This window comes from Planktothrix pseudagardhii, from assembly GCF_904830925.1.
GTDB lineage: Bacteria > Cyanobacteriota > Cyanobacteriia > Cyanobacteriales > Microcoleaceae > Planktothrix > Planktothrix tepida.
This window is the reverse complement of the sequence record NZ_LR882967.1, coordinates 6111744-6227086: the sequence shown is the minus strand read 5'-3', so window position 1 is coordinate 6227086 and position 115343 is coordinate 6111744. Positions and strand designations below refer to the sequence as shown.

91 protein-coding genes, 2 tRNA genes, 2 rRNA genes, 1 pseudogene and 1 CRISPR repeat array (1 of these 97 only partly in view) are annotated in these 115343 nt (G+C 40.4%); of the genes and pseudogenes, 37 read left to right on the top strand and 59 right to left on the bottom strand.

What is annotated here, in order from left to right; genetic code table 11:
• The 5 genes from arsB to NMK36_RS26980 all read right to left on the bottom strand — a co-directional run.
• Positions 1-1024 carry the 5' portion of an ACR3 family arsenite efflux transporter gene (gene arsB / locus NMK36_RS27000; protein WP_254175050.1) on the bottom strand. It extends 110 nt beyond the left edge of the window, so the window shows 1024 of its 1134 coding nt (coding positions 1-1024); the start codon lies at positions 1022-1024; its stop codon lies beyond the left edge, outside the window.
• Between the two features lie 187 nt (positions 1025-1211).
• A complete protein-coding gene (locus NMK36_RS26995; protein WP_254175049.1) occupies positions 1212-2246 on the bottom strand; it encodes a PstS family phosphate ABC transporter substrate-binding protein in 1035 nt (344 codons plus the stop codon).
• Between the two features lie 183 nt (positions 2247-2429).
• Positions 2430-3104 (bottom strand): HAD-IA family hydrolase, encoded by a 675-nt coding sequence (locus tag NMK36_RS26990; protein ID WP_072717675.1) that lies wholly within the window; start codon positions 3102-3104, stop codon positions 2430-2432.
• A gap of 130 nt (positions 3105-3234) precedes the next feature.
• Positions 3235-3783 (bottom strand): hypothetical protein, encoded by a 549-nt coding sequence (locus NMK36_RS26985; protein WP_254175048.1) that lies wholly within the window; start codon positions 3781-3783, stop codon positions 3235-3237.
• Between the two features lie 8 nt (positions 3784-3791).
• A complete protein-coding gene (locus NMK36_RS26980; RefSeq protein ID WP_083579881.1) occupies positions 3792-3923 on the bottom strand; it encodes a glutathione S-transferase N-terminal domain-containing protein in 132 nt (43 codons plus the stop codon).
• A 202-nt stretch (positions 3924-4125) separates the two neighbouring features.
• Here NMK36_RS26980 and phnF point away from each other — a divergent pair, with 202 nt between their 5' ends.
• The 3 genes from phnF (at position 4126) to NMK36_RS26965 (ending at position 6485) form a co-directional block, all read left to right on the top strand.
• Positions 4126-4854: a phosphonate metabolism transcriptional regulator PhnF gene (phnF, locus tag NMK36_RS26975; RefSeq protein WP_072717677.1), complete on the top strand. Its 729-nt coding sequence runs from the start codon at positions 4126-4128 to the stop codon at positions 4852-4854.
• Positions 4855-5150: 296 nt separating this feature from the next.
• A complete protein-coding gene (locus NMK36_RS26970) occupies positions 5151-5366 on the top strand; it encodes a DUF7219 family protein (RefSeq protein WP_072717678.1) in 216 nt (71 codons plus the stop codon).
• Between the two features lie 132 nt (positions 5367-5498).
• Positions 5499-6485, top strand: a complete 987-nt coding sequence (locus tag NMK36_RS26965; protein WP_072717679.1) for a CHAD domain-containing protein — start codon at positions 5499-5501, stop codon at positions 6483-6485.
• Between the two features lie 26 nt (positions 6486-6511).
• Here the strand turns inward: NMK36_RS26965 and NMK36_RS26960 are convergent, their stop codons facing one another.
• The 6 genes and pseudogenes from NMK36_RS26960 to NMK36_RS26935 all read right to left on the bottom strand — a co-directional run bounded on the left by NMK36_RS26960 (position 6512) and on the right by NMK36_RS26935 (position 13864).
• Positions 6512-8212 carry a DUF3352 domain-containing protein gene (locus tag NMK36_RS26960; RefSeq protein ID WP_245824174.1) on the bottom strand — a complete coding sequence of 567 codons (1701 nt, stop codon included), beginning with the start codon at positions 8210-8212 and terminating at the stop codon, positions 6512-6514.
• 94 nt (positions 8213-8306) lie between these two features.
• Positions 8307-9494 carry a magnesium/cobalt transporter CorA gene (corA, locus tag NMK36_RS26955; protein ID WP_072717680.1) on the bottom strand — a complete coding sequence of 396 codons (1188 nt, stop codon included), beginning with the start codon at positions 9492-9494 and terminating at the stop codon, positions 8307-8309.
• A 145-nt stretch (positions 9495-9639) separates the two neighbouring features.
• The gene (locus NMK36_RS26950; protein ID WP_072717681.1) at positions 9640-10092 is read right to left on the bottom strand and encodes a nitrate reductase associated protein; all 453 of its coding nucleotides are present in this window, start codon (positions 10090-10092) and stop codon (positions 9640-9642) included.
• A 155-nt stretch (positions 10093-10247) separates the two neighbouring features.
• Positions 10248-11316 (bottom strand): annotated as a pseudogene (locus NMK36_RS26945) (LOG family protein).
• Between the two features lie 207 nt (positions 11317-11523).
• Positions 11524-11859 (bottom strand): thioredoxin, encoded by a 336-nt coding sequence (gene trxA, locus NMK36_RS26940; protein ID WP_072717683.1) that lies wholly within the window; start codon positions 11857-11859, stop codon positions 11524-11526.
• Between the two features lie 841 nt (positions 11860-12700).
• Positions 12701-13864 carry a GuaB3 family IMP dehydrogenase-related protein gene (locus tag NMK36_RS26935; RefSeq protein ID WP_072717684.1) on the bottom strand — a complete coding sequence of 388 codons (1164 nt, stop codon included), beginning with the start codon at positions 13862-13864 and terminating at the stop codon, positions 12701-12703.
• Between the two features lie 293 nt (positions 13865-14157).
• On the opposite strand from NMK36_RS26935, the gene NMK36_RS26930 reads away from it, so the two are divergent.
• Positions 14158-14796, top strand: a complete 639-nt coding sequence (locus NMK36_RS26930; protein ID WP_072717685.1) for a peroxiredoxin — start codon at positions 14158-14160, stop codon at positions 14794-14796.
• Between the two features lie 150 nt (positions 14797-14946).
• On the opposite strand, the gene NMK36_RS26925 is transcribed toward NMK36_RS26930, so the two are convergent.
• The gene (locus tag NMK36_RS26925; protein WP_072717686.1) at positions 14947-16176 is read right to left on the bottom strand and encodes a glycosyltransferase family 4 protein; all 1230 of its coding nucleotides are present in this window, start codon (positions 16174-16176) and stop codon (positions 14947-14949) included.
• Between the two features lie 421 nt (positions 16177-16597).
• On the opposite strand from NMK36_RS26925, the gene NMK36_RS26920 reads away from it, so the two are divergent.
• Positions 16598-17581, top strand: a complete 984-nt coding sequence (locus NMK36_RS26920; RefSeq protein ID WP_072717687.1) for a cysteine synthase A — start codon at positions 16598-16600, stop codon at positions 17579-17581.
• 350 nt (positions 17582-17931) lie between these two features.
• Here NMK36_RS26920 and NMK36_RS26915 read toward each other — a convergent pair whose 3' ends face one another.
• The gene (locus tag NMK36_RS26915; protein WP_083579882.1) at positions 17932-19971 is read right to left on the bottom strand and encodes a histidine phosphatase family protein; all 2040 of its coding nucleotides are present in this window, start codon (positions 19969-19971) and stop codon (positions 17932-17934) included.
• A 414-nt stretch (positions 19972-20385) separates the two neighbouring features.
• Here NMK36_RS26915 and NMK36_RS26910 point away from each other — a divergent pair, with 414 nt between their 5' ends.
• The gene (locus NMK36_RS26910; protein ID WP_245824175.1) at positions 20386-20949 is read left to right on the top strand and encodes a hypothetical protein; all 564 of its coding nucleotides are present in this window, start codon (positions 20386-20388) and stop codon (positions 20947-20949) included.
• Positions 20950-21021: 72 nt separating this feature from the next.
• On the opposite strand, the gene NMK36_RS26905 is transcribed toward NMK36_RS26910, so the two are convergent.
• From NMK36_RS26905 to NMK36_RS26885, 5 genes are all read right to left on the bottom strand, one after another.
• Positions 21022-23106 (bottom strand): mechanosensitive ion channel family protein, encoded by a 2085-nt coding sequence (locus tag NMK36_RS26905; RefSeq protein WP_254175047.1) that lies wholly within the window; start codon positions 23104-23106, stop codon positions 21022-21024.
• Positions 23107-23250: 144 nt separating this feature from the next.
• Positions 23251-23457: a hypothetical protein gene (locus NMK36_RS26900; protein WP_254175046.1), complete on the bottom strand. Its 207-nt coding sequence runs from the start codon at positions 23455-23457 to the stop codon at positions 23251-23253.
• Positions 23458-23653: 196 nt separating this feature from the next.
• Entirely contained in the window at positions 23654-24772 is a 1119-nt protein-coding gene (locus NMK36_RS26895; protein WP_254175045.1) for a DMT family transporter, read from the bottom strand.
• Between the two features lie 129 nt (positions 24773-24901).
• Positions 24902-27811 carry a CHAT domain-containing protein gene (locus tag NMK36_RS26890; protein ID WP_254175044.1) on the bottom strand — a complete coding sequence of 970 codons (2910 nt, stop codon included), beginning with the start codon at positions 27809-27811 and terminating at the stop codon, positions 24902-24904.
• A gap of 13 nt (positions 27812-27824) precedes the next feature.
• Positions 27825-29309, bottom strand: coding sequence for a mechanosensitive ion channel domain-containing protein (locus tag NMK36_RS26885; protein ID WP_254175043.1), 1485 nt, complete (start codon positions 29307-29309; stop codon positions 27825-27827).
• A 163-nt stretch (positions 29310-29472) separates the two neighbouring features.
• Here NMK36_RS26885 and NMK36_RS26880 point away from each other — a divergent pair, with 163 nt between their 5' ends.
• Complete coding sequence (locus tag NMK36_RS26880; protein ID WP_254175042.1) at positions 29473-30468, top strand: acetamidase/formamidase family protein; 996 nt, start codon at positions 29473-29475, stop codon at positions 30466-30468.
• 1 nt (position 30469) lies between these two features.
• Here the strand turns inward: NMK36_RS26880 and NMK36_RS26875 are convergent.
• A tRNA-His gene (locus tag NMK36_RS26875) sits at positions 30470-30542 on the bottom strand.
• A 96-nt stretch (positions 30543-30638) separates the two neighbouring features.
• Complete coding sequence (locus tag NMK36_RS26870) at positions 30639-31229, bottom strand: hypothetical protein (RefSeq protein WP_254175041.1); 591 nt, start codon at positions 31227-31229, stop codon at positions 30639-30641.
• A gap of 807 nt (positions 31230-32036) precedes the next feature.
• On the opposite strand from NMK36_RS26870, the gene NMK36_RS26865 reads away from it, so the two are divergent.
• A 16S ribosomal RNA gene (locus NMK36_RS26865) occupies positions 32037-33527 on the top strand.
• A gap of 310 nt (positions 33528-33837) precedes the next feature.
• Positions 33838-36723, top strand: a 23S ribosomal RNA gene (locus tag NMK36_RS26860).
• The 16S and 23S rRNA genes sit together here, the layout of an rRNA operon.
• A 48-nt stretch (positions 36724-36771) precedes the next feature.
• Here the strand turns inward: NMK36_RS26860 and NMK36_RS26855 are convergent.
• Positions 36772-38076 (bottom strand): FGGY-family carbohydrate kinase, encoded by a 1305-nt coding sequence (locus tag NMK36_RS26855; protein WP_254175040.1) that lies wholly within the window; start codon positions 38074-38076, stop codon positions 36772-36774.
• 227 nt (positions 38077-38303) lie between these two features.
• Between NMK36_RS26855 and NMK36_RS26850 the strand changes: the two genes are divergently transcribed.
• On the top strand, positions 38304-38963 hold the full coding sequence (locus NMK36_RS26850) for a peptidoglycan-binding domain-containing protein (protein ID WP_072717696.1): 660 nt from the start codon (positions 38304-38306) through the stop codon (positions 38961-38963).
• A 108-nt stretch (positions 38964-39071) separates the two neighbouring features.
• Here NMK36_RS26850 and NMK36_RS26845 read toward each other — a convergent pair whose 3' ends face one another.
• The 4 genes from NMK36_RS26845 to NMK36_RS26830 form a co-directional block, all read right to left on the bottom strand.
• A complete protein-coding gene (locus NMK36_RS26845; RefSeq protein ID WP_072717697.1) occupies positions 39072-41480 on the bottom strand; it encodes a serine/threonine-protein kinase in 2409 nt (802 codons plus the stop codon).
• 303 nt (positions 41481-41783) lie between these two features.
• Positions 41784-43136, bottom strand: a complete 1353-nt coding sequence (locus NMK36_RS26840; RefSeq protein WP_254175039.1) for an NAD(P)/FAD-dependent oxidoreductase — start codon at positions 43134-43136, stop codon at positions 41784-41786.
• A gap of 360 nt (positions 43137-43496) precedes the next feature.
• Positions 43497-43981: a CRISPR direct-repeat array (repeat unit 38 nt; unit sequence CTTTCAACTAATAGAATCCCGTTCGCGGGACTGAAACA).
• Positions 43982-44116: 135 nt separating this feature from the next.
• Positions 44117-45031 (bottom strand): WG repeat-containing protein, encoded by a 915-nt coding sequence (locus NMK36_RS26835; protein ID WP_254175038.1) that lies wholly within the window; start codon positions 45029-45031, stop codon positions 44117-44119.
• Positions 45032-45170: 139 nt separating this feature from the next.
• Positions 45171-46643, bottom strand: coding sequence for a calcium-binding protein (locus tag NMK36_RS26830; protein WP_254175037.1), 1473 nt, complete (start codon positions 46641-46643; stop codon positions 45171-45173).
• Between the two features lie 207 nt (positions 46644-46850).
• Between NMK36_RS26830 and NMK36_RS26825 the strand changes: the two genes are divergently transcribed.
• Positions 46851-48104: a glycoside hydrolase family 10 protein gene (locus NMK36_RS26825; RefSeq protein WP_254175036.1), complete on the top strand. Its 1254-nt coding sequence runs from the start codon at positions 46851-46853 to the stop codon at positions 48102-48104.
• A gap of 144 nt (positions 48105-48248) precedes the next feature.
• On the opposite strand, the gene NMK36_RS26820 is transcribed toward NMK36_RS26825, so the two are convergent.
• On the bottom strand, positions 48249-48635 hold the full coding sequence (locus NMK36_RS26820; RefSeq protein WP_254175035.1) for a HEPN domain-containing protein: 387 nt from the start codon (positions 48633-48635) through the stop codon (positions 48249-48251).
• Positions 48616-48936, bottom strand: a complete 321-nt coding sequence (locus tag NMK36_RS26815; RefSeq protein ID WP_072717702.1) for a nucleotidyltransferase domain-containing protein — start codon at positions 48934-48936, stop codon at positions 48616-48618. The genes NMK36_RS26820 and NMK36_RS26815 overlap by 20 nt, the downstream gene beginning before the upstream one ends.
• 210 nt (positions 48937-49146) lie before the next feature.
• Here NMK36_RS26815 and NMK36_RS26810 point away from each other — a divergent pair, with 210 nt between their 5' ends.
• The gene (locus NMK36_RS26810; RefSeq protein ID WP_072717703.1) at positions 49147-49455 is read left to right on the top strand and encodes a hypothetical protein; all 309 of its coding nucleotides are present in this window, start codon (positions 49147-49149) and stop codon (positions 49453-49455) included.
• 11 nt (positions 49456-49466) lie between these two features.
• The gene (locus NMK36_RS26805; protein WP_254175034.1) at positions 49467-49925 is read left to right on the top strand and encodes a hypothetical protein; all 459 of its coding nucleotides are present in this window, start codon (positions 49467-49469) and stop codon (positions 49923-49925) included.
• A 131-nt stretch (positions 49926-50056) separates the two neighbouring features.
• Here the strand turns inward: NMK36_RS26805 and NMK36_RS26800 are convergent, their stop codons facing one another.
• Positions 50057-50932 (bottom strand): NAD(P)-dependent oxidoreductase, encoded by an 876-nt coding sequence (locus NMK36_RS26800; RefSeq protein WP_254175033.1) that lies wholly within the window; start codon positions 50930-50932, stop codon positions 50057-50059.
• 9 nt (positions 50933-50941) lie between these two features.
• Positions 50942-54241, bottom strand: a complete 3300-nt coding sequence (locus NMK36_RS26795) for an adenylate/guanylate cyclase domain-containing protein (RefSeq protein ID WP_072717707.1) — start codon at positions 54239-54241, stop codon at positions 50942-50944.
• 131 nt (positions 54242-54372) lie between these two features.
• Between NMK36_RS26795 and NMK36_RS26790 the strand changes: the two genes are divergently transcribed.
• Positions 54373-55737 carry a hypothetical protein gene (locus tag NMK36_RS26790; RefSeq protein WP_072717708.1) on the top strand — a complete coding sequence of 455 codons (1365 nt, stop codon included), beginning with the start codon at positions 54373-54375 and terminating at the stop codon, positions 55735-55737.
• Positions 55738-55861: 124 nt separating this feature from the next.
• Here the strand turns inward: NMK36_RS26790 and tatC are convergent, their stop codons facing one another.
• Complete coding sequence (gene tatC, locus NMK36_RS26785) at positions 55862-56662, bottom strand: twin-arginine translocase subunit TatC (RefSeq protein ID WP_254175233.1); 801 nt, start codon at positions 56660-56662, stop codon at positions 55862-55864.
• A gap of 549 nt (positions 56663-57211) precedes the next feature.
• Here tatC and NMK36_RS26780 point away from each other — a divergent pair.
• Positions 57212-58714, top strand: a complete 1503-nt coding sequence (locus NMK36_RS26780; RefSeq protein WP_254175032.1) for a CHAT domain-containing protein — start codon at positions 57212-57214, stop codon at positions 58712-58714.
• 118 nt (positions 58715-58832) lie between these two features.
• Positions 58833-59474 carry a histidine phosphatase family protein gene (locus NMK36_RS26775; protein WP_254175031.1) on the top strand — a complete coding sequence of 214 codons (642 nt, stop codon included), beginning with the start codon at positions 58833-58835 and terminating at the stop codon, positions 59472-59474.
• A 138-nt stretch (positions 59475-59612) separates the two neighbouring features.
• On the opposite strand, the gene NMK36_RS26770 is transcribed toward NMK36_RS26775, so the two are convergent.
• From NMK36_RS26770 to NMK36_RS26755, 4 genes are read right to left on the bottom strand one after another with little or no spacing between them, the layout of a single operon-like run.
• Complete coding sequence (locus tag NMK36_RS26770; RefSeq protein ID WP_254175030.1) at positions 59613-62906, bottom strand: Ig-like domain-containing protein; 3294 nt, start codon at positions 62904-62906, stop codon at positions 59613-59615.
• Positions 62907-62951: 45 nt separating this feature from the next.
• Positions 62952-63476, bottom strand: coding sequence for an HARBI1 family protein (locus NMK36_RS26765; protein ID WP_254175029.1), 525 nt, complete (start codon positions 63474-63476; stop codon positions 62952-62954).
• A gap of 11 nt (positions 63477-63487) precedes the next feature.
• Positions 63488-63871: a helix-turn-helix domain-containing protein gene (locus NMK36_RS26760; RefSeq protein ID WP_254175028.1), complete on the bottom strand. Its 384-nt coding sequence runs from the start codon at positions 63869-63871 to the stop codon at positions 63488-63490.
• 36 nt (positions 63872-63907) lie between these two features.
• Complete coding sequence (locus NMK36_RS26755; protein WP_254175027.1) at positions 63908-67870, bottom strand: beta strand repeat-containing protein; 3963 nt, start codon at positions 67868-67870, stop codon at positions 63908-63910.
• A gap of 463 nt (positions 67871-68333) precedes the next feature.
• On the opposite strand from NMK36_RS26755, the gene NMK36_RS26750 reads away from it, so the two are divergent.
• The gene (locus tag NMK36_RS26750; protein WP_072717712.1) at positions 68334-69101 is read left to right on the top strand and encodes a YebC/PmpR family DNA-binding transcriptional regulator; all 768 of its coding nucleotides are present in this window, start codon (positions 68334-68336) and stop codon (positions 69099-69101) included.
• Positions 69098-70150, top strand: a complete 1053-nt coding sequence (locus NMK36_RS26745; protein ID WP_254175026.1) for a retropepsin-like aspartic protease — start codon at positions 69098-69100, stop codon at positions 70148-70150. Before NMK36_RS26750 ends, NMK36_RS26745 begins: the two co-directional genes overlap by 4 nt.
• Positions 70151-70193: 43 nt before the next feature.
• On the opposite strand, the gene NMK36_RS26740 is transcribed toward NMK36_RS26745, so the two are convergent.
• The gene (locus NMK36_RS26740) at positions 70194-70673 is read right to left on the bottom strand and encodes an NUDIX hydrolase (RefSeq protein ID WP_254175025.1); all 480 of its coding nucleotides are present in this window, start codon (positions 70671-70673) and stop codon (positions 70194-70196) included.
• A gap of 190 nt (positions 70674-70863) precedes the next feature.
• Here NMK36_RS26740 and NMK36_RS26735 point away from each other — a divergent pair.
• A tRNA-Gln gene (locus NMK36_RS26735) sits at positions 70864-70935 on the top strand.
• Positions 70936-71006: 71 nt separating this feature from the next.
• On the opposite strand, the gene NMK36_RS26730 is transcribed toward NMK36_RS26735, so the two are convergent.
• Positions 71007-71687, bottom strand: coding sequence for a lecithin retinol acyltransferase family protein (locus tag NMK36_RS26730; protein WP_072717715.1), 681 nt, complete (start codon positions 71685-71687; stop codon positions 71007-71009).
• Positions 71688-71760: 73 nt separating this feature from the next.
• Complete coding sequence (locus NMK36_RS26725) at positions 71761-73644, bottom strand: putative bifunctional diguanylate cyclase/phosphodiesterase (RefSeq protein WP_254175024.1); 1884 nt, start codon at positions 73642-73644, stop codon at positions 71761-71763.
• Between the two features lie 139 nt (positions 73645-73783).
• Between NMK36_RS26725 and mutS the strand changes: the two genes are divergently transcribed.
• Positions 73784-76441: a DNA mismatch repair protein MutS gene (mutS, locus tag NMK36_RS26720; protein ID WP_072717717.1), complete on the top strand. Its 2658-nt coding sequence runs from the start codon at positions 73784-73786 to the stop codon at positions 76439-76441.
• 79 nt (positions 76442-76520) lie between these two features.
• Entirely contained in the window at positions 76521-76880 is a 360-nt protein-coding gene (locus tag NMK36_RS26715) for an SH3 domain-containing protein (RefSeq protein WP_254175023.1), read from the top strand.
• Positions 76881-76931: 51 nt separating this feature from the next.
• Here NMK36_RS26715 and NMK36_RS26710 read toward each other — a convergent pair whose 3' ends face one another.
• Complete coding sequence (locus NMK36_RS26710; RefSeq protein ID WP_186440331.1) at positions 76932-77087, bottom strand: hypothetical protein; 156 nt, start codon at positions 77085-77087, stop codon at positions 76932-76934.
• Between the two features lie 406 nt (positions 77088-77493).
• On the opposite strand from NMK36_RS26710, the gene NMK36_RS26705 reads away from it, so the two are divergent.
• A complete protein-coding gene (locus NMK36_RS26705; protein ID WP_245824177.1) occupies positions 77494-77850 on the top strand; it encodes a Mo-dependent nitrogenase C-terminal domain-containing protein in 357 nt (118 codons plus the stop codon).
• Positions 77851-77997: 147 nt separating this feature from the next.
• Here the strand turns inward: NMK36_RS26705 and NMK36_RS26700 are convergent, their stop codons facing one another.
• Positions 77998-78351: a Dethiobiotin synthetase gene (locus NMK36_RS26700; protein ID WP_072717720.1), complete on the bottom strand. Its 354-nt coding sequence runs from the start codon at positions 78349-78351 to the stop codon at positions 77998-78000.
• 243 nt (positions 78352-78594) lie between these two features.
• Between NMK36_RS26700 and NMK36_RS26695 the strand changes: the two genes are divergently transcribed.
• Entirely contained in the window at positions 78595-80499 is a 1905-nt protein-coding gene (locus NMK36_RS26695) for an iron uptake porin (protein ID WP_072717721.1), read from the top strand.
• 85 nt (positions 80500-80584) lie between these two features.
• On the opposite strand, the gene NMK36_RS26690 is transcribed toward NMK36_RS26695, so the two are convergent.
• The 3 genes from NMK36_RS26690 to NMK36_RS26680 all read right to left on the bottom strand — a co-directional run bounded on the left by NMK36_RS26690 (position 80585) and on the right by NMK36_RS26680 (position 83921).
• Complete coding sequence (locus NMK36_RS26690) at positions 80585-82105, bottom strand: hypothetical protein (protein ID WP_072717722.1); 1521 nt, start codon at positions 82103-82105, stop codon at positions 80585-80587.
• A 98-nt stretch (positions 82106-82203) separates the two neighbouring features.
• A complete protein-coding gene (locus NMK36_RS26685) occupies positions 82204-82860 on the bottom strand; it encodes a nitroreductase family protein (RefSeq protein ID WP_072717723.1) in 657 nt (218 codons plus the stop codon).
• A gap of 77 nt (positions 82861-82937) precedes the next feature.
• A complete protein-coding gene (locus NMK36_RS26680) occupies positions 82938-83921 on the bottom strand; it encodes a GntR family transcriptional regulator (RefSeq protein ID WP_072717724.1) in 984 nt (327 codons plus the stop codon).
• A gap of 311 nt (positions 83922-84232) precedes the next feature.
• On the opposite strand from NMK36_RS26680, the gene NMK36_RS26675 reads away from it, so the two are divergent.
• From NMK36_RS26675 to NMK36_RS26650, 6 genes are all read left to right on the top strand, one after another.
• Positions 84233-84973 carry a dienelactone hydrolase family protein gene (locus NMK36_RS26675; RefSeq protein ID WP_254175022.1) on the top strand — a complete coding sequence of 247 codons (741 nt, stop codon included), beginning with the start codon at positions 84233-84235 and terminating at the stop codon, positions 84971-84973.
• 376 nt (positions 84974-85349) lie between these two features.
• Entirely contained in the window at positions 85350-86234 is an 885-nt protein-coding gene (locus NMK36_RS26670; RefSeq protein WP_072717726.1) for a S1 RNA-binding domain-containing protein, read from the top strand.
• 283 nt (positions 86235-86517) lie between these two features.
• On the top strand, positions 86518-87480 hold the full coding sequence (locus NMK36_RS26665; protein WP_254175021.1) for a BadF/BadG/BcrA/BcrD ATPase family protein: 963 nt from the start codon (positions 86518-86520) through the stop codon (positions 87478-87480).
• 580 nt (positions 87481-88060) lie between these two features.
• Positions 88061-88279 (top strand): transferase hexapeptide repeat containing protein, encoded by a 219-nt coding sequence (locus tag NMK36_RS26660; RefSeq protein ID WP_072717385.1) that lies wholly within the window; start codon positions 88061-88063, stop codon positions 88277-88279.
• On the top strand, positions 88276-88704 hold the full coding sequence (locus NMK36_RS26655) for a type II toxin-antitoxin system VapC family toxin (RefSeq protein WP_072717386.1): 429 nt from the start codon (positions 88276-88278) through the stop codon (positions 88702-88704). Before NMK36_RS26660 ends, NMK36_RS26655 begins: the two co-directional genes overlap by 4 nt.
• Positions 88705-88759: 55 nt before the next feature.
• Positions 88760-89269, top strand: a complete 510-nt coding sequence (locus NMK36_RS26650) for a GNAT family N-acetyltransferase (RefSeq protein WP_072718660.1) — start codon at positions 88760-88762, stop codon at positions 89267-89269.
• A 131-nt stretch (positions 89270-89400) separates the two neighbouring features.
• Here NMK36_RS26650 and NMK36_RS26645 read toward each other — a convergent pair whose 3' ends face one another.
• Positions 89401-90687 carry a GH25 family lysozyme gene (locus tag NMK36_RS26645; RefSeq protein WP_254175020.1) on the bottom strand — a complete coding sequence of 429 codons (1287 nt, stop codon included), beginning with the start codon at positions 90685-90687 and terminating at the stop codon, positions 89401-89403.
• Between the two features lie 442 nt (positions 90688-91129).
• On the opposite strand from NMK36_RS26645, the gene NMK36_RS26640 reads away from it, so the two are divergent.
• Positions 91130-91798 carry a leucine-rich repeat domain-containing protein gene (locus NMK36_RS26640; protein WP_072717728.1) on the top strand — a complete coding sequence of 223 codons (669 nt, stop codon included), beginning with the start codon at positions 91130-91132 and terminating at the stop codon, positions 91796-91798.
• Positions 91799-91862: 64 nt separating this feature from the next.
• Here NMK36_RS26640 and NMK36_RS26635 read toward each other — a convergent pair whose 3' ends face one another.
• Positions 91863-92522 carry a DUF1361 domain-containing protein gene (locus NMK36_RS26635; protein ID WP_072717729.1) on the bottom strand — a complete coding sequence of 220 codons (660 nt, stop codon included), beginning with the start codon at positions 92520-92522 and terminating at the stop codon, positions 91863-91865.
• Between the two features lie 372 nt (positions 92523-92894).
• Here NMK36_RS26635 and NMK36_RS26630 point away from each other — a divergent pair, with 372 nt between their 5' ends.
• A complete protein-coding gene (locus NMK36_RS26630) occupies positions 92895-93488 on the top strand; it encodes a UbiX family flavin prenyltransferase (RefSeq protein ID WP_072717730.1) in 594 nt (197 codons plus the stop codon).
• 41 nt (positions 93489-93529) lie between these two features.
• Positions 93530-96814: a SpoIIE family protein phosphatase gene (locus tag NMK36_RS26625; RefSeq protein WP_254175019.1), complete on the top strand. Its 3285-nt coding sequence runs from the start codon at positions 93530-93532 to the stop codon at positions 96812-96814.
• On the opposite strand, the gene NMK36_RS26620 is transcribed toward NMK36_RS26625, so the two are convergent.
• From NMK36_RS26620 to NMK36_RS26610, 3 genes are all read right to left on the bottom strand, one after another.
• Positions 96811-97845, bottom strand: a complete 1035-nt coding sequence (locus NMK36_RS26620; RefSeq protein ID WP_254175018.1) for an aromatic ring-hydroxylating dioxygenase subunit alpha — start codon at positions 97843-97845, stop codon at positions 96811-96813. The genes NMK36_RS26625 and NMK36_RS26620 overlap by 4 nt on opposite strands.
• A 169-nt stretch (positions 97846-98014) precedes the next feature.
• Entirely contained in the window at positions 98015-100051 is a 2037-nt protein-coding gene (locus NMK36_RS26615; protein WP_072717733.1) for an FAD-dependent oxidoreductase, read from the bottom strand.
• Between the two features lie 13 nt (positions 100052-100064).
• Positions 100065-100556 carry a gluconokinase gene (locus NMK36_RS26610; protein ID WP_186440296.1) on the bottom strand — a complete coding sequence of 164 codons (492 nt, stop codon included), beginning with the start codon at positions 100554-100556 and terminating at the stop codon, positions 100065-100067.
• A gap of 81 nt (positions 100557-100637) precedes the next feature.
• Here NMK36_RS26610 and NMK36_RS26605 point away from each other — a divergent pair, with 81 nt between their 5' ends.
• Positions 100638-101099: a CYTH domain-containing protein gene (locus NMK36_RS26605; RefSeq protein ID WP_072717734.1), complete on the top strand. Its 462-nt coding sequence runs from the start codon at positions 100638-100640 to the stop codon at positions 101097-101099.
• 84 nt (positions 101100-101183) lie between these two features.
• Here NMK36_RS26605 and NMK36_RS26600 read toward each other — a convergent pair whose 3' ends face one another.
• Complete coding sequence (locus NMK36_RS26600) at positions 101184-102689, bottom strand: HEAT repeat domain-containing protein (protein ID WP_254175017.1); 1506 nt, start codon at positions 102687-102689, stop codon at positions 101184-101186.
• A gap of 95 nt (positions 102690-102784) precedes the next feature.
• On the opposite strand from NMK36_RS26600, the gene NMK36_RS26595 reads away from it, so the two are divergent.
• The 3 genes from NMK36_RS26595 to NMK36_RS26585 are packed head-to-tail and all read left to right on the top strand — an operon-like array spanning position 102785 to position 104200.
• Positions 102785-103432 carry a Uma2 family endonuclease gene (locus NMK36_RS26595; protein ID WP_367997201.1) on the top strand — a complete coding sequence of 216 codons (648 nt, stop codon included), beginning with the start codon at positions 102785-102787 and terminating at the stop codon, positions 103430-103432.
• A 34-nt stretch (positions 103433-103466) separates the two neighbouring features.
• Positions 103467-103754, top strand: a complete 288-nt coding sequence (locus NMK36_RS26590) for a hypothetical protein (RefSeq protein ID WP_254175016.1) — start codon at positions 103467-103469, stop codon at positions 103752-103754.
• Positions 103754-104200, top strand: coding sequence for a type II toxin-antitoxin system VapC family toxin (locus tag NMK36_RS26585; RefSeq protein ID WP_254175015.1), 447 nt, complete (start codon positions 103754-103756; stop codon positions 104198-104200). The genes NMK36_RS26590 and NMK36_RS26585 overlap by 1 nt, the downstream gene beginning before the upstream one ends.
• A 95-nt stretch (positions 104201-104295) precedes the next feature.
• On the opposite strand, the gene gltD is transcribed toward NMK36_RS26585, so the two are convergent.
• From gltD to gvpA, 5 genes are all read right to left on the bottom strand, one after another.
• Positions 104296-105780: a glutamate synthase small subunit gene (gene gltD, locus NMK36_RS26580; protein ID WP_254175014.1), complete on the bottom strand. Its 1485-nt coding sequence runs from the start codon at positions 105778-105780 to the stop codon at positions 104296-104298.
• A 917-nt stretch (positions 105781-106697) separates the two neighbouring features.
• Positions 106698-107060, bottom strand: a complete 363-nt coding sequence (locus NMK36_RS26575) for a gas vesicle protein (RefSeq protein ID WP_072717739.1) — start codon at positions 107058-107060, stop codon at positions 106698-106700.
• 8 nt (positions 107061-107068) lie between these two features.
• Positions 107069-108250, bottom strand: coding sequence for a gas vesicle protein GvpN (gvpN, locus tag NMK36_RS26570; RefSeq protein WP_072717740.1), 1182 nt, complete (start codon positions 108248-108250; stop codon positions 107069-107071).
• Positions 108251-108372: 122 nt separating this feature from the next.
• Positions 108373-109395 (bottom strand): gas vesicle protein GvpC, encoded by a 1023-nt coding sequence (gene gvpC, locus NMK36_RS26565; protein WP_072717741.1) that lies wholly within the window; start codon positions 109393-109395, stop codon positions 108373-108375.
• Between the two features lie 205 nt (positions 109396-109600).
• Entirely contained in the window at positions 109601-109819 is a 219-nt protein-coding gene (gvpA, locus tag NMK36_RS26560) for a gas vesicle structural protein GvpA (protein ID WP_072717742.1), read from the bottom strand.
• Between the two features lie 262 nt (positions 109820-110081).
• On the opposite strand from gvpA, the gene NMK36_RS26555 reads away from it, so the two are divergent.
• Positions 110082-110864, top strand: coding sequence for a response regulator transcription factor (locus NMK36_RS26555; protein ID WP_072717743.1), 783 nt, complete (start codon positions 110082-110084; stop codon positions 110862-110864).
• A 102-nt stretch (positions 110865-110966) separates the two neighbouring features.
• Here the strand turns inward: NMK36_RS26555 and NMK36_RS26550 are convergent, their stop codons facing one another.
• From NMK36_RS26550 to NMK36_RS26525, 6 genes are all read right to left on the bottom strand, one after another.
• Positions 110967-111383 (bottom strand): CAAD domain-containing protein, encoded by a 417-nt coding sequence (locus tag NMK36_RS26550; protein ID WP_072717744.1) that lies wholly within the window; start codon positions 111381-111383, stop codon positions 110967-110969.
• 133 nt (positions 111384-111516) lie between these two features.
• A complete protein-coding gene (locus tag NMK36_RS26545; RefSeq protein ID WP_072718663.1) occupies positions 111517-112233 on the bottom strand; it encodes an ABC transporter ATP-binding protein in 717 nt (238 codons plus the stop codon).
• Between the two features lie 70 nt (positions 112234-112303).
• A complete protein-coding gene (gene cbiQ / locus NMK36_RS26540; RefSeq protein ID WP_072717745.1) occupies positions 112304-113071 on the bottom strand; it encodes a cobalt ECF transporter T component CbiQ in 768 nt (255 codons plus the stop codon).
• Between the two features lie 21 nt (positions 113072-113092).
• A complete protein-coding gene (gene cbiM, locus NMK36_RS26535) occupies positions 113093-113737 on the bottom strand; it encodes a cobalt transporter CbiM (protein ID WP_072717746.1) in 645 nt (214 codons plus the stop codon).
• A gap of 135 nt (positions 113738-113872) precedes the next feature.
• Entirely contained in the window at positions 113873-114382 is a 510-nt protein-coding gene (locus NMK36_RS26530) for a hypothetical protein (protein ID WP_072717747.1), read from the bottom strand.
• 62 nt (positions 114383-114444) lie between these two features.
• Positions 114445-115323, bottom strand: coding sequence for a DUF4382 domain-containing protein (locus tag NMK36_RS26525; protein ID WP_072717748.1), 879 nt, complete (start codon positions 115321-115323; stop codon positions 114445-114447).
• Positions 115324-115343: the final 20 nt, after the last annotated feature.

Here is a 115343-nt window from a genome sequence, read left to right as displayed (position 1 = left end):
CAATTAATACCCCCACAACCGTTGCTAAAGCCGCGCCAGAATTTAAACCAAATAAGGTTACGGCTGTGGCGATCGCAACTTCAAAATGATTACTCGCCCCAATTAATGCAGCAGGTGCGGCATCTTCATAGGACAGTTTCAATTTTAAAGCAGCCACATAGCTAATCAGAAAGATAAAATTGGTTTGGATGAATAACGGAACTGCAATCAACACAATATGCAAAGGATTATTAACAATTAATTCTCCTTTAAAAGCAAACAGTAAAACCAAAGTCATCAAGAGTGCAGAGATAGCAATGGGGCTTAAATAGTGCAGAAACTTTTGTTCAAACCATTGCTTACCCTTATTTTTTAAAATCCAATATCGGCTATACATTCCCGCAGCTAAAGGTAAGCCAACATAAATTAAAACCGATAGAAAAATTGTAGCCCAAGGAACCGTTAAATCATTTGCCGCGAGTAACCAACGCCCTAACGGAGCATATAAAAATAACATCGCTAAGGAATTAACTGCTACCATCACTAAAGTATGACCTTGATTGCCATAACACAGATAACCCCACATTAAAACCATCGCGGTACAGGGTGCAATTCCTAATAAAATCGTTCCCGCAATATAGGAATTTGCTAAGGAAACTTCCTGTCCTCGAATGAGTTCTGTTCCCGTAATGAAAGGACGAAATAACCAGCCCAAAAAGAATTGAGCAAACATTACCATTGTGAAAGGTTTAATTAACCAATTCACCACTAACGTTAGAAAGACGGGTTTGGGAGTGCGAAGGGCGTTAACTGCCTGGGTAAAATCAATTTTTACCATGATGGGATACATCATAAAAAACAGGCAAATTGCAATTGGAATTGAGACTTGATAGATGCTCATGGCATCTAAAGCAACAGCAACACCGGGAAATAATCGCCCTAAAATAATTCCTGCAATAATACAGAAAAAAACCCAAAGGGTAAGATATTTTTCAAAAAAACTCAGTCGCCCTCCAACCTGCACGGCTGATGATTTTAGATTCATTGAACCTCCTGAAAACCCTTAATACTGATGACGTTATGACGATTGATAGTCCTGACCTGCTAGAGACATTACCATTATTTCAAAAAATTTTGATATGTTAAGCAAAAAAGTGTTAAGAATCTAAGTTTGCTCTAAAAAAGATTCCCTTGATGGCGGTGAATGAGTAAGAATTAACTTGATTTAAACTTTAGTATTCTGCTCGTTTTGTTAACACTTGATCTAGGGTTAAGTTAAACTCAGATGTTCCCCCAAAGACTGTGCCAACTTTTGTTTTATGAAAGTTGCGATAGAGTTTGGTATAATCATCAGAGTCAAAAGGAATATAACCGACATTTTGAACGACTTTAGGCGCTTTTTGCATATAGAAATCCAGAAAATCATTCATGGCTGGGTTATTTTGAGCAGTAACCGCATTAACATAGATAAATAAGGGGCGAGCTAGGGGTCGATATTTTTCAGCGTCCGTTGGATTTTGAGAAGGCATAATCGGCCCTGAACCCTTTTGGTTATCAATGGCTAATGCTTTTAACGCCTCTGATTTTTTCTGATAATAAGCATAACCAAAATAGCCTAATCCATTGGGATCATTAATGATAGCTTGTTCAATAATTTCATCATCCTCACTGGCTTGATAATCCGTGCGACTAGCTCCTTCTGTTCCCACAATTGCGGCGGTAAAATAATCATAAGTTCCTGAATCTTTACCGGGGCCATAGAGATTAATCGGTTGGTTTGGCCAAAAAGCTCGAATTTGATTCCAAGTTTTAATTTTTTCTTCTGCTTGGGGTTCCCAAAGTTTCTTTAATTCCGCAACGGTGATATCCTGAGCCCAGGTATTTTTAGGATTAACTACAACGGTCAACGCATCAAAAGCAACAGGTAATTCTAGATAAGAAATATTATTTTTTTTACACACTTCAATCTCTTCTTTTAAAATGGGTCGAGAAGCATTATTAATGTCCGTTTCTCCAGCACAAAATTTTCTAAAGCCACCTCCTGTTCCTGAAAAATTAACTGTTATATCTATATCAGACGGACTCTGAGCATTGTAATCTTTAACAATTGTTTCAGTAATGGGATAAACGGTACTAGAACCATCAATATGAATGGGTTTTGTCTGTTGGGTCTGACCTGGACTGCACGCCAAAAGCAGGGTAGAAGTCCCAACGGCTAAAGCTAAGGTTTTGAGAGAACTGGGCAATTTTGATAGTCTAGGAGTCATAAAGTATCCCCTGTGACAGTTAGGGTTAGGCATATTAAAATCATATCAATTTTTTTTGATATGTCAAGTTAAAAAAAGGTTAAAAATCTTTTATAACCCCTAAAGATGCTGAATAAGCCTGAGTCAGATGAGGAAAATTGTTATTGCTAATTTACCTTAATCATCTAATCTTTAAATGATTGATTAAAACTTAGGTAACTGCCATAATTCCGGTTGAAATTCACTCAGAGAATTGAGAATTTGATCCGCTTCTTTATAAAGAGATTGATCCATATCTGATGCGGGAACAGCAACTACTGACATTCCTGCCACTTTCGCTGCGGAAACCCCTGCTAAAGCATCTTCAAAGACTAAACAGTTTTCAGGTTTTGCCCCTAAACGTTGGGCAACTAATAGGAAAATATCGGGAGCAGGTTTACCATTTTTGAGTTCAGGATCATCCCCCCGAACAATTTCTTGAAATACAGAAAACCAGCCTTGATGACTTTGGGTTTTAGCCGTAAACGGACGAGTTCCTGAACTGGTCGCAACCGCTTGCGGAATGTTATGAAAAGCGAGATGTTGAGTCAGATGAACGGCTCCGTCCAAGGGCAAAACATGGGGGTATAATTCGTAAATAATCGCGTCTTTTTGTTTTAGAAATTCTTCAACGCTGAGAGATAAATCTAACTCTTGAATCAGAAGTTTTGCTGAATCATGGGATTTTCTGCCCCTAACTTTGCAACTCAAACTATGTTCAATCGTTTTACCATAACGGTGAGCAACGATTTGATTTACTCTAGCATGAAGGGGTTCTGTGTCTAACAGTAGACCATCTAGGTCGTAAATAACATGAGTAATTTTTTTAAAGTTAGGCATTGGCGCATGGATAAAGCGTTAAAGTTATTATGAAGGAAATTGATCCATAAATCAAGTCTCAGGATAGGCGGAAATCTTAGAGATAGATTAAGGATAAAAATCAAGAAAAGTTGAACTTAACACTTTTCCCTTATGCTTTTAACAGCCAAGATTGATGACAAGTCCAGGACTGCTCAAGATGTCTTTGATAAAACCTTAATTCCCAATCTACTTGAGCTTGGGGATTAATTCTAATTTGAGCTAGATGTTTTAATTGTTCAGCGTGTTCGGGTTGAAATTCATACGCTAAACTCAAATGCAGCCAAGTTTTTAATCGTAAGGCTTCAAGACGAGTGGGTGAATTTGCTAATTGAGCAAAATGAATCATTAGAGAGGGAATTCCTTCTGTTTTTAATTCTAAACCATACCAATGAGTTTGAAAGGTCATTTTGATGACATCAAGTTTAAGTGGTGTTTTGCTTAATTTTGCAGTATTATAAGCCGTTTCCAATGCTTGAATATACAAATTAATGGATGATATTTCATCGTTAAAAAATCCGGTTAAGGTACAATGGGGCATATAATTATGGGCTGCATTAAAGCCACATAAATCTAAACTTTCTTGATAAAATGCTTGAATTTGTCCAGCTAATTCACCTTGAGGACAAGCATAAACAATAAATTGACTTGATGACATCATATTTTTGATTAAGAAACGTGTTGAGATTGATCGCCATCTAACTCGATAAAAACCGATTCAAATTCTATTTGCTTTTCTAATAATAGAAGCCAAACTCGCTGGGTATTGATTGAAAAGGGAGTATGGTATAACTTTAACATGATGAATGTGTCCTAAAACAAATCATAGAACTATTATAAACCCCTTGATGAAATTATTCTCATGAGTACCGGATTGTTATTAAAGTCTAGGGATCGGTAAAAAATTAGATAATTTGATGACAAGACGCTAACAGATGCTAAGATTATTAAAGATATCTTTATCGGTCTAACCCCCGACTCTTTATTTAATTGCTGATTTGGAATGAGCCTTAATCCTGTCCCGATGCACCTTCAAGTTGCTGAACGAATTCGACACAATATTAAACAAGGAATTTATCGAGTTGGAGAGCAATTACCTCAAGAAAGTTTATTAAGTCAATGTTTTAATGTAAATCGTCATATTATCAGACGAGCGATCGCTTGTTTAAAAAGTGAAGGAGTGTTAAATACCGAACCAGGGCGAGGGATTTTTGTGACTAAGAAACCGATTATTTATCCTCTAGGGAAACGAGTCCGTTATAATGAAATCCTGATTAATCAAGGCTTAGAACCTAGTTTCCAATTGTTAAAATGTATAGAAATTAAAGCGGATCTTTTAGTGGCTAATCATTTAGAAATTCTCGTGGGAGAATCCGTTGCTTGGATTGAACGTTTAATGTTTGCCAATAATGTACCGATTTCTATTACAAGTAGCTATTTTCCCCTAGACTATTTTCCGAATTTGTTAGCCTATGAAGCCCAAATGTGGTCAATTTCCCGACTTCTGAGAGAAATCTATGGCTGTGATCATTTACGGCGAAATACGTGGATTTCTTCTCGCCTTGTTGATGCTGACGATGCTCAATTATTGCACATATCAACAACCAGTTCTATTTTACGAGTTGAATCAATTAATGTCGATCAACATAATCATATTATTGAGTATGGAATTACCCGCTTTCGAGGGGATCAAATCGAACTAGGTTTAGGATCTCAATGTCTTTCCCTATAATATTATTATATTATTATTAAGTTTATTTACAATAATTTTCAAGCCTAAATTGGGGTACATCATAAAGGTTTTAAGTTAAATTTAAGTTAAAATAGTTTAATTTTGGGTAAAAATTAAAACTTGATAAACAAAAGATGATTTTTATTGAGAAAAAATAAAATTTGTAAAATTAATTTAAAATTAAGCTTTGAATTTTACACAAAACCCCCTTGACTTTGAGCCAGTTTTTATCTATGATTAAAACTTAATTGTTAAACAAACAAAACAATTAAAATTAGCAGTGTTTGGATACAAAGATGAGACTAACTCCAGATTTTTCTGATCGAACTCAGGTTGATCATTGGGAGACTCAGATGCCTTGTGTATCGGATCAAGCTCAATTGGAAGCGTTTGCTACGGATATCACTCAAATCTTTAGCTTAGAAACCGATGGAAGACTGTCTCCAAAGCAAGCCTATAGCCAAATTAAAACCTTGATGACTAAATTAAAAACTCAGGTGATAGGAGACTAAACTGAATTTTAGAAACCTGATTACAGATGAAGAGTTATAAATTTTGATCACGAAGATCAGTTCTACTTTTTCGTGCGATAGATTGCAGAATAAGACCAGTACAATAAAGATTAGAACCCGTATATTTTTAAAATGGAAATCAATACTCATCCTCAAACCCAAACTTTAGGATATTGGGCTGTAAAAGCGATTCAAAAACATCTGGAAAAAGTCATAAGTCATGAATCTGATGTTTTAAAAGATGATGATCCTGAAGAACTCCATCAAATGCGCGTGGGAATGCGACGGTTACGTTCAGCGATTGTTGGCTTTGCTCCAGTTTTAGACTTACCCGAATCGGCTGAAGATGAAAAAATAGGTAAGATTGCACGGCGTTTGGGGAAGTTACGAGATTTAGACGTATTATTAGAAACCTTACAAAACCATTATTATCCCCATTTACCCTCATCAGAACAAGAAATCCTAGATAAAATATTAATGAGTTGGGTGAAACAACGTCACAAAGCCTTTCGACTTGTGGAGTGGGTTTTAGACCATAAAACCTATAAAAACTTGAAAGAAGATTTACAAAATTGGATCAAAGAACCTTGTTTTACTCCACTGGAAAAGCTACCCATTAATGAAGTTCTTCCCGATTTATTACTCCCCCAAATCAGTGAGTTATTCTTACATTCCGGTTGGCAAGTGGGTGAAGATCAAGTTAACCCTATTTCTTTGGAAACTTTAGAAGAAATTTTAGATAAACAGGGAAAATCTTTGCATAGCTTAAGAAAGCAAGTTAAACGAGTGCGTTATCAAATGAATTTATTTACGGATTTCTATTCTTCTACCTATTCCAACTATTTAGAAGATATAAAAGCGATTCAGGAGTGTTTAGGTGATATTCAAGATAGCATGGTTTTAGGAGAAAAAATAGCCGAAGAGATACCCTCCAAAATCAACTCCAAACTCCCAACTTTTATGAGCGTATTAGCCCAAAATCGTTATGAATCTTGGCAAAAATGGGAACAATTACAACGTCAGTATTTAAAGCCGGAAACTCGTTATCAATTTCGATCAGAATTGCTGCATCCTGTTACAGAAACAGGAAACCGTAAAGATGAGAAGGAGGAAGAATAACCTTCTTCCCATCTCTAAAAATAAATTTAAGGTTGAGTTTTAGGTGCAGTATTCGGCTGGGTTGTTGGGGTTTTAACTTTAACAAAAATATCATAACGACTGGTGCGATCATTTAGAATAGCTGTTGTTAATCCAATTGATTGAATCGCATCAATCCAGATTTTTTGCTGAGGGGGAAGTTGAGGTAATGATAAGGTTCTGACATTCGGATCAAACACTCGTTCAACATTCATAAAAAAGTTACCATTGTTGGGGTTAAGTCCCATCGGAATACTTTGTTGAAATACTGGGTTAGAGGTAATAGGAACCGAAGGTAAAGGAACAATTTGATCCGCAACTGATCCCCCCAAAGTGATATAAGCCACATTTCCGTCTAACCAACCCCGAGTTACCACAAATCCTCCAAAGGGAGAAACCCATTGCATTGCGGGTTGATCTTTAATTTTAACTTCACTCACCTTAAATTGTTTATTCTTCATCACCTCATCTAACTGGGTAAACGTTTTATCGGTTGCATTGCGATCAGAAACTTTTACCATTAATACTAATCCCGCCACAAATCGTTCTAAAGCTCTGGGATTTGGAGTTGATGGAATTAAAGATAAAGCAAATTCTCCATTCATCCCCTTGAGAACATCCTTTTCTAATTCCATCCCCGTTGCAGATTTAAAACTAGAACTCAAAACTTGAGGATTAAATGGTGCGATGGGATTAGCATTTGCACCTTGGGTATAATCTTCCCAAACTTGTTTTAAATTACTTCCAGAAACCATGATTAATGTATTTTCTGGAATTTGTTTGAGGATGTCTTGCGCTCTATTCTCAACGGTAAATTTTTTCTGACTATTGGGTCTTAACCAAGACACGGCTTTAAACCCAACACCTTGAGATTCTAAATTAATATTAGTTGCTAATCCTTGATGTTGTTGAACTTGTTCTAAATTTTTCTCAGGAATGGGATTTCGAGAACGGTAAGATGCCACTGTGGTAGCGACGGGAATATTGAGATAAACTTGAGCAAAGGGATTTCCGGTTTTAATCGTATCCAAAGCCGCCGCATATCCTGGAGTTCTCGCTAAAGAACCTGAACCCCGATAGGTATCAATGGCGCGTTCTGTTGCATTGGGATCAGTTGTCACCACTAAGAAATCCTGTCCCAAAACCGCAATAGAATAATTTTGTTTGGGATTTCCTTTGGTTTCAATAATATCAATTCCTCGATAAGATCGTTGAGTAGTTTGACCTTGAGGTAAGGTTTTCGGTTGTGATAATAATTCTTTAGCTTTGGCGGGGTTAGCAATCGGAAATACTATCACTGTCGCTTGTTGATTTAAGGTTGTGGATGCTTCCGTACTGGGAGGAGTTCCTGATAGTAAACTAGAATTTGGTAAAAAGGCAATCATCACTTCTTTTCCGACCCAAGGCTGAATATCTTTCTGATAATCATAGCCATTCTCGGTTAATACCCGATTTTGCCAATCGTTCAAGACTTGTTTTAACGCGGCTTGAGATTGGGGTGTACCATATTGCTTTAATTTGTCCCATTGTTGGGTATCTGTGGACAGAGATACAGCCACCATTGCTTCGGAGGGAACAACATTTGCACCGAGGGGAACACCTTCTAAAAATTTACGCGAAACTAAGGTATAGTAAGCGGCAATTCCACCCCCAACAAGCAGTACCGCAACTCCCACCGTTAAAATTAAATTAGGTTTTATTTTTTGCATGATAATAGCAACGATGGCTGTAGGCAACCAGTAAACAATAATGATTGAGTATCGAGGGAGATTTTAACCCAGGGGGTTGCACTTTGCAAATTCATCACCGGGTAGACGCTTTTTCATCTTCAGGATGGGAAACACTATTAAACCAACCTCGTCGCCAGAAGAAAAAGAATAAGGCTAAAGCAATTATAAACATCAAGGTCAAACAGACCGGATAACCCCAATACCAATTGAGTTCAGGCATATTTAAAGGGGAAGTATCCGGGTTAAAATTCATTCCATATACCCCAGCCACAAAGGTTAGAGGAATAAAAATCGTTGAAATTACGGTGAGTAACTTCATAATTTCATTCATTTTATTGCTCATAGAAGACATATAAATTCCCATTAAATCGGACGATAACTCTCGATAAGTTTCGACCATATCTCGAACTAAAATTGTATGATCATAACAATCTCGTAAGTAAACCCGAACCTCTGGGCTAATTAAATCACTTCCATCTCGAATTAACACATTAATGGCTTCTCGTTGCGCCCAAATTGCCCGTCTAAGGGTAAATAAATCTCGACGAATACTATAAATTTTAGCTAGATTTTTAGGAACTGGATTAAAGACAACCTCGTCTTCTAATTCTTCTAAAATATCTCCATATTCTTCTAATACAGGGAAAAATCCATCAATAATGGCATCTAAAATCGCATAAGCTAAATAATCGACTCCTTGTTTGCGAATAATCCCTTGATTATAACGAATGCGATCGCGCACAGGTTGTAAACAATCATATTCTGCTTCTTCCTGTACCGTTAGCAAATAATTTTTGCCTAAAATAATACTAACTTGTTCTTTATGTAGTGGATCTTCACCTGGCTTAAGAGTTACCATCCAGGCAACAATCACCAGTTGATCATCATATTCTACCACTTTAGGACGTTGGGGAACATTCACCACATCTTCTAAAGCAATGGGATGTAAATTAAACACCTTTGCCATTCGTTCCCAAGTGTCTTGATTTCCTAATCCTAAAATATCTAACCAAGAAACAGAATGAGTATCTAAATAAGGCGCACATTCTTCCGGTGTCGTTAATTTTAAACGAGTCGCCATCCCATCGTTATAATCAATTAAAACCATCTCCGGTGGCGGATCATCCGCTTCCACATCTAATGTTCCGGGGGGTGTACCCGGATCATCATAAAAATAATCTAAATTTGATTCTTCTTCTTCCTCATCCTCATCTTTTACAGAATCAATCGCGGCTGTTGAAAGTTTCATACTATGGGTCATAACCAGTTCCCCAGAAGGTGAATTGAATGGGTTTACAAGTCAAAAAACTAATGCTAGTTTATCGATTTTTCTTGAGAATATAGTACAACAGAACTAAAATTATTTACATTTTAACTCAAAATCATAAAAAGTTTTTTATGATTATTTATAAAATTTTAAATTCTCTTAAAGCAGGTAAAAAGTTTTTATTTTCATGGCTAGGACGGCTCAACTTTAGTAAAGCAAATCGTTGTAATTGCGTTAAATTCTGCCAGTGTTTTAACGTGATCTCAACCCCCATTTCCTCTGCTTTTTGCTGCACAATATCCGGTAATTCAGTAGAATCTAACCAAAGTGGATGATCATCAATCGGTAAATCCTTTAATGGGATATTAGTATATTGTTCTGCTAATTGATACAATAAACTCCGATATCCTGCCATTTCTTCTGGTGTACTCATCGGATTTTCTACTAATTGTTGACGAACCTCATGGGGAAATTTATTCCAATGTTCTAACTTCAATTTAACCCCGCAGCTATCCAGTTTATACCGCACAACCATCGGAATACAATTCAAAGCTTTAACAAAATCCTGTTCAAATTCAAACAAATTGTTCATATTACGAATTACGAATTACGAATGGGGAATGGGCAATGAATAGGCAATAGGCAATAGGCAATAGGAAACAGAAATTTCTCCCCTCGCTTCCCCTGCTCCCCTTGTCCCCTTGTCCCCTTGTCCCCTTGTCCCCTTGTCCCCTTGTCCCCTTGTCCCTACTTCTGCTCTGGATGCGCCGCTTCTGGGGAAGTCGCTCCCATCTTATTAATCCTATAAATCATTTGATATAATCGTCCAACACGACGTTGATTAAAATGGAACATTAGACGCGGTAAGCCTTCGGTTTCGCCCCCTATCTCTTCAGGGAAAGCTTCCGTTTTCTCAATTCTTCCTTTAGATAAGATATCGTGAAACTCGGTATTGAGTTGTTCCACTTGCTCATTTGATAATTCCGATTTTAAGCGCATTACAAACTTATCTTTAACGTGGCGACTTGAATGATAAACTCGATAGAAATTAGCGATCGCTTCACAAGCCACAGACAAATCATCCGTAATCGTATAAAAACTTGGATCATCCGGTGAAATCAATCCCCGATTGAGCATTTGTTTTTCAATAAATTGATGTAAATCGTACCAATAATCCCCCCCCGGACGATCCACTAAAATCAATGGAGCAGGGCCAAATTTTCCCGTTTGAATTAAGGTTAAACATTCAAAGGTTTCATCTAACGTCCCAAACCCCCCTGGAAACATCGCTAAAGCATCACTTTCACGCAAAAAAAAACAGCTTGCGCGTGAAAAAATATTTAAACATAATTGCTTTTTTATTCCCTTCAATATACGGATTTGAAGATTGTTCAAAGGGAAGTTGAATATTTAATCCAAACGATAAATCCAGACCTGCACCCTCATTTCCCGCCTGCATAATCCCACCCCCACCCCCAGTTAAGACCATAAATCCTTGCTGGGTGACACATTGGGCAAAATCTGCTGCCATACGATACTCTTGAGTATTAGCCGAAATGCGAGCCGAACCAAAAATACAAATTTTGCGAACATGGCGATAGGGATAAAAAATTTGAAACCCTCGTTCTAAGTCCAGCAAAGAGGCGGAAATAATTTTCCAATCCAGAGTCTCAAATTCCTCCCCAGCCATGTGAACTAGGCTTGAAAGTGCTCGTGAAATCCACTTCTTATGCTTTAAATTCGGCAGTTGATCAACTAACTGAATAATATCTGCTTGTAGAGAATCTACCGCTTGGCTAATGTCAGAGGAGTTCATACGATTTTATCACTTACAACAAAGCACCTCAGACCCAAAGTTCCAAGGCGCAACACCCGTGAATAATGAGCTTGAGGTTTGAGTATCATTTTGGAGGACTCAAGAACTCCGTCTAGCAACTGACTCAAATGGATTGTTTTTGAAGTCAGTTGTTTAGATGAGTTGTCAACCCCTGCAACAATGATTAAATAGTGTTCGCTAACGACTTCAGGTATTTGGCTTCAGATACTTTTCTAAAGTAGACGCTAATGTCGTTTTAGGAACAGCACCCACAACCATATCCACTCTTTGACCTCCTTTGAAAATCATCAGAGTTGGAATACTGCGAATACCATACTGACTAGCAGTAGTAGCATTTTCATCTGTATTGAGCTTGACTACTTTTACTTGCCCGGCATATTGCTCTGCAATTTCCTCGACAACAGGTGCAACCATGCGACAAGGCCCGCACCAAGGAGCCCAAAAATCCACTAATACTGGGATTTCGCTGTCAAGCACATCTTCCTTAAAACTAGCATCAGTAACTGTTAAGGCGTTGGACATCCCTAGAAATCCTTATATATAAGACCCTATCAAATTTGACAGTCTCATCGTAGACACAAGAGTATCTAACGAGAGCTTCTTGCTTAACCAATTGAATAGGCAAAGCGTTAATTTTAGATTTAACAGCTTTCCTACCCTCTTGTCCACAAGAAATTAGATTATACGTCCACTGACTGTCGAACAGTAGACGAAGCCAGAGAGGAGATTAAGGCTCTCCAGTTTTTGCTTTCTTTTTGTCTATCCTACTCGGATGTTGAGCAAGCTGTTAACTCGGCAATAACTCCTCATTATATTTCAATACGGGCTTGAATTAACCATTAGGAGAACTTAGCTCAAATGCAATAATTTGAGTTAGATCATCCATCCCTGGAGGGATAACGTTACAGGGGGACACGGGAAACTCTGGCTCTATTAGAGCTTAAATCTTTTCAAAATTAAATTCAACCTTATTATGGGGACAAGGCTTAATTCATTTCGTTTCGATTTAAGTGGATTCTTCAAGGCAGACCCTTAAGCCAATCTTACCGCAAAAGGATATTCAGTTGAACAATTACTCACCTGATACCCCATTATCAAAATTTTTGTCTAACGACTTGCACAAATGAGCAGTTATCCTTATCCTAGGAGCAAGCGAATCTAAGCGGGTCGGTTCTAATTTCTAAAATTAAGAAACCGCCCGAACAAAAGTTCAGGCGGAGTGTGGTGTGAGGAGTGAACGGAAACATACGTCTCCGCTTCTTCTATTGTGACATTTTATTTCCCAGAATTCCAGGTTGAGTTGTAATTTTTACGACTCTTTAACAAGTGTTGTCAAGAATCCTTGAACTCCTCCTCCGTAAATTTACTTACCCATTCCTAACTGTTGAGCTTTTTGGTAGACTTTCCCTTCTGTTAACAGTGAAGGCGCAATCACCACTTCCACTTGCTGCATTTCTGGAATTGTCTGCGCCCCCAGGGTTCCCATACTGGTTTTTAACGCCCCCAATAAATTATGAGTTCCGTCATCGAGTTGAGCGGGGCCACGCAGAATTTGTTCTAAGGTTCCCGTTGTTCCCACCCGAATTCGAGTTCCACGGGGTAACACCGGACTCGGCGTTGCCATTCCCCAGTGATAACCCCGTCCCGGAGCTTCTTTAGCACGGGCAAAGGGAGAACCAATCATCACCCCATCAGCACCACAAGCAATACATTTACAGATATCTCCTCCGGTAATTAATCCGCCATCGGCAATAATTGGTACATAACGTCCGGTTTCTTGATAGAAATCATTCCGAGCAGCAGCACAGTCGGCTACGGCCGTTGCTTGGGGAACTCCAACCCCTAAAACCCCCCGTGAGGTACAAGCTGCACCAGGGCCAATCCCAACTAAAATTCCCGCCGCACCGGCTTTCAGCAAATCTAAGGTGATGTCGTAGGTGACACAGTTGCCCAAAATCACCGGAATGGGCATTTCTTGACAAAATTTGACTAAATCCAGAGGGGTCACAGACTCTGGTGAGAGGAAGGTGGTTGACACCACTGTTGCTTGGACAAAAAATAAATCAGCCCCAGCTTCAGCCACAACAGCGCCGTATTTACTCGCTCCGGCCGGGGTGGCACTCACCGCCGCAATACCCCCTCCGTTTTTAATTTGCTGAATGCGTTGAGTAATCAGTTCCGGTTTGATGGGTTCTGCATACAATTCTTGCATCAGGGTGACAAACTCATCTTTCCCCACTGAAGCGATGCGATCCAAAATCGGTTCTGGATCTTCGTAACGGGTTTGAATCCCTTCTAGGTTTAATACCCCCAATGCTCCTAGTTTCGATAATTCCACCGCCATGCGAACATCGACCACCCCATCCATTGCACTAGCAATAATGGGAATTTCTCGTTCAATGCCACCAATTGTCCAGGTTGTATCTGCTAAAACTGGATCAAGGGTGCGCTGTCCAGGGACTAACGCAATTTCGTCAATGCCATACGCTCTGCGGGCAACCTTGCCCCGACCAATTACAATATCCACTCTTGTATTTGTTCCCAAGACTCTATTTCTATTTAGACTATCAAAAATGAGGGGACATGGGGAAAACAGGGGACATGAGGATAGGGGCAAAAGGGAGGGGAAATGATTAATTTCTGTACAAATAAGCCAAGCGCGAAGCCATACCATAGACTCCAAACCCGTGATTAGGTAATCACAGTCAAGGGTCAACCGTTAACAACCCTCGCTAAATTTTTTAAAATTGCTAAAAACCGATAGGGAAACTGGGATATGATGAAAAAGCAAGATTGAATTGAAATTACAGGACATTAACTATGACACTGCGACTTGGGGATACCGTACCCAACTTTACTCAAGCATCCTCCGAAGGTGACATTAACTTTTATGACTGGGCTGGAGATAGTTGGGTGGTGTTATTCTCTCACCCAGCCGACTATACACCCGTTTGCACAACGGAACTGGGAACCGTTGCTAAATTAAAACCCGAATTTGACAAACGCAACGTTAAAGTGATTGCGTTGAGTGTGGATGATGCGGACTCCCACCAAGGTTGGATTCAAGATATTAACGAAACTCAAAATACCACCGTTAATTATCCAGTTTTAGCAGACCCAGACCGCAAAGTGTCAGAGTTGTACGACATGATTCATCCGAATGCAAATGCTGCGGTTACAGTGCGGACTGTTTTTATTATTGACCCTAATAAAAAACTACGTTTAAGCTTAACTTATCCTCCCAGCACCGGACGTAACTTTGATGAAATTCTGCGGGTGATTGATTCGCTGCAACTCACTGATCACTACAGCGTCGCCACCCCTGCGGACTGGAAAGATGGGGATGATTGTGTGATTGTTCCTTCCCTCAAAGACCCCGAAGTTTTGAAAGAGAAGTTCCCGAAAGGCTATCAAGAAGTCAAACCTTATTTACGTCTGACACCTCAACCCAATAAATAAACGAGTCTTCAAGAAAAAACCCAGTTTCTTAATGCAAAAAGGAGAAGCTGGGTTTTGCATTAGTCCTGTTAATCCCTAAAGGAGCTTAGACACAGGAGAGTGATCGGTTATTGTGCTAATAGATGTCGGCTATGGAAATAACACAAGTTCTTATTCAATACCTTTGCCGGGTCTTGCATAAGAACTCTGAAGAATAAGATTGTGAAGAGTTGCCGCTCCCAAGCGACTATCAAACTTTTCGATAACAGTTTGACGGCCAGCTTTAGCAAGTTGCTTACGAAATAGATCATCGGTAAGCAACTGCACAATAGCATCTGCCAACTTCTGTACATCAAAAGGAGGTACCAACAATCCGTTCACATGATCTGTGATAATCTCCACAACTCCGCCAGCCGCAGTTCCAATCGTTGCTACCTCAGCAGCCATTGCTTCTAAATAGACGACTCCCAAAGGTTCCTTGTGGGAAGCTAGTATAAATAAATCGGCAGATTGCGCTTCTGAAAGACATTCTTCTTCCCCTATAGAACCTAACAGAAGAACATCTTCATTTAGACCTAACTCATAGATTAAAGCTTGCAGTCTTGGCTGTTCTGGACCTGAACCAGCAATTCTTAACTGAAAAGGTACACCCTTTTCCTTTACGATTGCTACCGCTTTTATCAAAATATCAAAGCCCTTGCTAAAAACTAAGCGTCCAATACTCAAAATTCGCTTTGGACAAGCAACATCTAATTTCTTGTTAGAATCAGGCATCCATTTTTGGGTATCTACTCCATGCCTGGTGATGTAATGATAATGTTGTGGAGCAAGTGATGAGAAATCTTTCTGCATCTCTTCCACCATCCACTCTGCTACTAAAGTAACAAAAGCAGCATCCTCAAATTTTTCTTTTAATGCACCTCCCCAATCCTCAAATGCTGCTACTACAGTTAGTGAAAATGGTAAATCTACTAACCGTTTGACCATCATACACAAAATAGCACTGTTTCCAGGTATGGGGGTATGCAAGTGCTTGATTTGCCTGTATTTCACTTCTTGTGCTAATTGACAAGCCGGAATTATCAATGGTAGAACCGATTTCCAAGATGGTTGTTTGTCTACAGGTAAGGTAAAAGCCAACTGAATACAAGATAGAAACCCTTTCAGATGACGTACTATCGCCCAAGTCAAACTCAGGATGATTTTACTAATGCTAAGTGGCCATAGATAGCAAGTTTCAGCCTGAGCAGCTAAGGCAAAGCTATGCTTTCCCAATTCTTTAGGCTGACGAGTTGAGAAAATAGTGATATCCAGCCCCAACTCTCTAAGATGAGAGATTTCACGCCAGGCCCATACATGGGATTGTCCGGGCCATTCTGGAATTAAATAACCAATTTTCATATAAGTGCTGGTGCAAAATAAATTACCGAGTTGACAAAGGGAAGACCGGATCTGGGAATCATCAAATGTGTAAATAATTATGTTTGCGTACTTATAAGTACCTACACAAAATTATTTGCATATCCGATTTCTGGTTTTCCCTTTGTTTTAAGAGCTTCAGGTTAACCTAGTGTGTAATTAATTTTGTTTACCTACTTAGCAATCCTAAATAAATTGCCCTTTTCATTTTACTCTAATCTTAGCAGACCCAGACCGTAAAAGGTGATCAAGAAGTCAAACCCTATTTACGTCTGACACCTCAACCCAATAACAACACTTCAGACAGTTTGCGATAGCCTTCGGCTGGGCGGAGCATCATCTAGTCCAGTTAATCCCTAAAATAAAAGAAACGCAGTGCAAAATTTTAACTAGGACGTTGTTCATGGACATTAAAAACGGTTTTGTTGGCACAATTGGGAATACCCCTTTAATTCGATTAAACAGTTTCAGTGATGAAACTGGGTGTGAAATTTTAGGGAAAGCAGAATTTTTAAATCCCGGCGGTTCTGTGAAAGATCGGGCGGCTTTATATATTATTAAAGATGCAGAAGAAAAAGGATTACTAAAACCCGGTGGAACCGTTGTAGAAGGAACTGCTGGAAATACGGGAATCGGATTAGCCCATATTTGTAATGCCAAAGGCTACAAATGTTTAATTATTATTCCTGACACTCAATCTCCTGAAAAAATGGAAGCCTTAAGAACTTTAGGAGCCGAAGTTCGACCAGTTCCTGCTGTTCCGTATAAAGATCCAAATAATTATGTTAGATTATCAGGACGGTTAGCGTCAGAAATGGAAAATGCAGTTTGGGCAAATCAATTTGATAATTTAGCCAATCGTTTAGCCCATTATGAAACAACCGGGCCAGAAATTTGGGAACAAACCGATGGTAAAGTCGATGCTTGGGTCGCTGCAACAGGAACCGGAGGAACGTTTGCCGGAGTTTCGCTCTTTTTAAAAGAGAAAAATCCTCAGATTAAAACCGTTGTTGCTGATCCGATGGGGAGTGGGTTATATAGTTATGTAAAAACGGGAGAAATTAATCCTCAAGGAAATTCAATTACGGAAGGGATTGGGAATAGTCGAATCACCGCAAATATGGAAAATGTTCCCATTGATGATGCCATTTTAGTAGATGATAATGAAGCTTTACGGGTCATTTATCAACTGTTAAGAAAAGATGGATTATTTATGGGAGGTTCTGTAGGAATTAATGTAGGGGCGGCGGTAGCTTTAGCGAAAGAAATGGGGCCGGGTCATACCATTGTTACGGTCTTATGTGATGGGGGTGCTCGTTATCAATCTAAATTATTTAATAAACAATGGTTACAGGAACGCAATCTCTGGCCTGATAATTTAGATTAATTGCAGGTATGTTTTAGGGCGAGAAAACCTCGCCCCTACAGAGGGTGATATTCTATTTTTTATCTTACCAAGGACTTCCGACTAATGTAAATGCTGCCCAATAATAGGGATAGTTTAACTCGTTATTATTAAGATTTTGTAGATCGGAAGGAAGGGTAATTTCTTGGTTGTGATTGACTAAAATTAAACGACCTTCTTCAATTCAGTTATTTGTAGCAAACATTTAAGGATTTCATATTAGCTGTTGTCGTAGAAAAAGTGATCGCTCGGATACTTTTTCTGGACTTCTCAGAATCCAAGATCTCCTAGTGATCGCTTGAAATGACTCAGATGACCAAAGCCAACTATTGTCAGGTTGGAGATGCTGTCGCAGGGGCAACGTTCAAGTTAGCAACCAATCCATAAGTTGAGATGTAATCTTCTAACTCTTGTAAATCGATTGTGCCATTTTTATCGGCATCAAGAATGTTAAATAGATAATCAGTGATATATTTTCTAACTTCTTCTGAACTGCGGGTTCCTGATGTCATATCTTCAATCAGCCCTAACAATTCCATAATTTCAGCGCGATCCAGTGTTTTACTGCCATCCGTATCTAATTTAAGGAATAGCTTCTTAACATTTTCAGTTGCCATTCTCGATGAGCGTAATGTTTCTCTCAAAATGTCATTTCCGAAGGCATTCATGAACAAGATTTGCTCAATTAAAGGGATACAGAAAAATCCCAATGAAGTCCAGAAAATTGCATATCGGACAGCTTCTGGATTGGCGGTTGTGCTAATCCCCAGGAAAAGCACCGCCCAAAGGTAAAAGTTAGGATTCACCAGCAGAATATAAGCATCCTGAGCTTCTGCTTTATTGAGTTTACCCTTGGAAAACACTGCGGTTAATACAGCTAAACCCCGCATTGAGACAAAGATTAATACGGCTAAAGCAAGCTGTTGTAAACAAGCAAACGATCGCATCGGATCTGTTGCCGTAAATAAATCGGAAATAAACGTTGCGGGAGTAAACTGAAACCCTGTTACTAAAGCCATTAATGCAACAGCTAAAACACCGATAAATTTCCAGTTTTTACTGTGATGATTGGATTCAACGGGAGATTTGTCGCGCCAAAATTGGGCGAGCGCTCCCGGTATTGCTAAACCCACAATTAGAATAATGAAGAAAAAGCTCAGACTCGAAGAGTTAATCGGTAATTGTTTAGCGATCGTAAATGTTCCAATCAGTGCCAAAGGTGCGATAATTGATAAGTTTTTAGATAACACCGCCGAAGGATAAAGATTACCTCCCCAAAGCACCGATAAAATGGGGGAAGTCAAGGCAGGTGGTACCATCCAAAATAGCACCCACATGACTTTATATAAATCCTCTGGGCTTTGATACAACCCTCCAGAAAAGATTAAAAATAGCCCAACTACCCATCGTGCTATTGTCCAGCCATAAACGATATACTGCACCGTTGAAGTAACTTTTCGTTTACTTGCGGCAAAGTCAATATCCAAATAGGTGTAAAACGTTGAAGCGGCAAGACACGCAACAATAATGGCTCGAAAAATATCGGACTGAATTGCAGCAGGAGAGGCACTAATGGCTCGAACTAAAGTTCCCAATAAGAAGGCAACTGCATAAATCAAAATTGCCCACATAATGGAAAGATCATTGATTTCTTTTCGTAAAGCCGCAGCACCACCGGATTCTTTATCTCGAAATTTGACGAGATCTTCCCCACTGAGAGCTTTACCATTGGGAAGTTTCAGGTGTTTATAAGCTGTTGGAGGTAAACCGCTTAAATAAAGCGCTAAAGGCTCTAATACATATTGGTGACAAACGACTAATACCGTTTCCCCTTGTTCGAGATGAGGGACAACCTTTTCCTCATAGAAACGTGCAGCGCGATCATAAACTTGTGCAATTTTTTCTCCGGCGGGCGGTGCTTCGTTGTGGGAATGTAACATTTCCTCGAAGCCTTCATAACCCAACGCAAGGCGCAGCAAATTTAAGTTCCGCCCTGCAAAAATACCAAAGGATTTTTCACTAATCCGGTGGTCAATTTCAACGGGAATATCCGGGGATTTCAGGGCTTGACTTTCTGCCAAGGCAATTTCACAGGTTTGGCGCGCCCGTTTCATGTGAGAGACGTATACCGCATCAAACTTGACTCCTTGTTTCTTAATATCAACCCCAGCACGGCGAGCTTGTAGTTTTCCAAAGGAGGTGAGTTCCACATCTAGAACCCCTGCAAAAATATTGCGTTCGTTGCTCGTACTTTCTCCATGTCGAACAAAATAGACATTACCGAGTAAACTCTCTCGTTTTCCGATGTTGTCTTCTCTGACTTGATTGGATGTTGAAGGCGGAGATTGAGAGTTAGAGATTTTTTCCACCATAGATGGCTCCTGCTCAAAATTCACAGTATTAAATAATCGGTCAAGATCATAGCAGGGTAATAACTGATGATCTAATAAGAAAAAAGCTAATTGTAAATTTTTGTTGATGTTAATTAAAATTGTGATACAATAAAGAATATTAGTTTTTTAGAAATTTACTTAATTTGATTGAGGGAAATTCCAAAGAAATTTTTACCCTCTGCTGATTTGATTCAATATCAATCTACTGGGTTTTGGCTAGAGCGATCGCTAATAACTAGCAACTTGCATGATTTCTACTAAGCAAAAAAACTTATTTATTAATTTTTAACTCGTGAAATTCCGCATTTTTAATAGTTTCTAAAGATGGGCATTTTAAGATGTAAAATAGTAAATAAACTGCAAAATCTTAAGTTTTACGCCAACCGAATTAAAATGCCAAGTAGAAAAATTATCCTTTGGCTTGCCACAGCGTTGTTAGTGGTCATGGCGATTATCGGGATTGATACCTTTAATAAGCGCAATCAAGAAACTATCACAATTGCGATCGCTGCTCCTTTAAGCCAAGTTGGAAAAGCAACGGAGACAGTGGGTGAGTCAATGGTCAGAGGGGTACAACTCTATGTTGACCAAATTAACAAAGCAGGTGGCATTCAAGGCAAGCGACTTAGGCACGCAGATTTAACAAGGGATAATCTCATTACGGGATCAGGATTAGAATACTCTCAGTTCAATGCTGTTATTGACATTAAGCGGGACTTACTCAGTTTTAGTATCAAAAACTTACTCCCGCTTTGGTTTTTTGTGGCTGTGGCTTACTTGTTATTATTTCTGCCCTTTGAACAACTTTCTGTTGAGGCATTAAGCGGTCTGTTACTAGCCGTTGTATTTTACCACCTCAGCTTGTTACAGGCTTTACCGGATGGAGTTGGTTATGTTGTTGCTCTTGACTATGCGTTTTATTTAGAAAGGCTGCCCAAAAAATTGTTGACCTTCTGAGCGTTTTAGGGGCTGAGAAGGTCAACAATTCTCAAATATTAGGAAAACGTCAAGCAACTTGATCGGACTCAATTATTTTGTCAGTGAGATTTTATCTTGCGTGACTTGAGCAGCCTCAAGAATTTTACTGTCATCCTCCCCAGATATTTCTATAGATGCGGGGATAGCAGCAAGTTTGATCCCTTCTTGATCAAAGCATTTCCGAATCATCCGAATCAGATCTGAGTGAGCAACCCAAAAATTGTCTTTTGTCGTCCATGCAGCAGCCTTGACACTAATATAGTAGTCTTCAATACTCCAGACAAAGGTACTGGGAGCCGGATCGGGTAAAACTTGAGGATGGGATTGAAGAATGTCTATAAGCAAGAGTTCTACTTTAGCCAAGTCTTCATCAAAACCAACTCGGAACCAAAAGTTCAATTGACGAGTTGAACCATGACTCAAGTTTTCGACAATTTCGCTCCAAAGCGTGTTATTCGGAATAGAGATGATCTGAGAGTCAAAACCTTGGATTTTTGTGTTCGCTAATGTGATGGAATCTACATATCCCCAAATTTCACCGAATTTGATTTCATCTCCCACATCAAACGGCTTGTAAATCATAATCATCAAGCCACTGGCTAAGTTACCCAGGTTACTTTGCAGGGCGAAGGCTAAAACAAAACTCACCCCCCCAAGCAACGCTAAAACCGGGCCTAAGCTCACTTCCAGGGCCGTTAGAGCCAGGAGAAATCCGATCACAACGCCGCCCCGCTTGATCGTCATTACCGTAAACCGACGCATCATGGCTGATGTGCCAGTGAACAGAGAAAGCAGTCGGTTGGTCACCATGCCGAGAATCTGAGAAACAATAATGCAGGCTACTAAAACACCGACAAACTTAGCGATATTCGTACCCCAGCGAAGACCCCCTTCACTAGATTTCGCCCAACTCAGAAGTCGCAAACCTACACCTTCAGTATCTTTAGTATCAATTTCAACTGCGGTAATTGCTTGAATGTATTGGCGGTAGGCTTTGCTATCACCACCTTTTTTATCGAGTTCATCCAAAATCACGTTAAAGCGATCCACAATTGCCGTTAACTGGGATTGCAGTTCGGTAACGGTTACGATCAATTGGTTTTTAGCATCTGACTCTGCTTCCGTACTCTTTTCTAGTTGTTGCGTCGTTTTTTCCAAATGCTCCTGTTGTTTTTGCAGGTTCTGGGGGTTGTCAACAGCACCGGGTAAACTCGCAACTTTCTCCTCGGCGTTATGTTGAATTTCTGTGTTTTGCAGGGTGGCAGTAGCGTTGTCGAAATGCTGAGAGGATTGGTCGGTTGTACTAGCACCAAGCTCTTCAAGGAGTTGCTTAAGACTTTGGTAAGCTTGTTCGACTTTCTCAGTGGCAACCTGATATTCTGGTGAATGGGGATTGATACCTTTTTGAGCTTCTTGGGCATCCTCGAACCCTTTAATCCCAGCTTCTAGCTTTTCGATCTTTTGAGTCGCTTCTTCATAAGCAAAATCTCCAGCGATCATCTGATCTCGATCTGCCTTTGTTTGATCCAGAATTTGTTTGACTGTTTCCAGGGTATCGGTTTTCTCCGCCTGTTCCAACGCTTGCTGTGAAGTCTCGTCTTGCTTTAATTCTTCTTTGGTTGTTTTCGCGTCTTCAACAGATTCCTGGGCTTTTTTCAGATGTTCTTTCGCTTCTTCTACTTTTTTAGTCGCTTCTTGATATTCCGGTGAACCCGCAACGGCACCCTTTTGAAGTTTCTCCGCTTCTTCCAGGGATTGTTTCGCTGTTTCTAAGGCGTCAGTCGCTTCTTGCTGTTGACCAATCGCTTCATTTTTGCGTTTAATTGTCACTTCAGCAACGCTAATTTCCTTGGCTTTATTGTGCAGAACGAGCATCCATCCGGCGGCTTCAGTTTGAAGTTCTTCTAGGGTAAGGGGTTTGACGAGAAGTTTGAGTTCATCAACGAGAATGTCAAGTTCTGTTGTTGTCGTCGCGGCTTGCGGATCGGGAGGTGGACTGGGTTGAACGGCTTCAACCTCTTCAGCATTGGCTTCGGGAACGGAGTCTTGCTCCTGCGATCGCACCGGAGTAGTCCAAACTACAAAAACACAAACAATTCCGGTCAAGGCAATTGCTCGAATTTTATAATGCCACATTTGCGGCATTCTCCTGAATTTACAATCGAACACGTTCATGATATAAATTACTCCTGCTTAAACAGAATTCAGAGCGTTGAGTGTTCACGGGATATCATGGTTTGATAATAGCTTAAGAGCCGAGGAAAAAGTACAAGTGTAAACTTATATATAGCAAGTCTCAATTAGTTGTACAAAAGCATCATATTTATGTTGCTTACATTCAACTACGAGTAATTGATTATTATTGGGAATGATTTGAGTTCCTGTTCCATCATTAGCTGGAATAATCGGTTGTGCATGAACGAGAGGCGGAACAATAACAGAACTCAGAATAAATCCCAATAAAGATAAAGAATGTTTAATTTTCATAGTTAATGTTAAATTCCAAAGAGTGATTTCATTCGTTTTCTAACCCTAGTTAATCTATTTATTAATTTTTCATTCCTTAGTAATACTTCTAACATAGTTTATGCAAGTGTGTAAAGGTGTCATAGGGGAAAGCAATCAGTGAGAAACTTTTGTGGAGATTAAAGTTTCAACCCTCGTCGAATTCATGTAAATTGAGTTAGGGTTCGATCGCTGCCTCTACAAGCTCTTCCGATGGGATTGAACTAGCCGAGTCATTCTGATTGGCACTAGCAGAACCTTCGCCCGTTTTCGCTAAATAAATGCCGATAGAAATCAACAGGAACCCCAGAAAGTTAAGGGGTTGAAGAAATTCACCAAAAAAGATCCAAGCAACAGCCGCAGTTGGTGCAGGTTCCAGTAGCAAAACGATGGTGACAAAGGCAGAGGAGAAATGTTTCAGACTATAGACAATTAAGCCATGTCCTGTGACTTCACTGATCAGTGCTAACCCGAATACCGCTATCCAGCCTATGGTACTCATGGGAAATATGACATCATCAATGATCCAAACGAGAGGGGCTGCAATCACTAAACCAAGCGCACAGCGCCATACTAAAATATCTGAGGTAGAGAGTCGTTGGCGCAACTTCTCGACCAGTAGAAAGCTGCCTGCATAAAACACTGAGGACAACAGTGCTGCTCCATCCCCAATAATTGCTGTGGGGCCAAAAAGTTCTTCGGTGGGGTGTAGCCAGTCACCCAGAACCAATACTACTGCCCCAACGATAGCGATCGTCAATCCTGTCAGGAATCGCCGATCAAAGCGCTGTCCAAAAAACAACCACCCCCCTAAAGCCGTGAAGATCGGTGGCATATTCGCTAACATCGCTCCGTTAGCAGCAGTCGTTTGGGTTAGCGACCATGTCCATAAAAAGCGTCCTCCCAGGTGAACCAGTGCTAAAGAAACCAGGAGCAAAATGGTCAGCTTTGGAAATGAACGCAGGCGATCGCCCCAGGAGGGCTCTGTCGTCGAACTTTCGGCTTCTGAGGTTATACCTGAATTGATTAACTCGGATGTGTTGTTGGACTCTGGCGATCGCCCCCAGCCTAAAGCATTCCAGCCTGCAAAGGCAATCGTGGCAATCCACAGCCGATTAAATACCGTCGCTTCAGCACTAATCTCACGAACTGACAGCTTGATAAATATAGCTGTAGAAGCTAGAGCGACTAATCCTACCCCTAGCAATATCAACGCTGAAGCCGAGGATTCCTTTACCTCTGATTGACTCGAATTTGGCTGCGTTTGTGTCATGGCTCTATAAGGGTAGCATGGCAAGCTTGGGAACTCGCTTACCTGGGTCAGTATTTCCCCTTAAATCTTACACCCTTCTCAACTGCTGTTTGTAGTAGCAGCTAAAGCGGAAGCACGAATTTTTCCCCACTTTCAGTTCAATAGCACTTCTTTCTACCAAGGACTGCCAACTAACGTAAATGCTGCCCAATAATAGGGATAGTTTAACTCGTCATTATTGAGATTTTTTAGATCAGGCGGAAGGGTAATTTCTTGGTTTTGATTGACTAAAATTAAACGACCTTCCTCAATGCGAACTTGACCCCGAATCATGGCAATTTGTGCGGCTTGTAAAGCTTTTGCTTTAATACCCATTGTGTCTAAATGGTGATAAAATTCGCTCATTAACCCTAATGTTCCTTCATCACTCACATACCACAAACTTGCTAATACTGACTTTGCACCGGAAGCAACAGCTAACCCCGCAAATCCTAATTCTGCATTTTTATCACCCACCGCAGTTCGACAAGCAGAAAGAACGAGTAAATCAACCGTTGGATCACTTAATCCTAATTGAGAAAGTTGATTTAAGGGAAGTTTTTGATCCCACAAGTGAATATAAGAATTACTCGCGTCTCCTGGTTTAAAATCAGCATGGGTAGCGAGGTGAATAATTGGGGTTGGATTGGTTTTGTATTGATTTTTTAGATTAATTAAGGTAAAATCTTGATTGAGAAAATATTGATTAGTATTGAGTTCAGATGTCACCGTTGATAGTTCCACCGGAACCGCAGGTAAGGGGTTTTGATCCTGAAATTGGGAGGCTCCCATCGCTAATACAGTGGCTTGTGCAGTAGAACGATATTGAGTATTGACTAAATTAAAACTGGGAATCAAACTTAAGGCATATTTTTCCACTAAAAATTGTTTGCCATCATGCAGTGCCGCTAAAGGAATTCCCCGGAGAATAGCATCCATTGTAAACATTAAAATCTCAATATTCTCTTGTTTTAATTCTGCTTCAATAGGTGCAATAATCCATTGATATAATTGTTGTGCTTTTTCTAAGTATGCACCTTGTTTATTTTTTCGAGAACTACTAATTTCTAATCGAAATTCTTTAATTAAATCGACTAATATTTTTTGATTGACACCGGGAACATTTCGATGCAAAATCGAACCATTAGAACGCACTAATACGATTTCCAATTCATTTTCTCTGGAATAAACATAAATCAATGCAGACTTGGTATTTGTTTGTTGGTCTAAACTTGATAAGACTTGTGAAATTTGAGATGAAGGAGTTTCAGGACTATTAAAATTGGTTCCAAAATAATTAGAATATTCAAAACTGATTAAGTTTTCTAATCCTGATACGGCTTGTTCAAAATTTCCGCTTTCAAAACTATTATTAATTTCGGTTTCTAATCCTTCTATTCCAGCATCCACAGCCGCAATATTTGTTGTCTCATTAAGGGGAAGAATAGAATCTACAAAAATTTCACTGGCAGATTCTAAGAGAACTGGCCCCCCTGATGTGATCACTTCACCCACAGAAATTAAGTTATTTCCTGAGAATAAATTACTCTGACTAGAAATAATTTGATCCTCGACAGTTCTGAATTCAGAATCTGGAGCTAAATTAACCGGATTTGCTAATATTTGTACCCCGGATTTTAGAATCAATGCCGGACTATTTCTGAGAATTTCTGCATCTGGATCTGTTATATTAGTCAGGCTAGTATCAGGAGTTGTAATATTAATATTTCCGCCAGAAATTGCCCCTTTGGATTCAATTTTTAAAGAAGATCCGGTATAGTCTCCAAAAATAACATCTGCTTCTGAGCTAATAATAGGATCATATAAAGTGACAAAGTTTCCTCCGGTTCCTCTAAGGTTTAAAATGCTAAAATTTCCCCCAGAGAAAAAATGAGCATCTCCTGAAATAATTCCATCACTAATTAAGGTCATATTCTCTTGACTCTGTAAGGGGGTAATGGGGTATTTGAGAGCTAATATATCAATATTTTGATTGCCTTGAATTGTTAAGTTACCTCCAGCATTGGCTTGAAAGGGGATTTGTCCATCTCGAATTGTAACGGTATTTGTAGCAATTAAATTTAAGTCACCTGTTGTTGAAAGTTGATTTTCAGCTAATATTAAATTATTGGTGGCTTGTAGATTAGCAGTTTGAGCATTAACTGTAGCACCGGAAGTCATGATCACATCCCCTGAATTCACGGATAATCCATTGCTTAAAACAACCTCTCCAGCTTGATTAAGGGTTGTTTGAGTTGCAGAATTTAATCCAGAACCTGTTAATAATTCGGGTAATGAAAGCGGATTTATAGATGCAGAATTAGCGGTTAAATTAGGCGTAATTTCTAAACTTAAAGCATGACCTATTTGACTGATTTTAACTAAACTTTGACCTGGAACTGTTTGTACATAAAGTTCTCCTGATGGTGCATTTAAACTGCCTTCATTAATAACGGTTCCTCCCAGTAACCTTAAGGATTGTCCTGAATTAATATTCAATTCCCCTAAGTTAATAATTGCACCCGGTTGAGGGGAATTAAATTGAAATTCACTTGGCGTTCCCACTAAGGTTGACCAATTATTATTCCCAATACTATTAAACCAATTTCCCTGTCCAAAACCAATGGCATCAGCCGTAGTCACGGTAAAGGCAGCCGGAATATTTAAACTCGCATTAGAGCCAAAAACAATTCCCGCAGGATTAATTAAAAATAAGTTGGAATTCCCTCCAATAACTTGAATTAAGCCATCAATAATTGAAGCTTGACCCCCCGTTACTCGTCCGAGAATATTTTGAATATTGGGTTCCGAAATAAAATTAACAATTTGACCTGTATTAACATTAAAATTTTGGAAACTATGGAATAAATTTGATCCATCAGAAGAGCGTTGACCTCCTTGAATATTCCATTGATTATTATGGGGAATGATTTGAGTTTCCGTTCCATCATTAGCGGGAATAATTGGTTGTGCATGAACAAGAGGAGAAACAATAACAGAAGCAGAAATTAATCCAAATAAAGATAAAGACTGTTGAATTTTCATAGTTAATCTTAAATTAAATTCCAAAGAGTGATTTCATCCGTTTTCTAACCCAAACCAGTGGATTGTTATCTAAATCTTCCTCCTCCCCTAAAATTCCCATTTCTCTTAACAGTTGTTGACGTTCAAGTAGTTCTTGTTTCCGTTCTACTAATTTTCCAGCCATTTGATCTGCTAATTGAGGATAACTGGATAAAAAATAATGAAATACATTTCGATCCACAACAAATAAAATGGTTGTTTCTAAGGTTCGGACAGCAGCCGTGCGAGGAATTCCCATAATTAAGGAAAGTTCTCCAAAAAAGTCCCCTGGGTTTAAATTGCGAATATGTTTGTTGACTTTCTCCGAGATAATTTCTACTGAACCAGAAAGAATAATATGAAAGGCATCCCCTGGATCTCCTTCATGAAAAATAAATTCTCCTGATGCTATGGTTTCTCGATACCCTTGTTCAATTAATCCTAATAATTCTAAATCGGTAAACTGTTCAAAATAAACGACTTTTCTTAATAAATCTCGTAGGGATAGAGGGTTTACCGATTCTAGCTCTAAACCCTCAGACTCTTCAACCGTTTGAATGGCAGAAAATTGACCTTGGGGAGAAGCATGAACAGCAACGGGATGAGGGTTAAAAATTGTTCTCAATTCTTCAGGGTTTTTGATCCATAAATCTCTTTGAGGAAGGGGGATAATAATATTGTTTTTTTTAAGCTCAGTTTCTATAATATAGTTTAATGAACTTTGGATCGGAAGTCTAGCTTTGGGTTGATCAATCCAAACTAAAAGCTCAAAATTAATCGCACTATCTCCAAAACTTCTTAACCAAACTTGAGGTGCGGGATAAGATAAAACTCTCGATTCTCGGCGTGCTATCGCTAATAAAACTTCCGTCACTAAAACTGGATCACTTCCGTAAGCAACGGGAACTTGAATATGAATTCTACTATTAACATTTCCATAACTCCAATTAATAATTTTTCCACTGACTAAAGTTTGATTAGGGACAATAATCGAAATTCCATCATTGGTTAAGATCGTAGCAGCACGAATTGATATTTTGCGAATCGTTCCTTCTAAATCATCAATTTCAATATAATCTCCCACTTTAACCGGACGTTCAATTAGGAGAATTAATCCGCTTACAAAATTTTGAACTAATCCCTGAAAACCTAAACCGATCCCAATCCCTAAACCTCCAGCTAAAAAGCTTAAAGACCGAATATCTAAACCACAGGCTTGAGGAACAATAATAAACCCTAAAGCAATGACAAAATAATAACAAATTGTAGCGATTGCGTCTCGGCTGCCTTCATCAAATCCCCATTTAACCAATAATTTATCGCGTAACCAATTAGTGAAAAAACGGGCTATTAAAATAACAGCTAACAATGAAATAATGACAGTAATAATTAAACTAACTGAAATTGTAATTTCACCTAATCTAATAGGTTGCGTGAAAATTTTATTTATAAATTGTATTATTCCTGAAATAAGTGTCATGAATTTTGCCCTCTTTTTTTTTGTAAATTTACAACAATTTAGAGCTTGAATTAAAATCAAATATTCTAATTACATAAATTTTAAAAAAATGACTGAATCTGTGAAATCGCTTTAATCGGTTTAAATTCATGTTTTAATTAAGATCAACCGACCTTTCAATCCCATGAATCATCATACACTCAAAGCGACTTGTACAACGGTTCATTTAGGGGGGTTCTCCTGCAATTTACCTCCAGCTTTAGTGATCAACTCTGGAGATTCCATTGAAGTCGAAACTTATACAGGGATCAAAATTTATCAGGAAGCACCAGAAGCCTTTCTCACCCCTGAATTAGTAGAAATTTGCCAGTATTTACCCCCAGAACGCATTGTAGGGCCAGGTTCCCATCTGTTAACGGGGCCAATTTATATCCGAGAAGCACAACCGGGAGATGTCTTAGAAGTTCAATTAAAAGAAATTTCTCCTCGTTTAGCAATGGGATTTAATGCAATTCGCACGGGTTGGGGAGCTTTACCCCAACAGTTTTCTGAATCTCGATTACGGTTTATTCCATTAGATTTAGAGAAAAATATTGCTGAATTTCCTTCTAATTCTGGGATTAAAATTCCCTTGAAACCTTTTTTTGGAATTCTAGGGGTAGCGACTCCAGAAACCCAACGATCTTCCATTCCACCTGGAATTTATGGCGGCAATTTAGATAACCCAGAATTGCAAGCGGGTTCTCGTTTATTCTTACCCATTTTTGTTCCCGGTGCGTTATTTTCTATTGGAGATGGACATTCTGCACAAGGAGAAGGAGAAGTAAATGTTACCGCAATTGAAACGTCAATGAAGGGTAAAATTAAACTGATTTTACATAAAAATATATTGTTAACGTCTCCCTTGGCAGAAACGCCATCGGATATTATTACTATGGGATTTGCAGAAACCTTAGATTTAGCGTTTGAAGCGGCTTTAAAACAAATGATTGATGTTCTACAACAATTCTTTGGATTAGAAGCAGAGGAGGCTTATGTTTTATGTTCTCTAGCCGCTAATTTTAGAATTACTCAAGTGGTTAATCATCCGCAAAAAGGAGTTCATGGAATGATTTCTAAATCCATTTTAGGTTTTCCCTTAAAATCTCTGCTAGATCATAAGGTTGTTAGTCATTTATAAGGGCGAACGATGGGACTCGAACCCACGAATGGAGGAACCACAATCCTCTGCCTTAACCACTTGGCTACGCTCGCCATACGATTTTTTAATATAGCACAGGATCAGGAACATGACTAGAGGTTTTCCAAAAAAAATTTAATTCGCTGATCCGAAGCTATGGGAAAGCCATATTAAGCGTTTTCCTGAGCGGATAAAATCTCTGATAGGGCATAACGAGCAATGACGAAACAAGTTCTAGCTTGTTCAATCTCCGATAACTCAGACCAACACACTGATCCTACGATCTCGGAACCTACTTCCATTTCTTCGAGTTTCCCGCCTCGCATTGCATAAGCAAAAGGACGGGCTAAAACCTGTAAATCTTCCTCTGACCATTGAGGTAGTAGTTCTTGAACACAGTAGACTAATTGATCCGCCAATGACAGACTTTGTGAAGAAACTTGTTGAGTGATCTGAGTAGTTACTTGTACCAACCGATGTAACAACTCATGGGGTATTTGTTCGGCAAAACGTTGTAATAAGGAGGTTTGTAAACTTGTGGCTAACCAAAGCTGATTTATTTGGCCGATAAACCGTTGAGAGCTTTCAGCGAGTTCAGCGTCGGTAAACGCCTCTACCAAAAAATCGGGAGCTTCTTGCTTTAACAAATAAGCTTCAACCTCCATCGGGGGATTCCAAGGGTACGGTGACTCATTGAGAAATAGGCAATTGAGTAAATCCCATTCCGCTTGAAGTTCTGGGTTTTGAGCATCGTTAATCATAATAGGGGCCTTTAGGGGAATTTTAGGAAGTATTGGATTTTAGATCACCCGCTAAACCCCACTGAATCATTTTCAGAGCTTCTATACTATATCTATAGTCAGTTCACATCGAAAATCCTCAAAGGAGTCTGGCAGGTTAGGCGCTAGGAATATCAAAAGTTGTAATAAAAACAAAATGATTGCTGAAAATATCCGTTAGTTTTGCCTCCGTTAGACGATTGAGAAACAGTCAGTCTGCATTAAACTCCAATCCTATAGAAGTTTTATCATGATGACCTTCTGATCTCAAAAAGCTTCTACCTCAACTCCTGAAGCAGAATGCTATAGTCGCCTCCCTAGCTACAGCAACACCGAGAAAGATTCCGTAAGCCATCAAAAACCTGTGGAGCAGCCTAATTCAACATTTCAGATCGATTGAGACTAGACATTTCCCCTTCAGCCACCTTACCCAATCTACCCCTCTGCGTACTAACCGTTCCTAGCAAGAAAGGGATCTCAAAAATGGGTTAAATCTCCAAAATATCTCAAACCCCTTCCAATCAAGGGCTGCAAGATAATCAAAAAAATTTTTTCCAAAGGGGTTGACACAGCCAAGAAAGGCTGTTAGATTAATAAGAGTGTCGAAAAACAAAGACGGCACGCCGAACCTGGACAACTTAAGAGTTTGAAAGCCAAGTTAGCACATTCTATATATCTCGTCTTTAAGAATTTCTTCTTAATCGGGGAGTTTAACACAAACTTTCTGAAAAAGCAAAAAATTCTAAAACTTTGAGAAACAAGTTTTAGAGCCAAAAAAACAGATTCTTCAAAATGGAGAGTTTGATCCTGGCTCAGGATGAACGCTGGCGGTCTGCTTAACACATGCAAGTCGAACGGGAATCTTAGGATTCTAGTGGCGGACGGGTGAGTAACACGTAAGAACCTGCCTGTTGGACGGGGACAACAGTTGGAAACGACTGCTAATCCCGGATGAGCCGAGAGGTAAAAGATTAATCGCCAACAGAGGGGCTTGCGTCTGATTAGCTAGTTGGTGTGGTAAGAGCGCACCAAGGCGACGATCAGTAGCTGGTCTGAGAGGATGATCAGCCACACTGGGACTGAGACACGGCCCAGACTCCTACGGGAGGCAGCAGTGGGGAATTTTCCGCAATGGGCGAAAGCCTGACGGAGCAAGACCGCGTGGGGGAGGAAGGTTCTTGGATTGTCAACCCCTTTTCTCAGGGAAGAAGAAAGTGACGGTACCTGAGGAAGAAGCATCGGCTAACTCCGTGCCAGCAGCCGCGGTAATACGGAGGATGCAAGCGTTATCCGGAATGATTGGGCGTAAAGAGTCCGTAGGTGGCCCTTCAAGTCTGCTGTTAAAGAGCGAGGCTTAACTTCGTAAAAGCAGTGGAAACTGGAGAGCTAGAGTGTAGTAGGGGCAGAGGGAATTCCTGGTGTAGCGGTGAAATGCGTAGAGATCAGGAAGAACACCGGTGGCGAAAGCGCTCTGCTGGGCTACAACTGACACTGAGGGACGAAAGCTAGGGGAGCGAATGGGATTAGATACCCCAGTAGTCCTAGCGGTAAACGATGGAAACTAGGTGTGGCCTGTATCGACCCGGGCCGTGCCGGAGCAAACGCGTTAAGTTTCCCGCCTGGGGAGTACGCACGCAAGTGTGAAACTCAAAGGAATTGACGGGGGCCCGCACAAGCGGTGGAGTATGTGGTTTAATTCGATGCAACGCGAAGAACCTTACCAGGACTTGACATCTCTGGAATCTCTCTGAAAGGGGGGAGTGCCTTAGGGAACCAGAAGACAGGTGCTGCATGGCTGTCGTCAGCTCGTGTCGTGAGATGTTGGGTTAAGTCCCGCAACGAGCGCAACCCTCGTCGTTAGTTGCCATCATTAAGTTGGGAACTCTAGCGAGACTGCCGGTGACAAACCGGAGGAAGGTGAGGATGACGTCAAGTCAGCATGGCCCTTACGTCCTGGGCGACACACGTACTACAATGCTAAGGACAGAGAGCAGCCAACCCGCGAGGGAGAGCGAATCTCAGAAACCTTGGCACAGTTCAGATTGCAGGCTGCAACTCGCCTGCATGAAGGAGGAATCGCTAGTAATCGCAGGTCAGCATACTGCGGTGAATCCGTTCCCGGGCCTTGTACACACCGCCCGTCACACCATGGAAGTTCGCCACGCCCGAAGTCATTACTCTAACCCGCAAGGGGGGAGGGTGCCGAAGGCAGGGCTGATGACTGGGGTGAAGTCGTAACAAGGTAGCCGTACCGGAAGGTGTGGCTGGATCACCTCCTTTTTAGGGAGACCTACTTCTGGAGAAGTGCCAAATCCCAACAAAAAAAGCACTCACAGAAGTCATCCCAGGTCGGTCGAGAAGAATGAGTCAAACAAAAGCTTTCAAACTCCCAAGTCCGGTTCAAAAAGCAGGATAATTCAGCACCTTAGCTGTTAGAAAACAGCAAGACTGCTGGAGAGGATTCCAGCCAGAACCTTGAAAATTGCAGAGAAAGAAAAAACTGGTAGTAGTTCGTAGTTAGAACTCAAGCTCAGGGAAAGGAAACAGACCCAAAAGCAAAAGAACTAACCACAAACAAAAAAAGAGAATTGGTCAAGATAGAAAGGGCTGACGGTGGAAACCTTGGCACACAGAGGCGAAGAAGGACGTGGCGACCGACGAAAAGCTCCGGGGAGCGGGAAGCAAGCAATGAGCCGGAGGTATCCGAATAGGGCAACCTAGAAACACTACATTGAATCCATAGATGTAGATGAGCGAACCGGGCGAACTGAAACATCTTAGTAGCCCGAGGAAAAGAAAGCAAAAGCGATTTCCCCAGTAGTGGTGAGCGAAAGGGAAACAGCCTAAACCAACTGGGTATCCAGTTGGGGTAGTGGGACAGCAAGACTGGACTTAGAGAATTAGACGAAGCAGATGAAACCTGCACCAGAGAAGGTGAAAGTCCTGTAGTCGAAAGTTTGAAGAGCCAAGCTGAATCCCGAGTAGCACGGAGCCCGTGAAAGTCCGTGTGAATCCGCCTCGACCACGAGGTAAGGCTAAATACTCCTGTGTGACCGATAGAGAAACAGTACCGTGAGGGAAAGGTGAAAAGAACCCCGGGAGGGGAGTGAAATAGAACCTGAAACCGTCAGCTTACAAGCAGTGGGAGTCCGATTAAACGGATGACCGCGTGCCTGTTGAAGCATGAGCCGGCGAGTTAAAGGCGATGGCAGGTTAAGACCGAAGAGGTCGAAGCCCAAGCGAAAGCGAGTCTGAACAGGGCGAAGTCGTCATCGTTTTTAGACCCGAACCCGGGTGATCTAACCATGTCCAGGATGAAGCTTGGGTAAAACCAAGTGAAGGTCCGAACCGACCGATGTTGAAAAATCGGCGGATGAGGTGTGGTTAGGGGTGAAATGCCAATCGAACCCGGAGCTAGCTGGTTCTCCCCGAAATGTGTTGAGGCACAGCGGTTGCAGAAAAATCTGGGGGGTAAAGCACTGATTCGGTGCGGGCTGCGAGAGCGGTACCAAATCGAGTCAAACTCTGAATACCCAGAGGAAAGCAACCAGTCAGACGGTGGGGGATAAGCTCCATCGTCAAGAGGGAAACAGCCCAGACCACCAGCTAAGGTCCCGAAATCATCACTAAGTGAGAAAGGAGGTGGGAATGCTCAGACAACCAGGAGGTTTGCCTAGAAGCAGCCAACCTTAAAAGAGTGCGTAATAGCTCACTGGTCAAGCGTTGCTGCGCCGAAAATGAAAGGGGCTAAGTGATGTACCGAAGCTGTGGAATATGATTGTATTGTATTGGTAGGGGAGCGTTCTGGCGTAGGGAGAAGCATTAGCGAAAGCAGATGTGGACGAACCAGAAGTGAGAATGTCGGCTTGAGTAGCGAAAATGTAGGTGAGAATCCTACACCCCGAAATCCTAAGGGTTCCTCCGCACGGCTCGTCCACGGAGGGTAAGTCAGGGCCTAAGGCGAGGCTGAAGAGCGTAGTCGATGGACAACGGGTGAAGATTCCCGTACCATTGGTAGATTGGTCAGGGGGACGGAGAAGGTGTGTGCTAGCCGGACGATGGTTACCGGTGCAACCGTTCAAGGTGTTGAGGTCTGGAGAAAACAGACTGAGCTAAGGCGGGAGTCCGACCCTCTAAGGAGGGGAAGTAGAGAGCATCAAGCTTCCTAGAAAAGCCCTAAAACCGTTAATTTATCAATGCCTGTACCCGAAACTGACACAGGTAGGAAGGTTGAGAAAACCCAGGGGCGCGAGATAACTCTCTCTAAGGAACTCGGCAAAATGGCTCCGTAACTTCGGGAGAAGGAGTGCTTATGAAAGTAAGTCGCAGTGAAGAGGCCCAGGCGACTGTTTACCAAAAACACAGGTCTCCGCCAACTCGAAAGAGGAAGTATGGGGGCTGACGCCTGCCCAGTGCCGGAAGGTTAAGGAAGTCGGTCAGGGGAAACCTAAAGCTGATGACCGAAGCCCCGGTGAACGGCGGCCGTAACTATAACGGTCCTAAGGTAGCGAAATTCCTTGTCGGGTAAGTTCCGACCCGCACGAAAGGCGTAACGATCTGGGCGCTGTCTCGGAGAGAGACTCGGCGAAATAGAATTGTCTGTGAAGATACGGACTACCTGCACCTGGACAGAAAGACCCTATGAAGCTTTACTGTAGCCTGGAATTGGGTTCGGGCTTCTCTTGCGCAGTATAGGTGGGAGGCGTTGAAGTCATCCTTGTGGGGATGATGGAGCCATCGGTGAGATACCACTCTAGAGAGGCTAGAATTCTAACTGGTTCCCGTGAATCCGGGAACAAGACAGTTTCAGGGGGGCAGTTTGACTGGGGCGGTCGCCTCCTAAAATGTAACGGAGGCGCGCAAAGGTTCCCTCAGAATGGTTGGAAATCATTCGCAGAGTGTAAAGGCATAAGGGAGCTTGACTGTGAGACTTACAAGTCGAACAGAGTGGAAACACGGCCTTAGTGATCCGACGGTACTGTGTGGAAAGGCCGTCGCTCAACGGATAAAAGTTACTCTAGGGATAACAGGCTGATCTCCCCCAAGAGTTCACATCGACGGGGAGGTTTGGCACCTCGATGTCGGCTCATCGCAACCTGGGGCGGAAGTACGTCCCAAGGGTTGGGCTGTTCGCCCATTAAAGCGGTACGTGAGCTGGGTTCAGAACGTCGTGAGACAGTTCGGTCCATATCCGGTGCAGGCGTAAGAGTATTGAGAGGAGTCCTCCCTAGTACGAGAGGACCGGGAGGAACGCACCTCTGGTGTACCTGTTATCGTGCCAACGGTAGACGCAGGGTAGCCATGTGCGGAGTGGATAACCGCTGAAAGCATCTAAGTGGGAAGCCCACCTCAAGATGATTACTCTCATTGGCTTAACCAAGTAAGGTCACGGGCAGAACACCCGTTTATAGGTGTTAGGTCGAAGTCCAGCGATGGATGCAGCCGAGACACACTAACAGACCGAGCGCTTGACCTCATCTCTCCAGTTTTCTCTGCAATCTTCAGTGCTCCTGATTTTTAAAGTTTAATTAACATCTTTTACTTTTTTCAGGGCTAGTAATGCGCTACCATAAGCAGATTCTGTATGAATAGGTTGCACCATGGGAACGTTTAAATAGCCCTGACGAATAGCTGTCCAAGTTGAATTTTGGGCTCCACCTCCGGCGGTATAAACTTGAGTTAACGGAGTTGCACCAAACTGTTGTAAAAGTTGATAACCTTGAGCTTCAATTTTAGCCATACTTTCTAATAACCCTTGGAGAAACTCAACACGATTATCAGAACGAGGTTCAAGACAGGGAAGTAATTCAGGATTGTTTATCGGAAAACGCTCGCCTTTTTTAATTAAGGGATAATAATCTAAATGACTATTATTATTAGGGTTAATCTGACGACTGAAAGTTTCCAATTCAAAATCGCTAAAAAATTGACGTAATACTGCACCTCCCGTATTAGATGCACCACCTGTTAACCATAAATCCCCTAAACGATGGCTATAAATACCATATTTAATATTATTTACGGGAGTTTTACTGAGGAGTTTTAAAACTAACGTTGAGCCTAAAGAGGTAACGGCTTCCCCTGGAACATTTGCCCCACTTGCTAAAAATGCAGCGATACTATCGGTGGTTCCTGCACAAACTTTACAGGTTTTGGGTAACTGTAATTGTTCTGCTATTTCTGGGGTAATTGTAGCGATGGGAGTTCCCGGAGCAACGACATCAGGAAGTTTCAATCGCTCTAAATTGATCAGCGATTTTAAACTGTTCATTAACCAATGTGGATAGGAAAAATTCTCTACATCATAACCTAATTTTAAACTATTATGATAATCACTAATTCCTAATTTTCCATGCAGCAAAAATCCTAACCAATCAGCTTGATGGAGAAAGTATAAGCAACCCAATTGTTGTTGTTTAATATCAATTGTTTTAACCGTTAGCCACCAGATCAGTTTGGCTAAACTAGAAGTGGCACTTATGACACAATGATCAGGAGGACTAATTTTCTTTAACAATTCTAGAACGGTAGCACCTCGACTATCATTGTATAAAATAGGGGAATCTACGGAGATACCTTGAGGATCACAAAGTAGCACAGTGGCAGAGGTTCCATTAATTGCAATTCTTTGAATTTGACGGCGAACATTCACCGGAATTTCTTGAATCACTGTGAATAAAGCCGTTTTCCAAAGAGCAACCCATTCCGAAGAGTCTGTTAAGGTGGGAAACGGAAATTGCGTTTCAGCTACCACTGTTCCTTCAGGATTAATTGTAATAGAACGAGCACCGGACGTACCAAAATCAATCCCGATATAAAAATTAACCATTCTTTCTCCGCCAGTCGGATTCGTATTTTTGGATTTATAGTAAACTATAAAGTTTGTGCCTCCAAAAAATGCCAATAAATTTGTTAAGTTTTAATAAAAGTTTCGGAAAAAATAAAATTACTCTGGACGTTAATTGATCACAAAGCTATAAATTAAGAATTGGTAGCTGAATTTTAATCAGATTCACTACTGCTTATTGTAATTTTGAGCCATTCATCGAGGATTTCATGGATACGCTTGCTTATAATCATCTCGTTTCTGCTTATGAGTCTCCTCGGCAACCCCATGTTAACGGGGGCTTGGTACTATTCCGAGGTGTGAATTGGAGCCAACTGTCAACGGCTTGCTGGATGCCCATTGTGGCAGCAGCCATTGGCTTGTCTGTAGTGAGTGTTAGTCAACCAGCCAGTGCTGCTCTCTATTACGGTGATAGTGGTTATAGCGTTAAGAAAGTCCAATATGCCTTGCAGGACTATGGCTATTTTACTGGTAAAGCAACGGGTTACTTTGGTAAAGTCACCAAACACGCGGTTATGGCTTTTCAAAGAGATTATGGCTTATACCCTGATGGAGTTGTTGGCTCTGCAACAGCATCAGCTTTAGGGGTCGGTAGTGGGTATCATGAACCTAAACACAGCTATAGCAATGCCAGTTATGGAGGTTGTGGTCATTGTGGCGGTAGCAGCAGCTATCTGTCGCGAGGTGACAGTAGCTACCATGTCAAGCAACTGCAAAATCGTTTAGCAGACCTGGGTTATTTTAATGCGAACAGCACAGGTTACTATGGGAAACTTACAGCCCACGCCGTTAAAGCGTTTCAAGAAAATTGTGGACTCTCCGCCGATGGTATTGCTGGCCCAGCAACTCTTGCTGCATTAGGGCTTTAAATTCTCAATCCTATACCTCTGTAGAGACGGGCTATTCCTCGTCTCTAAGGGGTTTGGGAACATTCCACAATTTAATAGTTGTGTTTGTTATGGCACGTCTCTATGGGGTTAACGTGACCATAATTTAATGGTTTTGTCTTTACTTCCACTCACTAAACGATTTCCATCGGGACTAAATTTAACCGAATAAATCTCGTCTTGATGTCCGGTTAAGGTATTTAATAATTCTCCCGTTTTTAAATTCCAGAGTTTAATGGTTTTATCTCGGCTACCACTAGCAATAATCTTATTATCAGGACTAATGGCAACGGATAAAACATCGTTAGTATGTCCGGTGAGGGTATGAATTAATTCTCCGGTTTCTAGGTTCCAAACTTTGACGGTATTATCCAAACTCCCACTGACAATTATTTTACCATCAGAACTGATGGCTAGTGAACGCACCGCATCTAAATGTCCTGTTAAAGTATTTATTAATTCTCCTGTGTCTACCTTCCAAATTTTAATTGTTTGATCTTTTGAACCTGTCACTAAAAGTTGATTATCGGGGCTAAAAATAGCGACATAAACCTCATCTTGATGGTCTGTTAAATTTTGTAAAATTTCACCTGTTTTTCGATCCCAAATTTTAACTGTTTTATCCGCACTCGCACTGGCAATTTTTTGATTATCCGGGCTAACATCCACTGACCAAATTGTTGCTAAATGTTGTAAGGGTTGATACGGTTGTCCGGTCGTTAGATTCCATTCTAAGATTTGCCAAAATGCGCTTCCAGAGGAGATTTCTGTGCCATCGGAGTTAAAATCAACTGAATAAATCGGAGAAGAATCTCCTTCTAAACGTTTAGTTTCTGTTCCACTTTGAATATCCCAGAGTTTTACCAGTGTATCTTCACTCCCAGTGGCGAGAGTTTGACCATCGGGACTAAAGGTAACGGCCCAAACCGCATCGGAATTTTGAGCAAAATTTTGAGGGGTAACGGTTTTCCAAAACACTTTATCTTGACATTGTTGAATCAGATTTTGAAGGGCTTGATTTTGAGGCGAGAGTTGAGTAATCTTTTGAGCTTCATCTAAACATTGCTCATAATTTCCAACGGCTAAAAATTCATTAATTTTATTCAAATATTGAGTTTGTAATTGTTGTACAGTTCTCCATTTTTGATATTCATAAGTTGCTAGAAGAATTCCCAATAAACTAACCAAACCTAATCCTAACCAAAGCAGTTGAGATAGATGAGGTTTTTTAAAGAATTTAGACTCTGTTTTTGGAGATGAGTATGGCTTTAGATTCCAACTAAAATTCTGAATAACTTGAGCAATTTGACTTAAAATAGATTGGGGTAAAATCTGCTTTTCAATAGCTGCAATATCTTCATTCGTTAAGCCTAAGAGTTGTTGTAATCGTTGTAATTCTTCACGGGTTTCAGGAGTAAAGGGATATTCTTGTTGCATCGTTGCAATTAACGCTTGTTCATACCGTTCTCCCTTTTCTCGATATTTCCGATAGGGGTTTAAAATTTCATCTTCAATTGCTTCGGTTTCCTCCGGTAACAACTCTAAACTTAAGCGCAATTCCTCTAAAATTTGCCGACCAATAATCGAAATTTCACCGCGATGATGGTTGGCGCAACTTTTAACTTCTTCCCGATAAATTTCTAGTTTGGATTTAGAAAGGTTAGGAGAATAGGGAGATTGAAAGGTTTTAAGAGCCGATAGAACTTCATCAGCAGATTGATACCGTTGCTGATAATCTGAACAAACCATTTTATCAATAATATCGCCCAATTCAACACTAATAATCGCTAAATGTCGCCAAACAATGTCCCCAATATTAGAGCCATTATTTTTCCGTAATTTAGGTAATTCTGATACAGGTAAACCCGTTAATGCTTGAATTGCAACCATTCCCAAAGCATAAATATCACTATTAAAATGGGGATGACATTGGAATTGTTCAAGCGGCATATATTCCAGAGTACCAACACGACTGGTGGGGGAATTCTGATGAGAGTTGAGATTAATTTCTTTAACCGCACCAAAATCCAGTAGCACTATTTTTCCATCGGTTTGACGACGGATTAAATTACCCGGTTTAATATCCCGATGAATGACTCCCTGTTGATGTACAAATTGGAGAATTCCTAACACATCCGTTAACAAATTTATAACTTGATTTTCTGTTAAGGGCTGACCGGGTAAAATTTCATCAATTAAGGAATGACCCGCAATATAAGATTCGACTAAATAAAATTCTCGATTTTCTTCAAAATAAGCCAACAGGTGCGGAATTTGATCATGTTGAGACAGTTTTTCTAAGACCTTGGCTTCTTGTTGAAAGCGCTGACGGGCTACATTGACGAGTTTGGCATCTTCTGGGGCGAGATGCAAATGTTTAACAAAACACAACGACTCACCAGGTCGGCGAGTATCTTTGGCGAGATAGGTTTTCCCGAACTCCGTTGACTCAATCACGTCGATGACTTGATAGCGTCCGTCTAAAAGCTGACCGACCATAGCAACAATATTGACCCTATTTTGTTTGATTATGCCATTAATTGTGAATGAGTGGTGAAATTAACACCCAAGTAATGAGTCAAGACGGCTCAAACAGGCGAAAGTTTGATCCTAAAAGCTGCTGTGCTTGTTTTTTATTCTTAAAAATTGGGAATAAACTGATAAAATTTTAACTCTAAACTTAATACTGATTTTTTGAATAGCTTCCCCTATTTGGAGCGAAATTAAATTTTATGGAATAGAAAAAAATAAATTCTATTTTAGAGATTCAAAATCAGGGTGCTAAAATAGCACCCTAAATTGTTAAACTTGAACCGTATTTTTATCTCCCATTGAAGTAGAGATTTCAATATTATTATTTTTTCCCGATAAGCCTTCATTTGTAATCAAACGGGCACCGCCTTGATTAGTAAAATAACTCCAAGCCCATTGAATCATCACTAAGAGTTTATTATCAAACTCAATCAAGAAGAAAACATGAACAAAAACCCAAGCTAACCACGCAAATAAACCCGAAAATTTCAGGTAATTCAAATTAACAACCGCTTGATTTCGACCAATAACAGCTAAACTCCCATAATCAATATAATGGAAAGGAGGTAAAGTTTGAGCGTTTAAGCGTTTTCGGATTAATTTTGCCACATAAATTCCTTGCTGTTGAGCAACAGGAGCAACACCGGGTAAAGGTTGATCTCCTTGATGGGAAAAATTCGCTAAATCTCCAATCACAAAAATATTAGAATAGTTAGGAACTGTTAAATTAGGTTCTACCATAACCCGTCCGACTCGATCTAATTGAGCACCCGTTGTTCGAGCGATCGCTTCTCCCATTTTAGACCCTTTTACCCCGGCTGCCCATAAAATTGTTTGGGCGGAAATCTGTTCAATTTCCTCTCCCGATTTCAACGTTACAACCTGATTATCAATATTGGTCACTAAGGTTTTTGTGCGAACTGTTACCCCTAAGTGTTCTAACCCTTTTTGAGCCTCAGCCGATAATTCCGGGGGGAATGGCGGCAAAATTCGATCCATTCCTTCTAATAATAAAATCTGGGTTTCTGAAGTATCAATACTGCGAAATTCTTCCTTTAAAATCCGATAGGCAATTTCGGCTAAAGCACCCGCTAATTCAACACCAGTAGGCCCACCTCCTACCACCACAAATGTTAATAATGCTTGGCGTTTTTCCGGGTCAGTTTCTTTTTCTGCGGCTTCAAAGGCTGAAAAAATTCTGCGTCGCATTTCTAACGCATCTTCAACGGTTTTTAATCCGGGAGCTAGGGTCGCCCATTGGTCATTTCCAAAATAATGATGAGAAACACCCGTTGCAACAATTAAGGTATCATAATTTAATTCTCCATTATTCAGAATGAGTTTATTTTCATTGGGGTTTAAATCGACAACTTCCCCCATTAAAACTTGGGTATTTTTATTATCTCTCAACACGCTTCGCAAAGGTGAAGCAATATCTCCAGGAGATAAACTCCCCGTAGCTACTTGATATAATAAAGGTTGAAATAGATGAAAATTCCGTTTATCAATTAACGTGACTTTAACGGAAGAACGTCCCAGGGTTTTTGCTGCATAGAGTCCGCCAAATCCACCTCCGACAATAACAACATGATGGGGTGACTGAGTATTAAGAATATCTGACATGAGACTATTCTCCTTTTCAAGGATTTCTGGATATGAACCAAGCGGTTTAGAGAATCACCATAACGTTTTTATCAAATTTTTGCTATGGATTTGAGAAATCGGGATTAGTTACCATAGAAAATTAATCTTGACAAGCAGTTGGGTTTGGTTTACTGTGGTCTTCAGGAATTGAAGCGGGAGCCAAAACCTGGGGGGATTCACGAAAAACGCCAGAACCTCGACAATTCAATAATTTTTACTTTTGAGTTCGGTTATTTATTGCGAATGGGTTGCAATAATGAAGGCTGAAATGAGGCAAAAAATGAGGTTCACGAAAAGTGGCTTCAGAATGCCTACTCTGTCCCAGTTTCAGGGGGCAGTCTTTCAACTAATAGAATCCCGTTCGCGGGACTGAAACATTTCCTGAAGTATCGGAAACCAATTGTGCTGCCTGCTTTCAACTAATAGAATCCCGTTCGCGGGACTGAAACATTTAGTCCGTCAGCCTTATTATTTTGCTCATAAACCTTTCAACTAATAGAATCCCGTTCGCGGGACTGAAACACTTTATGGTCATGATTACACGTTTAGTTAATGAAGCTTTCAACTAATAGAATCCCGTTCGCGGGACTGAAACAGGCATTTTTAATCCTTCTGCATGATAGATAAATTCTGACTTTCAACTAATAGAATCCCGTTCGCGGGACTGAAACACAATCGTGACTCGAATTTCATCAATACTTGACAAGGCTCTTTCAACTAATAGAATCCCGTTCGCGGGACTGAAACTCAAATGCCTGTTGTAAAATTGAGTCAATATCATCCATGCTTTCAACTAATAGAATCCCGCTTGCGGGACTGAAACGGCTAAATGAAAGCCCTGAAGGGCTTACTACATAGAAACTTTCAACTAATATAATAGAATTTCGTTGCGGGACTAAAACATCATTTATTAATTCTCAATTGGTAATTATTTAAACAATTCAACTAAAATTAACAATTTATTTTGTAGGTTGCCAAACCCATGCACCTGCCGAATTAATATACCCCCATTCATCTTTAATTCTAACGGCTGCTAATTCCTGCTTAAATTCATTAGCACTATCAAACTGAAGGGGTATTTTTATCACTGCTTTTTGATTAATATAACCCCATTTTTGTTTAATTTTTACGGCTGCTAACCCTTCGGAAAAATTAGCAGTTTCTTCATATTGTAAAGCAATCTCAAAACTTCCCTGATGATTAATATAACCCCATTTTCTGCCTTTTCTGGCCACTGCTAACCCTTGGGAAAAATCCCACCCATAATCAAATGTGGCTGGAATTACTATATTTCCCTTTTTATCAATATATCCCATTTTATTTTTAATTAAAACCATCGCCAAACCTTCAGAAAACCGCCAACTTAAATCAAATTGAGGCGAAATTACTATATTTCCAGTTGTATTAATATAACCAACTTTTCCTTGCAAGTTAATGGCAGCTAGTCCTTCTTTAAATTCTGAGGTATTATCAAATTGAGGGGAAATTACCCATTCTCCTTGATGGTTAATATAGCCCATTTTTTTATCTTTTTGCACCGCAGCAAGTTGAGATGAAAAACTCCAGGCAAAATTAAACTGAGGGGGAATTATAAATTTTCCCGTTTTATCAATATATCCCCATTTATCATTAATTTTCACCGCCGCTATTCCTTCGGAAAAACCCCAAGCGACATCAAACTTAGCCGGAATTACCAGATTTCCGTTTAAATCAATATAACCTTTTTGAGATTTAATTTTAACGGGGGCTAGTCCTTCCGAAAATCCTAATGTTGATTCAAATTGTGGTTCAATTACGACTTGTCCGGCTTGGTTAATATATCCCCATTTTTTATTTTGAATAAAAGGATAGAGAAAGGCAGTATTTTCGGGCATAGTTTCAATCCTAGGGATAAACAGGGGGAAGAAAAGCCAGGGTTAAATATTAACAGTTATGCAGTCGCCCTCATACTGTGAATATGGATTCGGTTGCTATAACAGTCAACAGTCAACCCTAAGTTTTGAGGACAGTAACTTATGGTGTTGTTTGTGTATTTCCCCCTGCAAATTGAATGGGACTACCCGGCTGACCAATATTTGCATCAAATTTAAAATCAGTGACACCATCAAGAATTGCAATCAATTCTGTTTGTTCTCCAGTTAACAAATAGATAGCCGTTCCTTGGGGTAAATTGTCAGGGGAACCTGCGGCTAAATAATTACCAGGGCCTAATAGTAATACATCTTCCTGGGGATTAAAATTAAGGATCAGTGCATAATCCACAAACCCAATTTCACTACCTCCACCATTGACATAATAGGTTTGAGTTCCATCCCCTAAAACAAAGGTATCATTCCCAATTCCCCCACTCAAGGTATCAATTTCAACAAATCCAGCAGGTTGAGAACTGGGGTCAACTCCAATCAAAATATCATTGTCTTTATCTCCACTGAGGAAGTCATTCTCGCTTCCCCCAATTAGGGTATCATCCCCTTGACCCCCATAAAGACAATCATTTCCTTTAGCTCCATTGACAATATCATTTTGCTTATCTCCCTGGAGCAAATCTTTGCCCTTACCTCCTTCAAGGGAGTCTTGACCCTGACCCCCATAGGCAATATCATCATCATCTCCCGCCGCTATGGTGTCGTTATCTTGTCCGCCATAGAGGGTATCGCTGCGAAGTCCCCCATCAATACTATCATCACCTTTATCGCCAAAAATCAGATCTCGACCATCCTCACCCAAGAGGCTGTCATTATTAATCCCCCCATAAAGGGTATCGTTATCAGCACCTGCGTTAATTAAATCATCGCCTTTATTTCCTTGTAGCAGGTCATTCCCCCCTTGTCCAACCAGGGTATCGTTATTTTGACCGCCATAGAGAATATCATTGCCACTATTGCCATTGAGGGAGTCATCCCCAGCAAATCCTACAATAGTGTCATCCCCCCCTAAACCTGCGACCAAATCTTGTCTCTCAGTTCCTAATAGATCATCATTCCCCTCACTTCCTTGAACCAGAGGTGCTGTTATTGGGGTAGGGGTGGGGGGAGTAGTTGGGGTTGGCGTTGTCGGGGTTGGGGAAGTTGTTGGCGTGGGGGATGTTGTCGGGGTTGGGGGAGTGGTTGGGGTGGGAGTGGTTGGGGTGGGAGTGGTTGGGGTGGGAGTGGTTGGTGTGGGAGTTGTTGGTGTGGGGGAAGGAGATGGAGGAAGGGTCGGGATGGGAGGAGTGACAGGAGGCTGAGGTTGAGGAATGACGGGAGTAGGAGGTTCAACAATTGTCTCTAACCCCCTGGGAAGAAACTGAGTAGACAATAGAGAGGCTTTGGTAGTAGTCGTTTCAGCCTCCCTACCTTGGGGAAGGGAAGAGAGAATTTGTGGGTCAGGGTTGAATGTAATAGCAATTTCAGGTTGATTATTAAAGGAAGGATTAGTGTTAAACAGGTTAAATACAATATTTGTGCTATTATTTTCTCGAATCCGGTGGGCTTGGAATTCGTTCATAAAATTGACCTCAGTTGTCAGTTAAGATTAACTGGATCATTTATATCGTATAACCTTAACCCGTTGTAAATTTTTTTCTAAATTTTCAATTCCTCTCCCTCCCTGAATCTGAGACTTTTAATGTAAATTATATCTAATGATCTCAACTCAATCGTTTAAATAGTAGGTTGATACGGAAAATATTCTACCTTAATTTTACTCAATTTCATGAAGTTAAACTTTAACAATTTCTACTTACATTTTAACATTAAAAAATACTTCATCTTATCTTTTTTTAATTTAACAATAAATAGTGTTTATCTTTTTTTGAGTTTGGCGATCGCTATTTTATTACTAATTAATTTTCAACCTTCTTGGGGTCAGAGTTTACCTCCGTCCTCAGAAATTAGAGGCGTTTGGTTAACGAATGTCGATAGCGATATTTTATATTCTCCTAAAGCGTTAACCTCTGGATTAAAACGGTTAAAATCTATCAATTTTAATACCCTATATCCAACGGTTTGGCAAGGCGGTTATACCCTGTATCCAAGTGCGGTAACTCAACGAGAATTCGGAGTTTCTATTGATCCGAATCCTGGATTAAAAAACAGAGATATGTTGCAGGAAATTGTAACTCAAGGACATCAACAAGGTTTCACCGTGATTCCTTGGTTTGAATTTGGGTTGATGACCTCTGCAAATTCTGAATTAGTAAAAAAACATCCAGATTGGATCACCCAGCGAAAAGATGGTAGTACCATTAAAAAAGAAGGTGTTGAGGAACGAGTTTGGTTAAATCCTTTTCACCCAGACGTTCAAAATTTTATTCTACAACTGATCACAGAAATTGTTAAAAATTATAAGATTGATGGGATTCAATTTGATGATCATTTTGGCTTACCTGCGGAATTTGGCTATGATGATTATACCATTAAATTATATCAACAGGAACATAACGGACAATCCCCTTCACCCGATTTCTATGAAACCTATTGGGTACGATGGCGGGCTGATAAAATTAATCAATTGATGAAAAGAACCTTTGAAACCATTAAATCTATTAACCCCAATTGTATTGTTTCCTTATCGCCTAATCCTTTACATTTTGCCTTACCTGCCTATTTACAAGATTGGTTTACCTGGGAACGAAAAGGATGGATAGAAGAATTAGTTTTACAAATTTATCGTTCTGATTTGAATCGATTTATCACTGAGTTAGAGCGTTCAGAAGTGATCTTAGCAAAAGATCATATTCCCGTTGCAATTGGAATTTTAAGCGGATTAAAAAATCGTTCAACTTCAATGGAAATCATCAAACAACAAATCACCGAAATTCGTCGCCGAAACTTTGCGGGGGTGTCCTTCTTTTTCTATGAAAGTTTATGGAATTGGTCAGAAGAATCGCAACAAGATCGTCAAACTCAACTTTATCAATTATTTCCCAATGCTGTTAACCGTCCGAAGGTTGGATTAAGTTCCTAACATCTCCTAATTCTGCGATCAGTATAATGTCTGGGGTACTTTTGACCTTTTGCGATCACCCCCAGAAACCGGGTTTTTGAATAAAACTATGGGAAAACACTCGAAGCTTCAGGAAAAACCCGGTTTCTAATTGAGAGCGCTGTTTTAAGGATTTAAACCCAAACTTAACCGAACTTCTTGCCGAATTTCCTTACAAAAATCTAAAGCTTCACGCGCTGTATCTTTATCAGCAGAAGCACCCGGATCACGATAAGCAACTGCAAACAAAGTTAAAGCTAAAAGTTTGAGACGAAAACTATCATAACCCGGTTCTACAGGTAAAAGTAAATCTAATAAAACAGTCAAATTATGGGTTTTTGTAAAAATAATACCTGCTTCTTGTAAACGGGCTTTCAGATATTTCTCAACACACTGTTGAGCATGAAAACAGGCAGCATCATAGTTAGGAGATTTCCGCGCTCGTAATTCCCTTAAAGCTGTAGTAAAATCCCCCTCTGCTTTATCAACCCATTCAATGGTTAGGGGATTCATAAATCACCTTTCCTTTTTCGATAATTTCTCGAATAAAAAAATCATTCCAAGCCAGTCTTTGCTTAATCTCTACAGGAGTCCTAACTAACAAATCTATAGAAAAATTTGGCTTAATTTTATTTAAAATTTCCCAACTTTTCCGAAAACTATTCCCTTCATAAGGCAAAATTACTAATAAATCCACATCAGAATCATCTTGAGGGTTTCCATAGGCATAGGAGCCAAATAAAATGATTTTATTTGGATCAAATTCATGGGCAATAGCTTGGCTGAGTTCTATAATTTTAGAGTTTTCGATCATTTTTATCAACCATAATCCTTATTGATCAAATATTTTTGAATTCATTAAATAATGGTAAATATTATAACATAATAACATACATTTATTCCCAGAAACCGGGTTTTTTCTGAAAGTTTGGGTTTTTCCTAATAGTTTTCTTCAAAAACCCAGTTTCTCTGCTTGTACACTCTATGATTGATATGTCTTGCCTTTTCCTAAACTAAACTTATCGTGACCACAGGTGCAATTCCCGATGAAATTCCTAGCAACTTACGAGAGCAACTCCTACTACAAGACGCTCAAGGTGGTAATTTCAGACCCATTCAAGTTGGTGTAGATAAACTACTTGGAGATGCACCCAGACTGGTTGCTATTTATGGCGGTAATCCTGAAGATTGGGATAAAATGACCAGTAATCAAGCCTTTGAAATTAATGGAGCATCTGTACAAGTTCACTGGTTTCGTAACAGTCAAACTCGTCAAGATGTTGAATTTAAGTTCAAACGTCAATATCCCAAAACAGCCCCTAAAAATTTGTAGAGATTCTAATTATGAAAATTCGTTGTATTGCTAATACTGGATCATATCTTCCTGAAAGTTACCTCGATCCCAGACGAGGTTACAAAAAAGAAATGGAATTTCCCCTAACAGTTGGCAAAGACTATACTGTTTACGCCTTCTATATCAAGCAAGGACTGGTTTGGTACTATATCTGCGAGGATAACTATATATATTATCCGATGCGAAGTCCTGCGCCGTTATTTGAAGTCGTTGATAACAGAATGTCCCTCTACTGGAGGTTGAAAATTGACCCAAATGGGTTGTTAGAAGTTGCCTTTGAGCAATGGTTCTCCGATCCTTATTTTTATGATAAATTAACTGATCAACAACAAGAAGAAGTTTTGATTTTTGATAAAGTCAAAGAACTAATAGATGCAGAAGCTTTATCTCCAGACTATAAGTTAACTGACTTTGATCAATCCTTAGAAATGGCTAATTTTTCTAGTTGAAAATGCAGGGGCGTGTTCTGTTGAAGATAGGGTATGTTCTGATGAGTGTTTTGTGTACACGGGTGTCCAGAAACCGGGTTTTTTCTGAAAGTTTGGGTTTTTCCTAATAGTTTTGTTTAAAAACCCGGTTTCTAAGAGCGATTATAAGCTCGAATCATCGCTTGTGTTCCTTGATTTCCGCCTAATCCTTTGTCTAATTCTTTAACCATTTTAAATAATTTATCGGCTAATTCTGTACCGGGTAATGGAAGATCTGAATTGACCATTTCTTGAATAATTCTGAGGTCTTTTAAGATGTGTTTAATCATAAAACCAGGTTCAAAATCCCCGTGAGCAACTTTTAAGCCTAAATTCGATAACGCCCAAGATCCGGCGGCTCCGGTGCTACAAATTTCAACGACTAAATTGGGATCAATGCCTTGTTTTTCAGCTAATAACATGGCTTCACAAATGCCAACCATATTTAAAGAACAGAGAATTTGATTACAGAGTTTAACGGCTTGACCACTGCCAACATTTCCACAATACCGAATATTTTTGCCCATTGTTTCTAATATCGGTTTAGAGGTTTCAAATATTGTTTGATCTCCACCGACCATAATGGTTAATGTGCCGTTTTTTGCTCCAATATCACCGCCAGAAACGGGAGCATCTAGAAATTGAATTTGAGCAGGTTCAAGCTGTTGAGAAATGTGGCGGGCTGCTTCTGAACCAATGGTGCTAAAATCAATAATAATTGCCCCTGGTTTCGCAAAATCAATCACGCCATTTTCGCCTAATATAACGGCTTCAACGTCGGGAATATCGCTAACACAGGTACAAATAATATCAACATCTGTAACGGCTTCTTGAATAGAATCAACAACATTAGCTCCTGCGTCTAATGCTATTGTAACACCAGGGCGATCGCTCGTTCGATTCCAAGCGTTAACAGAATATCCTGATGCAGCGAGGTTGGCACTCATATAGCCACCCATCACCCCTAAACCTAAAAATGCTGTTTTCATTTTCCTATTTTATGAGTGTAATTCGTAATCCTGTTTAGCTCTTAATTCTAATGCTTTAGCCTGTTGTTTTTGAGCAATACTAATCGCTTTTTGAAAATCTAGTTCTGCGACTTGTAAATTTTGAGTGATCTTTAAATTTAGTTCTCCCCGTAAACGATAGAGTTCTGCTTCCCAAAAATGTTCTTGATTCTGATCAACCTTAGTTAAGGCTTTTGTTAGAATATTGAGGGCAGAATTATAGTCTCCTCCTTTACTATAAGCTTGTGCCATTAATCCGAGGAAATAGGTCTGGGAAATCTGACCTCCGATTTTAGTATGGGCAGTAATTCCCTCCTGTAATTGAGTGATTCCGGCTTCAAAATAACCCTGTTCTACTAATACCCAACCTTTTAATATTTTACCATGAACGAGCCAAAATTCAAAGCTTTGTTCTTGAGAAAGAGCGATCGCTGCTTCTGCATATTTTTGAACAAGTTCGGGTTGCTGACAATATTGATAAAACATGGCAGCTAGACTCAAAGCCATTCCTAAACTATAGGGATGCGATCGCTCATTCGCTAAAATTAAGGATTGTTGACTATAGTGTAACGCTTGTTCAGTATTTCCTAATAACCAAGAACTCCAAGATAGAAAGCTTAAAAAACCAATTCCTACATCCTGTCCGGTTAAACAAATATAACAGTTATTCGGATTAATTTGATATAAGGATAGCCCTTTTTCCCAATGGGTTTGAGCGATGATTAAATCCCCTAAATAGAAATGACATAATCCTAACGTAAAATAGGCTTCCATTTCCAAGATTGGATTCTGTTGCTGTTGAGCTACACTCATTAAACGATGGGCAAATTCAAGGGCAATTTGATATTCTGCTCTGGCGATATGATAACTATATAATCCCCATAAAACCAAGAAAATTTGAGGAGTATCTCCAATTTTTAGACATAACTCCTCACTGCGTTTATAAACTGTCTCAACTTCAGAAGCAGCATATCCTTTTGTCGCAATTAAGGCTTTTCCTAATGTTGTTTTTAACTGTAATTCTTGTTCTAAGGTTTGAGGAGTTTCCGGTAGATCCTTTAATAAGAATAGCCCTTTATTAAAATGAGCGATCGCTTCTTCATTAGCGGAAGCTTGAAAGGCTTTATCTCCCGATTTTTGCCAATAGTTAACTGCGTTTTCCAATAATCCCGCTTTAGTATAATGATAAGCTAATAATTCAGGTTTCTGTTTTGCGAATTCTGGAAATTTTGATTCTAAAGCTTGAGCGATTTGACGATGATAGCGTTGTCGGGTACTTTTGAGTAACGAATCATAAGCGGCATCTTGAATTAAAACGGTTTTAAAGCTATAGGATGAAATCGGGATTTCCCCTTTGATGTTCAGCAAGTTTCTTTCAACTAACTGCTGTAAACCCTGAATAATTTTATTTTCATCTAATCCTAGTTCTGTTAATTCATGAATAGCAATCATCTGTAATAATTCATAGCTAAACTCTCGACCAATGGTTGCTCCTAATTGTGCCACTTCCCTCGCGTGTTCTAAGCGGTCTAAGCGTTCCATTAATAAACCTTTTAAGGTATCAGGAATCGTTAAACGGGGAACTGACCCAACTAACTGATAACGGTCTTCCAGATCTTCTAACCATCCTGAATCTAAAACCATTTTTGTCAGTTCTTCCACAAATAAAGGAATACCATCACTTTTTTCTATAATTAATTTCATTACAAGATCAGGTAGCGGTTTTCCTCCAGTAATCCCATTAATAATTGCTGTGATTTGTTCCAAAGATAAATAATCTAAGTTAATTTCCGTAACTTGGGAAAAGTTTAAGTATTTAATTTCAAACCCTGGGCGAGAAATACATAATCGCAAAATCGGCAGATTTGCTCCCGCTTCAATTAATCGATTTAGTACCTCTAAACTAGAAGGATCAATCCAATGTAAATCTTCAACAATCACTAAAACGGGTTGTTGACTCGCCAAACGACGAATCATGGCTAACATTGCTTCTATAATTTTCTGTTTTTGGGCTTGGGGCGATAAATTTAAAGGGGTATATTGTTCAGTTAAAGGAATCTCTAACAATTGGGCAAATAGAGGTACAGTTTCAGCGAGAGGAAGTTGATTTTCAGTTAAATACTGTTCAAGTTTTTTTAGTTTTTCATCAGAACCATCATTTTGCCATAAATTTAGAACTCTTTCGCGCAACATTTCCACAATCGGATGGAAGGGCGTATGTTGATAATAGGGAGAACAATATAACTCTCGTAAGCGATAATTTTCTGGAGAAAGATATTGTTTAAAGGCTTGTATGAGTCGGGACTTCCCCATTCCCGCTTCTCCCGTGACTAATACTACCTGTCCCTGTCCCACTTTCACCGTTTCCCAAATCGCTTTTAACTGTTCGAGTTCCTGTTGACGACCAATGTGGGGAGTTTCACGGGTTTCTGCAATTTTAGCGCGTTGGCAATGGTTCGTTTCCCGCAGCACTTGATACACTTGCGTTGCTTGAGAAATCCCCTTCAGCGAATGTAGACCCAGGGGGTGAAACTCAAAAATATCCTGCACCAGTTGATAGGTTTTCTGGCTTAATACAGCCATATTGGGTTGGGCCAGACCTTGTAAACGAGCCGCTAAATTCGGAGTTTGACCAATAGCCAACTGTTCCCGTTTATTTCCCGCCCCCACTTCCCCCACCACCACTAACCCCGTATGCAGCCCCAAACGCACGGCTAACTTCAAACAACGATTTTGAACACAACGGGTTTTGAGACTTGCCATCGCTTCAATAATGCCCAATGCAGCCCTTACCGCCCGTTGAGCATCATCTTCATGGGCGATAGGATAGCCAAAATAGATTAAAATCCCATCGCCTAAATATTGGGCAATATAACCTTCAAACTGCATCACCACCTGGGCGCAGGTTTCCTGATAGGTTTGAATTAGTTCTCGGAGTTCTTCGGGATCAAGTTGTTCAGATAAGGCCGTTGACCCGACTAAATCACAAAACATCACCGTGAGTAAACGGCGTTCTGCGGGTCGTGTAAACATAACAGAGGATCTTTCCCTGACCTGTGCCTCCGGTTTGATGATTAAGGGTGTAAACCCTCCTTCCTGAAATGGCGACGGTTTGCTATTGTTGGATTCAGGATATAAGATTTCGGGTTTATTGACCGATTCCGAGTTTGTGAGCAAAGTGCCACATTCAATACAGAATTTCGCTCGCTGAGAATTGTTGAATCCACAACTAGGGCAAACCTTATTCATTGTTGTTTCATAATTTGTAGCAATAATTGGAATTTCGCTCATTTTCAACCTCTGAGGAGCTTATACTCGGTTTTGATCTCAACTTAGGGGGTTATAGGTCTGCTCTGATTAAAACTAAAGGCATAATAAGATATCAATAATTTAAGTTCAGTATATAAGGTGTATTGGTAAATATGGGTTTTGAACCGGACTACAACAAACAATGCTTAGAAAAGCTGATCTGGGCGATGCAGAAGCTTGAAATTGATTGTGACGAGACAGAACTGCCTAAAATAGCAGAACTGATTGTACAAACGATGACCGGGCCTTGGCGCTATTTTCACACCCCCAATCATATTTTTGAGGTGGGGGGAGAGGAAGATCCGATTGAAGTTTTAGCCGCCCTGTTTCATGATGTTGTCTATGTACAGGTGGATCAAAGTGTTAATTTTAATTTAACCTATTATATTGCTCCGTTTATTCGCCAAGTTGGAGAACATTTACTGATTCGGGATGCTGAAGATTTACCGCCTGATCAAAGTTTTGAAATGGTGAGACAAATCTTTGATTTTGCTCCCAGTCAAACTTTGTCTCCCATGAGTGGGCAAAATGAATTTTTGAGCGGATTAGTGGCTACCAAAGTATTAGAACCGTTGTTACCTTTAGAGTTGTTGGTGCAAGTGGTGGCTTGTATTGAAGCAACAATTCCTTTTCGCCCAAAAACAGAATTAGGAAGCAATAGTGATGTTTTATATCAACGTTTAAAGGACGTTTGTAAAACCTTTAATTTAAAATTAACGGATGAAGATTTAATTGAAACTGTTAAACGTTCTGTTAGACTTTCTAATCGAGATGTGGGAAGTTTTGCCCATGAAAGTGCAGCCCGATTTTTAGATAATACTTGGAATTTGCTACCGGAGACCAATCACTATCTCAAAAATTCCAGTTCTTACACGATTAATCAATATCGGACAGCTTTGCAAAAAATGGAAGGGTTTATGAATTTTATTAAACCTGAAATCATTTTTCATCAATTTCAAGGTTATCCTGATGAGTTGAGTTATAACGCTTTAGTAGCCAGGGCTAGAAAAAATATTGAGGTGGGGCGATTGTATTTAGCCAGTAAGTTATTTACTATTGCCTTTTTAGAAGCGTTATCTTTACGATTTGGGCGAGTGATTCCGGTTTCAACATTAATGGGTGAAATGCCGACTGAAGGATTTTCAGCCGTTTCTTTAGTGGATTTTTTACCCCCTAATGTCAATCCTCACCCACCCAAAACGGAATTAGAACAACAAGTTTTAACATTGTTAGAAGAAGGACGAACCCAAAGTTCATCCTATGATATTAAAAATTCTCCATTAGCAACTTATATGGTCAAATGTTTAGGGTTTGATGAAATTATCCATCAACGCAACCGCGCCCAAGAATTTTTTCAAAATAAAATTACCCATGAAGAATTTTTAGCGGGTTGTGATGATCATGTTAAAAAAGCTGTAACAGATGGAATTGTTCAGTTGTTTGACTCTCGCAAAGCTGCTTTGTGTCAATCGTTATAAGAGGGAACAGGGAACAGGGAACAGGGAACAGGGAAGATCATAAACTTCCTTGTTGGGTTTTAGCCTTTACCTAGAGATATAAAGCGTAACACGATTTTCTGATGGTTAATTGATGAAGGATTGCCTACTGACCGATTGATTTTGAATAAGATTCTGATGTATTTTCAATCAGTTTAACAATCCAAATTCCGCCAAAATAAAGACCTAAAACAGCCCCTGCTAATAAACTTTGGGTTAAAGGGTCGGTGGACGGTGTTAATACTGCACCTAATACGGCTCCGCCTAAGATAACGTATCGCCAACCGGATAACATTTGTTCGGAAGATACAATTTTTAAGGCTCCTAATATAGCTTGAATCACAGGAATTTGAAATGCTATTCCGGTACAGAATAATAAAACTAAAACAAATTCAAAGTATTTTTCAATGGAAAAGAATTGTTCAACAACATCAGCCCCATAATTAATAAAAAAGTTCAATGCAGCCGGAATTAAGGCTACATAAGCAAAGCTTAAACCTAATAGAAATAATACACTAGAACCTAATAAAGCTGGGACTAATAAACGGCGTTCTTTGCGAGTTAATCCGGGTAAAACAAACATTGTAATTTGATATAAAATAAACGGAGTTGCCACAACTAATCCACTGTAACCCGCTACCTTTAAAGAAACAAAGAAATATTCTCCCGGAGCTAATTGGACAAATTTAATCCCCGATGCAGGACGTTGTAACAATTGTACAATCGGATTAACAACCGTAAAACAACCAATAATCGCAATAAATACCGCAATTAATGAATAGAAAATCCGTTGTCTTAATTCTTCCAAATGGTCAAATAAGGACATTTCCACTTCATCGGGAATTTCATCTAAAAATTCTTTTTCTTCTTCTAAATCTTCATCTTGATTAGCTACAGACCCAACAATTGTTGTTTGATTTTGCTTGATTTTTTGAGGATTATAATATTCTATCTGCGATAAATCTTGTTGCGGAACATCAACGGATTCATTGAAAGCCAGTGTATTTTCTTCTGCTGTTGTTGAATTCGTTTGTACCGTTTCTACCGATAAAACAACAGGTTCATCTAAGATGGGTTCTAAGTCCGATAGTTCTTCCTCAGAAATCTTAACCTCCTGGGAAGTTTCCTCAACAATTGTGTTCTGCTCCTCCTCAAAAGATGAAACAGGATTAATATTTTCATCGGTTTGAGATAACAAGGGTTGATTTGAGTTGGATTCCGGTGTCTCAAAATTCGAGGAAGGCGTCATAATGATCAGTGAGCGTTTAGACTAAAGTTTAAGACTCCCCACTCTCAAGAGAAGGGGAGATTGGAGAACTTATATAAATTTTTAGCAACGTTGATTCTACTTGAGAATTTAGACGTTAGATTAGATTGAACAACCACTAGGCTGAAACTCAGACGAGGAAGAGGATTGATTTTAATCCCTTCCCCTTCAATTTTCCATTTCAATCTTATGAAAAGAATACAACGTTATCGTCTTCTATTTTTAGACATTTTAAAGCATCTGGGTTATTTGTGGACGAGAAACCGGGTTTACAAACGGATGTGGCGAGCCCTTCCTCTTGTCCTATTGGGTTTAGTCGTGATGGAATTATCGACCTCTGGGACAGGTTTAGCAGGGTTGTCTGTGGGTCGCCTCAATCGAGCAGAACTCGCCCCTACATCGGGTCAATTAATAGCCAGTCGTGTCAATTGGAAGACGGAGGTTAACCAGGTCGAGAAGGAATGGGAATCGGACTATGAAAGCTATTTTAGTCAAAATTTAACCGATAGCAAACTCACGGCTCCTGATATTGCCCAAATTTTAGCTCAAATCAGCCAAAAAACGAGAACAAAACCGGCTGTGCTTTGGGTCGTTCCTGAACCTGAAGGATTAGTGTTAGTTTTGATTACCCCCGGAAAAGAACCCTTGGGTCAAATTCAATCGAATATTAAACCAGAACAGTTGAGAACTGGGGTGATCAATTTATATCAAGAATTGACTAATCCTCGCAAATTACAAAGTCGTTCTTATCTTGAACCTTCTCAACAATTATATAACGCCATTATTAAACCCATTGAAGCGCAGTTAGAAGCCGAAAAGATTGATACCTTATTATTTTGTTTGGGGGCGGGATTACGAACCCTTCCTTTAGGGGTTTTACATGATGGAGAGCGTTTTTTAATTGAAAAATATGCTCTAACTCGAATTCCGGCTTTTAATCTGATGAATCTAAATTATGAACCTCTAAAAGATGCTTTGGTTTTAGCCATGGGAGCCTCAGAATTTAAAAATCAAAATCCCTTACCTGCGGTTCCTTTTGAATTAGCTACAATTGTTAACTCGGATGGGATGAATGGTATCATCCGTCTTCCGATTGAAAATCCGCAGAATTCAGGACAATGGCAAGGACAATCTTATCTTAATCAAGGGTTTACGGTCGATCATTTAAAACGTCTATTAAGCTTCAGTCCCTATAGAATTGTTCATTTAGCGACCCATGCAGAATTTAAGCCGGGAAAACCCGGAAATTCCTATATTCAATTTTGGGATGAGCAACTCAAATTAGATCAAATGGGTCAATTTAATTGGAAGAATCCCCCGATTGAATTATTAGTATTAAGTGCTTGTAAAACGGCAGTTGGGGATAAAGATGCAGAATTAGGATTTGCAGGATTAGCATTTCAGTCGGGGGTAAAAACAGCTTTAGCAAGTTTGTGGTATGTTAGCGACACAGGAACTTTAGCCTTAATGAGTGAGTTTTATCAACAGTTGAAAACCTCCTCCACCAAAGCTAAAGCTTTACAACAAACTCAAATTCGGATGTTAAAAGGGGATGTGCGTTTACAACAGGGAGAATTATTCTTGTCACGGGGTGAAATATCTTTACCCCCTGAAATTGTACAGCCCGGAATCGATAACCTTTCCCATCCTTATTATTGGGCGGCATTTACATTAATTGGCAGTCCTTGGTAGGGTTAGATTAAATACTAGGGAACAGGGAACAGGGAACAGGGAACAGTAAGCATTGAAAGGGTTTTAGGATTTAGAATTGTTAAACACTTTAATGCGTAGCACTATATAAAGCGGAATTATGCCTCAAACCATTTGGATAGCACGACATGGAAATCGGATTGATTTTGTCAATCCCGCTTGGTTTAATACCGCAGAACGACGTTATGACCCCCATTTATCCGAGGATGGGGAAATTCAGGCGCAACAATTAGCTAATCGTTTAGTCGGGGAAGGAATTACTCAAATTATTGCTTCTCCGTTTTTAAGAACAGTCCAAACTGCGAATGCTGTTGCTGAACGGTTAGATTTATCGATTAAGTTAGATTGGGGATTAGGAGAATGGTTAAATCCTGATTGGATGAGTTTTCCTGAAACCTTACCCCCAGAAATTTTAGCTCAGAAATTCCCTAGAATTGATTTATCCTATCCTGTCGGAGTTTTTCAGTATCCTGAAACCTGGGAAGCGTGTTTAAAACGAACAGCCAACACAGCAAAACGTTTAGTAACAACGTTTCCCCAGGATGATTTATTATTCGTTGGACATGGTGCTTCTGTATTAGGAACAGCCATGGGATTGATTCCGAGTTTAAAAGAAAACGAGATGAAAGCCGCCTTATGTTGTTTATTCAAATTGGTTCAAAATCAAAATCAATGGATACTAGAACTCAAGGGTGATACTTCCCATCTTACCGAAGCAGAAACCGTAATTCGGTTTAATTAATAGTAGGGAACAGGGAACAAGAAATTACGAATTACGAATTACGAATTACGAATAAATACTGAATTCAGGTTTTAAGGGGTATGGTGATCGCTCTAACAAAATTTTAGGGGGAGAAAATTAACTCCCCCGACTACTTGATTAGAGAGAATTATTAGCGGAAAAGTCCTCCGCCGTAATTAAAGCACTATTGACACCCAAGAGTTTAGCAACTTGTTGTTGAGTGCTCGTTACTGCCAGAATGGTATTGCCATTTTCCGACGTAATTTGTAACTGAGCAAAGGTCAATCCTCCGGTGAAAACAATTCGGTCTGACCCATCTTGGAAATCAGTAATCGTTTCCAGGTCAAATTGAGTCGTAATATAAAAATCATCATTGCCATTGCCTCCAGTCAGGGTATCAAGACCTTCAGCACCAACGAGGATGTCATTGCCCTCACCGCCAAGGAGTTGGTCTTCTCCAGTACCGCCATCGAGGAGATCATCTCCTAAATCACCCCAAAGCCAATCATCTCCTTCATTTCCATCGACGAGATCAGTTTCTTGACCCCCATAGACGGTATCATTGCCTGTACCGCCAGAAACGATGTCAATACCTTGGTTGCCAAACAGGACATCATCTCCTTCATTTCCATTGACAAAATCCATGCCCTGGCCACCGAAGACGATATCATTCCCTTCATTCCCTTCTAAAACATCTGTGTCTTCACCGCCCAAGAGGAGGTCATCTCCTGAATTGCCATGGAGAATATCATTGCCTTGAACTCCGAAAACTGTATCTTTACCGTCTCCGCTTTGAACCAGATCATCTCCTAAATCCCCAAAAATCAGATCATCGCCGTCACCACTGACGACAGTATCATTGCCCTGACCGCCATAAGCAATGTTATTTCCTGATTCGAGAGTCATAAAGTCATTTTCTTTAAAGCCCAAGGCTTGATCATTACCACCACCGGAAGAAATCACATCCTGATTGTCAGTAGCTGCCAAATTATCGGTATTCCCTGTACCGTTAACCGGGTTGGCGGTCGCCGGAGGCGTGAGGGCATTAGCGTTGATTTTGATTCCCAGGTATAACTGGGTGGGGTCAAACACATACACAGCCGTGGGTTCTGGGGTAGGTTGGGGTGAAACGGTAACAGGCAAGGATTTCAAAGCATTGGCTAAGGCTTCCAAGTCCGGTGTGGGAATTTGTGTCGGTGCGGGAGTAACGACTGGGGTGGGGGTTGGTGTGGGTACAGGTGTAGGCGAGGGTGTGGGTGTTGGTGTTGGTGTTTCTGTAGGTCGGGGTGTGGGTGTGGGTACAGGTGGCAGTGTCGGTGCAGGCGTGGGTACGGGTGTGGGTATCGGTGTCGGGGTTGGGGTTGGGGTTGGGGTTGGTGTGGTTGTCGGGGTTGGGGTTGGGGTTGGTGTAATGGCTATATCATCGTTTTGAAGGGTCAGACTCACCGGAGAACCCGTAATTGTTGTTGTCCCAGCAGTATTCCCGTTAATGAGATTCAGTTCTAAGGTTTCGTCCGGTTCAACAACGGTATCACCCAGGATTTCTACCGCAATTGTCGCTGTAGTGGCATCGGCAGCAAAATTAATCGTACTGCCACTAACGCTGACTCCATTACCCGTAACGTTGACGTTATTGTAATCTGTACCAACGCTGGCTGTTCCCCCCAAACTGAAATCAACGCTACTGGCTTGTTGGGTATGACCGTCCCGACTGATGGTGAAACTGACGACTTGGCTACCTGTATTCCCTTCTATGATTTGGGTGGTACTGCCAATCACATTGTAAGTAATATCATTATCGGTGATCTGGGCATTGACTGGGCCGATGGGTCGGGTGGTGGGGTAGTTGGGGGCAGTGCTGTTAGTAATGGCGTGAGTAATACTACTGCTGTGATTGTGTTCAGCAACGCCATCATCTATTGCCCGCATCGTGATAGTTTGGGGAATAATCCCATTGACGGGAGTGAAGTTAACGATTTGAGATGAAGCGAAGTTAACGCCATCTAAGCTGATTTGGGATTGGGCATCGGCGGTGACGGTTACTTCAACATTCCCCAAGGGTTGAGTATTTAATTGTATTTGATATGTATCGTCTTGACCTGCTTCTGTAACATCAGTGCTGCCTCCAGTTTGGGTAATCGTGACTCCGGGAATGTCGTTGTCGGTGTTGATGACATCCACATCGGCGGGTTTGATGCTGTTATAGTTGCTGTCGCTACTGGTGACGGTACTGAGAATTTTGTAGGATTTATCTCCGTCGGCGGCTAAATCGTCTACTCCGGTGGCGGTGACCGTTTGGTAACTATCCCAGTTGGCGGGGGTAAAGGTGACGGTGGTGGGGGCTACTGTCCCTTCGGCGGTGTTGCTACTGCTGAAACTCAGGGTGACATCGGCTGTGGGTTGAGAAGTGAGGCGGATGCCAAAGTTGCCTTGACCTCCGGCTTCGCTACTATTACCACTGATGGGTAAGATTTGAAATCCGGCTGTATCGTTGTCGATGATGGTGAAACTGTCTGTAATATCTGGCCCTAAGACGATGCCCGCACTGGGGTTACTCAGGGTCAGAGTCGCGGTTTCGTCGATTTCGTCGAGTTTGTCGTCGGTAATGGTGAAGGTGACTTGTCCACTGCTGCTGCCGTTGGGGATGGTGATTTTGTTGGGGACGGGGCTGACAAAATCGGCTAGGTTGGCATCTCCGCTTAAGGTGAGGTCTAGGGTTTGGTCGCCGATGACGGCTGCTGCTGCGGTGGCGGTGACGGTAATACTGGTTGTCCCGGCTTCGCTACCTGTGGTTTGGGATAGGAAGAGGTTGACACCGGGAATGGCTGGTGGCGCATCAACGGTTTTGAAGTTCCAGGTTGTATTACCACTAATGCCACTATAGGGATTTCCGGCTTTGTCTTGAATGGCTGTGGGGTCGATTTCTACATAATATTCTGTACTCAGCGCTAAGTCGGCGGTGGGGTTGAGAATGAGTAGACTGGCGACTTTATCTTTTTTGTTTGTCCCGATGCTGACTTTGGGGGACTTGACATTCAGGGTTTCGACGATGGAGTTATCGGAGAGTTTCTTGATGACGATATTACCACTACCGATTTGAATGGCTTCACTGAATTTAATGATTAAGTTATCCCCTACCGCTACTCCTGTGGCATCATCCGTTGGTGTTAAACTGACCACCACTGGTGGGGTGCTATCGACGGGGAGGACATCGTTATCGCTATTGATAACAGCAATATCGTTGGAGTCAATGCCGTTAAATCGGGGGTCGGTACTGGTGGATGCTCCAGTAATAATCTTATAAGGTTTATCCCCATCAACAATAGACATCTCCGAAAATCTCCAAATGCCCTCTATCGCTACTTTTGGAATCTCTAGCACTCCTGTGCCGGCTTCTCCAAAAGTAACGGATTCATAGGCTTTTTCAGTCACATTAATAATAACTAATGAATTTTATCTCTGATATACAATTATTTCTCAAAAGAATTCTGGGCAATTCTTAGATGGTAATACAATCGCTCCTATTCGCCATCTTATTAATCCACATACTGTCAAGATTACTGCTTCATAATTTTGCCTCTTTAACCGAAATCTTTCTGAAGCAACTCGATAAATTTTTATCAGTCTTATTAAATGTTCAACTACAATCCTTTGTTGGGCTTTTAACCGATTTTCTTCTCGCTTTTCCGCCGACATCTCTTGATTCCTCGGTTTCTTATACGGTGTATTAATTGCTGTTTCTCCTACATAAGCTTTATCCCCTCTGTATTTTTGATTATTCCCCAATTCCTGGCTTCTTTCTCTCCACAATTTCAGATCACTTGTTGCTCCGGTATAACCCACAGCTACATCCACTATTTCTTTTCCATTTGGCATGACAATGACTTGATTTTTAAAGGTATGTGTCTTTTTCTTTCCTGAGTAATATTTTTTCTGCTCTTCATTGTCTGTTGGTCTTTCCCTGGGCTGTTCATAGCTATCTACTACTAACTCAAATTCCACCAGAATTTTTTCTACCCACTCCCAATCACTCTCGTTTTTTTTACTTGCTCTAGCAAACTCGCTGGTAGTAATTCTCTCAAGATTTTTATCCAGTTATGGAAAATATCATTCGCTGTTGATTCACTGACTTCAAACTGTAACCCTAACATTTGAAATGTCGGCATTTGATGCAGATAAATTAGAGTCAGTAAGATTTGTTCCTCCACAGATAATTTCTGCCGACGACCCCCACCTGCTTTAATCAACCTGATTTTAGTTTTTTCTTTTTCCTGTCGTTTTTCTTCTTCTAATAACTCCGCAGCTTGAATGAGTTCTATCATCTGTTCATATTCCATCCCTAATAGCCTTTTTGCTTGCTGGGGATTCTTGTCCAGATAGTCTCTTAATTTACTCATCTCTAATCCGGGGTAAAATTTAATTTTATCATCTTTTTACCCCTCCTTTTTTCTATTTTGGAGATGTCTAATATTATCAATCCCAATATCGTTGGGGTCAATGCCGTTATAGTTTGTGTCGGTACTGGTGGCGGCTCCAGTGACAATATTATAGTTTTGATTCCCATCGGCGATACTATCATCAACTCCAGTAACAGTAACGGTTTGGGGTTGATTCCAGTTCGTTGAATTAAAGGTAACAGAAGCGGGTAAAACCGTGCCTTCGGCCGTGTTATCGCTACTTAAAGGAAGGGTGACATCGGCGGTGGGTTGGGTTTTGAGTTGGATGGTAAAGGTACTCGTTCCCCCGACTTCTGTGGTATTCCCACTGATGGGGGAAATTGTGAACCCAGCGACGTCGTTATCGAGGTTAGTGACACCAATATCATTGGAGACTAAACCGCTATAGTTGGTGTCGGTACTGGTGGCATCGGCGGTGACAATTTTATAAGCTTTATTGCCATCAATAATATTATCATCAACTCCGGTAACAGTAACAGTTTGGGGTTGATTCCAGTTGCTAGGGGTAAAGGTGACGCTATTGGCTGATAATGTGCCTTCGGCGGTGTTATCGCTGGTTAACCCAATAGTGACATCGGCGCTGGGTTGGCTACTTAACCGCACATTGAAGATGTCCCGACCAGAGGCTTCTGTGGTGGTTAATCCAGTTTTGGGTTTAAGAACAATTCCGGCGGTGTCGTCATTGGTGAGGGTGACACTCAGGGGTGAACCTGTAATGGTAGCTGTGCCTGCATTGCTCAGGGTCAGTTGTAGGGTTTCATCAACTTCAACTTGGGCATCTCCCAAGATTTCGACAGCAATGGTGGCGGTGGTGGCGTTGGCTGCAAAGTTAATGGTGCTGTTTGTCGCACTAACTCCCGTACCCGTGACGTTAAGGTTATTGTAATCTGTGCCATTGCTGGCGGTTCCCCCGAAGTTGAAATCAATACTACTGGGTTGTTGGGTTTCGCCCCCGCGAGTAATCGTAAAAGTAATAACTTGGTTGCCTGTATTGCCTTCTGTAATCGTGGTAGTGCTACCAACTACAGTGTAGGTAATATCGTTATCGGTAATTTGGGCATTCACCGGGCCGATGGCTAGGCTAGTGGGATAGTTGGGTGTAGCACTGGCCGTAATCGCGTGGGTAATACTGCTGGTATGGTTATGTTCGGCAACGGTATCATCGACGGCTTTAACGGTGATGGTTTTAGCAGCCGTACCATTAGCAGGGGTGAAGGTAACGGCTTGGCTGTTACCAAAGGTGATACCATCGGTGCTAATTTGGGATTGGTTATCGGAGGTAACAGTAACGGTAACATCCCCCAATGGTGCGGTATCTAATTGTATTGTATAAGTATCGGTTGCTCCCCCTTCGGTGACATCGGTACTACCTCCACTTTGGATAATCGTGACTCTGGGGCTGTCGTTGTCGGTGTTGATGACATCGACGTTGGGGGGTTTGATGCTGCTGTAGTTGGTGTCGGTGCTAGTGACGGCGCTGCTAATAATTTGATAGGTTTTGTCTCCGTCGATGACGGGGGGTGTATCGTCTACTCCCGTTACCGTCACAGTTTGATAAACGTTCCAGTTGGCCGGGGTAAAGGTGATGGGGGTGGTGGGGACAGTACCCTCGCCGGGGTTACTGCTGCTGAAACTAAAGGTGACATCGGCGGTGGGTTGGGTTTTGAGGCGAATATCAAAGCTGGCAGTCCCACCGGATTCGCTAGTATTGCCTGTAATGGCTTGAACTTCAAATCCGGCCGTGTCGTTGTCGGTAATGGTGAGATTGCCTGTAACCGTTGGCCCTAAAACAATTCCAGCACTGGGGTTACTAATGGTGAGGGTTCCGGTTTCGTCGATTTCGTCTAGGGCATCGTCGAGAACGGTGAGGGTCACTTGTCCGGTGGTTTTGCCGTCGGGGATGGTGATTTGGGTGGGGAGAGTCCCGGCAAAATCTGCGGCGGTGGCACTTCCGGTTAAGGCTAAATTAACGGTTTGGTCGCCAACAACAGGAATAGCTGCGGTGGCGATGACGGTAATACTGGTGGTTCCCGCTTCTGTTGCGGTGGTGGGGGTGATGGACAGGTTAACGGCATCGGGGACGGTTGTGAAATTCCAAGCCGTACTGCCACTAATTCCAATAAAGGGATTTGCGGCTAATGCGCCGATTGCGGCGAAATCGCCTACGGTTCCAGGGGCAATTTCTACATAATATTCTGTACCCGGAGCTAAATTGGCAGTGGGGTCAATAATTAGTTGATTGCCATTAATGGTGAGATTAGGTGAACTAACCGCTAGGGTTTCAACAATTGAACCATCTGATAATTTTTTAATCGTGACATTGCCCGTATTACTTTTCTGAATCGGTTCACTGAAGGTGGCAATTAAATTATCTCCTATACCAACGCCTGTGGCATTATCCGTTGGCGATAAAGTTGTTACGACTGGAGGTGTTCTATCTATTGTTTTGAAATTCCAGGCTGTATTTCCACTCAGTCCTGCAAAGGCATTGCCACTGTAATCTTTAATGGCTGTATTATCAATTTCAACGTAATATTCTGTTTCCGATGCGAAATCGTTTGTGGGGTTGATCACCATGCGGGAAATCAATCCACTAGCAGGACCAGTAGTCCCAATACTGATATTGGGTGATGTAACCGACATCGTTTCAAACACAGAATTATCCGAGACTTTTTTGATAACAATATTACCCGTGCCTTTAGAAACAATCTCGTTGAATGTGACAGTTAAGTTGCCAGACAATGCTATTTTGCCGATACTATCATCGGCGGGAGTTAGGAAATTAATGGTGGGTGCAATATTATCAACGGTTTTAAAACTCCACTGTTGAGAAGTTATTGCTCCAGAAGGTAATCCAGCTAAACTTTGAACTGCACCTTGGGCAATTTCAACGCTGTATTCGCTTTGTTCTGCTAAGTTATTAGTGGGGTTAATAACAAGTTGATCATTAACAATTGTAATATTAGGTGAATTAATATCTAGGGTTTCAACAATAGTCCCGGAACCGGACTTAATAACAACATTACCACTGCCTTTGAGAATGTCTTGGTTAAAATCAACAATTAAGTCATTAGCAACGGGAACTTGTTGTTGACGATTAGTCGGGAGGAAAGCGTCAATCTGGAGTGGAAATGGAGGGGTGGTGTTCTCGAAGAATTTGATCAAGCCGCCACCAGCCCCAATGAAAGCATCCAAGTCCCCATCCTTGTCAATATCTCCAAAACTGGGGAAACTATCGGAACCCACATTTATAAACTTGAAAGGGTTGAGTTGATTTAATATCTGAGTGAAACTGCCATTGGTGTTCTGAAAGTTTTCGATCGCTCCACTGCCGACTCCAATAAAAGCATCCAAGTCCCCATCCCTGTCAAGATCGGCAAAACTGGGGACACTATTGAAACCAACAAAGACTCCATTGAAAGGGTTAGCTGTTCCGGTTTGCTGAGTGAAACTGCCATTGGTATTCTGAAAGTATTCGATCGCGCCTGATTTGCTCCCAACAAAAGCATCCAAGTCCCCATCTTTGTCAATATCGGCAAAACTGGGGGTGGACTCCTCCACACTGATACCATTGAAAGGGTTGGCTGTTCCGGTTTGCTGAGTGAAACTGCCATTGGTGTTCTGAAAGTATTCGATACTGCCTAGTCTGCTCCCAATAAAAGCATCTAAGTCCCCATCTTTGTCAATATCGGCAAAAGCCGGAGCCGCATTATTACCTACATCTATACCATTGAAGGGATTAGCAGCACCCGTTTGTTGAGTGAAAACCCCCCCATTATTCTGCCAGTATTGGAGAGTGCCGTTCCAGTCCCCAATAATGGCATCCAAGTCCCCATCTTTGTCAAGATCCGCAAAACTGGGTTTAGCAGAGCCCCGTGCGTCTGTTCTTACAGCATCTAATGGATTTTGAGCACCTGTTTTTTCTTGAAAAGTAGTCATAGAGATTAATCCTTGATTACTGGTGATGGTTAATTGGGGACTGTGGACTGGGATATTTAGCCTGAGCCCGGTTAGAAAAGTATATCTTTAGAAGTATATCTTTAGGAATAGAGGATGGGGCATGGGTACACAATTGGTTACAAAATCACTTTGACGGGATGACACAATCATTTATTTATGTTAAAGAATCAGTTAAAAATAATGTTATAGTGATCGCCCTTGGCAGTTAAGATATGCTTGTTTTTATAGAGATAGTTATGGATTAGCTATTTTTAAGATTAGGTATCTAGCAATCCGCGCCTTCGAGACGGAGGTTGTAATAATTTACAACTGATATGAAACAGCCAGAAGTATTATCCCTATTCGTAATTCGTAATTCGTAATTCGTAATTCGTAATTCCCTGTTCCCTGTTCCCTGTTCCCTGTTCCCTTAAAATAAAGGGTGGTGTGATTCTCTGGGAGTATGGCAGGACATAGTAAGTGGGCGAATATTAAACGCCAAAAAGCAAGAGTGGATGCGGTTAAAGGTAAAGTATTCACTAGAATTTCGCGTGAAATTATCGTGGCGGCGCGTCAAGGGGCTGACCCCATGGGAAACTTCCAACTGCGAACTGCTATTGAAAAAGCAAAAGCCGCAGGTATTCCCAATGATAATATTGAACGAGCGATCGCCAAAGGTTCGGGTAAACTGGGAGCCGGAGCTTCTGAGTTAGAATCCATCCGTTATGAAGGGTATGGAGTCGGAGGAGTGGCGATTTTAATTGAAGGGCTCACCGATAACCGCAATCGTACCGCCGCCGATTTACGAGTAGCCTTTAGTAAAAATGGCGGTAACTTGGGGGAAACCGGATGTGTGAGTTGGATGTTTGACCAGAAAGGCGTTGTCACCTTAGCAGGGCCAATTGATGAAGAAAAACTCCTAGAAGCCTTGGTAGAAGGGGAAGCGGAATCCTATGAATTAACCCCGGTTAATGATACCGATGGGGCGGAAGTGTCTACCGCTATCCCGAATTTAGAACATTTAGCCCAGGTATTAAAAGCACAGGGATTTAACATTGTTGAAGCCGAATGGCGTTGGATTCCGAATAATATTATTGAAGTTGATGATGTGGAAAAAGCCAGATCTCTAATGAAATTAATGAATGCGTTAGATGATTTGGATGACGTGCAGAGTGTAACGGCAAATTTTGAAATGTCTGATACTTGTTATCAAGAACTTTATAACGAATGAAATGTGTTACTTCCCTAATGGTGGTTTTAGTTTGGCTTTTTCCCTGGGGTGCTAAGGGTTTGGCAAACCCAACCCTGACTGATTCTCCAAATTTAGAACCTTCATTAGTTCGTACTGATTTGGGTTCTAAGACTACAATGTTATTAAGCGTTTTTTCTGTCAATGCCATTGTGAAACTTCAGGGTTTAAATTTACCGCCTCCAAAAACCGTTGGGCAAACCACGATTCCCCTGCAATTGTTAGAAGGAAGTCAAGTGTTTACCTTGCAACTTTCAATTGGGGGAAAATCAGGTAGCTTTTTATTAGATACGGGTGCATCTACTACGATGATTACCACCGCCCTAGTTCAACAGTTAGGTTTGAAAGGGGAACCGATTTCTAATGAAGGATTAGATTATGCGGTAGCGGGGGATGATTGTCCGAATATGAATGCGATTTTGCATCATTTACCGCCGTTGGTGATTAATCAAGTTCGTGTAGAAGAATTGCAAGGATTAGAATTTTCGACTACTGTGATTCCAGAGGAGTTATATGGCGTTTTAGGAATGGATTTCTTAAGGAATTTTGATGTTAAAATTAATCCTAAAACTCATCAATTACAATTATTAAATTCTTCTTTATTACCGCCTGAATCTGTAGCAGAATCTATCCCCTTAAAAAGCCGTTTAGGGGTGATGTTAGCTGAAGTTGAAATTAATGGCAAGGGGCCGTTTACCTTTTTATTAGATACGGGAGCCGATACGATTTTTATCTCGGAACAGTTAGCCAATCAACTCAACTTAGGGGATGCAACTCGTCAAGAAATTCAAGTTCAGGGGTTTTGTGGTTTAGAAGATGCAGAACGTTCCCGCTTAGAACAAGTTTCTCTCCAAGGTTATCATCAAAATAATTTAGAAGTCGTTATTTTATCTTCTCCGGTTTTAGATCTATTACAAGTGGATGGGATTATTGGTCAAAGTTTCTTAAGTCAATATCAACAATATTGGCGATTTTCCCCGGCTAAATCTGGCGAATTTCAAGGTAGTTTATTATTAGTTCCCCTTCAATAAATTCTAAGCATTATTCTCCTATTATTGTAGGAGCAGTATTAAATTATTTCTGAATTTGTGTAACTTTACTCAAATTCCCTTCGGGTATAATTAACTGTAAGGGATAAACTTCTGGTTTTGTTAAAACCTCAGAAATAATCGGTTTGACGAATTTAGTTCTTAAGGGTAATTGTTCAAGTTCCGTTAAGGTAAACCATTTCGCCCCTAAACTTTCATGATCCGGTTTACTTTTCGGTGCTGTATTTCCTTCAGGACGGGCTAAAAAAAACACGCCAATGCGGGATTGTCCGTTTGGTTGGGGGAGATGCTGAATTCTTAAAATCCCTTCCAGGATAATCGGAATTCCTGCTTCTTCCAGGGTTTCCCGTTTGGCGGCGGCGACAAAGGTTTCCCCAGGTTCGACTCGTCCGGCGGGAAAATACCAAGGACGATTCCCCATTACTTCCTGAATCAATAAAAAGCGGTTGTCCGAACGCACAACAACCACAACAAATAACCCTGTTGAGATCGGATGACGATACATAGACGAGCAGAGTGTGAAGTCAATCTTCTTTATTGTGCCTTCTCTTCTTGATTAACCGCAGGTTGATAATGGCGCAAACGATTATATGGATAGGGCTTCAGACGATTATTCAAAAATGTTAAAAAAAACTTAGTGAAAACCCTTGACAAATCCAGGGAGGATACTGCTAATATAAATAACTGTGAAGCAATGGGGCGTCGCCAAGCGGTAAGGCAGCGGGTTTTGGTCCCGCCATTCAGAGGTTCGAATCCTTTCGCCCCAGTTATAGCATTTTTTATATCCTAGATTTAGTTTGAGAGCCTTGGCTACCCTGGAACAAAACTGATTTAGTCTCTAATGGGGAATATCTGTTTGATTTTGGAGCAGCTTTTGAGTCATAGACGCTAATTTTTCTAAACTCGCTTCTAATTCTGTAGCCCGTCGTTTGGCGGTGAGTTTTCGCTTGAGGGCTTCCCGGGCTAAATCTTCTCGGTTACGTTTTAATGCCTCTATAGCCACTTGATTCCAAGAATTCATTTCGTTTAAGGCGTGTTTATATTGAGGGTGAATATCATCCCAAGTTACCCGAATTTCCGCTAAAGCCTGATTTAAAAGGTGATTGGCATCTTTTGGCGGTGTTCCCATGAACGCTTGTTTGAGAGGTTCAGATAAGGTGTCAACATTAATATAACGGAGAAGGGGAATAAAATTTTCCACCTGTTGACTTTTACTAACCCCGGTAACGCACCAAGTCGCAAAATGTTCACAATTATTAAACAGTAAATTATATTGTTTTTCACCTAAACGACTTTCGGCTCGTTGAATAACAGTATCGGGGATATAACGAATAGGATAGCGTCGCACATCAATTTTTTTCCCCTTAGAAAAGGTATCAATAGAAGTGCGTTCAATAATTTCACTGGGTTTACGATAATGAATAACCGTTCCATCCCCACAATCAATACCATGGTGTTCGTATAAACCCTCTAAGTTATAAAATTCTCGAAAAACATAGATTTGATCGCCTCTTGCCATTAGACTTTTTCAGGTTTCTCCACTGACTATTTATAGTTTAACGGTTTTGAGGCGAACGTCTAGGGCGGTTTTTTCACTGATTTTGGTTGAGAAAATTCATCACTTCAGTTTCGACCAAGGGAGGCGAGAATAAATATCCCTGTCCGAATTCACAGCCGAGTTGCTTTAACATTTCCTCTTGGTCTGAGGTTTCAATTCCTTCCGCAACCACTTCTAAGCTCAAACTATGAGCTAAGTTAATAATCGTTTTGGCAATCTCAAAATCCTTATTTCCAGCTTGGATATTTTGGACAAAAGATCGATCTATTTTTAAGGTATCTACAGGGAGTTGTTGTAAATAACTTAAAGACGAATAACCTGTACCAAAATCATCAATTAATAATCGAATTTTGAGAGCTTTTAATTGCCTCAATAATTCCGTTGTATGGGTAATGTTTTCCATGAGATTGCTTTCAGTAATTTCTAGCTTTAAGCTAAAGGCGGGCAGTTTTAAAGATTCTAAAACTCCTTTAACTTCTTGCAGTAAATGGGGATGTCGTAATTGAATTTCCGAAAGATTCACACTAACATATAACTCAGGAAATTGAGGTTTCCATTGTAATAAATGCTGACAAGCTTGGGAAAGAACCCATTGTCCCATTGAGACAATTAATCCGGCTTTTTCTGCTAAGTAAATTAACTGGGCTGGAGACACAAACCCCCGTTGGGGATGTGACCAACGCACTAAAGCTTCAAAACCGACAATTTTTTGAGTTTTCAAGGAAACAATCGGTTGATAATTTAAACTCAGTTGTTGGCGTTCAATAGCTCGTTGTAAATCGGCTTCTAATTGCAAATGTTCCGCCACAACTGTTGCCATAGAAGGCTCATAAAATACCGTTGCTCCTCGTCCTTTTTGTTTAGCATAATACATTGCAGTATCGGCAGCTTGGAGATAATCTTCAGGACGTTGGCTTTGCAATTTATCCAACACAATGCCAATACTGGTGGGGGATGAAATCGTTACCGTATCTAAGCGAAAGGGAAAATCTAAACTGGTATGAATCCGTTCAATTTTTTCGCTTAAAACTGTAGAATTAGCAATATCAGTCAATAAAATTGCAAATTCATCGGTTCCCACTCTGGCGACAACATCCCTCGGACTGACACAGGTTTGAAGTCGTTGGGCGACTGCGATTAAAAGTTGTTCAGCTAATAGATGACCAAAGCCATATTTAAGGGGTTTAAACCGATCAATATCGAAGGATAAAACGGCAAAATTTTTTAAGTCTTTTTGGGGATGTTGAAGGGCATATTGTAGCCTTTCTAATAATAAACTCCGGTTGGCTAATCCGGTGAGTAAATCATTAAAGGCATAGCGTTCAAGCTGGGCTTTCGTTTGCAATCGTTCTGTGACATCTTGAGCTAAAATGACTTCAGCAAATTTATCTTTCCAGTTTATAGTATGGCCTGTTACTTCTACTGCCATTAATGTGCCATCTTTTTTATGATGTCGCCAGATACCGACTCGATTGTATCCTATCTGAATTTTAGATAGACTTTCTGACAATCGTGGAATATCTTCTGGCGGTCGAATCTCTGTAATTTTCATGGACAGAAATTCTGTTTCTGAATAACCATAATGTTCTATGGCAGCTTCATTAACAGCCAGAAATTTCAGGGTTTTTAAGTCATACACCCACATGGGTTGGGGATGAGCAAAAAATAAAGTTCGATAGCGTTGTTCTGAGTCCTGTAAACGACGGGTTCCTAAACTTACAAATAAGTATAAAAGAACACTGGTAATTAACAGGAAAATTCCGCCTTTCAGCGTTTGAATCTGAGTTAAAAATCGAGGGTTAGGAGAAAAAAAGGCAAGTAGTTGATCGGATAAAAAAATCCAAATACTACCGAGAAAGGCATAAAGACTAACCACTTGACGGGCTAGATTTTTTGATAAAAAGCGATCGCGTTTCACTGTAAAAATACAGTCTGACGACTGGTGCGGGCTGAAATATCCATGAATTAAAGTTTAAACTACATTGCTAAGTTTGCAGAAGGTGACTAAACGCGCTAAAGTCTTAATGGTTAGTCTTGGCTTGCATCTTCACAAAATTATGAGCGTTTCTCCTAGTGCATCTTCTGCACCCGCACAACCGAATAATTCCCTTCCCCCAAATGCAGACTATCGCCAAGTCGATTGGGAAAAGTTATCGGAAATGATGCAACGCTATATCGAAGTCAAGGAACAATATCCCCATGCCTTACTTTTATTTCGGGTGGGAGATTTTTTTGAGTGTTTTTTTCAAGATGCAATTACAATAGCGCAAGAATTGGAATTAGTGCAAACCACCAAACATGGGGGGAAAGAAATCGGGCGAGTTCCAATGACGGGTGTTCCCCATCATGCTGTCGAACGCTATGCAACTTTATTATTAGAAAAAGGCTATGCGGTGGCAATTTGTGATCAAGTTGAAGATGCGGAAATCGCAGCACGAGAAAAACGCCAAGTGCGTCGAGAAATTACTCGGATTTTAACCCCTGGAACTTTGACAGATGATGGAATGCTCAAAGGTCGTCAAAATAATTATTTAGCGGCTGTTGTCATTGCTGGAAATCATTGGGGATTAGCCTACTCTGATGTTTCAACGGGAGAATTTTTAACGACACAATCACAAAATTTAGAACAACTCACCCAGGAACTTATGCGGTTACAACCGTCGGAGATTTTAGTTCCCATTAATGCGCCAGATTTAGGGAAAATGTTGCGTCCGGGGGAAAAATCCGATCAGTTACCGGATTGTTTGCCCAACTGTTTTTGTTATTCTTTGCGATCGCAACTTCCCTTTAGTTTAAGTGAAGCTCGAAACCAACTTTTAGAGCAATTTCAACTGCGATCTTTAGAAGGATTAGGCTGTGATCATTTGCCTTTAGGCGTGCGTGCGGCGGGAGGATTATTAGATTATTTAGATGATACTCAACGGGAAAATCAAGTTCCTTTACAACGATTGCGTACCTATACCATTACGGATTATTTAATCTTAGATTATCAAAGTCGTCGCAACTTAGAAATTACCCAAACCGTTCGGGATGGAACATTACATGGTTCTTTATTATGGGCATTAGATAAAACAAGTACCGCGATGGGCGGGCGGGCGTTACGTCGTTGGTTATTACAACCCTTATTGGATATTCGGGGAATTCGGGCGCGTCATGATACCATTCAAGAGTTAGCTGAAAATCATGAATTAAGATATAATTTACAACAATTACTCCGGCAAATTTATGATTTAGAACGATTAACAGGACGGGCAGGAAATGGAACCGCTAACGCGAGAGATTTAGTGGCTTTAGCCGATTCTTTAGCAAAATTACCGGAATTATCGGTTTTAGTCAGTCAAGGTAATTCTCCCTATTTAAAAGCCTTACAAACCGTCCCCCAACTGTTAGAAACCTTAGCCCATAAAATTCAATCTTATTTAGTAGAATCTCCCCCCCAACACTTAAAAGAAGGAGGTGTTATTCGTGCTGGGGTCGATGAACAATTAGATGCGATGCGGGTATTAGCCGAAGAGGATCAACAATGGTTAGCCAATTTAGAAGTCCAAGAACGAGAACGCACAGGAATTTCGACGTTAAAAGTAGGTTTTAATAAAGCGTTTGGCTATTATATTAGTATTACTCGTTCTAAATTAGATCAAGCTCCTACCGATTATATTCGGAAACAAACTTTAACCAATGAAGAACGATTTATTACCCCAGAATTAAAGGAACGAGAAGCTCGAATATTAACGGCTAAAGACGATTTAAACCAACTGGAATACGAGATATTTGTGCGGTTAAGATCGGAAGTGGGAGAACATTCAGAACTCATCCGAGATGTGTCTCGTGCTGTCGCTGCGGTTGATGTTTTATGTGGGTTAGCGGATATTGCGGTTTATCAAGGGTATTGTCGTCCCGAAATGGTCAATAGTCGAGAAATTAGAATTATTGAAGGACGCCATCCCGTTGTCGAAAAATCCTTACCCCCTGGTTTTTTTGTCCCCAATACAGCCCAGTTAGGAAGTACAGAAGAAGAATTAGAAACATCAGGAATTAAACCCTATTCTTACCCGGATTTAATTATTTTAACAGGGCCAAATGCCAGTGGGAAAAGTTGTTATTTACGGCAAATTGGGTTAATTCAATTATTAGCTCAGGTGGGAAGTTTTGTTCCCGCTAAATCGGCTAAATTAGGAATATGCGATCGCATTTTTACCCGTGTAGGGGCGGTGGATGATTTAGCAACAGGTCAATCAACCTTTATGGTAGAAATGAATGAAACCGCTAATATTTTAAATCATGCCACACCCAAATCCTTAGTCTTATTAGATGAAATTGGGCGAGGGACGGCTACTTTTGATGGATTATCAATTGCGTGGTCGGTGGCGGAATACTTAGCGACAGAAATTCGATCTCGAACCATTTTTGCGACCCATTATCATGAATTAAATGAGTTAGCTTCCATTATTCCCAATGTGGCAAACTATCAAGTTACGGTCAAAGAATTACCCGATAAAATTATATTTCTACATCAAGTTCAACCCGGAGGTGCAGATAAATCCTATGGAATTGAAGCCGGACGGTTAGCGGGTTTACCGGATGTTGTGATTCAACGGGCTAAACAAGTGATGCGTCAAATTGAAAAGCATAGTAAAATTGCCATTGGATTGAGAAAGGGAATTAAGAAACAAGATAACAAAGAGGATGAGGGAGAACAGTTAGATATTTTTTAAGCTTAATTCTAAAAATCGTTTATAATAAAAATAGGGGTGCAACTTTTATCATTGATTGAGTTAAAGGATTGAAAACCCCATGAATAAAAAATCTGCAACTACCCTTTTTAAAGTCGCTGTTGTTGGGTTAATTCCAATTACGTTAACCCAAGCTACACCTGCTAATGCAGCGATTCAATCTCGTTCAACAATTTCTGAGACTTCTGATTCATTACAATTGGTACAAACTCCCATTGGATATTGTACCGTTGCTGACCCCACAGGAACCCCCCTAAACGTTCGACAAAAACCCAATGGAAAAGTGATTGGAAGTCTCAAAAATGGAACCATTGTGGCATTAGGAGTAACGGATGGAAGTGAAGGAGAAAAATGGACTAAAATTATTAGACCCTTAGAAGGTTATGTGTGGTCAGATTATTTAACAGATTGTAAATATTAATCAGAAATTTGTAGGTTGGGTGAAGTTTCTCAACTCAGCCTACAAAGGAGTTTATTTTAATTTCCTTACTTCTTGATGCACACTCATCCCAATTTCTAAGGTTTCATTTAATAACCGTCCATATTCACTCGCTTGATTCGTGACATCCAACGCCATTAATGCTGATAAATTATTTAACTCCTGAAGTGGAAATTTCCTACCCTTCAAATTGATTGAATCTTTTCAAAATCAGCTAGGGTTTAATGTGATTTGAGTTTCCGGTCAGTCTAGCCCCGTAAAATGTCGCATATTATACCAGTTTTGTCAATCCACGAACAACAAGTATCATTTATATTTTTTATAGGTAAAATCTATAGTTTAAATAAAACTTATGGGAAAACTCTGAAAATTTAGGGCATGATTATGGGAAGAAGGACAAACACAGTTCACCAACACTCAACTCTGGCCAGAAATTCTGTTGCTTCTGTTTTGAATCCTTGATTTTCTGAGGTTCTGTACGGGTTAGCAAACCTTGTACGGAAACTCAAACCCCCAATTCGTAGACTCTTTATAGAGAGTTGTCTACACTTCGGTTTTACTCCGAATGAGAACGATGAATTTTACTAATTGTACCATGTCTTACCTAACTCTTGTTAGTCGCGGAACAACTCCCGTTGAATCTGCTCCCATTTCTCAGTCTGGCTCCTTTGATCCCTTCCCCTCCAAACCTCGATTTGCTCCTCTGCGCCCCATTCGTCACTGGCTCGAAAACATTAAAATCCAAGACTCGAAATTCGCTCATCGCTTGTGTCAACTCATCCCTGCTCAATGTCCATTTGAACGAGATATTAAAGTATTTGGTCGTGTTCTGTTCCATATTCCGCCGCTGTGTAAACTCAATCCTTTCTATGAGGAATTAGTTTCTCTCCGGTTTCAGGCGTTATGTTATTTGGCGGATGAATGTGGAGAAGATGTTTCAGCCTATTGTTGACTGCTGACTGTTGACTGTTGACTGAAAAATCCGTGAAATTCCTCAGAATTTATGAACCCGCTTGACGGCTTTGTCCTGAGCGTTCGACGCTCGCTCACGCCGAAGTCTTGTCGAAGTGTTGACAGTTAACAGCCAACATCTTTTTTCCTATTTTTCTACCAACCAGTAACCGGAAAAAATACTTTTAACGCCTAGAGCAATGCGGTGTAAATCTTCTTGTAATAAAGGAGGCCATTCAACACCACGGTTACGACCGGCTGCAAATTGTTGATGACTTTCCATTGCTAATTCATGTAAGGCCAACACAAAGTTTTTTTCAAAGGTTGACGTTTCTTTTAGAGTATCATAGGCAATTTTTAACGCTAATAAAATTGCTGTCACCTGACCGGGAATGGGGGGTTGACCCTGTTTTAAACGCATTAAAAACGCATCGGGGTTTTTTTGTGTCTCTAAGGCCATTCCTTGATCGATTAAAAATTGATAAGCTGTTTTGTAATCCATTTAAGTTATTTTGTTAAATTTTCTATTCTATAGTACGAGGGAACAGGGAACAGTAGGTAATGCCCCGTCCCTTTAGGGTTGGGGAGTGTCAATATCAACAAAATAGTGATACTCTCTGAATGGGTATTGCTAGAACTGCCATCAAGTTCTGAATCCATTGAGTCGCCTGGAAAAAATTCAGGTAGAATGGGGGCAGACTTGATAAAATTTATCAAACCTAGACCCGTGTGAGGAGCAAATAGAGTGTCGAAAATACTACTGAAAGCATGGCTACTCAGTCCTGCCGTCCTAGGAGCGAGTCTAATCGCTCCAACAGCAGCATTCGCCGAGTTACCCGTGACTGAGGCTCAACCCAGTGCAATTGCAGCAGCAACCGAAGCACCTGTCTCGGCAGAAATCGCCCTGGAGCCAACCCAAACCGAGTTAAAAATTAGTGAGCAAGTCTTTGTGACTCCTCTGGATACATTGACCCTCACCCCACCACAACAGTTAGCTCAGGTTCCCGTGAATCCTCATGCTGGAGTTGGGCCAAGTAGAGGCATCGAAACTCCTGCTAACGCGGAAATTCCCATGGCGGATCTCGACGCAGCACCTCAAGCCGATACGGTTACGAATGCCGAGGTGCTAAAACAACTGAATGAGTATGGACGTGAGGGACGAGGCAGCAAACGTCAAGCTCAAGTCACATCCGTATCCCAACTGTCTGACGTTGAACCAACAGCTTGGGCGTTCCAAGCTCTACAATCCTTGGTAGAACGCTACGGTTGTATTGCCGGATATCCTGATGGAACCTTCAAAGGAAATCGCGCTTTAACTCGTTTTGAATTTGCAGCCGGGGTCAATGCCTGTTTAGAGCGGATCAATGAACTGATTAATGCCTCTACAAAAGATTTAGTCACCCGTGAAGACTTGGCCAAACTGCAACGCCTAATGGAAGAGTTTGCAGCCGAATTAGCCAGCTTACGGGGACGGGTCGCTGTATTAGAAGCTCGTAGCGCAGAACTCGAAGCCAATCAATTCTCCACCACCACTAAACTCAGGGGAGAAGTGGTATTTTGGGCGGGTGATGGTGAAGGAAATCGAGCCAGTAACAACGTCGTTGGTCAGTTTGCCGATGATAGTGATAATCCCACCCAAGCATATTTAGGCTACCGTGCTCGTTTAAACTTTGATACCAGTTTCACGGGTCAAGATTTACTCAGAACCCGTTTACAAGCCCAATCAATACCAACGTTGAGTGATTTTGATCTCTTCAACACCTTAATGTCTCGGACTGCGATTGATGGAAGTTCTAATAATGTAACTTTGGATCTCCTAGCCTATCGTTTCCCCTTCTCGCAAGGAAAAGGTTTAGTTTGGATCGGCGCAAAAGGGTTAGCCTTAGATGATATTCAAGATGTTCTGACTCCTTTTGGAGATGATGCCAGTGGCGCAATTTCCCGGTTTGGACGGTTCAACCCGACAACCTTCCAAGGCCCTTCTGGTACAGGGTTAGGTCTGGAATACGCCTTCAGTCATTCCTTTAAAGCCAATGTTGGCTATATGGCCGATGACTCTATTGCTTCTAGTGCCAGTGAAGGTAAAGGTCTATTCAATGGCAATTACAGTGCAATGGCGCAGTTAGTCTTTTCACCGATGAGTAATCTAGCGTTGTCTTTAGATTACAACCACCGTTACTTCAGCAACGATAACGTATACGTCACAGGCGGTACGGGAAGTTGGATCGCGAATAAACCCTTTGGTGAAAATGCCACGACCACAGATAACTTAGGCTTCCAAATGAACTGGAGAGTCGCCCGCAGTTTCTCCATCGGGGGCTGGTTCGGTGCAACTTGGGCTGATCAGAAACGCGGTGGTAATGCCGATGCGACGATTATCAACTGGGCTGCGGTGTTAGGGTTCCCCGATCTTCTACGTGAAGGAGATACAGGTGCTTTAATTGTGGGGATGCCTCCTAAAGTTGTCAATCATGATATTAGTGCTTTAGAAGACCAAAATACTTCTATTCATATTGAAGGCTTCTATCGCTTCCCCTTCAGCGAATACGTTTCGATTACACCCGGTTTCTATGTTGTGACCAATCCTGATCACAATAGCAACAACGACACCATTGTTGTGGGGACTCTGCGGACAACCTTCCGCTTCTAAATTCCCCTTGAATTTAACCTCTTGAAAAACCCAGTTTCCTTGAGAAGCTGGGTTATTTTAATCAAGTTAATGCGTTTTCTAGGATTTATTGTAACGGAACGTGGGTGGCAATTTTTTCATTATTAACTCCATAAACTTCTAGGGGAATTTGGGCATTTTGGCTAATGGTTTCTAAAGCAACTTTCAGGACTTGAACATGATTTTCAGCTTCAGAACGTTTTTTAGGATCACCCGTTTGATCTGCGGTTTTAGCCGTAGATTGAATTTGATTGACATAATCTGATGTTAAACGAACTGTGATTACATTTTCATTGATACTGTAGTTACAAACTTTGGGATTTCCACTACATAATTTACTTAAATCTTGACGCGCTTTAGTTAAACGAGAGGCAACGCGATTTTGAACATCCGCCCGTTTCCACGAATCATTATAGATGGTTAAAAGCGGTTTAATTTTAGCAGAATAAGAACTACTGGCTGGAACTTGTTTGGCATAACTAACCGCCCGACTCCAATAAGTAACCGCCTCTGACCAAGCCCCCCGTTGTTCTAACAGTTTAGCTTGTTCGGCATTATTAACCGCTTGATTATAAGCATCTAAACCCACTTGTTCAATGGTTTTTCGATCGCGGGCTTGCTCTAATTTGGGTTGATAACGGGCTAATAAAACCTGTGCAGATTGATAAGCCGTTGTCCCATAGGGAATGGTTGATAAGGTATTAGCGGCTGTTTGCCAAGTCTCAAACACCTGTTGCCAACTTTCTGCATATTTTGCCACCCCTTGTCGGGCTTCTGCCACTTGGGCCGTTTTTTTAGCTGTGGTTAAAATTTGTTCTCCATCCCGTTCTAATTTTAAGCGACTTCTGACATCGGCTAAATTCCCCCGATATTGTTGCCATCGAGCTTGAGCAAAGGGATAAATAATACTTCCACTGGGAACTTGTTCTAAGAGTGCGATCGCTTCTTCCCATAACGATTGCATCTTCACCCAATCTTCTATGGGATGGGGAGGATTTTGACCCAGGGCTGAAGCTTGGGCTGCGGTTTTTAAAGCTTTAACGACAGCGTTAAATTCATTAGATTCTTTCTGATAAATCGATAACAGAGCTTTGGCTTCAGGATAATGGGGCGACCAAAAGGGAATTGTTTTTAAGAGTTTAATTCCTGATTGTAAATCCTGTTGAGCAATAATAGGAGCTTGAGCAGAACTAACCGTTTCAATCGTTTGTTTAGATCTTTGACTAAAATCTCTGGCTGCATCAATTTCCTGACATTCTCCCATCACACAGGGGCGAGTTACTGTATAAACACATCCAAAGACTACGACTAAAACCGCAGCGACTTGAGTGAGGAAAACGGGATTAAATCGTTGACTCAGGGGTTGTTGTTGTTCTTCTACTTCTTCAAAAGTTGGAGGTTCTGGATCAGCAGATGAACTTAAATTTTCTAAATCCTGGGGATCAAAAGGATTATCTTCTAGGATTTGTTCGTTGTCTTCCTCTTCTAAAAAGGGATTTTTAGCTTGTCCCTCAGAAGAATTTTGCAGATCTTGTTCTTGTTCGAGGTCTTGTTGTTTTTGCTTGGGTTCTAAAATTGCTGTTTTCATAATTTTGCCCGGAGTCTAGGAAAGATTCTACAACTTGAAATTTTAGATTTGAATTTGGGATAAATTTTATTAAGGTCTTCTGGAAAATCGATTAAAAATTAACTTTTCCAGTCTTTCCCATAGGATTCTGCATAACAGACTTGTTCAACGGAAAACCTTCCCCCATATTTTTTAAAAGGTTTTGCTGCATATCCTAAAGCCAGGAGACAACAAACATCAACCTCTTTTGGGATATTAAATTCCGCTTTGACCTCAGAGGCGATAAATCCCTCCATCGGACAACTATCGACGCCGTAGGCTTGTGCCACAATCATAATATGAGCAACGGCTAACATGGCTTGGCGGTTCGTCCAGGCTTCTATACCTTCAAAGGAAGGATGTTTCTCAAAGGTATTGGAAATGGCGGTACGAATATGATCGGCATAGGTATCGTTAATCGCGTCTTGATCTCGACCGAGTTGAATCACCGATTCAATATAATCTGGTTCTGCAACGCGGCGATCGCTACAACAAATTAACACAACAGGGGCTTCTGTTACTTGTTTCTGATTAAATGCACAAGCCTGGAGCTTTTCTTTACTATCGAGATTGCGTAAAATAATAAACCGCCAGGGTTGTAAATTAAATGCAGAGGGCGAGCGCATCCCCAAACGTAGAATTTCTGAGAGAATTACTGAAGGAATCAAGGTCGGTTCAAATGACCTCACAGCCCGACGTTGCTCAATCGCGTGTCTCAAATTAATCGATGGTTCCATAGGATCGTTTGATGAGTGGTTCAATTTTATCGTAAATGTCGCTCATCGAAGGAGACCTGAGAACAAGAAACAAGATGTCAATTTAAACCTAATTCCCGTTTCAGTAAATTAATTGACTCTGCGCCAATATAATTGGGGCAGTAGACCAATTGGGGTTGACGAATCAGTTCGTCCCGGTTGGCATGAACGAGATCTTTAACAATGCCATAACTGGCTTGATCACAAACAACAACCCGCGCTGTGCGAATAATAGAATTAATTTTATAGCTATCCGTTAATTGGGCTGTCATCACCAAAATATCTTCTCCTCGTAGACTGTGAATAATCACTTCTGTTGCGCGTAATAAACCGGAACTGAGGCTGACAATTCCTAAATAAGTTCCTTTGGGTAAATCTCGAACTAATTCGATTTCTTTGGCAAAATTATAAATATCAACGGGGATGACTCGCACGGATTTTGGGGCAGCGATCGCTTCAGCTTGTCCAATAAAATAGCGACTGGTAACAACGGTTCCCGATGGCACTTTTTCTAAAAGATTGGTTAACTGTTCAATGGGTACTAACTGCACTGGAATTTTTAAGGCTTCTTCTAATTCTTGAGCCATTAATTGTCCAATGCCAATATCTTGAGTCGGGGCTGTGACGAGGACTCTCGCACTACACCGTAATCTCCAATCAATTTCCCCTAAAAACATTTCTCTGGCTTCATTTAAGCTGCATCCCTGAGACAGCAATTCATCTAAACTGCGTTGAATAATTTTATTAGCTTCGGGATACTGGTCTAAAATTGGTGAATTTAACCGAGATCCGCCTTCATGACCTAATGCCCGGACATAAATCCCTGATCCCGCCTGGGCGTCAACTAAGCCATGCTCTTCTAACTGTCGATACACTTTGCTAATGGTGTTGCGGTGTAATCCTGTTTCCATCGCCAGTTGACGAGTGCTGGGTAAACGGTGTCCGGGGGGAAATTGACGAGATGCGATCGCAAACCGAATTTGATTAAATAGTTGGTTAGACGCGGGAATATCGCTATCCGGCTGAATATAAAATCGAACCATCTTTACATCTCCAAGGCAATTCAAATAAAATCAACAAACACTAGCATTTCTTCCCAAGACTGCTATATTTAGATTTATTTCCTAACTCGCATTAATTGATCTCCTCATTATTCCTCACTGTTTGGATAACAAAAGCTTAATATAATTTGATTCAAGTTTAACCTCTTTGTTTTTGATGTTTAATTTCTAAGATATTAGAGTTATTATCTCCTAACTAAACTATTAACATTGATAATAATAGTTTCTATATTACCTGATTTTGGTATATCTGGGTATAGGATTAACAATTATTGATAACGCCGTGAAAAGTTATGTCAAATCAACCCATTCGTGCCACTCAAATTCAGGTTCCTAACGGAGAATTACACATTGATGCCTATCTGGCTCAACCCACCGGAGAGGGTCAATTTCCAGGTGTTGTGGTCATTCAAGAAATTTTTGGGGTAAATTCCCATATTCGAGATGTCACCGAACGCATCGCCAAAGAAGGATATATTGCGATCGCCCCTGCCATTTATCAGCGTCAAGTGCCCGGTTTTGAAGTCGGTTATACTCAAGCTGATATGACATTAGGCCGAACCTACAAAGCTAAAACCACCGCCCCAGAACTATTAAGCGATATTCAAGCCACCCTGAACTATTTGAAAACCCTCCCCAACCTCACCCCAAAATTTGGTTCCATTGGGTTTTGTTTTGGCGGTCATGTTGTTTATTTAGCTTCGACCTTAGCTGATATTCGAGCTACCGCTTGTTTCTATGGCGGTGAAATACCCACAATGACCCCTGGTGGAGGGGAACCAACCCTGACTCGCACAAAAGATATTAAAGGGGTTCTCTATGGCTTTTTTGGGACAGAAGATCCCCTCATTCCCAACGAACAAGTTGATCAAATCGAAACAGCCCTGCAAGATCATCAAATTCCCCATAAAATTTTCCGCTATAAAGCTGATCACGGCTTTTTCTGCGATCAACGCAGTACCTACAACGCCGAAGCAGCCCAAGATGCCTGGACGCAGGTTAAAGCCTTATTTGATCAGCAGTTAAGGCGTTAGGGGACAAGGGGACAAGGGGACAAGGGGACAAGGGGACAAGGGGACAAGGGAAGAGGGGACAAGGGGACAAGGGGACAAGGGGACAAGGGGACAAGGGAAGAGGGAGCGGGGGGAAGAGGGGAAGAGGGGAAATCATTAACTTCTGTATAGATGTGCCAAGTGCAGAGTTTTGAGTTGGGGAAGGACTCGTAACCTCCAAGTACGTCTCTACACTGGTAACTGATAACTGATAACTGATAACTGATAACTGATAACTGATTACAGTCAACCCGTCCAACTATGTTATGCTCAAAGGATTGCAGTGTTGTTGAAGACGAAAGCAACGTTATAAGCAGGTTCCTAACGGATTAATTTTTGTTTTTCTTTACTTTTTGCTATGGCTACTAAAAACCCGTCCTTTTCTCTTGATGATTTTGCCAAAGCCCTAGATCAACACAGTTATGATTTACATAAAGGGCAAATCGTTAAGGGTCAGGTAGATTCATATACCAGCGATGGTGCATACATTGACATTAAAGGTGCTAAATCTCCCGGCTTTATTCCCAAAAAAGAAATTTCTGTTGTAGACGTTGAAGATATTTCCGAAATTCTTCCCTTAAAAGAAGAACGGGATTTTCTGATTATTCGGGAGCAAAATGCCGACGGTCAAATATTACTTTCTATCCGACAATTAGAAATTAAACAAGTGTGGGATGATCTGATTGAGATTCAAAATAAAGGTCAATCTCTACAAGCAAGAGTCACGGGAGTAAATCGAGGGGGTGTTACCGTTGAAGTTCATTCCTTACGAGGATTTATTCCGCGATCGCATCTGTTAGAAAAAGACAATTTAGAATCGTTAATTGAACAATCCTTAAGCGTCACCATTTTAGAATTAGATGTTGAACGGAATAAAATTGTTTTATCCCAACGGTTAGCCTCTCAATCCCTAGGTTTTAGTCAATTAGAAGTCGGTCAATTGGTAGAAGGGAAAGTCATGGGTGTTAAACCCTTCGGTGTATTTGTGGATATTGAAGGAGTGACGGGACTAATTCATATTAAAGAAGTCAGTCAAAAATATGTTGAATCTTTAGCAGAACTTTTTCCGATTGGTCAAATGATTAAAGCAATGGTCATTAGTTTAGATGAAGGTCGCCATCGGATTTCTCTATCCACCCGAATTTTAGAAAATTATCCGGGTGAAGCCGTTGAGAAATTATCCGAGGTCATGGAATCTGCTGAAGCTCGTGCAGAACGTGCTAAAAAGTTAATTAATCTGTAATTCAACCTTTAAAAAGCCCCCCTAGTTATATTAAAATATTAATTAAATTTAGGGGGGAACTCTCTCAAATCGTTAATTTCTTGTTAAAATCTATAGCACTACACATTACAGTTGTACAGACGTACCAAAAGCGATCAGGACACGTTTTACTAAATTCTGAAAGCCTTTCCCTGTTCCCTGTTCCCTGTTCCCTGTTCCCTGTTCCCTGTTCCCTGTTCCCTGTTCCCTGTTCCCTAGTGCTATTATAAAATTTTAAAACTTAATTTTAACTTAAAATCTTCTGATGATTCATGTATTAGGAATTGATGGTGGCGGTTCTAAAACGGTTTGTGTGTTAATGAGTGCTGATGGCAAAATATTAGGGCACGGACAAGCAGGGCCATCGAATTATCAAACCATTGGAATTGAGGCTGCTAAAATAGCCATTATTTCAGCGATTCAACAAGCCGTTGAACATAGTTTTTTAGCCTTAGAAAGGTTCGTTCCCATTCAAGGGATTAGTTTAGGATTAGCCGGGGTAGGTCGTTCAGAAGATATTGAAGTAATCCGCAATTTAATTGAAGAGATTCAAACCTCCTCAGAATTACCGATTGACTGGAAATTAACCCCAGAAAATATTATTATTAATAGTGATAGTGTCATTGCCTTAGTAGGCGGTTTAGGTCACTTTGTTGGTATTGTTGTAATAGCAGGAACAGGTTCCCATATCTTCGGAAAAAATCATCAAGGAATCAGTAAACGAGTCGGGGGTTGGGGGTATCTTTTAGGAGATGAAGGTAGTGGTTATGATATTGCGATTCAAGGGTTAAAATCGGCGTTACGTTCTTATGATGGTCGATTAGAATCAACACAACTGATTCCAGCCTTTCAAGACGCTTTAAACTTAAATTCCATTGAAGAATTAATTCCCGTTGTTTACCGTCAAGGATGGGTAGTTAAAGATATTGCCAGTCTAGCTCCAATTGTGGATCAAGTTGCGGCTTCGGGTGATCCGATTGCTCAAACGATTATTAAAAATGCAGCCCATGAATTAGCCTTAGCTACAGAAGTCGCCATTAACCATTTATTTGAACCCACAGAATCCTTTGAAATTGTTGTTATGGGAGGAGTTTGGAAAGGATTAGGGAATTTTCGTCGCCAATTTGAAGCTGAAATTAATGCGATCGCTCCTTTAGCTAATATTATCTCTCCGCGTCATGAACCTGCCTATGGTGCAGGGTTGTTAGCGTTACATACAATAGGCTAAGATCAGAAGATTTCTACCTCTCAATATATTAAACGTACTTTTGGAGAACACGATTTCAAAACGGCTTTTTTTATGATGAGAGAAAGATTTCATGAATGTTCATTAGCGGCTTTAGAGCTTAAGCGGTTAGCTGCTCAAAGTAATGATTCTTCCGATGACAACTGTTGTACTAACTCTCAAGGCGAATGTCAGTGCTTAAGCTGTTGTTGTTTAGATCGCGAGTCACAACAAAAGTGCTATAATGATAATGATGACTGTTGTAAAGACTGCTCTAATACTTTAGATTCGCCTGAATTTTGGGAAAGGACTAGAGAAATTTTAGATAAGAACTGTTCATCTCCCCAAAAAATTAGTAAATGCACTCTATCTTGTTGTACCTTTGGAATTTCTGATATATGTTGTTATTCTAGTGAACTAAAGATTTAAAAGTTGCTTCAAAGCTCAAGAAAATCAAGATTCTTAAAATCTTTATTTAGTCATAGATTTTAGTCAGTAGGTAGGAAATAATATTTACAAGTTTGTCATTATTTTGCTAACTTAGTTATCGGCTAAATTGCCCCTAATATTCTCAGGAGGAAAAATGTTAGATGAAACGACTCTTGAACAACGCCTAGTAACTCTTGAACGAGCGGTTGCTGACCTTCAAGGCAAGTCTCAGAGCCAGTCTACATCAGAAAACTGGCTAGAAAAATTGATCGGTTCAGTTTCCGATCAAGCAGCTTTTATAAAATCTTTAGAATATGGACGAGCTTTTCGTCAAGCCGATCAACCCGTCGTTCAAGGTAATCAAGAATTGTGAAATATCTGCTCGACACCGACCACATTAGTTTCTTACAGCGAGGTTCAAGTTTAGAATATACTCGTTTAACCGATCAAATGAGCCAACACTCACCATCAGATTTTGCTTTATCAGTTATTAGTTTTCACGAACAAATACTTGGCGCACACGATTTTATCAATCGTGCTAAAACAAATACCGACACTCTTCGTGGATATACTTTGTTATTAGAAATCCTTCAAGGTTTTGCAAATGCCCCGGTTTTACCATTTGATCCAGTTGCAATCACTATCTTCGAGCAAATGCGATCACAACAGATTCGTGTATCTACGATGGATTTGAGAATTGCAGCGATCGCCATTTCTCGTAACTTAGTATTATTAACTAGAAATGTTAGGGACTTTAGCAAAGTTCCTGGTTTGAAAACAGAAGATTGGACGGTTTGACACTCTCCGCTTAGGAGGAACCCCAGTTTTTGTTGGAACTCGTGTACCCATGAATATGATTCATCTACGATCAGCCACTCCCGATGATTTGGATTTGTTGCGACACTGGGATGAGCAACCTCATATAATTTCCGCAGATCCTAACGATGATTGGGGTTGGGAAGTGGAACTTCATCGTACCCCAGATTGGAGGGAACAATTGATTGCGGAAATGGAGGGTCGTCCTATTGGATTTGTTGAGATCATCGATCCAGCCCGTGAGGATGACCATTATTGGGGTGATATTGCAACAAATCTTCGGGCTATTGATATTTGGATTGGAGAAGAACAGGATTTGGCCAAAGGCTATGGAACAGAAATGATGCAGCTTGCCATTGCTCGATGTTTTGGAGCATCAACTGTAACGGCCGTCCTTGTCGATCCCCTAGCTAATAATACTCGCGCTCACCGCTTCTATGAACGTCTTGGCTTTAAATTTGTCGAGCCACGGCGGTTTGGTGACGATGACTGTTTTGTGTATTGTCTGAATCGGGAAGATTGGCAGTCTAAAACTAATTTAGCCTGAGTGTAGTTGCAGATTCAGTTAATTCCAAAGGGATTCAAAAAATGTTCCCTTCTATAGCAGAATGATAATTAATTTTAGTTGCGGGGGTGGGTGCGCTTCTGCTGACGCACCCGACGATAGGGAGTGATTGGTTATTTTTTGGGTGCAGGTTGTCGCCACTTCTTCCCAAATTCATCTAAAGTAGCAGGAGGAATTTGACTTTGTAACCAATCTAAAGCCGCTGCTTGGTTGGGTAAACCTTTGTAATATTTACAGACATCTTGTAATTTAATACTGGGTATGGGTAAGGTTTGTTGATTCCATTGTTGAGCTAATTCACTTAAAATTGAGGGGGCAATTTTTTCCTGTAACCAACGCAAGGCTTGATCTTGACTGGGTAAACCCCGATAATATTTACAAACATCAATTAACTTAACGGAAGTGGTTTGAGCTTTGGGTTGATTTCGCCAGAGTTTAGAAAATTCTAATAACGTGGCTGAGGGAATTTGTTGTTGTAACCATGTTAATACTTGATCTTGACCTGGATTTCCTTTGTAAATTTTACAAATATCAATCAATTCAATACTAGGAACAGGTGCAGGTGTGGGTGTGGGTGCAGGTGTGGGTTCTGGAGTCGGTTCAACGTTCCCTACAGGTAATACAAAAGAATCTGAACGTCCCATTAATGCTGTCCAAGTTTTTAACCCTGCAATTCCATCAGATTCTAACTGTTTAGCTTGTTGAAATTTGATTAAGGCTGTTTCAGTTCCAGTCCCAAAAGCGCCATCAATCACCCCTGGATCATAACCTCGATTTTTCAGTAAGTTTTGAATTTTTTCAACTTTTGTTCCCTTATCTCCTTTGCGAACACTTTCAAATAAATTAACATCTACACCGCCACTAATTCCTTCTATTTGACCTTGATCGGTAAATTGCCAAAAAACCCAGCTTTTCCAACCGCCAGGAATCATCGGTTGTTCAGCCGTGGTATAGTGAGCAATCCAGAGGGGATAATCAGAAAAACGAGTGGTATTGAGCTTTTGCCAAAATCCAGGATAAGTGTAGATAATAGGACGAAAACCGGTTTCTTTTTCCATCACATCTATCCATTGTGCTAACCGATCACACAACGCTTTGGCTTCTAATCCTCCCATGGTTTCAATATCTAAAACCGGAGGAAGATCACCATCTTGAAGTTTAACAATTTTCAGGAAATGATAGGCTTGTTTAATCGGATCTATATCAGGTTTGAAAAAATGATAAGCACCCCGAATTAAACCATTGGCTTTTGATTGTTCCCAATAGCGCTTAAAAACATCACAAACAAAGGTTTCTCCTTCGGTTGATTTGATAATAGCAAAGGCAATACCAGAACGGGCAACGGCTTGCCAATCTACGTTAGGCTGGTAATCAGAAACGTCAATCCCGCGAATACTCATTGGTTTAGAAGTTTAGGAATTAGGAAAGTTAGCGATCGCTGTGTCAATTGTTATTTTAATCGCAATATTTTACAATACAGTTTCTATTTTAAACGATCATTATCAAAATTAAAATTATCGGGTTCGGACTTTTTGCCTCGACCCGAGTGGCTGACTTCCCGCAGTGATCGTGATGGCACTAGGAGATCCGGTAAAATTGCCCCAGACCCAATATTGAAACTGTTGCTTGTTCGTCAGTTACAGCTTTTGAAGCCATTCCTTGAACAGGAGAACGATGATCTGACAGACAACGGGAATCAATGATGATTGAAAAATATCCTGACTTTGGTGATATGCTACCCTAACGATAGAACGACTTAATGGAATTCTAAAATGCTCTATAAAGTTTATTAAAACGTCACTTTCCAGACTTAACTTCAACCCTTTAGGAGGATTTAAACCCATGAATCAATTATTAGAAAAAAGGACAGTTAAACAGAAGCTGGGAGGGCTTTTATTATTGTTAAGTGTTGTGGGGTTTCCGGCTGCCAGTGTGGCACAATCACAACCGGATACACCTATTTTTAAAACCTTTCAAGATTGGTGTTCTAATCGTCAACAGTTGTTACCGGAAGCGAGGAGAACTGTGGATGTTTTATTACAACAAGTGGGAACTTCCGATTGCGATCGCGCGAATCAAATGCTTTCTCAACAAGAAAGGTTAGATTTAAGTACCTTTCTGATTTCTGATTTAAGTCCCTTAAAAGGATTAACTCATTTAACTTCATTGAAGCTTAATAATAACCAAATTTCCGATCTCACTCCCTTACAAACTTTGAATAATTTACACGAATTGGATTTAAGTTTTAATCGAATTACGGATATTAGTCCATTGCAACCTTTAACCCAATTAGCCCGAATTAATTTAAGTTATAATCAGATTTCTGATATTTCCCCCCTTCAGAGCTTAACAAGTTTAATTGAAATCTATCTCAACCATAATAAAATTGTTGATATTAGCGATTTAAAAGCTTTAACAAAACTTCGTTTCTTATTTATTCAAGATAATCCACTCACCTCTACTCAATGTCCGATTAATCCAAAATATGTTTGTCGCTTTGATCGGGAATAATCTAGGGCTTTGTCCAAGCTATTAAGAGATTCAAAATGGCTTTCATCCTGTCTCTTATTCTAATTTATCGCTTGATAATTTCTTCGGGATCTAATTCATCTAACCCTAAATAAAGCCGTCGAAACTGAAGCATTAAACCAAACGTAACCTGCTTCATTAAAGTATAGGAGATTGTAATCGCAATAAAAGTAATAAAAATAACTAATAAAGGCTTTTTAGTCGTTAAATCATCTAAGGTTTTAGAGAGAACTACATCCGGCTGAGTGACTAAATCCCAACTATTAAAGCGCCGAAATCGTCCCATGAATACTCCAATCGCACACAAAAGATGCGTCATGATTTCCGACAGAAAAATATATTGTTTTGCTCCTTCCTTTCTGAGATAATGATTTTGATTAATTAACGAAACAACATAAGCTTCTAACCCACTCAGAATGGCAAAGAGATGAAGGGGAATAAAAATTAGAGTAATAATCCAAACCGAATACCCTGCACGAGTTGCGCGAATTAAATGAATAATATCCGTGAGTAAATAAGGTGCATTGGGTAAAAAAGCAATAAAAATAACATAAATAATCCACCAAAACCAAGTTCGAGAAATACTTCTCCTCCGAAACAGCCAAAAACTTAAGACTAAGGGAATAAACGCCAAAAACAAATTCCAAATAATCCAACCACTGTGTCGATCAAAGACCTCCAAGGCATCCGCTAACAGTTCTCTCATAGATTTCTGCGTTTATGGTAAAATTATTCTTGTTTAGTATAACAACTCCGTTCTCAGGAATTCCATAAACTCCTATGATCGAGGGCTGTATTCTCTCCTGGTGTTAGCAAATTTCCAACTCAAATAGCATGGCAAATTTATTTTCAACTCACCCGTCTACAGAAGCTCGAATTCAAGCCTTAATGAAGTTGGAACAAAAAATCTGAACCCTCTCAATACCTGACAAAAAAGCCCCCAAAACTGTTTTATTTCCTAGAAGAGAATGCAAAAACGGAGTGTTCTTTCTGGGAAATTAAGAGAGGACATGAGATTTTTGGCTCGGATTCAGCTAAAATATAAGAATTGAAATTGTTAAGCCTCCAATTTGTCAACATGACCAGTTCTAAACGTCTCATCGTTGGTATTAGTGGGGCGAGTGGTATTATTTATGCCGTGCGTTTGTTGGAACTCCTACAGAAAACCGATGTAGAAACCCATCTTGTCGTTTCCCGTGCGGGAGAAATCACCAGAACCCATGAGTTAGGACTCGATGCGAAACACCTTCACAATCTAGCCAGCGTCAGCTATTCTATTAACGATGTGGGAGCAGCGATATCGAGTGGTTCCTTTCGGACGATGGGGATGGTGATCCTTCCCTGTTCAATGAAAACCTTAGCTGAAATTGCAACGGGGGTAACGAGTAACCTCCTCACCCGCGCGGCGGATGTGGTACTCAAAGAACGCCGTCGGTTAGTCTTAATGGTGCGGGAAACCCCTCTCCATGCCATTCATCTCAAAAATATGTTAACCGTGACTGAATGTGGGGGAATTATTATGCCTCCGGTTCCTGCATTTTATACGATGCCGGAGTCAATTGATGAAATGGTGACAAATACCGTTTGTCGGGTTCTTGATTTGTTTGATATTGAAGTCGGTCAGTTGAAACGTTGGGGAGAAGAAATTGATCTCGGTGGGTCTAAGATGTAGACAGGATAGGGTTCAATTAATTTAATAACTTCCTATAATCTATGTCAATTCGCTTACCTCAAGTTCAGTTAATCTGGTTCAAAATTGTTCGGAAATCTCGGCATCCAATTCCGATCCGAACGGTTTTGATTGTACCATTTTTACTTCAAATTTTTGGGGCGGTTGGCGTTGTGGGATGGCTATCATTTCAAGCGGGTCAGAAATCTGTTCATGAAGTTGTTAGTCAGTTACAAAATGAAATTAGTGCGCGGGTTGAACAAAATTTAGAAGCGTATTTAACGGTTCCTGAAAAGATTAATCAAACGAACTTAAATTTAATCCGTTCAGGAACTTTAACCTTAAAAAATTTAAACTCTTGGGAAAAATATCTCTGGGGACAAGTTCAAATTTTTCCTGAGATTAATTTTATTAAAGTTACCAATGCGGCGGGTCAGGAACGCACCGGGGAACAGTTGGGTGATGGTTCATTAAGAATTAATGTTGTTGATACATTTACCAATTTTGACTTCTATTCTTATCAAACCAATAATAAAGGCGATCGCACAAAAGTTGCAACCATTGTTAAAGATTTTGATACCCGCAAGGGGGTTTGGTATCAAGACGCAGTGAAAGCGGGAGGCACCACTTGGAGTTCCGTTTATTTATCCTTATTAGAACCGACATTATTAATGAGTGCTTTACTCCCGGTTTATAATCCTCAAACCCAACAAATTCAGGGGGTTCTGAATACAGCTTTACGGTTAGATGGAATTGGAGATTTTTTAAACCGATTAAAGGTAGGGAAATCAGGACAAACTTTTTTAATCGATAGTAAGGGCACGTTGTTAGCCACATCAACCTTAGAAAAACCTTTTCAAGAAATTAATAACGAAAGGCAGTTATTTCCGGCTATTAACAGTAAAAATTTATTAACCCAAGCAACAGCAAAGTATTTAAGTCAAACTCAAGGGAATCTGAACAATATTAAACAAGGAAAAGATCTCGAATTTACATGGAACCGTGAACGCTATTTTGTTAAAGTCTTACCCTTTCAAAAAGGAAAAACGGTTAATTGGTTAATTTTGGTGGTGGTTCCTGAATCTGATTTTATGGAACAAATTAATACTAATACTCGCACAACAATTATTTTATGTAGTTTGGCATTATTAGGAGCTACAGTGATAGGATTATTAACGGCACAATGGATTGTTAAACCGATTTTACAATTAAATATTGCAGCGAAACAAATTGCTCAAGGAAACTGGGAACAAACGGTTAATTTAAAACGCAAGGACGAACTCGGTCAATTAGGAAGATCGTTTAATCGCATGGCAAAACAGCTTAAAGAATCTTTTACAATTTTAGAAGCTAAAAATAAAGAATTACAAGATTTAGATCAATTAAAAGATGAATTTCTGGCGAATACCTCCCATGAATTGCGAACACCTTTGAATGGAATTATTGGGATTGCTGAATCTTTAATCGAGGGAGTAACGGGTGATTTACCATCAGAAACCAATAGCAACTTAGCGATGATTGTTGCGAGTGGTCGGCGTTTATCGAGTTTAGTGGGTGATATTTTAGATTTCTCTAAACTGCGTCACAAAAATATTGAATTGCAGTTGCGACCTGTGGATGTTTATAGTATTGTTAATGCGGTTTCTATTCTGAGTCAACCCTTAATTACTCAAAAAGATCTGCATATTATTAATCGCATTCCAGCCGAATTTCCCTTAGCAGAAGCCGACGAAAATCGCTTACAACAAATTCTATATAATTTAATTGGAAATGCCATTAAATTTACTTCAGAAGGAATTGTAGAAATATCAGCCCGAATTTTATCGGAAACGGAAAAACCTCAAATGGCGATTACGATTTCTGATACTGGAATTGGAATTGCTGCGGATAAATTAGAGCGAATTTTTGAATCCTTTGAACAGGCGGAAGGGTCTACGGCGAGGGAATATGGCGGGACAGGATTAGGATTAACCATTACAAAACAATTGGTGGAATTACATGGCGGTAAAATTACGGTTCAGTCTGAGTTAGGAATCGGTTCTCAATTTACATTTACCCTCCCTATTGCTGAAAATACGATTAAAAACCCATCGGAAAATCGGGTTAAAAATTTGAGCAAACCGTTACAAATTAATCCTTTAATTGCGATTAATCCCAACTTTTCTAAACCGTTTATGGATTATTCTCCAGAAACAATCAAAATTTTAATTGTGGATGATGAAGTGGTTAACCGTCAAGTTTTATTTAATAATCTTTCATTAAATAATTATGCCGTTTTTCAAGCTACTAATGGAGAAGAAGCGTTAGAGTTAATTGAGCATGGACTTAAACCGAATATGATTTTATTAGATGTGATGATGCCTAAAATTACTGGATATGAAGTGACTCAAAAACTTCGAGAACGCTTCAATGCAACAGAATTACCGATTATTTTATTAACCGCTAAAACCCAAGTACAAGATATTGTTACCGGGTTAAATATGGGTGCGAATGATTATATGATGAAACCCTTTGCTAAAGATGAACTGTTAGCTAGAATTCGTACCCATATTAATATTAGTCGTCTCCATGCTGAAAATTTACGGTTAGCAACAGAATTAGAAGTTACTCGACGTTTACAACAAATGATTTTACCCAAACCGGAAGAACTTGCTACTATTCATGAATTAGAAATTTTGGGATTTATGGAACCCGCAGAGGAAGTGGGGGGAGATTATTATGATGTTTTAGAAACCGATGGTGTGGTAACTTTAGGAATTGGAGATGTCACCGGACATGGGTTAGAAAGTGGGATTTTAATGTTAATGACGCAAACCGGAATTCGCACCCTCAAGGAAGTTCGTGAAACTGACCCGATTCAGTTTTTAAGCATTCTCAACCGCACTCTTTATAAAAATGTTGAACGGATGAATGTTGACCGGAATTTAACTTTAGTTCTGTTAAATTATTATCAAGGATTATTAACAGTAAGTGGACAACATGAAGAGATTTTAATTGTCCGTTCTAATGGTACAATTGAACGAATTGATACGATAGATTTAGGAATTCCCATTGCATTAGATGAAGATATTACGGAATTTATTGATTCTACAACTGTTGAGTTAAAAGCGGGAGATGGAGTCGTTTTATATACGGATGGAATTACTGAAACTTTCAATTTGAGTAAAGAACAATATGGGTTAAATCGACTTTGTAATGTTATTTCTAAAAATTGGCATAACCCCATTGAAGACATTAAACAAGCGGTTATCAATGATGTTGTGATGTTTCGGGGTGAACAAAAACAGTTTGATGATATTACTTTATTAATTTTAAAACAAAAAGCTTAAGTTAAGGGGGGAGCTTGATGTTGAATTAACCGTTGAACACTTTTAATCGTGCGATTAAATTCATATCCTTGGCGTTGGGGATATTGTAAATAAGCTTGTTGTTCTTCTTCTATCATTAAAATATCTTGTTGAACTAACCCATCTAATAGTTTTTGTGCAGAACCAAAACATAAATCTTTAACAAATTTTCTAAATTTAATAGGGAGTTTATGGAGTCGCCAAAAAGCGTTTAAAGAGGTAAAATGAATTAAATATGCACGGGTTTCGGTTAAACTAATGGGACAAAATAAACAATAGATTTTAAAATATTCTCCCAAAGTAGAAAACCAATGGGGATAAATATAACTGACCGTTAGAGGTTCAGGATGGAGTTGTCTTAAACTGGGAAAAAATAACTGAGAAATTGACCAAATTTTATCAATTTTATAATAACTCTGCGCTTGATAGTAAGCATCAACTCGGTTTTCAGTTTCTTCGATTTTGTCTAATTTAGCATCTGTCCACGCTTGCCAATCTTGGTGTAAATGTCCGTGATACATATCCATTAAATTTTCAATTAAAAAGGAAAAATGCCCTTGATAATGGATAACGGAAACCGTTGCAATATAATTCAAATCATCCCATTCAGGAACCCCTAACGGTTGAGTTTCTGTAGCATTTTCTCCCAGAAATAACCAGATAAACCCATCTAATTCTTTAACGGGGTATTGTCGAATTTTGCAATTTTTAGGTAATTTTTGGTTATCATCTAAATAGGGAACGTTTACACAGTCTCCTTGAGGATTAAATTGCCAACCGTGATACGCACATTCTAAATTATTCTCAATTATTTTACCATGACTTAGTTTAACTTGTCGATGGGGACAGCGATCTTCTAAAGCATGAATTGTTCCTGAATTATCCCGAAATAAAACAATATTTTGATTCCATAATTTTACTCCTAAAGGTTGGTTTTTAACTTCTTTACTGCTGGCAACAACATACCAGTAATTAAAATTAATTTCTAACTGTCTAATATTAGAATTTATCATGGTAGTCAGTGGTCATTAATCCAGTAACGGAACTTAAAAAATTTCAAGCCAAAACCTAAATTAAACTTATTATAATCCAGTTATATCCTTTTTCTATTTATATTTAAGTCCCGGTAGGGGTTGGGAGACCCAACCCCTACCGTAAAATATTAAAATTTATTTAGAATGGCTATATCTTTAAAAAGCCTTCTGGAGTGACGGAAAAAAGCGATCGCCTTTGCAACCCTTCCTGATGTAAAATCTCATTAGCGGCTAATAAACCACTACTAATGGCTCTTTCCATTAAACCACAAGGAAACGGCATTTTAACCCAATCTCCCGCAAACATTAAGTTAGAAACCCCAGAATTTGTCACCGGACGATTGGCATAACTTCCGGGGGGATATCCAGCAAAATTTTTCTGATTGACTAATTCTCGATGTAATAAAGTGGCGGATTTTAATTCGGGAACAATTTCATAAAGTTCTTGTTCAAACGTCGTTAATAACGCTTCTTGAGTTGGAAATTCAGTTTCTTTATAACAATAGGCGTGTAATTCAACAACACTTCCTCCCGTTTCTTGATGCCATTGAATATATTCATCTTGGATACAATGATAAAGAGTAATACTATCGGTTAAATCATAACCCGATAAAGAGGTAAAATGGCTATATTCCCAAGGAAAATCTCGGTCAAACCAAAAGCGACAAACCGCAAAAGGGTCAGCAACTTGTAATTGTTCAATTTGTTGCTTAATCTGCACATTAATATCCCCTGTCATTAAAGTAAATAACTGCTGTGTTCCTGGAATATCCGTCGCCAATACATAATAATCCGCTTGAATCATTTGGGGAGAATTTGTAGCAGGGATAACAGATGAATTTGCTGCTGTTGTATTATCATCAGAATCACTTACCCCTCGTTTAAAGTTTCCCTCCTCCCCCCAATTTTTGGGGGGTTGGGTGATTTCTTGTACTAACTGCACTTGGTCATTCTGTCTTTGAATCACTTGATATTGTTGTAAATTTCGTTGTGCTGGCCCCGAAATAACCTCACCTTTTTGATTAAAAACAGCACCATGACACGGACAGTGAAAATATCCATCCTCTGCCATTTTTACAGTACAGCCTTGATGGGTACAGTGTAAAGAAATAGCTGTATTATTTTGGGTAGATACGGCATAAACATCATCAGCATTGCCAAAATATTCAAACCCTTTAGAGGATATAATAGGATTAGATGTTACCCAAAATGGAACTGAATTAATTGCATTTCCTTGGACATAAGTAATCGAGTCAATTTGACCTTGATTCCAGTTAAAATGACTAACGGTTATTTCTGTTAAAACTTCTCCCCCTTTTTCTTGAATTGCATTCACTAAAGGTTGGACTAAACTGGTTCCCATATCTTGACGAGTTCCATTAAAGGCTAACCCTTCAGGATTCCCAAAAAAATAGAAATGAAAAAACTGCATCAGTTCCCCCACACTCAGTTTATCCGGTGCATTTAAACTGGATTTTGCAAAGGGAAGAAAATATAAATCATATAATCCTTGGGGGAAATCTTCACGCACCCAATCTGCAACGGAAATCTCATCTAACCGTTGATAACTATTCGGAATTTTAAACCCTCCAATTTCTCGAAAGACTTTCCAATGATTGAGATGGGTTAGATTAATTCCCCAGTTTAACCGATTGGGAGAAGATACTCCTAAATCAACCACATTCCAAGGAAATGCAGACCGACTAGGACGAAAAATTTCGGGTTGATATTGGTTATTCCTAAAAACAACCGCATAGGATTCTAAAGATATGAAATTATCTTTAATTTTAAGTTGATTAACTAAAGAATTTAAGTTATAATATTGAGGGAAAAAACCATGAAATCCATGTTCCATTTTAAAGGTTTTATCGCCCACTTGAATATCCCAACTTGCAATTTTACCGCCCAATTGAGGAGACTTTTCTAATACAGTAACTTTAAATCCCCGTTGACTGAGTTCATACCCACAGGCTAATCCTGCTAATCCTCCACCGACAATAACAACGTGCTTCGGTTGCTCTAAAAATTGCGGTAAATTAATCATATCTGGTTGAAAAATCGCAGGTTCAGGTTTATGAAATCGAGAATATCCTAATACCCCTGTTACTGCACCAACCCCTAAAAATTTGAGGACAGAACGACGAGAAAGATTAGAGAATGAAGAGGAGTTAAATTGTTCAGTCATGGATCATTTAAACTTAAGGTTGTAACTGCAAATAGGTTTTAATTTGATCTACAATTTCTAAGGGGGAATCGGAAATATCAACATATAAAGCCGTTTTAGGTTCTTCTAAAATGTCTAATTGAGTATCGAGCAGATCAGCAGACATAAAATGATTATACCGACTTTGGAGCCGTTGTTGAATTAATTTTTCTGGCCCTTTTAAATAAACTAAGCGCATTTGCTGAGGATCTCTCCATAACATTATACGATAGGAATCTTTCAATGCAGAACAAGCTAAAACGACATTATTTTGAGTTTCTAACCAGTGGTCAATCGCCTTTTGAAGCTGCATTAACCAAGGCATTCGATCACTATCCTGCAAGGGAATATTTTTGCTCATTTTAGCAATACTTTCGGGAGAGTGAAAATCATCAGCATCGTAAAATTGCCACTGCAAAGATTCCGCCAAAAGTTGACCAATTGTTGATTTCCCAGAACCGGAAACCCCCATCACTAAAATAATCATTATGGCTCACAAGAGGAGAACGTGAAAGATAAAAAATTTGTGCTAAAATATAGGTATAACTGATTTTTTTAATCACTGCAAATGGCAACGGAAATTGAACGGAAATTTTTAGTCGAAGGGGATGGATGGCGATCGCTTGGCGTTGGAGAAATCTATCGTCAAGGCTATATTAGCAACAATAATGGACGAACAGTTCGAGTGCGGGTGGTAGGAGAACAAGGCTATTTAACCATTAAAGGGTCAACAACGGGAATGAAACGGGCAGAATTTGAGTATAAAATCCCCGTTAAAGATGCTCAAGAATTATTAGAAACCTTATGCGATCGCCCTTTTATTGAAAAAACACGATATAAAATTAATATCGGGAATTTAATCTGGGAAGTAGACGAATTTTGGGGAGAAAATCAAGGATTAATCTTAGCCGAAGTGGAACTAGAAACCGAAGATCAAAATATTGATATTCCTGATTGGATCGGAGAAGAAGTCACCTCTGATCCCCGATATTATAACTCTAATTTAGTTAAAAACCCCTTCAAACCGTAGTAAACTTTTCAGGGCTTTCTTCCCAACAATTTAAAGTTAACAAAATCAAGAATTAAACTCAATAAATTCTTGATAATGGGTTAATTAATATTCTGCAACCCAACTTTCAACCGCCGCTAACAAATTCTCCTGCGACGCCACAAAGGAACGTTGCGGGAATGGTAACGGGAGGGGGTCGGGAGTTACCCAACCAAGGTGTAAGACGTCCGTGAGATAGTCGCAATAGTCGATGACTTCGGGGGTGGGTGTCCCATCTGCGAGTAATAAAATGAACAGATGGGGGGTTTGGAGTTTCTGTTTCAGGTGGATAATTTTGGTTTCTAGGTTAGCGGAGGTCTGCACGTCGGGGGGAGTTACATCGGGTAATAATTTTTGATAAAGACGGTTACAAAAGGCTTGGATAAATTCGTTTTTGGTGTTGAGGGTTAGTAGTTTGTTGACGTTGATACAGTGGAGGGGAAGGTGAGACAGTTGCGTAGAAATATTGGTAAATTGTTGTTCTAATTGTCGCACCGTTGGGGTATTGCCAACGGGGGTAATATCGGCAACTTCAGGATGGAGAGGGGTAGGTTTATGCCATGCTTGATGAAATTTGGGGTAAGGTAGATTTTGAGCGCATTGCCAGAGGAGTTTATAGCAGTTTTCAAAGAGATTAAAATTATTCTTGTAAACTTCATCAGTTAGGTTATGGTTGAGGGCAGAAACTATATCTACATATTGTTTTTTTGTTTTGATGATTTTCCCTAAACTCTCGGCAACTGACCTGCAAGTATATTCATCTTCAGTAGCTCCTAATAGCCGAATTAACTCCCCTATTGCCAACTCATTTCCAACGGCAATTCTCCCTAAACTCTCGGCAACTGACCTGCAAGTCCTTTCATCCTTAGTGGTTTTTAATGCTCGAATTAACTCCCGTATCGCTAACTCATTTCCAACAGCAATTCTCCCTAAACTCTCAGCAAGCGACCTACGAGTATGTTCATTTTTAGTAGCTCCTAATAGCCGAATTAACTCCCCTATTGCTAACTCATTTTCAGGGTCAATTTCCCCTAAACTCTCGGCAAGTGACCTGCGAATATATTCATTTTCAGTGGTTTCTAATACTTGAATTAAATAAGCGATCGCTTTTTCTCGAATTGTCTCTGGTAATACTATCCTTGCACCTTCCTCTATGGGAGCAAGAAAATTTATCCATTTTTGCTTCTCAATATTAAAATCGCCAAAGCTCCATTTAACGATCTGTTCTACAATCGTATCCGATAAACTACATTCTTTAAAAACATTAATTCCCGCAGCAGCTAAAAAGTAAGCTTGATATTCATAAAAACCTTTATCAGCGTTTATATAACTCCATTCTCCACACCCATCATCAAAATTAACTAACTTTTGAATAAATGCTTCTTTTTCCTCTGAATTGATATCATCACGCCCCAACCAGAATAAAATGATCTGTTTCCATTGGGGCTGAAAAATCCGATACTCTTTCCCGTCCACCGGACTATTCACATGATTTCTAGGTAGAAAATAATCCCAATCGTTAATCCCTAAAGCGGTTTGATAGTCCTGAGATGTGCGATCGCTAGTTTCCATTGTAACCTCCTAATTTTAAAGCCCAATCAAATATAGAATTTTACCGTTGCGGTTTTCGTAAATACTGTTCAACAAATTTTTCCTTAAGATATAATTTGAGTCAAGTTAAAAGAGCGATCGCATTTTCCATCAAATCAGTCATAACAATCCATTTAGACTTCTGCATCATGCCTGAAATGACCGTCAAAGACCTAGAACGCATCGAGTCAGTCCTGAGTGAAGCAGGCTTGGACTATCAACTGGAAATCGAACAAGGTAACATTATCATTAAGAATCCATCAGATATTATCGCCAGTGAAGTTTCCCTAGAATTTGCTTGTCAACTCAGTAATTGGGTCAAACCCCGTCGCCTGGGTCGTGTTTTTGACTCCGCAGGGGGGTTTATTTTACCGAATAGTGACCTAAAAGCACCGGATGTATCTTTTGTGTTGCGCCATCGCCTTCCCCGTAGTGTTCGCTATTTTGCCACTCTTGTTCCCGATTTAGTAGTTGAAGTCAAATCTCAAAGCGATCGGCCGAAAAAACTACGAGATAAAATTCAAGTGTATCTGCAACAAGGGGTTAAAGTTGCTATTCTGATTGATCCTGATACCTGTCAACTGGAAGTTTACCAACCCGATCAGCCAGTTATTGTATTAGGAAATGGTGATATTTTAACCGTAACCGATCGCCTTCCCCCTGGATGGGAATTAATAGTTTCCGAGATCTGGCCTCCTGTATTTGATGAAGATGAATCATCCTAGACCCAAATTAAACCCATTATCCTCTATTAATATTATGAATACTATTGAACTGCGAAAGCAAATCGAGCAAAATCTTTTACAAATCTCCCCTAAAAATCTAAAGACAATCGCTAAATTTGTTGAATTTATTAAACAACAAGAGAATTCCCAAAATATTCATCCCCTATTGTCAGAAACAATTGCCTATAAACCTGCTTCTGGTCAATCGGTATTACGACACGCAGGTCAGTGGGTTGGTGATGACTTAGAGGACTGTCTTAACTTCGTAAATCAAACTAGAGGAAAAGTATTAGCCAATAAACATATTAATCCTTTTGAATAATGTACCTTTTAGATACCCATTACTGTAGCCTTATTCTCCTAGAAAACCAGGCTATTATCCAAACCATAGAACAAATAGGAGAAACCAATATAGCCACCTCAGTTATTACAGCAGGTGAGCTAATTTACATGGCAGAAAATTCTAAAAATAAACAGCAAAACTTAAGCTTGATCAACCACTTTATTGAAGATATTAGAGTTTATTATATTGATGAAGAAATAGCCAAAGTCTATGGACAGATTAAAGCAGCCTTAATCAAGGAATTTGGCCCCCAACAAAAAACGAAACGAAAAACAACTAAAATTACAGAATTAGGTTTTGATGAAAATGATCTGTGGATAGCTGCTATTACTCGGTTTCATGATCTGACCTTAGTAACATCTGATAGCGACTTCACCCGCATCCAAACCGTTATCAATTTAACCCTAGAAAACTGGAGAACATAAAGAGTAAGGCGATCGCTAATTTCTTCAAACTCTCCAATAACACCCGCAAAACGTCAAAAATCCCCCCAAAAACAGGAGGGATTTCTAACAACAAATTAAGGTAAATCCGTCTGTCCCATCAAATATAAATCACATTCACGGGCAGCGCCACGACCTTCATTAAACGCCCAAACCACAAGGCTTTGACCCCGACGACAATCACCCGCCGCAAACACCCCCGGAATACTGGTAGCATACTTGCCATGTTCAGCTTTAACATTACTGCGGGCATCCCGTTCTAAACCCAAAGCATCTAATAGCGGTTGTTCCGGCCCTAAAAATCCCATCGCTAATAACACTAATTGCGCGGGGATCACCTTTTCTGTGCCGGGAATGTGCTTCGGAATAAACTGACCGTTCTCATTTTTTGCCCATTCCACCTCAACGGTATGAATGGCTGTAACATTGCCATTGTCATCCCCTTCAAACTTCGTGGCCGTTGTTAGATAAACACGGGGGTCAGCCCCAAATTTTGCTGCCGCTTCTTCCTGACCATAATCCATTTTGTAAACCTTCGGCCATTCCGGCCAGGGGTTATTGGCAGCGCGTTCTGAGGGAGGTTTGGGTAAAATTTCCAACTGCACCACACTGTTGCAACCGTGACGAATAGAAGTGCCTACACAGTCTGTCCCCGTATCTCCCCCTCCAATAATCACCACATCTTTCCCCTCGGCGGAGATAAAATCACTTCCGGGCTGTCGATTTAAAACCGCTTGGGTGTTAGCCGTCAGGAACTCCATCGCAAAATGAATTCCCTTGAGATCTCGCCCTGCAATGGGAAGATCACGGGGTTTGGTCGCCCCGGTACACAAAATCACCGCATCAAATTCTTTTAACAGGTTTTCGGCGGGAAAGTCCTTGCCAACTTCGGTATTGCAAATAAACTTAACGCCCTCGTCTTCCAGCACCTTCAGCCGTCGTAGTACCACCTGTTCTTTATCGAGTTTCATATTGGGGATACCATACATTAATAATCCCCCTGGACGGTCAGCCCGTTCAAAGACCGTGACCCAATGACCCGCTTTATTGAGTTGCGCCGCCGCACATAATCCTGCAGGGCCAGAACCAATCACCGCGACTTTCTTTCCAGTGCGTTTGCTAGGAGGTTCAGGAGTGATCCAGCCTTCATCCCAGCCTTTATCAATAATTGAACATTCAATATTTTTAATCGTAACCGGAGGGTTGTGAATGCCCAGAACACAGGAACCCTCACAAGGCGCCGGACAAACCCGACCTGTAAATTCAGGGAAATTATTAGTTTTGTGGAGACGGTCTAAGGCTTCTTTCCAAAGTCCGCGATAAATTAAATCGTTCCATTCGGGAATCAGGTTATTGATCGGACAACCGCTTGCCATCCCACTAATAATGGTTCCTGTATGACAAAAGGGAGTGCCACAGTCCATACACCGGGCGGCTTGGGTGCGAAGTTTATCATCCTCCATCGGGAGATGAAATTCATCCCAATTCCCAACTCGATCTAGGGGGGCGAGTTCCGCAGCAAGTTCGCGGGCATATTCCAGAAAGCCAGTCGGTTTTCCCATAATTTTTTCCGTTAAACTGTTGAGTATTGGTTGTTAGCAATCTTGATTCGGTTTACGGTCAAGGTTGTTTAATATATTCGCAGGGCTGTTGTTGAAAGGCTTAAATTGTTAGTTTTTCAACCTTCAGCCTGTTTTTTTTCTGGAAATCGTCAACAACTGATGACAAATTAGTAATTAACAAATTTGAGATACTTTAATTTTCCTCATTGTGATTCGCCCTGTTGAATTTTAGGGCATTTTTCAGATTAATTTAAGGACTGTTCAATATTTCTTAATGATGCCGAGGGCAGAAATCCATCCGGTTTTATCCGTCGTGATCACAAAACCTTTGGCAAAACAGAGATATCGAATTCAGTAGAGAATTATCGAGAAAACTATTAATAATCAAAAGCTTAGGTGTAGAGGATACCGTTTAGACACTGGGCAGAGTTATCCCCATTTTATTATTAAATAACTCCCTTCAGAGATAACCTAAACATTCCCTTGTCATTGCGATGGGCTTCGCGCCACCGTAGGCGATCGCTATTTCCCCTCAATACATAAGTTATTGATTTTGTCAAGAGTCCTTTCTAGGGTTGAACTGTCCCTCTCAAAAACTCGTGCATCGCCAAGCAAGAATTCTGTCAGCAATTCAAGATATTTGACGATGGCATCAGGGTTTTAACCTCAATTTTGACCCATAGACAGAATAACCCCTTGGGTGGTGTTTTTTATAGTCTACCAGAACCCCCATCAATTCGTCAACTATTTGAGAGTAATTTTCAATAAAATATCAATATTTCCTGACAATCTTTTGAAAAACAAAACAATATTGAAAAATGGATTAGAAAACCCGAACATTAATCCCGATTAGAACCATAGGTTCACCTCGGCTACAATAGATGAAATCGGAAGCGATTTATAACCCAAAGTTCATATTATTGCGTTTCTTCGGGTTGTTTTTGTGCTGTTAAAGCTTTTAATGCTTTGACTTCCTCCTCTAATAATTTCACCTGTTCTAATAATTGTTGATTACTGGCGGCTAAAACTTTCGCCTGACTGCTTAAATAGGGATCACTTTCCCACCAATTAATCCCAATTTCTCTGGCTTTATCCACCGAAGCAATTAACAACCGAATTCTAATATTGAGGAGTTCTGTTGAACCGACGGAAACAGAAATATCCCCAGCGATAACAATCCCTTTATCTAATACCCGTTCTAAGATATCAGCTAAACTTGATCCTTGGGTAGATGTGGGAACACTCCGTTGCAAATTTGAGAGAGGTTGCTGTGAGTTCATAAGTTAAATTAATTCTCCTTCTGCACAGCAAAAAAACGATTATCCTGCTGTTTAAGATAACCTTGTTTTAATAAAGAGCGCAATACATTCGTGGTTTGGACTCGATTTAATCCTAACGCCACTTCAATTTCTGAAACCCTCGCCCCTGTAGATTGTTGTAAATATTCATAAACTTTTTCTTCAATTTCTAAGTCATTGTTTTCTGTTAATAGTGCTTCCAACAAGAGTAAAGAATTCTGCTCAGAAGTGTCACCATCAGTTAATAGAATTTTGATCACTTTTTCTAATTTCCGGCGAGATTCTATTGATGGTAAAGCTGTGCGAGATAATAATACATCCGCACAAACGTCGATAAAATCTTGACTGTCTGCCTCAATGGTAATATCATGTTCATGACAGATTTTGGAAATCATTAATCCCGGTCTTAAACCTGATAATTTATTAATAGGGGCACGGAGATATTTACCATCTTGGACAGGTTGAATTGCTTGTTTTGGGGTGGTTATTTCTAAATAAATTTTGATTAATTTAATGATTTTTTGAGCATCTTCTGAAGAAATGCCAATTTTTTGAACTAAAATTTCTTGCTGTGTTTCCTCGTCGGGTTCTGGCATATCAATGGTAATTAACCGATCTAATAACGCATCTTGAGTTGCATGAACTCCACAGTATTCCTCTGGGTTTGAAGTCAGAATGGCTCTAAAATGGGGATGAACTCGAATATATTCTGAATTATTATTACTAGGAGGAAGCACTAATAATCTTTCCTCTAAAGCAGAGAGTAAAACGTTATTTGCTTCGGGATGAGAACGGTTAAATTCATCATAAACCAGGGTAAACCCTTCTTTACAGGCTAGGGTTAGACGAGAATCAACCCAATTTTGTCGGAATTCATCTTCTAATTTAACCACACTATGAATAAAGTTATCGACTACTTTTTTGCGAGTATAGCCAAGTTGGTTGCCAATTAAATCGGAAGACTGGAGCTCGTCATCGCCAAAAATTAAGACAATGGGACGGTTTAATAAATCCGCTAAGTGCATCGCTATAGTCGTTTTCCCGGTTCCGGCTGGCCCTCGTAAATGGAGAGAAAACCCACTATGAAGATACCTCAACCCTCGAATGGTAAGTTGTTCAAGTGCTGGAGTATTGACAAAGCCTTTAGGACGAGCTTGAAGCACGGTAGTCATATTTTTAATTCAATTAACAGCTAAAACACTGCCGAGTTTAGACGTTATCGGCAGGCTTAATTAAATGTTATCGCAGGGAACAGAGAATAGAAACTAGGGAGGGTAAGGAAACCTCGCCCTTACTATTTTTTAACAGGAATATAAACGCGATCGCGTTGAGAAATACGTCCCTGTTGTAATAAGATCCGAATCGCATCGACAGTCTGCACCCGATTAATTCCCAGAGCTTGTTCAATTTCCGCTAATCGAGCACCGTTCTCATGGCTTTGGATATAGTTGTAGACCCGTTGATCGAGAGTGGCGGGTTCAAGTTGCAATGAGGTATTGGTGGGTTGCGGTTGAACTGAACGCGGGGGCGTTTGGGGTTTAGGGGCGGGAGACTTAGCTTTTAAAGGAGGTTTTGAACTGAGAGGAGGTTGGGGGGTAGTGATAGCTGTTTTGGGCGGAATCGATTTGGGAGGGGTGACAACTGGGCTAGGTTCCCGGCGAGAATCGCCCCAAATACTGTGTTGGAGTTTTAGGTGATAGTCTTTCAGTTCGGCGCGAAAATGCCCCAAATCTTCAAATAACGCCTTCACTGTCTCTTGTCTTTGTATCCGACTTTCTTGGAGTTGTTGTTGTAACCCTTGTGCCATTTGTTGGTGCAGGCTGTCTAACTCCGCCAAATACTTTTGTACCGATTGGGATAGGGTTTGGCGAAATAACGCTAAGTCCTCAAGCAAAGGTTCCCGTAAGTCAAAACGCTGTTGCTGATAGTCTGCTAACAAACTTGCCACCGTATTTCCCAGGTCTTCTCGAAATTGCGATAACCGTTGATGCAGGTCAGTTGCAATTTCAGACCGTTCCTCAGAGGTTTGTTGCAGAAACTCCTCTACCTCTTTGGACAATTGCTGCATGAACTCTTCGAGTTGCTGTTGCAGTTCCTCGGCGAGTAACAAACGTTCTTCTTGGTTATTCGTTAATAAACCGTGAATTTGCTGTTGCAAATTCGTGACAAACTCTTGTCGAATTGCTTGATCGTCTAATGCTTGATTGTGGCGTTCCTGTTGCCAAAGAGTTAATGTCGTTTGAACCTGCTGTTGACGGTCTTGAACCGTCTGTTGGCGCTGGATGCGATCTTGTTGCCACTGGTCTTTCAAAGCCATAATTTCCAAACCCTCGTATCGGTGGATTGTGTCGTATTGGGCAATGGGTATGAGCCTTTAATCGGGTTAGTTGAACTTACATCCTAGCTGGATCAATCCTATAAAAGATTACTCTTGACAACTCTGACGCGCTCAAGCAATTTTCCATAACCTTAGCAAATCTTGGTGCTTTTTTGTTTCATACCCGTTGCTAATTTCAGAATTCTTAGACCGCAGGAACAGCCGCCTGTGAGGTTAAACCAACGGCTTCTGCATATTTGAGATAGGTTTCTACAGAAGCGATTACAATTCTCGCTTCGATAGCCAAAAGTTCGATCCCAACCAGGGAAACACGCACCCAAGCGTCAATGACAATCCCTTTATCTAAAATCCGATCAATCACTTCAGCCAGACTGGAGGATGAATTTACTTTTTCAACAGCCATGAGTCTATTGCTCCTTTTTGGTGGAAAGAACTGGGTATATCCTGATACAGTCCTTTGATGTCATCATACCCTAAACAACGACATTTTTGAGTCCCTTTTGTTACTTCTTTTTACAATTGCCGATATGGGGCTGGCTATTTGTTCATCAAACTTTACATTCTCAATAATGCTCTAACAAAAGTTTAAAATTTTTTACTATTCTATTATGGAACCCAATTCACATACACTGTGAAGACCGTAGCCCAAATTACTAGAGTAAATGATGCCCCGGATATTAGTCATAGATGATGACCCTGCGATCGCGGAACTGGTAGCCATCAACCTAGAAATGGCTGGCTACGAAGTTAGCCAAGCTGAAGATGGTATAAAAGGACAAGCTTTGGCAATGCAACTGTTGCCAGACTTAATTATTTTGGATTTGATGTTACCTAAAGTCGATGGGTTTACCATCTGCCAACGTTTACGTCGGGATGAACGCACGGCAGATATTCCCATTCTGATGTTAACGGCGTTAGGACAAACCCAAAATAAAGTGGAAGGGTTTAATGCAGGTGCGGATGATTATCTAACCAAACCCTTTGAGTTAGAAGAAATGTTAGCGCGGGTCAGGGCGCTCTTACGACGAACCGATCGCATTCCGCAAGCGGCTAAACATAGCGAAATTCTCAGCTACGGTGCTTTAACCTTAGTTCCTGAACGGTTTGAGGCGATTTGGTTTGAGAAAACCGTCAAGTTAACCCATTTGGAATTTGAACTGTTACACTGCTTGCTGCAACGTCATGGTCAAACGGTTGCTCCCAGTGAAATTTTAAAAGAAGTTTGGGGTTATGATCCCGATGACGATATCGAAACCATCCGAGTTCATATTCGTCATCTGCGAACCAAGATGGAACCCGATCCCCGTCATCCTCGATATATTAAAACGGTCTATGGTGCAGGGTATTGTCTGGAACTTCCGGGGAACGGTAAAGGAAACGCGGACGACCCCGCCATCGCTACAGAGTCTTCTGTAGATGGTAATGGAGTCAAGGGGAAGAAAAAGTAGGCATCAAGGGGAATAGGGGGAGTAGAGGAAGCAGGGGAAGCAGCGGGGGGAGAAATCATTAACTCCTATTTTCTGTCTCCTGTCTCCTTCCTCTATCTAAAGTTAGTCCCCAGTGATTTGTTCTTTGTAGGAATTAAATTCTTGAACTAATTCTTGACGGGTTGAAGCTTTTAGTAAGTAGCGGTAAACAAACCAAGCTGTATATCCCATGCCAATTAACTCAAAGGTAGGAGATAAAAGCGGAACATCATTGAGAGCATCAATGACGGCAAATAATACCTTCAGAGAAACAAGACCAGCTAAAATCAGAACAACGGTAATAATCGGTTTTTGGTAGGAGCCAAAAAAACTGGAGATATAACCCGGAAGTTCAGATAAAACCACGACAACTTTTTCTTTAATTTCATCAAACTGGGCATTGGCTGAAGTGGAAGTAATTGCACCGCCTGTTTCCACACTCACGTCTATTTGTGTTCCGCTAGAGGTAGATGTGTCCGTGATTTTCGTGGGTTCTTGCATTTTTCGTCTCCTTGTTTAAAAAAATGTGCAGTACCAATCGATTTTAAGCGAGAGAGAACAAGTTTTTGTCAGAATTAAACGATTTAGAAGTTAATTTTCAGCCAATTGACAGACCTAGACTGTTCCCAAACGCTTAATAATCTAACGGTAAACCACACTGTTCTAGGGTGGATCGATTTTGCAACAATTCTTCAGTGGGTTCATCCACTTGTATCCTTCCTTGTTTGAGAATCATGGCCCGTTGGGTAACTTGGGAAATCCACTGTAAATCGTGGGACGCAATCAACATCACTTCCACCGGAAGTTGAGATAAAATTTGCGCCAGTTCCCGACGCCACCAAGGGTCAAGACCATTCGTGGGTTCATCTAAGATTAAAATGGCTGGTTCTAAAGCTAAAACCGCCGCTAAAGCCGCGAGTCGTTTTTGTCCCCCGGATAATTCATAAACAGAACGATTTACACAGTCGGCTAACCCAAAATCTGCTAACAAATGAGTCGCTTGTACTAAGGCTTGCTCTGGGTCAACGCCATAGTTACAGGGGCCAAACATCACATCTTCTAAAATACTGGGCATAAACAGTTGATCATCGGGATCTTGAAAACAAAATCCCACCCGGCGACGAACTTCGGGTAAGGTGGGGGGTTGAACCGGAATTCCTTGAATCAAAATTTGACCAGAATTGGGTTGTTTTAATCCAATTAAATTTTCCATTAAGGTACTTTTTCCGGTTCCCGTTTGCCCTAATAAAGCAATCCGTTCTCCGGCCGTTAAGGAAAAGGAAATGCCTTGCAAAATTGGATCGTGCTGTGAATAACCAAAGACTAAATCTTGGACAAAAACAGCAGGAATCGGGGGGGTAGTTTCTCCCACCACAGAAATAGAGGGGTTTAAATAAGAATAACTCAAGGTTCAAGATCCACTAAAGAAACAGTTCAAATCCAATTAAGCTAGAGGCTATTAGTAAGGTGAGCAATAGAGCGATCACACTATAACTATCTAGGGTAACTTTTTTTTGAGTTCGGAGTTGAGTTGGGACTCCATATCCTCTTAATTGCATAGCTTTGTAAACTTGTTGGGATTGTTGATAACTTCGGATTAACAAACTTCCCGTTAAAGCTGCATAAATTTGTAAATTCCTCCGACTGATATTCCGAGGTTGAAACCCTCGCAATTGGGTAGCTCGTTGCATTTTTTGGAATTGATGCCCTAATTCAAATAAATACCGATAGGAAATCAACATAATATCTGTTAAAATGGGGGATAAACCGAGCGATCGCAATCCTTTAATTAAGGTTAAAAAAGAACTGGTTCCCAATAAAACTAATCCTAACGTAAAAATTGCTAAAAATCGGCTTACAATTAACAAAACAGCTAGGCAACCTTCCTGTCTGATGGTGATAATTCCCCCCTGCCAAATAATGGTATTTCCTGACAAAAACGGTAATAATCCCACCACTCCGACTAAGAAAAAACCTGGATAAGTTAACCGACGCAGGAGAAATTCCAGGGGGAGTTGAGACAGGGAATAAAATAAAACGGTAATCGTTAAAATGACGGGGACTAAACGCAAATCCTCCACTGAAGCAAAAGCAAACATTAAAGCCAATAATCCAATAATTTTGGCACGCACATCCCATCGATGCACCGGGGAATTAAAATTTGCATACTCATCAAAACTAAAATTCATGGAGATAACCACAGGAAGAGATCAATTGATTAAGATTTCGGGTTTAACTCGCCGTAAAAAATTCACGACCATTGCGGTAAAAATTCCCTCAATAAAAATCAACGGGACATGAGCTAACATTAATCCATAAATCGCTGCTTTTTCAGTGTCCTGATCCCAAGCTGAGGGTAAATTAGTAATGACAATACTAAAAAATAAAAGAGCAGCTAAACCGACTCCCACAGCACCGGATAAAAATCCAAACAAATTTAAGGATAAATTTTCACTCAATTTCAGCTTGATTTTGTTGCGGAGATTAAAAATAAAACCCGCAATTAAAGCTGGAATTCCCATAATTACGGCATTGATTCCGAGTGTTGTTAATCCTCCATGTCCAAACATCACAGCTTGAAATAATAAACCCACAAAAATTGCGGGAAACGCATACCAACCTAATACCGCCCCTAATAGTCCATTTAAGACAAAATGCACACTTGCAGGGGGGATAGGAAGATGAATTCCCGACGCTACAAAAAAAGCGGCTGTCAGTAAAGCAGCTTGCGGAATGCCCTCACTGGGATTAGATTGTCGATTAAGTTGTCGTAGGGAATACCAAAGGGTTAAACTGGTGATTGCATAGCCACTAATTAGAATTTTACTAGGAAGAATTCCTTCGGAAATGTGCATAAAATTTTACTCGATAATTAGCATTATTCCATGATGGTTATGACCTTTATTTGAAAAATCGTTAAACGGATAATCAAATCCTAACGATTGAGATAAAATTATCCTCTATCTAAAGAATTAATTCTGATTGTAACATCAAGATTTAGGGCTAACTATCTCTCTGTCTAGCTCTGGAGATAAACGCGGTGCTTTTGAACGCTGAAAAAATAAAGCCGTCCCGATACAACCCCAAATCACAGAAGCGATCATCACGCCTTTTTGGAGAGGACTCAACTCAGCTTTATTTGGAGTTAAAGCAGTCGATTTCCCCGTGAGAAAATTTTTAGATTCCAGGGGAATACTAATTAACGCTCCATGACCCGCTTGACGCACTTTAACTTCCCAATAGCCTGTTTTTTTGACATCTGGTGTAAAGGTAAAAGAGCCTTCTTCATCGGTTAATCCTTCTTTCCAAGGTTGGGTAGGATTATCGGGGGCATAAACCGTGACCTGGGCTTTTTTCATCGGAAACCCTGAGTCATACAGAGCTTTAATTTCAACGGCTGAAGTGAGTTGATATTCGGCTTTTGCTCCATGAGCGATCGCTCGTTCTTGTACACTTAAAATGGGAAACAAGAGGAACACAATGATCCATTGGTATTTCATATTGTCTACCTCCTAATTTATGATTATTCTTCTGATTGTAAACAATTTTTGAACAATCGGTTTTACTTTTTCAACGTTAATTCTTGACAATGGCCTTCCCCAACGTGAGCAATACTGGATAAAATACCGATTAATTTTTGATAATCAGCCGGAGATAATTTTTGTTTGAGTGTGGGTAAATCTGCTACTAATTCTCCGTTTGTAGCAATTTTTGACAAAGGTTCAAAACCCAAAGCCGTCGTATTAGGTTCCTCCGTAGCTGCGATTTTTCCATTTCCAAATAAATGATCAAAATGGAAGGTTGCTTCTAAATCCGCTTTTCCTCCAGGCTGCAAAATGCCCTTTCGTTCCTCTCCCACATAATCTCCACACAAAAACTGCATTTCTTGATCAAATTTGAGAATAAAAGGAACTTGTTGATCTCCTTTTTTTGCCACCCCTTCTATGACCATTACTTGACCTGCTAATATTCCTTCCGTTCCCTTGTTCAAATTCCACGAAATCGCGTTATACTTGCCAGGAGGAGCCGGAACTTCATTAATGACAATCGCCTGAGTATTTTCATCCCCTTCGGCTAAATCAACCGTTTTTTTAACCACTAAACTAATACTTGTTTTAGCAATGGGTTGACCTCCAGCTTCCGGGTTATAAGGGGGATCAGATTGATAAGCTGTTGCTTCACCAAAGTTGAGATAAATATGATCAAAATTGATGTTCCACCCATCTTTAGAAACCAATCCTTTCCGCACAAAATCTTCTCCATTTGCTTGAAATTGTATTGAACCGATTTCCCCGGTTTGGGTTGAATTGGGAGTAATTTGGGCTTGGGGAGTTTCCGACGTAGATGTTGAAGCAGTTGGAGTCTGAGGTTGAGAACAGCCGATTAGCGTAGCTACAATGAACCCCATTAGACAACTGCGCTGAATTTGTTGTTTTTTCATCTAAAGCTGCTCAATACAAT

Excerpts from the sequence above, each read along its gene's own strand:
- NMK36_RS26920 (WP_072717687.1), top strand. The coding sequence starts at position 16,598 with ATGGACATTAAAAACGGTTTTGTTGGCACAATTGGGAATACCCCTTTA.
- NMK36_RS26835 (WP_254175038.1), bottom strand. The coding sequence starts at position 45,031 with ATGCCCGAAAATACTGCCTTTCTCTATCCTTTTATTCAAAATAAAAAA.
- corA (WP_072717680.1), bottom strand. The coding sequence starts at position 9,494 with ATGACCCATAGTATGAAACTTTCAACAGCCGCGATTGATTCTGTAAAA.
- NMK36_RS26740 (WP_254175025.1), bottom strand. The coding sequence starts at position 70,673 with ATGTATCGTCATCCGATCTCAACAGGGTTATTTGTTGTGGTTGTTGTG.
- NMK36_RS26925 (WP_072717686.1), bottom strand. The coding sequence starts at position 16,176 with ATGAAAATTGGTTATTTAATTCCAGAATGGCCCGGACAATCCCATGTA.
- NMK36_RS26905 (WP_254175047.1), bottom strand. The coding sequence starts at position 23,106 with ATGTGGCATTATAAAATTCGAGCAATTGCCTTGACCGGAATTGTTTGT.
- NMK36_RS26870 (WP_254175041.1), bottom strand. The coding sequence starts at position 31,229 with ATGATTAACGATGCTCAAAACCCAGAACTTCAAGCGGAATGGGATTTA.
- NMK36_RS26885 (WP_254175043.1), bottom strand. The coding sequence starts at position 29,309 with ATGACACTTATTTCAGGAATAATACAATTTATAAATAAAATTTTCACG.
- NMK36_RS26550 (WP_072717744.1), bottom strand. The coding sequence starts at position 111,383 with ATGCAAGAACCCACGAAAATCACGGACACATCTACCTCTAGCGGAACA.
- NMK36_RS26600 (WP_254175017.1), bottom strand. The coding sequence starts at position 102,689 with ATGGAAACTAGCGATCGCACATCTCAGGACTATCAAACCGCTTTAGGG.
- NMK36_RS26755 (WP_254175027.1), bottom strand. The coding sequence starts at position 67,870 with ATGACTACTTTTCAAGAAAAAACAGGTGCTCAAAATCCATTAGATGCT.
- NMK36_RS26830 (WP_254175037.1), bottom strand. The coding sequence starts at position 46,643 with ATGAACGAATTCCAAGCCCACCGGATTCGAGAAAATAATAGCACAAAT.
- gltD (WP_254175014.1), bottom strand. The coding sequence starts at position 105,780 with ATGGGAAAACCGACTGGCTTTCTGGAATATGCCCGCGAACTTGCTGCG.
- NMK36_RS26840 (WP_254175039.1), bottom strand. The coding sequence starts at position 43,136 with ATGTCAGATATTCTTAATACTCAGTCACCCCATCATGTTGTTATTGTC.
- NMK36_RS26705 (WP_245824177.1), top strand. The coding sequence starts at position 77,494 with ATGTCTTACCTAACTCTTGTTAGTCGCGGAACAACTCCCGTTGAATCT.
- NMK36_RS26635 (WP_072717729.1), bottom strand. The coding sequence starts at position 92,522 with ATGAGAGAACTGTTAGCGGATGCCTTGGAGGTCTTTGATCGACACAGT.
- NMK36_RS26530 (WP_072717747.1), bottom strand. The coding sequence starts at position 114,382 with ATGAAATACCAATGGATCATTGTGTTCCTCTTGTTTCCCATTTTAAGT.
- NMK36_RS26910 (WP_245824175.1), top strand. The coding sequence starts at position 20,386 with ATGCCAAGTAGAAAAATTATCCTTTGGCTTGCCACAGCGTTGTTAGTG.
- NMK36_RS26750 (WP_072717712.1), top strand. The coding sequence starts at position 68,334 with ATGGCAGGACATAGTAAGTGGGCGAATATTAAACGCCAAAAAGCAAGA.
- NMK36_RS26630 (WP_072717730.1), top strand. The coding sequence starts at position 92,895 with ATGACCAGTTCTAAACGTCTCATCGTTGGTATTAGTGGGGCGAGTGGT.
- NMK36_RS26640 (WP_072717728.1), top strand. The coding sequence starts at position 91,130 with ATGAATCAATTATTAGAAAAAAGGACAGTTAAACAGAAGCTGGGAGGG.
- trxA (WP_072717683.1), bottom strand. The coding sequence starts at position 11,859 with ATGTCCAACGCCTTAACAGTTACTGATGCTAGTTTTAAGGAAGATGTG.
- gvpC (WP_072717741.1), bottom strand. The coding sequence starts at position 109,395 with ATGGCTTTGAAAGACCAGTGGCAACAAGATCGCATCCAGCGCCAACAG.
- NMK36_RS26625 (WP_254175019.1), top strand. The coding sequence starts at position 93,530 with ATGTCAATTCGCTTACCTCAAGTTCAGTTAATCTGGTTCAAAATTGTT.
- NMK36_RS26980 (WP_083579881.1), bottom strand. The coding sequence starts at position 3,923 with ATGTTAAAGTTATACCATACTCCCTTTTCAATCAATACCCAGCGAGTT.
- NMK36_RS26990 (WP_072717675.1), bottom strand. The coding sequence starts at position 3,104 with ATGCCTAACTTTAAAAAAATTACTCATGTTATTTACGACCTAGATGGT.
- NMK36_RS26605 (WP_072717734.1), top strand. The coding sequence starts at position 100,638 with ATGGCAACGGAAATTGAACGGAAATTTTTAGTCGAAGGGGATGGATGG.
- NMK36_RS26855 (WP_254175040.1), bottom strand. The coding sequence starts at position 38,076 with ATGGTTAATTTTTATATCGGGATTGATTTTGGTACGTCCGGTGCTCGT.
- cbiQ (WP_072717745.1), bottom strand. The coding sequence starts at position 113,071 with ATGAATTTTAGTTTTGATGAGTATGCAAATTTTAATTCCCCGGTGCAT.
- phnF (WP_072717677.1), top strand. The coding sequence starts at position 4,126 with ATGAGCCTTAATCCTGTCCCGATGCACCTTCAAGTTGCTGAACGAATT.
- NMK36_RS26995 (WP_254175049.1), bottom strand. The coding sequence starts at position 2,246 with ATGACTCCTAGACTATCAAAATTGCCCAGTTCTCTCAAAACCTTAGCT.
- NMK36_RS26795 (WP_072717707.1), bottom strand. The coding sequence starts at position 54,241 with ATGAGCGAAATTCCAATTATTGCTACAAATTATGAAACAACAATGAAT.
- NMK36_RS26850 (WP_072717696.1), top strand. The coding sequence starts at position 38,304 with ATGGATACGCTTGCTTATAATCATCTCGTTTCTGCTTATGAGTCTCCT.
- NMK36_RS26965 (WP_072717679.1), top strand. The coding sequence starts at position 5,499 with ATGGAAATCAATACTCATCCTCAAACCCAAACTTTAGGATATTGGGCT.
- NMK36_RS26670 (WP_072717726.1), top strand. The coding sequence starts at position 85,350 with ATGGCTACTAAAAACCCGTCCTTTTCTCTTGATGATTTTGCCAAAGCC.
- NMK36_RS26845 (WP_072717697.1), bottom strand. The coding sequence starts at position 41,480 with ATGGTCGGTCAGCTTTTAGACGGACGCTATCAAGTCATCGACGTGATT.
- NMK36_RS26930 (WP_072717685.1), top strand. The coding sequence starts at position 14,158 with ATGACACTGCGACTTGGGGATACCGTACCCAACTTTACTCAAGCATCC.
- NMK36_RS26615 (WP_072717733.1), bottom strand. The coding sequence starts at position 100,051 with ATGACTGAACAATTTAACTCCTCTTCATTCTCTAATCTTTCTCGTCGT.
- gvpA (WP_072717742.1), bottom strand. The coding sequence starts at position 109,819 with ATGGCTGTTGAAAAAGTAAATTCATCCTCCAGTCTGGCTGAAGTGATT.
- NMK36_RS26825 (WP_254175036.1), top strand. The coding sequence starts at position 46,851 with ATGAAGTTAAACTTTAACAATTTCTACTTACATTTTAACATTAAAAAA.
- NMK36_RS26760 (WP_254175028.1), bottom strand. The coding sequence starts at position 63,871 with ATGAGTAAATTAAGAGACTATCTGGACAAGAATCCCCAGCAAGCAAAA.
- NMK36_RS26680 (WP_072717724.1), bottom strand. The coding sequence starts at position 83,921 with ATGGTTCGATTTTATATTCAGCCGGATAGCGATATTCCCGCGTCTAAC.
- NMK36_RS26685 (WP_072717723.1), bottom strand. The coding sequence starts at position 82,860 with ATGGAACCATCGATTAATTTGAGACACGCGATTGAGCAACGTCGGGCT.
- NMK36_RS26585 (WP_254175015.1), top strand. The coding sequence starts at position 103,754 with ATGTACCTTTTAGATACCCATTACTGTAGCCTTATTCTCCTAGAAAAC.
- NMK36_RS26780 (WP_254175032.1), top strand. The coding sequence starts at position 57,212 with ATGAAAAGAATACAACGTTATCGTCTTCTATTTTTAGACATTTTAAAG.
- NMK36_RS26775 (WP_254175031.1), top strand. The coding sequence starts at position 58,833 with ATGCCTCAAACCATTTGGATAGCACGACATGGAAATCGGATTGATTTT.
- NMK36_RS26715 (WP_254175023.1), top strand. The coding sequence starts at position 76,521 with ATGAATAAAAAATCTGCAACTACCCTTTTTAAAGTCGCTGTTGTTGGG.
- NMK36_RS26890 (WP_254175044.1), bottom strand. The coding sequence starts at position 27,811 with ATGAAAATTCAACAGTCTTTATCTTTATTTGGATTAATTTCTGCTTCT.
- NMK36_RS26645 (WP_254175020.1), bottom strand. The coding sequence starts at position 90,687 with ATGAGTATTCGCGGGATTGACGTTTCTGATTACCAGCCTAACGTAGAT.
- cbiM (WP_072717746.1), bottom strand. The coding sequence starts at position 113,737 with ATGCACATTTCCGAAGGAATTCTTCCTAGTAAAATTCTAATTAGTGGC.
- NMK36_RS26950 (WP_072717681.1), bottom strand. The coding sequence starts at position 10,092 with ATGAACAATTTGTTTGAATTTGAACAGGATTTTGTTAAAGCTTTGAAT.
- NMK36_RS26900 (WP_254175046.1), bottom strand. The coding sequence starts at position 23,457 with ATGAAAATTAAACATTCTTTATCTTTATTGGGATTTATTCTGAGTTCT.
- NMK36_RS26590 (WP_254175016.1), top strand. The coding sequence starts at position 103,467 with ATGAATACTATTGAACTGCGAAAGCAAATCGAGCAAAATCTTTTACAA.
- NMK36_RS26700 (WP_072717720.1), bottom strand. The coding sequence starts at position 78,351 with ATGGATTACAAAACAGCTTATCAATTTTTAATCGATCAAGGAATGGCC.
- NMK36_RS26555 (WP_072717743.1), top strand. The coding sequence starts at position 110,082 with ATGCCCCGGATATTAGTCATAGATGATGACCCTGCGATCGCGGAACTG.
- NMK36_RS26970 (WP_072717678.1), top strand. The coding sequence starts at position 5,151 with ATGAGACTAACTCCAGATTTTTCTGATCGAACTCAGGTTGATCATTGG.
- NMK36_RS26575 (WP_072717739.1), bottom strand. The coding sequence starts at position 107,060 with ATGAACTCACAGCAACCTCTCTCAAATTTGCAACGGAGTGTTCCCACA.
- NMK36_RS26915 (WP_083579882.1), bottom strand. The coding sequence starts at position 19,971 with ATGGTGGAAAAAATCTCTAACTCTCAATCTCCGCCTTCAACATCCAAT.
- NMK36_RS26675 (WP_254175022.1), top strand. The coding sequence starts at position 84,233 with ATGTCAAATCAACCCATTCGTGCCACTCAAATTCAGGTTCCTAACGGA.
- NMK36_RS26665 (WP_254175021.1), top strand. The coding sequence starts at position 86,518 with ATGATTCATGTATTAGGAATTGATGGTGGCGGTTCTAAAACGGTTTGT.
- NMK36_RS26660 (WP_072717385.1), top strand. The coding sequence starts at position 88,061 with ATGTTAGATGAAACGACTCTTGAACAACGCCTAGTAACTCTTGAACGA.
- NMK36_RS26820 (WP_254175035.1), bottom strand. The coding sequence starts at position 48,635 with ATGAATCCCCTAACCATTGAATGGGTTGATAAAGCAGAGGGGGATTTT.
- NMK36_RS26610 (WP_186440296.1), bottom strand. The coding sequence starts at position 100,556 with ATGATTATTTTAGTGATGGGGGTTTCCGGTTCTGGGAAATCAACAATT.
- NMK36_RS26650 (WP_072718660.1), top strand. The coding sequence starts at position 88,760 with ATGATTCATCTACGATCAGCCACTCCCGATGATTTGGATTTGTTGCGA.
- NMK36_RS26690 (WP_072717722.1), bottom strand. The coding sequence starts at position 82,105 with ATGAAAACAGCAATTTTAGAACCCAAGCAAAAACAACAAGACCTCGAA.
- mutS (WP_072717717.1), top strand. The coding sequence starts at position 73,784 with ATGAGCGTTTCTCCTAGTGCATCTTCTGCACCCGCACAACCGAATAAT.
- gvpN (WP_072717740.1), bottom strand. The coding sequence starts at position 108,250 with ATGACTACCGTGCTTCAAGCTCGTCCTAAAGGCTTTGTCAATACTCCA.
- NMK36_RS26730 (WP_072717715.1), bottom strand. The coding sequence starts at position 71,687 with ATGGCAAGAGGCGATCAAATCTATGTTTTTCGAGAATTTTATAACTTA.
- NMK36_RS26620 (WP_254175018.1), bottom strand. The coding sequence starts at position 97,845 with ATGATAAATTCTAATATTAGACAGTTAGAAATTAATTTTAATTACTGG.
- NMK36_RS26815 (WP_072717702.1), bottom strand. The coding sequence starts at position 48,936 with ATGATCGAAAACTCTAAAATTATAGAACTCAGCCAAGCTATTGCCCAT.
- NMK36_RS26745 (WP_254175026.1), top strand. The coding sequence starts at position 69,098 with ATGAAATGTGTTACTTCCCTAATGGTGGTTTTAGTTTGGCTTTTTCCC.
- NMK36_RS26960 (WP_245824174.1), bottom strand. The coding sequence starts at position 8,212 with ATGCAAAAAATAAAACCTAATTTAATTTTAACGGTGGGAGTTGCGGTA.
- NMK36_RS26880 (WP_254175042.1), top strand. The coding sequence starts at position 29,473 with ATGAATCATCATACACTCAAAGCGACTTGTACAACGGTTCATTTAGGG.
- NMK36_RS26790 (WP_072717708.1), top strand. The coding sequence starts at position 54,373 with ATGGGTTTTGAACCGGACTACAACAAACAATGCTTAGAAAAGCTGATC.
- NMK36_RS26800 (WP_254175033.1), bottom strand. The coding sequence starts at position 50,932 with ATGAAAACAGCATTTTTAGGTTTAGGGGTGATGGGTGGCTATATGAGT.
- NMK36_RS26525 (WP_072717748.1), bottom strand. The coding sequence starts at position 115,323 with ATGAAAAAACAACAAATTCAGCGCAGTTGTCTAATGGGGTTCATTGTA.
- NMK36_RS26985 (WP_254175048.1), bottom strand. The coding sequence starts at position 3,783 with ATGATGTCATCAAGTCAATTTATTGTTTATGCTTGTCCTCAAGGTGAA.
- NMK36_RS26805 (WP_254175034.1), top strand. The coding sequence starts at position 49,467 with ATGAAAATTCGTTGTATTGCTAATACTGGATCATATCTTCCTGAAAGT.